Source organism: Agrobacterium sp. CFBP 3001, from assembly GCF_027871605.1.
Classification (GTDB): Bacteria; Pseudomonadota; Alphaproteobacteria; order Rhizobiales; family Rhizobiaceae; genus Agrobacterium; species Agrobacterium leguminum.
In genome coordinates this window covers 1-114860 of record NZ_JAQAHD010000016.1, presented here as the reverse complement: position 1 = coordinate 114860, position 114860 = coordinate 1, and the positions used below count along the sequence as shown (strand labels likewise).

Here is a 114860-nt window from a genome sequence, read left to right as displayed (position 1 = left end):
CACGGTGTTGCTCCTCTTTCGTGTCCGAGATCGTCGCCAAACGCTCGAATACGAGTAGAATCAACACCGTGCGCCATGTCCACCAAATTTAAACCGGACAGCAGTGGGACAAGGCCGAGGATGACGTCGAGTTTGGAGAGAGGTCTGTTACTACTCTCAGACGGCCTTGTGGCCGCCTCCCGTCTTTTCGATTCTGCGCCTCTCCAGCAGCAACGGCGGATGCAACTGAACAAAACCTCAGGTAATAACGCTCGGCTCGCTACGGCCGGTATGGGCCTTGATGCCGGCGATCGTATCGGCAACGGAAATCAGGTCGGCAAGCGCCTCCTGCGTTTCGATGCCGTGACGGGCCGCATCCGCCTCGTAACGCTCGACATAAAGGCGAAGTGTGGCGCCCGCAGTACCCGTGCCGGAAAGGCGCAGCACGATGCGTGAGCCGCCTTCGAACAGGATGCGGATGCCCTGATTTTTGCTGACCGACTGATCGACCGGATCGTGATAGGCAAAATCATCCGCCGCCGCGACCTTCAGATTGCCGTAGCTGGTGCCGGGAAGCGTGGCGAGTTTTTCGCGCAGGGTGGCGACCAGCGTGTTGGCGGCGTCCGAATCCACTTCCTCGTAGTCATGGCGGGAATAATAGTTGCGGCCATATTCGGCCCAGTGCTTTGTGACGATGTCCTTCACGCTTTCCTTGCGCGCGGCGACAATGTTCAGCCAGTAGAGCACGGCCCACAGGCCGTCCTTTTCACGCACATGGTTGGAGCCGGTGCCGAAGCTTTCTTCGCCGCAGATCGTCACCTTGCCGGCATCCATGAGGTTGCCGAAAAATTTCCAGCCGGTCGGCGTTTCATACATGCCAAGGCCAAGCTTTTCGGCCACGCGGTCCGCTGCCGCACTCGTCGGCATCGAACGGGCAATGCCGGAAATGCCGGCGGCATAACCCGGGGCCAGTTTGGCATTGGCCGCAATGATGGCGAGGCTGTCGGACGGGGTGACGAACATGCCCTTGCCGACCACCATGTTGCGGTCGCCATCGCCATCGGAGGCCGCGCCGAAATCGGGGCCTTCCGGGCTCATGACGTCGTCATAAAGCTCCTTGGCGTGGACAAGGTTCGGGTCGGGATGATGGCCGCCGAAATCCGGCAGCGGCGTTGCGTTGCGGACGGAGCCCTTCGGCGCGCCGAGGCGCTTTTCGATGATTTCCACAGCATAGGGACCGGTGACGGCGCTCATGGAATCGACCACGACCTTGAAGCCGCCGGCGATCAGCGCACGGATGGCGGCGAAATCGAACAGTTCTTCCATCAGGGCGGCGTAATCGGCAACCGGATCGATCACCTCGACCGTCAGTTCGTCCACCTTGAAGCTGCCCACCTTGTCGAGATCGATATCGGCGGCGTCGGAAATCTTGTAGCTGTCGATGACCTTCGAGCGGGCATAGATCGCATCGGTGATCTTTTCCGGTGCGGGGCCGCCATTGCCGATATTGTATTTGATGCCGAAATCTTCGTTCGGGCCGCCGGGATTGTGGCTGGCGGAAAGCACGATGCCGCCAAACGCCTTGTATTTGCGGATGACGTTGGAGGCGGCAGGTGTGGAGAGAATGCCGCCCTGACCGACCAGAACCTTGCCGAAGCCGGCAGCGGCGGCCATCTTGATCGCTTTCTGGATGACTTCGCGGTTGTAATAACGGCCATCGCCGCCGATCACCAGCGTCTGGCCCTGAAAGCCCTCAAGCGCGTCGAAGATCGACTGGATGAAATTCTCGGCGTAATTTTCCTGGGCGAAGACTGGCACCTTCTTGCGTAGGCCGGATGTGCCCGGCTTCTGGTCCTGATAGGGCTTCGTCTGAACGGTCTTGATCATTGTTTCAATGGCCTTTCGAAATAAGCTGGCTGTAAAGCGCGGCGTAAAGACCGGCGCTCTTTTCCCAGGAAACATCGGATTTCATTCCGAGTTTCTGCATTTGTGTCCATAGTTTCGGGTCGTGGTAATAACGGACGGTCCGGCGGATCGCCTGTTTCAGACCATCGAGCGTAACGGGTGAAAACTGCACGCCGGTCGCCGATTTATTGGCGATGGCGGCATGGTTGGCGTCGATCACCGTGTCGGCAAGGCCGCCGGTGCGGGCGACGACCGGAATGCAGCCATAGCGCAGCGCATAAAGCTGGGTGAGGCCGCAGGGTTCGAAACGCGAGGGAATGATGATCGCATCGCAGCCTGCCTGCATCAGATGCGACAGCGGCTCGTTATAACCGACAGCAACGCCGACGCGGCCATGGTGGCGGGATGCCGCCGCCAGAAGCGCGCCTTCCAGCGCCACTTCGCCGGCGCCAAGCACCACCAGACGGCCGCCGAGGGAAACGATCTCGTCCACGGCTTCCGCCATGAGGTCGATGCCCTTCTGCCAGGTGAGGCGGGAGATGATGCAGAAAAGCGGGCTGTCATCATCGTCGATGCGGAAATGTTCGGCGACCGCCTTCTTGTTCAGCGCGCGGTTCTTGAGATTGGCGACCGAATAATTGTCGTGGATCAGATGGTCCGTCGCCGGGTTCCAGACATCGGCATCGATGCCGTTGACGATGCCGTGCAGCACATGGGCGCGGCTGCCGATGACGCCGTGCAGGCCCATGCCGAATTGCGGGGTGAGGATTTCCTCGGCATATGACGGGCTGACGGTGCTGAGCGCCGTTGCCGTCTGCAGCCCGCCCTTCAGGAAGCTCACATCGTTGTAATATTCGATGCCCTCCATGCCGAAGGCATGGGCGGGCAATGCAAGCTTGCTGAAGATATTCGCACCGAACTGGCCCTGAAAAGCGATGTTGTGGATGGTGAGAAGGCTCGGAATCTCGGGCGTTTCGGCATAACGCATATAGACCGGCGCCATGGCGGCCTGCCAGTCGTGGGCATGCACCATATCCGGCCGCCAGCCGGGAAGCGCGCCGGCGGCAATGCGGGCCGCAGCCAGCGACAACGCCGCGAAACGCTTCCAGTTGTCAGGGTAATCCTTGCCGGTCTGGTCGAGATAAGGGCCGCCTGAGCGCTCGTAATAGGCCGGCGCATCGAGAATGAGGAGGTCGAGCCCCTCATGCCGCACTTCGAGCACATCGGCTTTTTCGCCGAGCAGATCGGTAAATTCGAAACATTTGACGGGGTCCGTCACGGCGGCTTTCACCGCCGGATATCCGGGTATCAATGTGCGCGTCGTGACGCCATGGGCTTCCAGCGCTATGGGGAGCGCGCCGGCAACGTCGGCGAGCCCTCCGGTCTTGATCAGGGGATAGATTTCGGATGAAACCGAAAGGACATTCATGGGCTCTACAGGTCCAGCTTGTCGATCATCGATTGGGTGATAAGGCAAATGCCGTTTTCGGTGCGGCGGAAACGTTTGGCATCCAGTTCTGGGTCTTCTCCAACAATCAGTCCTTCCGGAATGACCACGCCATGGTCGATGACGACATTGCTGAGCTGGGCGTGACGCCCGATCTTCACACTCGGCAGTACTACGGCATTCTCAAGGCGGGAGTATGAATTAGCGCGCACCCCGGTAAACAGCAGGCTGCGTTGCAGGGAGGCGCCGGAAATGATGCAATCGCCGGAGACGACCGAAGACACGGCCGAGCCGCGGCGATTCTCGTCATCGTGCACGAATTTCGCCGGCGGGGTGATTTCCGCATAGGTCCAGATCGGCCAGGACTTGTCGTAGATATCGAGGTCCGGCACCACATCCGTCAGGTCGATATTGGCCTGCCAATAGGCGTCGATGGTGCCGACATCGCGCCAGTAAGGGCCATGCTCGAAATCCGAACGAACGCAACTATCGGCGAAGCGATGGGCGACGGCTTTGCCGTGTTCGACGATATAGGGAATGATGTCCTTGCCGAAGTCGCGGCTGGAAGTCGGGTCGGCGGCGTCGCGGCGCAGGGCTTCCATCAGGAATTTCGTGTGGAAGACATAGATGCCCATGGAGGCGAGCGCGAATCCTTCATTGCCCGGAATGCCCGGCGGATCGGCCGGTTTTTCGATGAAGTCGATGATTTCGTCTTTTTCATTCACATGCATCACGCCGAAGCCGGTCGCTTCCATGCGCGGCACTTCAAGGCAGCCGATCGTCACGTCCGCACCGGAATCGACATGCTGCTGCAGCATGTATTCGTAATCCATTTTGTAAATGTGGTCGCCGGCGAGGATGACCATATATTCCGGCGCATAGGGCTCGATGATGTCGATGTTCTGGTAGACGGCGTCGGCCGTGCCTTCATACCATTGCGTTTCGGAAACGCGCTGGGAGGCCGGCAGGATATCGAAGCTTTCGTTACGTTCAGGGCGGAAGAAGTCCCAGCCGCGCTGCAGGTGGCGGATGAGCGAGTGCGCCTTGTATTGCGTGGCGACGCCGATGCGGCGAATGCCGGAATTGAGCGCGTTGGAGAGCGCAAAATCGATGATGCGCGCCTTGCCGCCGAAATAGACGGCGGGTTTTGCCCGGCGGTCCGTCAGCTCCTTCAGGCGGCTTCCTCTGCCGCCTGCGAGGACATAGGCCATTGCATCGCGTGCCAAAGGCTGAACTCTTTTTTCCGACATGGTGTCCTCCCTCTCTGTCTGTCAGTTTTCCGGCTCGAGCATGATCGTTGCGAGTGGCGGCAGGACGAGCATCGCCCCGATATCGCCGCCGGCATCGACCGCCTGAACGCGTCCGCCATTTCCCTTGCCGCTGCCGCCATAAATTTCGGCGTCGGTGTTGAGAATCTCCCTCCACCGCCCCGCAAGCGGAAGCGGCACATAATAGTTTTCCCGATAGACCGGCGTGAGATTGCAGATGACCGCCACCGGCTTTTCACCCGGCGCCATGCGCAGCCAGGCGAAGACGGAATTGTCGTGGTCATCAACCACAAGCCAGCGGAAACCTTCCGGTTCGCAGTCGCGGGCGTGCAAAGCGGGTTTTGAACGGTAGGTGAGGTTGAGATCGCGCACGAGGCGGCGCATGCCCTCATGCATCGGATATTGGCGCAGGTTCCAGTCGAGCGAGCCCTTTTCGCTCCATTCGCTCCATTGTGCGAATTCCTGCCCCATGAACAGCAGCTTCTTGCCGGGATAGCCCCACATGAAGGCGTAATAGGACCGCAGATTGGCGAATTTCTGCCAGTCGTCGCCGGACATCTTGGCGATCAGCGATCCCTTGCCGTGCACCACCTCGTCATGGGAAAGCGGCAGCACGAAATTTTCGCTGAAGGCGTAAAGCAGGCCGAAGGTCAGCTCCTGATGGTGGAACTTGCGATGCACCGGCTCGCGCGAGAAATAACTCAGCGTGTCGTGCATGAAGCCCATATTCCATTTGAAGCCGAAGCCGAGGCCGCCCTCGTGGACCGGCTGCGACACTTTCGGCCAGGAGGTGGATTCCTCGGCAATGGTCATGACACCCGGATGGGTGCCGTAGACGAGGGAATTCATCTTCTGCAGGAAGCGGACGGATTCGAGATTTTCCCGCCCGCCATATTCATTGGGGATCCACTCGCCTTCCTTGCGGGAATAATCGAGATAGAGCATCGAGGCGACCGCATCCACGCGCAGGCCGTCGAGATGGAATTTTTCGGCCCAATAAAGCGCATTGTTGATGAGGTAGGACATCACCTCGATGCGGCCGAAATTATAGATGGCCGTGTTCCAGTCGGGGTGAAAACCCTGACGCGGATCGGCATGTTCGTAAAGCGCCGTTCCGTCGAACCAGCGCAAGCCGTGCTCGTCGGTTGGAAAATGCGCCGGAACCCAATCGAGCAAGATGCCGATGCCGACCTTGTGAGCGCCATTGACGAAACGCGCAAAGCCCTCCGGATCGCCGAAACGGGCGGACGGCGCATAAAGCCCGGTCGTCTGGTAACCCCAGGAAGGGTCATAGGGATGTTCGGTGATGGGCAGGAACTCGATATGGGTGAAGCCCATATCCGTGCAATAGGGAATGAGCTGGGCGGCCAGTTCGTCCCAGCTCAGGAACGTGCCGTCCTCGCGCCGCCGCCAGGAGCCGGCATGCACTTCGTAAATGCTGATCGGCTGGCGGCGCTGGTCCACCTGCGCCCAATGTTCCCGGTGGGCCTGATCTTCCCATTTCTGGGTGAGTTCCGGCGCGGTGACGGAGGCGTTCTTAGGCCGCAACTCGGCGCGCCGCGCATAGGGGTCTGCCTTCAACGGCAGAAGCTCGCCGTTTGCGCCGAGGATTTCGAACTTGTAGGCACAGCCGGCATAGACGTCAGGCGCGAAGATTTCCCAGATGCCGGTATCCTTGCGGAACCGCATGACATGCCGGCGGCCATCCCAATTGTTGAAATCGCCGACGACGGAAACACGCCGCGCATTGGGAGCCCAGACGGCGAAGTGGAAACCTTCGACGCCCTCGAGCTTCAGCGGATGTGCGCCCATCCTGTCGAAGAGCCGCAGATGCGATCCTTCGCGGACGAAATAATCGTCCATGGGGCCGAGAACCGGGCCGAAACTGTAAGGGTCGGTCACCGCCCATTCGGCATCGTCGCGGCTGGCGCGATACCGCACAGGCTGCCGCTTCGAAAGATCGATGCGGCCTTCGAAAAAGCCATCCGGATCGAGCCGCTTCAATTCGCCCACGAAATTTCCGTCCAGCGTCAGGACGGAAACCTCCTCGGCGCCGGGAATGAAACAGCGGGCGGAAAACCCTTCCGGCGTTTCGTGAACGCCGAGAAGGGCAAAGGGATTGGAATGCAAACCGCTCTTGATCGCCTCGATTTCAGCCTTCGTGATGTCGCCAGTCTTTTTCTCTTCGGCCGAATTGAGCGGTTTTTTCATCAGGCTCTCCAGATCTCGGTGGCATATTGGCGGATTGTCCGGTCGGACGAGAACCAGCCCATACGCGCCGTGTTGCGCACTGTCTTGGCATACCAGCTGTCCGGATCGCTCCAGATCGCGTCCACTTCCCGCTGCGCATTGGCATAGGCGTCGAAGTCGGCGGCGACCATGAACCAGTCGCTGTTGTAGATACCGTCGATCAGGCCGGCGAAACGGGAGCGGTCATCCGGCGAGAACACGCCGGAGGCGATGGAAGACAGCGCCTGCGACAGCTCGGCCGATCCTTCGATAATCGCGCGGGGATTGTGGCCTTCGGCGCGCGCCTTGGCCACTTCATCCGCCGTCATTCCGAAGATGACGATATTCTCCGCGCCGACATGATCGCGCATTTCGACGTTGGCGCCATCGAGCGTGCCGATGGTGAGCGCGCCGTTGAGTGCGAATTTCATGTTGCCGGTGCCGGAAGCTTCCATGCCGGCCGTCGATATCTGTTCGGAAAGGTCGGCGGCGGGAACCATGATTTCCGCAAGCGAGACGTTATAGTTCGGAACAAATACCACTTTCAGAAGCCCGCGCACGGCCGGATCGTTGTTGATGACCCGGGCAATATCGTTGGCAAGCTTTATGATCAGCTTCGCGTTGTGATAACTCGGCGCCGCCTTGCCTGCGAAGAACTTAACGCGCGGCACCCAATCCAGTTCCGGGTGAGAACGGATCTGATCGTAAAGCGCGACCGTTTCCACGAGGTTCAGAAGCTGACGCTTATATTCATGGATACGCTTGATCTGGATGTCGAACATGGCCGAGGGATCGACGCGGATGCCCATGCGCTGCGCCACCGTATTGGCAAGCCGCACCTTGTTCAGACGCTTTACCTCGGCAAACTTCTCGCGGAACCCGGCATCGTCGGCGAAACGGTCAAGTGCTGTCAGCTTTTCCGCATCGTCGAGGAAATCGTCGCCGATTGCTTCGCGCAGCAGGCTGGTGAGGCCCGGATTGCACTGCATCAGCCAGCGGCGCGGTGTGATGCCATTGGTCTTGTTGTTGATACGGTCAGGATAAAGGCTGTGAAGGTCGGCAAAGACCGTTTCCTTCATCAGGTCTGTATGAAGGGCGGAAACGCCGTTGATGGAATGCGAGCCGATGAAGGCGAGGTTGCCCATGCGCACGCGGCGTTCGCCGCCTTCATCGATCAGTGAGATCGAACGGATCTGCTGATCCGCCATCTTCTTTTCCTTGCGGGCGTAAACCAGCGTGTTGGCGTTTATCGCATAGACGATCTGCATATGTCTTGGCAGAAGACGCTCGAGCAGCGGCACCGGCCAGCTTTCCAGCGCCTCCGGCAGAAGCGTGTGGTTGGTATAGGAGAACGTGCCCTGCGTGATCTTCCACGCTTCCTCGAATTCCAGACCGTGCACATCGCACAGAAGACGCATCATTTCGGCGATGGAAATGGCCGGATGCGTATCGTTGAGCTGGATCGAGACCTTCTCGGGCAGCGAGGTGAAATCGGGATATTGCTGCAAATGGCGGCGCAGAATGTCCTGCAGCGAGGCGGAGGAGAAGAAGAACTCCTGCCGCAGGCGCAGTTCCTGACCGGCCGGCGTCGCATCGGCGGGGTAGAGAACCCGCGTCAGGCTTTCCGCCTTGTTGCTTTCGCGCAAGGCGCCGATATGGTCGCCGGCATTGAAGGCGGCCAGCAGAATGGGGTCGATAGGCTGCGCCGACCACAGGCGGAGCGTATTGACGCGGGTGCCGCGCCAGCCGACGACCGGCGTATCGTAAGCCATGGCGATCACGCGTTCGGCCGGTTTCCAGACGAAACGCTGTGGATCTTCATAACCGCCGATGGTTTCCACCGAGCCGCCGAAGCCGACCTCATAGGAGCTTTCGCGGCGCTCGAATTCCCAGGGGTTGCCGTGCGCCAGCCAGGTTTCCGGCAGTTCCACCTGCCAGCCATCCGCCATCTGCTGGCGGAAGAGGCCATGCACGTAACGGATGCCGTAGCCATAGGCGGGAATGTCGACGGTCGCCATGGATTCCATGAAACAGGCCGCAAGCCGGCCGAGGCCGCCATTGCCGAGCGCCGCATCCGGCTCCAGCCCGGCGATGACATCCAGATCGACGCCGAGCGAGGACAGGGCATCGCGGATTTCGTGCATCAGGCCGATATTGGAGATGGCGTCGCGCATCAGGCGGCCGATCAGGAATTCGAGCGACAGATAATAAACGCGCTTGGAATTATTGGCATAGGCCTTGCGGGTGGATTCCATCCACTTGTCGATGATGCGGTCGCGCACGACGAGAATGGTTGCGGTCAGCCAGTCATGCGGCTTGGCAACCTTGACGTCCTTGCCGATACGGTAGGTGAGGCGTTCGATGATTTCCGACGCCATGATTTCCGGGTTGGAACTGCGCGGGGCGGGACGGGGAAGATCGGCGGCGTTAAGATTATTGATCATTGGTCGGTCAGCACCTTGGTGGGAGGAGAGGGTCTGAGAGGTTGATCCGGCTTGCCTTTGCTGATGCCAGTTTATGCATCGATATGGAGGCGTGGCAACAGCAATTTTTTCGGAAAATTGAACAGCTTAGCGCAATGAAAAATAAGTGTTTTTCTCGGCGCCCCAAGGATCGCCGAAGGCATTGATCGCCCTGTCTGCGCCGTTCTTCAGCGAATTTTCTTGGTCCTTGCGATGCCGGGCATCGCTCGGAAAAGGGGAAGAGGCTGCAATACTTCTAAAATGGTTCACCGGTCCTGAAATCTGTTTCGAACTATCGGATCACACACTAGCCTTCGCGGTTGCGAAAATTCAATGAAAATAAACAGGGCAGCGCTGCCGCCGCGCCGAACTGTGGCGGCGCGGGTGTAAAAACCGGCTGCGATCATCGCCATTGGCGCTGTTTACGGCAGGAGAAAAGGCTCCATCGCCATCTCCCCGGCGCGGATCGTCACTCTGGTATTCGGGGGAACGGCGCACCAGGGCGCGCAATCGAAGGAAAAGGGTTCGGAACTCAATGCGATGCCGTCATCGAGCCCGCGCCAGTAGAGTGTCGGCGGCTTGTCGTCGCTCGACCAGCGGAAGGCATGCAGGCAATCGCCATCCATAAGAACGGCGCTGAATCGCAGTGCGGAAGAAACACCTGCCGCCATCATCTTTTCCTGGCAAAGCTGCAGCGCGGTGGAAATGGCGCGAACCGGCTCGGTATCGAGGCCATGCCCGGCGGCGATGAGGAAGATCGCTTCGCTGTCGCCGGTGCCGCGTCGCGACGCATAGATATCGTCGGGGATGAGGGAATCGATGTCGCGCCTGATCTGCTCGTAACCGCCGATCTGGCCGTTATGCATGAACAGGTATCGCCCATGCGCAAAGGGATGGCAGTTGGCGCGGGACACTTCGCCTGACGTGGCGGAGCGGACATGGGCCATGAACATGCCCGAGCGGAGCTGGTGGCAAAGCGCCGCCAGATTGGCGTCGGACCAGGCGGGCCTTGTATCGCGAAAAACGCCGGGCGTTCCGCGTTCGCCATACCAGCCAAGACCGCAGCCATCGCCATTGACGACGGTTTTCGCTTCCCTTGCGGCCATGGACTGGCTGACCAGCGATGCTTCCGGCTCAATCAGCAGACTGTCGAGCCAGACCGGCTTACCGGAATAGGCAAAGAGGCGGCACATTCATGCGGCTCTGTTCAGGGCCTTGTTTCCGAGGGCGAAACCGACGGCGGCCTTCGCGTGAATGGCGGTCGAATCGTAACCCGGCAGCGGCAGGGCATCGGGATCGATCAGCAGCGAAATCTCGGTGCAGCCGAGAATGACGGAATCGACGCCGAGTGCGCGGGCCTTCTCGATGACCGCGAGATAACGCTCTCGCGAGCAGGACTTGATTTCGCCCTGGCAAAGTTCACCGAAGATGATGTCGTGGATTGCAGCCCGGTCTTCCGCATCGGGCACGACCACCTCGACGCCGTGGCGGCGCATGCGGTCGGTGTAGAAACCATGTTCCATCGTGTAGCGGGTGGCGAGCAGCAGCGGCTTGCGGCGTCCATCCGCCTTCAGGGCTGCGGCGGTTTCATCGATGATATCGATCAGCGCCACGCCGGACATCTTCTCCACGGTGTCCGCGACCAGATGCATGGTGTTGGTGCAGATCAGCACGCAATCGGCGCCCGCATTGGCAAGCCGCGCGCCGGCAGCGCCCAGAAGGGCACCGGCCTCATCCCAGCGATCGGCCTTCTGAAGGGCGACGACCTCTGAAAAATCGAGCGAATGCATGACGATGTCGGCCGAAACCAGCCCGCCGCGGTTGTCACGCACGGCCTCGTTGATCATGCGGTAATAGGTTGCGGTGGATTCCCAGCTCATGCCGCCAATCAGGCCGATCCGTTTCATAAGAGTTCCCTTATCAAGTTTGATTGAAATAATAATGCCATCCTCTGGGCGAAAACGGCATGCGTTTTTGAAGGGATTTCATGGCCTAGATGCAAAATTAGGGCGTTCTTTCACTAAAGATCGCAAATTTCTTGCGCTGTTGCGCTAACCTGTGCATCCTTCGCCGATGATTGATGACCGTGACCGCCGAATCCTTGCGATTCTCCAGGAGAATGCAGAAACGCCGCTTGCAGATATTGCGGAGGAAGTGTCGCTGTCGCTGTCCGCCTGTTCGCGGCGCATTACGCGGTTGCGGGCGGAAGGTTATGTGACGGGTACGATGGCGCTGCTCGACCGGCGCAAGATCAACCTGCCGACCACGGTTTTCCTGCTGGTGAGAACCGGCCTGCATGCGGAGGACTGGCTGGACCGGTTCCATGCCGCCGTCAGCACCATACCGGAAATTGTCGAGGTTCACCGGCTGACCGGCAATTTCGACTATATTCTGAAACTCGTGCTGCCGAATGTTGAATATTACGACACGATCTACAAACAGATCCTGCGCCGCGTCGAGCTTTACGACATGTCCGCCTATATCTCGATGGAAACGGTGAAGCTGTCGTCTTCGCTGCCGACGACACATATCTGAGCGATCATCGAGCCTTGATCAGCGCCCCGTCTCGAAACGAACTCCGAAGCGGAAGCTTCGCGTCTCGCCCGGTTGCAGCGCAATCGCATCCGCGAGTTCCGGCTGGTTGAAGGCGTTGGTCGGCGTTTCCACCGGTTCGAGCGCGATGGATTGGCGCCTGTCGCGGGCCAGCGTATCGCCGGTGAAGACATGCATGTGCCCGCGCTCCTGCCATACCGTCAGGCTCGAACCGTCGTGCCGGTTTTCCAGCCTCGTCTCGTAAAGCCCGTTTTCGGATGCGATGAGGTCGGTGAAGCAGACATCGAGCACATGGCCGGCCAGCGGCGCATGGAGAAAGCGGGTGTCGTCCCGTTTGATCATCCCGCCCTGTGGGTCCTGCAGGGGGATCAGATCCTCGTCTGTTTCAATTGCCGTTCGCGAGGGCAGCGTGAGGAGAAGATCATCGATAGACGTGGTGCCGGGCAGCCGGAAATAGGGATGCCAGCCGGCGGCGAAAGGCAGGGGCCGGTCATCGCGATTGATGCCGCGTATGTCGATGGTGACCCCATGGCCGGCGAAACGATATTCCACCTCGATGGCAAGCCGATAGGGATAACCCATGAAATCCGCAGGCTCTATTTCGGCGCGGAAGACGAGAATGTGAGCGCCGGTTTCCTCGAAAGACTCGGCAAGTGCGAAGGGCAGGGCTCTGGCAAATCCGTGGAAGACGAGGGCTTCATGGGCAAGCACCGGTTCAACGTGGTGCATCTGCCCGCCAAAACTGAACCGACCATCCGGGATGCGATTGGTAAAGGGGGCGAGAATGCCGTTTCTCACGCCATTTTGCGACTGCATTTCGGCAGGCGTCGAATATCCGTCGACAAGATTTTCACTTTTGCCGCCATCGGCAGAGACCGGCCGCCAGCTTAAAAGCGTCGCGCCCTCGTAAGCGATTTCGGCAGTGAAACCGTTTCCAGAAACGGTCAGACCGGCAATCCCCGTGCCTGTGGTGGAGGGTGTCATCGGGAAATTGTCCTTTGCATGCATGCGTCTGCGGTCATCGGGGCAGCTGCCGTGCCGATTCGCCCGATCATCATCGCTGAAGGACAATTTCGCAATGGCCGTTAAGGGCCCGCAAGGGCTGTATCAACAGGCTCCTGCCATCCATGTCTGCCGGGCAATCAGTCGGGAAAGGTGCGTTTCGCGCCGGTGAAATATTCCATCAGCGCGGCCTGATCCTCCCCACCCAGCCCGGCCGCCGTCAGCATGCGGTGCACCTCGGCGCAAACCGCCGTCAGCGGCATGGCAGTGTTGGTGCGCCGGGCGAGATCCTGCGCGCCGTTGAGGTCTTTTACCATATTGTCGATGCGGCCGGTGCGGCGGTAATCCTTCGCCACGTAGCGCGGCATATATTCCTGCAGGATGGCGCTGTCGGCGCGGCCGCCCTTCAGCGCCTGCGGGATTTTGGCGGCATCGACGCCGGCATCCAGCGCCAGCTGCGTTGCTTCCGCCACCGCAAGGAAGTTCAGCCCGCACAGAACCTGGTTGATGAGTTTCGTCGTCTGCCCCGCGCCGCAGGGTCCCATATGAGTGTAATTGCTGGCCACATGCCGCAGCACGCGGTGCGCATCGGCCACATCCGTTTCGCTGCCGCCGGCCATCAGCGTCAATTGCCCGATGAGCGCCTTGGGCGCGCCGCCCGAAAGCGGGCTGTCCACCCAGCGCAGGCCTTTTTCCGCGGCATCGGCAGCCAGTTCCTTCGTCGCTTCCGGATCGATGGAGGACATGTCGATGATGAGCGTGCCGGGCTTCGCCCCCGCCGCGACGCCATCCTTGCCGAAGACGGCGATGCGAACGATTTTCGGCGAATTGAGGCTGAGGATGACCACATCGGAAACCGAAGCCGCTTCCGCCGCCGTACCCGCGCTCTGTGCGCCAAGGCTCGTCAGCGCCGCCACCTTTTCCGCATCCAGATCGAAAACCGTCAGCTGATTTCCGGTCTCGATGAGCCGTGTGCCGATTGCCCCGCCCATGGCGCCGGCGCCGATGAGGGCGACTTTGTTCTTCTCGGTCATGGTGTTCACGGCCTCCTCCCAAAGTGTCGTGGTGTCGTCGGTTCAAAACCGGATGGCGGCCGCAGCCGGCCATCCGGTTTCGGTGTTTTTAAAGCGAAGCGGTGATGCCGCCGTCGACATAGAGAATATGTCCGTTCACGAAGGATGAGGCATCGGACGACAGGAAGATGCAGGCGCCGACAAGCTCTTCGACCTTGCCCCAGCGACCGGCGGGCGTGCGCTTTTCAAGCCATGCCGAGAAGGTCTCGTCCGCCACCAGTGCCGCGTTGAGCGGCGTGTCGAAATAACCGGGTGCGATGGCGTTGCATTGCAGGCCGTATTTGGCCCAGTCCGTCGCCATGCCTTTCGTCAGGTTGCCGACGGCGCCCTTGGTGGCGGTGTAGGGCGCGATGCCGGGGCGGGCAAGGGCGGTCTGAACGCTGGCGATGTTGATGATCTTGCCACGGCCGCGGCTGATCATGTGGCGCGCGGCCGCCTGTCCGGCATGGAACACCGAGGCGATGTTGGTCTGCAACAGGCGCTCGAAGGCATCTGCCGGAAAATCCTCGAGCGGCGTGCGGTGCTGCATGCCGGCATTGTTGACCAGAATATCGATGGGACCGACTTCCGCCTCGAAACCGTCGATGGCCTTGCGCACCGCTTCATGATCGGTGGCGTCGAAGGCAAGCGTTTTCGCGCTCTTGATGCCGGCTGCGGCAGCTTTCAGCTTCGCCTCGTCGCGCCCGTTCAGCACCACTTCCGCTCCTGCTTCCGCCAGCCCTTGCGCCAGCGCGAAGCCGATGCCCTGGGACGAACCCGTGATCAGGGCGCGGCGGCCGGAAAGATCGAACAATTTAAGGCCCACTGTTTCCTCCAGTCTCTCGACATTGCATTCATACAGGTTTATGTTATCGATAACATTCATCCCTTTCAGACGTGGATGTCAAGGCTTAAACGCCCGGTTTCGGTACGGATCGGGCGGGTGGGGAGGCGGCACGACGTGCAAATGCACGGCAGGCGGCGGTGACAGGGATGCGGATTATTTTGTCGCGCCGCTCTGGCGCGATGTCGAACGGGAGATATTTATGAGAGCGATTGTTGCCCATGGGGCGAAGGATGTGCGCATCGAGGAGCGGCCCGAGGAAGCGCCGGGACCGGGAGAAGTGCGGCTTCGTCTGGTCCGGGGCGGAATTTGCGGCAGCGATCTGCATTATTACAACCATGGCGGCTTCGGCGCGGTGCGGCTTCGTGAACCCATGGTGCTCGGCCATGAGGTCTCCGCCGTCATCGAAGAACTGGGCGAGGGCGTGGAAGGGTTGAAGGTGGGCGGTCTGGTTGCCGTTTCGCCGTCCCGCCCATGCCGAACCTGCCGCTTCTGCCAGGAAGGCCTGCACAACCAGTGCCTCAACATGCGCTTTTATGGCAGCGCCATGCCTTTCCCGCATATTCAGGGCGCTTTCCGTGAGGTTCTGGTGGCTGACGCCCTGCAATGCGTGCCGGCCGATGGGCTTAGCGCTGGCGAGGCGGCCTTGGCGGAGCCGCTGGCGGTAACGCTGCATGCCACGCGCCGCGCTGGCGATTTGCTGGGTAAACGCGTGCTCGTCACGGGTTGCGGCCCGATCGGCATCCTGTCCATTCTGGCGGCCCGCCGCGCCGGCGCGGCTGAGATTGTCGCGACAGATCTTTCCGATTTCACGCTTGCCAAGGCGCGTGAAGCCGGTGCGGATCGTGTCATCAACAGCAAGGATGAGCCCGACGCACTTGCCGCTTACGGCGCGAACAAGGGCACCTTCGATGTTCTTTATGAATGCTCGGGTGCGGCGGTGGCGCTTGCCGGGGGTATTGCTGCGCTTCGTCCGCGCGGCATCATCGTCCAGCTCGGCCTTGGCGGCGATATGAGCCTGCCGATGATGGCGATCACCGCCAAGGAACTGGATCTGCGCGGCTCTTTCCGCTTCCACGAGGAATTCGCCACCGGGGTCGAATTGATGCGCAAGGGCCTGATCGACGTCAAGCCGTTCATCACCCAGACCGTCGATCTCGCCGACGCCATCTCGGCCTTCGAATTCGCCTCGGACCGCAGCCGTGCGATGAAGGTGCAGATCGCTTTTTCGTAAGTAAGGTTTCTACGCGCGAATGCGCCGACGTTTTGATCGGCGGCGGGTCATCCCGCCGCCGATTTTTTCGACGGGTTCTTGCCCGTGGAGACTCGTGATGATGTTATCGATATCATCAACTGCTTTAGGTACGTCATTCCGGCCTTGAGCCGGAATCTAGTCGACGCGCGTCTGCGCGGCGAGAGAGTCCTTTCAGCCCAAGGACTTGGGCTGGCTGGATTCCGGCTCAAGGCCGGAATGACGGTGGGAAAGTGACGGACGCCAGCAAACGCTCCAGCCTGTCATACCCCCCAACACGATCGCCGCATATTTGGCTCCGGGCTGCACCCACGACCGTCTTTACCGACGTCGTCTCTGCCCATTTGCACATTTTGACGCAGGTCAAAAAGGTGATTTGCCGCTCGTCGTTTTTTGCGTTATCGAAATTTCAGAAATTACTGAAAATTCAGGAAACGTAAAAATGCCGACCAACTTGTCCCCGCTCGTTCAGTCCTTCGTGCTGCATTTCGGTGAGATGGGCAGCCGCTGGGGCATCAACCGCACTGTCGGCCAAGTCTATGCTTTGCTTTATATTTCGCCGCAGCCATTGTGTGCGGACGAGATTGTGGAGGCGCTCGGCATCTCCCGTTCCAACGTGTCGATGAGTCTGAAGGAGTTGCAGGCGTGGAACCTTGCAATTCTCAAGCATTTTCCCGGCGACCGGCGCGATTTTTTCACGACGCCTGACGATGTCTGGCAAATTCTCCGCACCCTTGCCGAAGAGCGCAAGAAGCGCGAGATCGATCCCACGCTCAGCGTGCTACGCGAAATTCTGATGGAAACGCCGGAAAACGAAGATGAGCGGCATGCGCAAAAGCGCATCGACGAGATGAAGACGCTGATCGAGCAACTGACCGGCTGGTATGACGATGTGAAGCGGCTGGAGACGGAAAGGCTGGCTTCGCTTCTGGCGCTCGGTTCGAAGGTTACGAAGCTTCTGGAGGCCAAGGACAAGATCGTCTCCCTCGCCAGACCCCGTGGCACGAAGAAGGATGGGTGAGGAGATCGGCCGTGAGCATGTCCGTGGAAATCCGCCAGGGGGCCGATGGTGACGGCGCAGCCTGTCCCGCTCCGGTTGGAGTCTCGCCCGATGCGACGCGTCGGCGCTTCTTCAGCAATGCCAATCGCAAAACCTCTCGCGACAGAGCCGCCGGGCGGGTGAAAATGACAAGCGTGCCGGCGGTTGGAAAATCCGTTGCCTTGCTGCATGTGCTGGCGGCTTTGCTCTGGCTGCCGCAGGCAGGTTTGCTTGCCTTTTCAGTCGGAAGAATTGCCGATGGCGCGCCGATGATGGCGATCGTGCCGGCTGCGGCCGCGGTTCTCATCCTCGGCCTCATCAAGGCATGGCTGGAAAAGATCGCGGCGCGGCTGTCGTTTCGTGCCGCTCGTGCGGCGCTGTCGCAGCGGCGGCTGGAAGCACTGCAGGCCGTGGCGAAGGTTTCCCCGCTCGATCTGTCGCGCACCGCCTCCGGTGAGGCGGCAGGCGTCGTGGCCGAGGCGGCGGAAGCGCTGGTGCCTTATCTTTCCCGTTTCCAGCCGGCGCGGATGAAGGCGACCATCGTGCCGCTGGTTTTCGTGCTGGCGATCCTGCCCTTTACCTGGATTGCGGCACTGGTGCTGCTGCTCGCCATGCCAACCATCCCGCTTTTCATGGCGCTCATCGGCTGGCAGGCCAAGGCCGCCAGCGAAAAGCAGCTTGCGGAGACGGGCAATATGAATGCATTCCTGCTCGATCGCCTGCGCGGGCTGGAAACGATCCGCACGCTTAAAGCAGTCGATCTGACGGCGGAACGTCTCAGCACCGATGCGCAGAACCTGAAGAAGCGGACGATGGCGGTGCTCAGGATCGCCTTTCTCTCCTCGGCGGTGCTGGAGCTTTTCGCAGCGCTCGGCGTTGCCATGACCGCCGTCTATATCGGTTTTCATCTGCTCGGTTTTCTCGATTTCGGCGCCTGGGGCGAGAAGCTGACACTTGCCGAAGGCCTCTTCATCCTGCTTCTGGCACCGGCCTTTTTCGAGCCGCTGCGGGAACTCTCCGCTGTCTGGCACGACCGCGCGGCCGGTGAAGCCGCACTTGATGCGCTCGGCAAATTGACGGCCGGCGGTGCGGCAATCGCGGGTGAGGGCGCGGATGTGGCGTCTGTCCCATCCCCGATGCCCGGCCTGCTGGAGATCGACAATCTCTCCTTCGCTTATCCAAGCAACCCACCTGTCATCCAAAATCTCAACCTGACCGTTCAGCAGGGTGAGCGGGTAGCAATTCTTGGGCCTTCCGGTTGTGGCAAATCCACTGTACTCTCCTTGATTGCCGGGCTGGCCGAGGCTGGAGAGGGCTCGATGAGGATCGGCGGCGTCAAGCTCGACAATGCGACGGCGGATGGGCTGCGCAGGACGATTGGCTGGGTCAGCCAGAAGCCGTTCTTTTTTGCCGGTTCGCTAAAGGCGAATATTCGCTTCGGCCGTTCGGTTGTCAGCGATGGCATCGTGGAAGAGACGCTGTGCCGCACCGGGCTCGATGGCTTGTCGCAGGCGCGCCGGCGCCTGCAGATCGGCGATGGCGGATATGGAATCTCGGGCGGGGAGGCGGTGCGGCTTGCCATTGCGCGTGCTTTCGCAGACCCCGCAACGCAGCTTGTTCTGGCCGATGAGCCGACAGCCCATCTCGACCGGGAAACGGCTGCCCTTGTCACGGAAAACCTGCTGCAACTGGCAAATGGCAGGACATTGATCGTCGCGACCCATGATCCGGTGCTTGCGGCGCGCATGGACAGGATCGTGGATATGACGGCGATCCATTCGAGGGGGCAGCCATGATCGCGCGTTTTGCGATATTGAAACCCATTATCGGCCTGTTCTGGTCGGCGCGGCGCGGCATGCTGCTGGCGGGCGCGGCTCTGGCGGTAACGACGGTGCTGGCTGGCATCGGCCTTCTCGGCGTTTCCGGCTGGTTCATCACCGCAACGGCAATTGCCGGTCTTCTGCCGGCGACTGCCTATGCCTTCGATGTCTTTGCGCCTTCGGCCGCCATTCGTCTTCTGGCGCTGGCGCGCACCGCCGCCCGTTACGGCGAACGCATGACGACCCATGACGCCACGCTTTCCGTGCTTGCAGCACTTCGGGAAAAGCTGTTTCGCGGCTTTGCCGCGCCGCAGGCCGCGAAATCCCTGGAGGCGAGGCCTGCGCGCCTGCTGAACCGGCTGACGGCGGATATCGATGCGCTGGATTCGCTTTATCTGCGCGTGCTGGTTCCCGCTGCCGTGGCGATCCTTGCCGCAATCGCGACAGGCCTCGGGCTTGCTTTTCTCCATCCTCTGGCGGGCATTCTGGCGGCGGTTTTCCTCGTCGCGGCGGGGCTTGGAATTTCGGTTCGCGCCGCCTTGCGGGCGGAAACATTCTCGCGCCGCCGGGCAATCGGGCTGGAAGCCCTTCGGGCCCGCACGGCCGATCTCGTGAGCGGGCAGACGGAGCTTTTGACCACCGGCCGCCTTTCCGCGCAGGTCGCGGCGGTAAAGCGGGCGGATGACTACCTCTCTGCCTGCGATGATACCCTGAACCGCATCGAAATCAGTGCCGGTTTTTCCTTCGGTGTTTCAGCGGCCCTTCTTTTGAGCGCCGCCCTTCTCGGCATGGCCTGGCTTGCGGAACAGGGGGCGGTGAACGCGCCGACCGCGGCTCTCGGGCTGCTCGTCTGTTTTGCCGCGCTGGAGCCTTTTACGGCGCTGCGTCGTGGAGCGATGGAACTTGGGCGCACGCTGTTTTCCGCAAGGCGCATTGCGCCGCGTCTTTCGGCAACGTCTGAAGGCCGCTGTCCCGTCTCGCCGGTCGACGGCATGGCGGCAGAGCTAAAAAACGTGCGTCTGGAGCGGGAAGGGAACGACAATCCGGTCCTGACGAATATCAACCTTGCAATCGCCTCCGGGGAACGGGTTGCCATCATCGGCCAGAGCGGTGCGGGCAAGACAAGCCTCATCCAGCTTCTGGCGGGTGAATTGCGGCCGGCTGCGGGCACGGTCAACGCCCTGCCGTCTACCCTGATGACGCAGCGAAGCCAGCTTTTCCGCGACAGCACCGCCGACAATCTGCGGCTGGCGAAACCCACCGCAACCGGGGCCGAGTTATGGGACGCGCTCGAGGCGGCGGGCCTTGCCGAACACGTCAAATCTTTGCCGACCGGGCTGGAGACAAGGCTTGGCGAGGCGGGCCAGGGGCTTTCCGGCGGCCAGTCGCGCCGGCTGGCGCTCGCCCGTTTCCTGCTCGCCGACCGGCCGCTCTGGCTTCTTGACGAGGTGACGGAAGGGCTGGATGGCGAAACCGCCCGCGACGTGCTCACCCGGCTGTTTGCGAGGGCGCAGCGAAAGACTGTCGTGATGATCACCCATAATCGCCGCGAGGCGGAATTTGCCGATCGCATCATCGTGCTGAAAGAGGGGCGTCAATTTGATGAATGTCAAAGCGGCACCCCGGAATACGGCGTAGTGCTGGAGACACTGCGCCCGGACTGAGATTTTTTGAGAGCCGGCGTCGTCTTTGAAATGGAAGGCCGGCCTTCCGGAAAAGGTGGATAGGACTATGGAACTCGACATAGTGGCGCTGTCGCGCCTGCAATTTGCAGTGACGGCTTTATATCACTTTCTGTTCGTTCCCCTGACGATCGGACTATCGGTGGTGATCGCCATCATGGAAACGGTCTATGTCATGACCGGCCGCACGGTCTGGCGGCAGATGACGAAATTCTGGGGCACCTTGTTCGGCATCAACTTCGTGCTCGGCGTTTCCACCGGCATTGTCATGGAATTCCAGTTCGGCATGAACTGGAGTTACTACAGCCACTATGTCGGCGATATTTTCGGTGCGCCGTTGGCGATCGAAGGCATGATGGCCTTCTTCCTGGAAGCCACCTTCGTCGGCCTGTTCTTTTTCGGCTGGGACAAGCTGTCGAAACTCGGCCATCTCGTCGCGACATGGTGCGTGGCGCTCGGTTCGAATTTTTCGGCGCTATGGATATTGATCGCCAATGGCTGGATGCAGAACCCGACGGGATCGGCCTTCAATCCCCAGACCATGCGCATGGAAGTGACTGACTTTTTCGAGGTTCTGTTCAACCCGGTGGCGCAGGCAAAGTTCGTTCACACGGTGTCCGCGGGTTACGTGACGGCCTCCATCTTCGTGCTCGGCGTTTCGGCCTGGTATGTGCTGAAAGGCCGCCATGTCGATCTTGCCAAGCGTTCGATGACGGTTGCCGCCTCCTTCGGTCTGGCGTCCGCGTTGTCGGTCGTCGTGCTGGGTGATGAAAGCGGCTATCTCTCCACCGAACACCAGAAGATGAAGCTCGCCTCCATCGAGGCCATGTGGGAAACCGAGCCGGCCCCGGCCCCCTTTACGGCCATCGGTTTTCCCGATCAGGAAGCGCGCGAAACGCATTTCGCGGTGAAGATCCCGTGGGTGATGGGCCTCATCGGCACCCGCTCGCTCGACACGCAGATTCCGGGCATCAACGATCTGGTGGAGCAGGCCAAGACCCGCATCCGCGACGGCATCAAGGCCTATGACGCGTTGATGCAGATACGGGCCACCGGTAAGGGCGCGGAGTTGCCGGAAGAGGTGCGCGGCACCTTTGCCGAGCTCGGCCATGAGCTCGGTTATGCCCTGCTGCTGAAACGATATGTCGACGATCCGCGCCAGGCGAATGAGGAGCAGATCGCCAAGGCGGCGGCGGATACGATTCCGCATGTGCCGACGCTGTTCTGGTCGTTCCGCATCATGGTCGGTCTTGGCATCTTCTTCATCCTGCTGACGGCGACATTCTTTTATCTTTCGGCCCGCCGTCGGCTGGATCATTATCCGCTGCTGTTGAAAGTGGCGGTCTTTGCCATTCCCCTGCCGTGGATCGCGGCGGAAATGGGCTGGGTGGTGGCCGAATTCGGCCGTCAGCCATGGATCATCGAGGGCGTGCTGCCCACGGCCGCGGCCGTCTCCAGCCTCAGCGCCTCCACGGTCCTCATCACGCTCCTGTGTTTCATCGCCATCTACACGGTGCTGTTCATCGTCGAAATGGGGCTGATGCTGAAGGCGATCCGCAAGGGGCCGGAGCCGGACCATGAGCCGGAAGCGCCGCTCGTTCCTGAAAAACTCGTCGCTGCGGAGTAAACGATCATGATATTGCATCAACTCATCGACTACGAAATCCTCCGCGTCATCTGGTGGCTGCTGCTCGGCGTGGTGCTGATCGGTTTTGCCGTGACCGGCGGATTCGATCTCGGTACCGGCGCGCTTCTGCCCTTCGTGGCGAAAACGGATATCGAGCGGCGTGTCGTCATCAATTCCATCGGCCCCGTCTGGGAGGGCAATCAGGTCTGGCTCATCCTTGGCGGCGGCGCGATCTTCGCCGCGTGGCCGCCGCTTTATGCAGTGTCGTTTTCAGGGTTTTACCTGGCGATGTTCGCCACCCTGTTTGCGCTGATCCTGCGGCCGGTCGGTTTCAAATATCGCTCCAAGCGGGAAAGCGCCGCCTGGCGCACCGGCTGGGACTGGGCGCTCTTCATCGGCGGCTTCGTTCCGGCGCTAATCTTCGGCGTGGCCATCGGCAATGTGCTGCAGGGCGTTCCCTTCCACCTCAATGACGACCTCAGGATTTTCTACGATGGCACGACGCTGTTCGAGCTTCTGAACCCTTACGCCATCCTCTGCGGCCTCGTATCCGTCGCCATGCTCGTCATGCACGGTGCCGCATGGCTGGTGCTGAAGACGGATGGTCCAGTCGCGGCCCGTGCCCGCGGTTTCGGCAGCATCGCGGCGCTTGCCACCACCGTTCTTTTTGCGCTCGGCGGCGTCTTTCTGTGGCTCGGTGTCGATGGTTATCGCTTCACCTCGGAGGTCGTCACCGACGGTCCGTCCAATCCGCTGTCGAAGACGGTAGAGGTTGCGGGCGGTGTCTGGTTTGCCAATTATGCGGCGCATCCCTGGATGATGCTGGCGCCGGCGCTCGGTCTTGTCTTTCCGCTCGTCGCTTTCGTCTTGCTCCGGGCCCGCAGGGAAGTGCTGGCGCTGCTTTCCAGCTCGCTCGCGATTTTCGGCATCATCGCAACTGTCGGGCTGACGATGTTTCCCTTCATCCTTCCGTCTTCGGTCGATCCGAAATCGAGCCTGACGGTGTGGGATGCATCTTCCAGCCATATGACGCTGTTCATCATGCTGGTCGTCGCCCTCATCTTCATCCCGATCATCGTTGCCTATACGTCATGGGTCTATCGCGTGCTGTGGGGCAAGGTGGATGAAAAGGCGATCCGCGACGACAGCGGTCATGCTTATTGATTGAGAAAGAAGGAGATCGAACATGTGGTATTTCGCCTGGCTGCTCGGCCTGCCTCTCGCCGCCATCTTCGCCGTCATGAACGCCATGTGGTATGAGCTGATGGAAGAAAACGCGAAAAAGGCCGAAGCGAAGCTGGATAAATAGGGCTTTGGCGGAAGCCTCTCCTCCGTCATGCCGGATCTGGTCGGGGGTGACGGAGTGCGGATGATGCAACTCCGCCAAATATAAAAGGGCGGCATCCGGTTGGGATGCCGCCCTTTTGGGTACACAGCCGTGCGTGCGACGCGCGGCGTCAGTGGATCGCGATGCCGCGCTTGTCCGCTTCTTCCTTGATGATGTCTTCGACGATGGCCCTCTTCAGATTTGGATTTCCCAGAAGATAATCGTCGGCGATCTCGAAGATCGATTTCGGATTCTCGGTCCTGTGCAGGGTGTCGAGGTCCTGGCCGATCTGCTCTCGAAGGCTGGAATAGTCGTCCATCGCGGCGCTCCCGTTTATCGGTTCAATCCAGAAGGTCGGCTGGAACCTTGCCGCCGTTTTCGGACAGTTTCTTGATGACGGCCTTATGCAGCCAGATGTTCATGGTCGCGGAATCCGAAGTGTCGCCGGTATAGCCGAGTTCGCCGGCCAGTTCCTTTCGGGCGCTGAGGCTGCTGTCCAGATTGAGCGCTTTCAGAAGGTCGACGATCGAATGTTTCCAGTCGAGTTTCTGGCCGTTCTGCTTGACCGCCGCATCCAGGATCGAAGCGACGTCGACATTGCCGGTGGGGGCCGGAGCCGCGGCTGTCGGAGCGGGTGCGGCCGGTGCGGCCGGGCTTGCCGTGGCTGCCGGCGTGCCGGCCGGAGCCGAAGTCTGTGGCGCGGCTTCGGCCTTGCCGAAAATAGCGTTCTTGATCTTGTCGAAAAAGCTCATGGTGTCCTCCCCTTAGCGGCGAAATGCCCGCCCGACGGCGATGAGAATGCAGGCGCCGATGAAGCCGGCGATGAGATAGCCAATCCAGCCTCCGAGCGAAATGCCCACGAGCCCCAGAAGGAAATTGGCGACGATGGCGCCGACAATGCCGAGGATAATGTTCATGAAAAGACCCATATTGCTTTTCATGAACTGTTCGGCCAGCCAACCGGCTACGCCGCCGATGATGATTGCTGCAATCCAGCCAACTTGTGCGTCTTCCATAACAAGCCTTTCCTTTGTAAGAGAGGTCCGCAGGCATATGGACAGGCTTTTGCGCGCACTGATCCCCCCGCCTTGAATAGACCCCAGGCGGAGCAATAACGGCGATATGGGCGATTGGTTCCGTGCGGCGAACTATGCGCCGCATATTCTTTAGCTCTGGCTTTGAAAGTCGAGGCCAATATCGAGAACCGGCGCGCTGTGGGTCAGCCAGCCGACGGAGATGAGATCGATGCCGGTTGCGGCGATGGTTGCGGCCGTCTGCGGATTGATGCGGCCAGACGCTTCGGTAATGGCGCGACCGGCGACGATTCCCACCGCCTCGCGCAGCTGTTCGGGTGTCATATTGTCGAGAAGGACCGCATCGACGCCCTCATCCATGACCTCGCGCAACTGCGCTAGCGTATCGACCTCCACCTCGATCTTGACGAGATGTCCCACGCCCTGCCGGGCCCGGCGGATGGCGTCGCGCACGCCGCCCGCCACGGCAATATGGTTGTCCTTGATGAGAACGGCGTCATAAAGCGCAAAACGGTGGTTCATGCCGCCGCCGGCGCGCACGGCATATTTTTCAAGCGCTCTCAGCCCCGGCGTCGTCTTGCGGGTGCAGGCGACCGAGGCCTTGGTGCCGGCAATGGCGGCAGCGATTTTTGCGGTGACGGAAGCGATGCCCGACAGGTGGCCGAGGAAATTCAGCGCCGTGCGCTCCGCCGTCAGAAGGCCGCGTGAGGGGCCTTCGATCGTTGCGATGATATCGCCGGGCGTCACGGCGGCCCCATCCTGCACATGCCGTTTCATCGCGATGGCCGGATCCACGAGCTGGAAAGCCAGTTCCGCCGCGTCGAGACCGGCGATAACGCCCGGTTCGCGCGCGGCCATGACGACGACTGAGCGATGATCGGCGGGAATGACGGCGGCGGACGTGATGTCGCCCGCCAGTCCGAGGTCTTCCAGAAGAGCATTGCGCACGAGCGGTTCGATGATGAGGCGTGGCAGGGGTGAAAGGGTCATGTCAGGCGCTCCGCGCAAGGCTGGCCGAGGAATGGCTGGAAGAGGAAAATTCATGGGCGATGGTGAGAACGTCGCTGAGGTTCAGCCTGCGCCTTGCGGCCGTCGCATGTTTTTCAGGGAAATCGTCGCGGAAATGCGCGCCGCGCGATTCCGTGCGCAGCGCCGCAAAGACGGCGATGGCCAGCGCGACAAGTGCAGGATCGGATGCCGGACCGTTTCGCTCAGACAGTGGCAGAAGATCGCGGATCGCGCCCCCCAGCCCTTCCGCATGTCTTACGATGCCGAGATGGCGGGAAACGATGGGCCGGACGGGGGAGAGGTCGGCTGCCGGGACATCGGGCATGGGGAGTGTTGCGATATCCGCTGACCGTTTTTCCGCATATGCCTGCCTGCCTGAAATGTCTTCTGCGGCACGCATGCCCATGGCCGCCGCTTCCAGCAGGGAATTGCTGGCAAGCCGGTTCGCGCCATGCAGACCCGTGCAGGCGGTTTCGCCGGCGACCCACAGGCCCGGCACCGAGCTTCGGCCTCTGCCATCGGTGGCGACGCCGCCCATATGGTAATGCACCGCCGGGCGCACCGGCACGAGTTCACGGGCGGGGTCTATCCCGGCTTCGCGGCAGAGCAGGTCGATCGAGGGGAAGCGAGCGGAAAAGCCGGAGCCGAGCGCCTTGCGGGCATCGAGAAAGACCTTGCCACCACGCAGTATTTCGCGGTCGATGGCGCGGGCGACAATATCGCGGGAGGCGAGTTCCGCACCCGGAACTCCCGCCATGAAACGTTCGCCGTTTTCGTTGAGAAGCAGCGCGCCTTCACCCCGCACCGCTTCGCTCACCAGCGCCAGCGGCCGTCTGGGCGAGGAAAGCGCCGTCGGGTGGAATTGCACGAATTCCATATCGGCGAGGATGGCGCCGGCGCGGGCGGCGAGCATGATGCCCTGCCCGAAATTGCCGGCGGGATTGGTCGTCGCCTCATAAAGCCCGCCGAGGCCGCCGGTGGCGAGAACGACCTGGCTTGCCGGCAAAGTGAAGCAGCCTTTTGGCCCGATGCAGGCGAGACCAACGACGACGCCGTCTTCCGTCAGCAGGCGGCGAACCTCCGTGCCTTCCAGAACGGTTATGGAGGGCGTGCGAAGAACGGCTGCGGCGAGAGCCCTGACGATGGCCGCGCCTGACCCGTCCCCTTCGGCATGCAGGATGCGCCTTCTGCCATGGGCGGCCTCCAGCCCGAAGACGAGTCTGCCTTCGGCATCCCGGTCGAAGCGCACTCCCGCCCGCTCCAGCGCCTCGATGACGGCGGGGGCGGCGGAAACGATCTCTCCGGCCATTTCCGCGTCGCAGAGGCCGTCGCCTGCGGCGAGCGTATCGGCAAGATGCAGCGCGGCGCTATCGTCCGGCCCGAGGCTGGCGGCAATGCCGCCCTGCGCCCAGGCGCTGGACGTCTCGCCGCCCAGAACGCCGCGTGTGAGAAGCAGCACGGGCTGCGGCGCAAGCGTCAGCGCCGCCATCAGGCCCGCAATGCCGCTGCCGACAATGACCGTCCAGCCCGTATGCGACGGGAGGCGTTCGCTCATACTTCCAGCATCCTTTCCACGGCGCGGCGGGCGGCGACAGCGATGGCCGGGTCGACCGTCACTTCGTGGCGGTTTTCCTCCAGCGCCGTGCGGATATTGCCAAGCGTGATGCGCTTCATATGCGGGCAGAGATTGCAGGGGCGGATGAATTCGACATCGGGGTGATGCACGGCGACATTGTCGCTCATCGAGCATTCCGTCAAAAGCACCACGCGGGCGGGGCGCTCGCGGCCGACATAATCCGACATGACGGCGGTGGAGCCGGAAAAATCCGCAGCCTCCACAACATCGGGCGGACATTCCGGATGCGCCAGCACGGTGACACCCGGATGGCTTTCGCGCAATTCGCGAATATCATCGGCGGTGAAAAGCTCGTGCACCTCGCAATGGCCGCGCCAGGCGATCAGCTCGACATTGGTTTCCCGCGCCACGTTTTTCGCCAGATATTCATCCGGCAACATCAGCACGCGCGGTACGCCGAGCGATTCCACCACCTGGCGGGCATTGCCGGAGGTGCAGCAGATATCGGATGCCGCCTTCACCGCGGCGGAGGTGTTCACGTAGGTCACGACCGGAACGCCGGGGTAGGCCTTGCGCAGAAGCGCGATGTCTTCGGGCGTGATGGAATCGGCCAGCGAACAACCGGCGGCCATATCCGGAATGAGCACGGTTTTCTCCGGATTGAGCAGTTTCGCCGTCTCGGCCATGAAATGCACGCCGGCCAGAACGATGACATCCGCTTCCACCTCCATCGCCTTGCGGGCAAGGGCAAGGCTGTCGCCAACGATATCGGCGACGCCGTGGAAGATTTCCGGTGTCTGGTAGTTGTGGGCGAGGATAACGGCATTGCGCTTGCGCTTCAGTTCGAGGATCGCCTCCACATCGTCCTGAAAGCTCATCCATTCGGCCTTGGGAATGACGCGGGCGACGCGGTCGTAAAGGCTTGCGGCGGAAATCTGCTCGTTCACGGTGCTCTCCCATTTATACTCTTTTTGAGTATATCTAGGGCGAAGACATATTCTCATTGTGAGCATATGTCAATTGCGGGAGAGCGGCAGTTTCGTTCCGGAAAGGGCGCGTTCATCGAGAACGGTCTGGCGGAAGCGGAAGAGCTTTGCCGGGCGGCCGCCGGTTTCGGTCGCCATCTCGCCGGTCTCTTCCACCAGTTGCTGCTGTTCGATAAGCCGGCGGAAGTTCTGCTTGTGCAGCGTCAGCCCGGCCAGCGCCTCGATGGCGCGCTGTAGCTGCAGGAGCGTGAAGGCGTCGGCCATCAGTTCGAACACCACGGGACGATATTTGATCTTGGCCCGCAGACGCGCGATGCCGGTGGCAAGGATGCGGCGGTGATCGGCAAACATTGGCCTGCCGAAATTGATCCGCGGTTCGCCCTGCGCCTCTTCGACCAGCCCGGCTTCATACAGCAACTCGTAACGCTGCAGGGTCAATTCCTCGTTCCAGCCTCCGCCATCGAGGCCGAAGGTGAAATCGGCCCGCAAATGGCGCTGGCTTTTGGAGGCGGGATCGGAATCCGCCCAGGCGCGCAGCCTGTCGATGATGCTGTCCAGAACTTCCGGGCGTCCCTGACGGTGATCCTCCCAGGGGAAATATTCGTACCAGCCGTGCCAGAGCGGGCGTTTGCCGCCGGAGGCTTCCTGTTCGCGAACCAGTCCGAGATAACCGATGGAGATGGTCCTGCCGCCTAAAATGTCGTTGTTGCGGTCGCGATCGGCGAAAGTATAGAGCTGTTCGAGATAACCGACGGGGTGATGGGTCTGTTCGTGAATCCATTCCCGCAAGCCGCTCTGGAGGGTTCTGTGCCCGAATTCGAACGGTCCCGACGGAAGCGCTGCGCCTTCCCGAACGGTCATGACCCGCGGCTCATCCGTGGTGATGGCGGTGACGACGGCGATGAGTTCGGCATGGGCAAGCCCGATGGTCACGGCGGCTCCTCTGGTCGTTGGCGCAAGATCAATCTTCTTTGGCACAGGAAGGTTGCTTCGCCAACATGGCGGCAGAAAAGGGCTGTCGATAAATAGTCTCACTGAAAACGGGGTGCCATCAGACAAAAGGATGAATTCTTGTGGTTAGTCGTGCGTCATCTGATATGTTACAGACCCGCACGAGCATTTCAGACTGTAGAAGGCCGATGTTAGAGAATATATCTCTCGAAGAGACACTTGTGGGTTATTATACCTGGAACATCGGGCAAAACCTGATTTACCTCGATGCCGTTGCGGCCCGCCTGCGCGAATTCTCCGCGGAAAAAGCCGCTTGCGGCATTCCGGTCGAAGATTTCATCGCGCAGATAGAAAGCGGCTCGCGCGCACGCGTCGCCAAGGCGGTTTACAATTCGCTGACAAATGGCGTGTTCTATGATCAGGAATATCGCATTCAGCTCAAATCTGGCGGCTTCCGCTGGTTGCGGACAACGGGACGGGTGATCCTCGACAGGGACCAGCTTCCGATCATGGCCATGGGCACGGTGCGGGATGTCAGTGCGGGCAAGGTTTTATTGATGTGATATGCGGCGGACGTCTTCGCGAGGCGGCGGCCGATCGATTTTAATTTGTTCATTGTTTTGATGTTGCGGTGACATGGTCCGGCAGATCGCAATTTTGCTGTTTCAGATCGTCCTGGCCATTGGCCTCGGCATAGCCGGCATCCGCATCGCCTCGCTCGTCAATGGCGAGGCAACCCCGGCGCCAGCAGGCCTTGCGGCCAATACGGAACTGCTTTGGACGACCTCGCCGGTGCGGGTCGATCCGCGTAGCCAAAATTACGAGCGCATTCCGACGCCTCCCGATCTTTATCCGCTGAAAATGCATGCGGACCAGCGCCTGCGCGTCATCTCCAGCAGCCGTTTCACCTTCAAGGGTCAGGAATTCCGCCTCGCCGGCGTGGAGGATGTCGAGCGCAACCGCGTTTGCGCCGGCCCCGACGGCCGCCGTTACGCCTGCGGCCTCAACGCCTTCAAGGCGCTGGAGAACCGGCTGCGCGGCAGATATCTGGAATGTCGGACGGTGGAGGAAGGTGGTGCCGGCAGTTCCGTGGAGTGCCGGATCAACGGGCAGGATGTGCGAGCGCTGATGCAATAGGCGATCGGGTCGAAGGACTAGCGATATGCGGAAGAGCGACTGGCCGAAGGGAAGATATTTTTTGTCTGGGAAGGTTTGGTGGAGCTAAGCGGGATCGAACCGCTGACCTCTTGCATGCCATGCAAGCGCTCTCCCAGCTGAGCTATAGCCCCATAAGGGTTCCGGCATTTCTTCCGGTTCCGGGAACCGAAGCGGTTGTTGTTCCGTTCGGTGGCGGCTTACTACTGCGGCTTTCCGACGAGTGCAAGCATAAAAAACGGCCCGGCGTCATTTTTTTGTCGTCGGGCCGAATTATCAAGTAAAATCAAGCTTCTTCGTCGTCGCCCGATACGCCGATGATGCCGGACATGTCGTCGTCGTCATCTTCGTCGTCGGTTTCGAGGAAGGTGTCGTCGTCATCGTCGATTTCGACGTCATCGTCGTCGCCGAGATCGGGGATATCGTCGCCGTTGTTGTCGCCATCGGCATCTTCCAGCGAGACGAGTTCGACTTCCGTGTTTTCGGTATCGACTTCCGCCACTTCCTCTTCTTCAGCCTGCTCCATCTTGGCCTGGGCGGTGCTTTCCTCGAAGAAGGAGAGCGGCCAGGACTTGCCGGTGTAGGGAGAAACGACCGGATCGCGGTTCAGATCGTAGAACTTCTTGCCGGTATCGGGGTCTGTGCGCTTGGTACCAAGTTCCGCTTTTGCCACTGTCTAAGCCTCAAATTGTCGAATGAGTTTCGGTGTGTACGCCGTAAAACCGGCATAGACGGTAAAATTTATAGCCGGTCCCCTTAATCGTTGCGCTCTTTCGTGTCAAAGACAAACTTCGGGTGCCGCCTGCCTTGGCGCAACCCCTATGCGGGGATGCTGATATAAATAGGAAGGCGTTGCGCACTCTATTATATGAATGACGAATGCACAGGCGGAAAGCTTCATGACCTTCACGATCGCCATAGACGGGCCGGCTGCGGCGGGCAAAGGAACCCTGTCGCGCAGGATTGCCGAGACCTATGGTTTCCACCATCTCGATACCGGGCTGACCTACAGGGCGACCGCCAAGGCGCTTCTGGATGCCGGCCTGCCGCTCGATGATGAGGCCGTGGCGGAAAAGATCGCGCTGGAAGTCGATCTTGCGGGGCTCGATCGCGCCGTTCTTTCCCGGCACGATATTGGCGAGGCCGCATCCAAAATCGCGGTGATGACGCCGGTGAGGCGCGCGCTCGTGAAGGCGCAGCAGCGTTTTGCCGCAAAGGAGCCGGGCACGGTGCTCGACGGCCGTGACATCGGCACGGTGGTGTGCCCGCAGGCGCCGGTGAAGCTTTATGTCACGGCCTCTGCGGACGTGCGGGCGCGACGCCGTTACGATGAAATTCTGGCCAATGGCGGCAGCGGCGATTATGATGCCATTTTCGCTGAAGTGAAAAAACGCGACGAGCGCGACATGGGCCGCGCCGACAGCCCGTTGAAGCCGGCTGAAGACGCGCACTTGCTAGATACGTCGGAAATGAGTATAGAGGCGGCGTTTCAGGCCGCGCGGACGATCATCGACGCCGCCCTGAAGAGATAGGTTTCTCGCGGAACGGCTTCCTGCCGTCCGCGTTTAGTCCGGAATTGCCCGAAGACATGTCCTTGCGCCGGAAAGCCTTTTGAAAAGGCGGGCATGGGGTCGGGTATCAACAACACTAGCCCACCGGCGCTTTTGTATTCGCCATTGCGCGGATGCAATCAGGAGATTTCATGTCAGTATCTACCCCCACGCGCGAAGATTTCGCAGCGCTTCTCGAAGAATCCTTTGCCTCCAACGATCTTGCCGAAGGCTATGTTGCCAAGGGTATCGTAACGGCAATCGAGAAGGACGTTGCCATCGTCGACGTCGGCCTCAAGGTTGAAGGCCGCGTACCGTTGAAGGAATTCGGCGCGAAGTCCAAGGACGGCACGCTGAAGGTCGGCGACGAAGTCGAAGTTTACGTCGAGCGCATCGAAAACGCTCTCGGCGAAGCCGTTCTGTCGCGCGAGAAGGCTCGCCGCGAAGAAAGCTGGGTCAAGCTCGAAGCCAAGTTCGAAGCTGGCGAGCGCGTCGAAGGTGTTATCTTCAACCAGGTCAAGGGTGGTTTCACCGTCGATCTGGACGGCGCTGTTGCCTTCCTTCCGCGTTCGCAGGTCGACATCCGTCCGATCCGCGACGTTACCCCGCTGATGCACAACCCGCAGCCCTTCGAAATCCTCAAGATGGACAAGCGTCGCGGCAACATCGTTGTATCGCGCCGCACGGTTCTCGAAGAGTCGCGTGCCGAGCAGCGTTCTGAAATCGTTCAGAACCTCGAAGAAGGCCAGGTTGTTGACGGCGTCGTCAAGAACATCACCGATTACGGTGCGTTCGTTGACCTCGGCGGCATCGACGGCCTGCTGCACGTTACCGACATGGCATGGCGCCGCGTCAACCATCCTTCGGAAATCCTCAACATTGGCCAGCAGGTCAAGGTTCAGATCATCCGCATCAACCAGGAAACCCACCGTATCTCGCTCGGCATGAAGCAGCTCGAGTCGGATCCGTGGGATGGCATCTCCGCCAAGTACCCGGTTGGCAAGAAGATCTCCGGTACGGTCACGAACATCACCGACTACGGTGCATTCGTTGAGCTGGAGCCGGGCATCGAAGGCCTGATCCACATTTCCGAAATGTCCTGGACCAAGAAGAACGTACATCCCGGCAAGATCCTGTCCACGAGCCAGGAAGTCGACGTTGTCGTTCTCGAAGTCGATCCGTCCAAGCGCCGTATCTCGCTCGGCCTCAAGCAGACGCTGGAAAACCCGTGGCAGGCATTTGCCTACAGCCACCCGGCCGGCACTGAAGTTGAAGGTGAAGTCAAGAACAAGACCGAATTCGGTCTGTTCATCGGCCTCGAAGGCGATGTCGACGGCATGGTTCACCTGTCGGACCTCGACTGGAACCGTCCGGGCGAGCAGGTCATCGAAGAGTACAACAAGGGTGACGTCGTCAAGGCTGTCGTTCTCGACGTTGACGTCGAGAAGGAACGCATCTCGCTCGGCATCAAGCAGCTCGGCAAGGATGCTGTCGGCGAAGCCGCTTCTTCCGGCGACCTGCGCAAGAATGCAGTCGTTTCCGCTGAAGTCACTGCGGTCAACGATGGCGGCATCGAAGTCAAGCTCGTCAACCACGAAGACCTCACCTCGTTCATCCGTCGCGCTGACCTTTCCCGTGACCGCGACGAGCAGCGCCCCGAGCGCTTCTCGGTTGGCCAGGTTGTCGACGCCCGCGTCGTCAACTTCTCAAAGAAGGACCGCAAGGTCATGCTTTCGATCAAGGCTCTGGAAATCGCTGAAGAGAAGGAAGCCGTCGCACAGTTCGGTTCATCCGACTCGGGCGCTTCGCTCGGCGACATCCTCGGCGCGGCTCTGAAGAACCGCGGCGAATAATCGCTCCGATCTTTGAAATGGAGAACCCGCCGGAATTTCCGGCGGGTTTTTTGTTGCTTCGAGCTCGCGCCGGCGAGCGCGCAGCGGCGCGTTCCTCAGAGCATGCCGCTCATCTTCAGATAATAATTTTCCGCGCTGTCGTCGGAAGCCACCGCCGTCGGGCTTTCCTGCGTGTCGATCCCGTCATTGGCGGCGATGCGCTCTTCTTTTTCGTCCTGACCGTCGGAATTATCAGCACCGGCTTCGGCCTCGTCATTTGCCTCATCATCGGAAAACGGGCCGCCGCCGCGCGGCGGCGTTTCCGATTCATAGTCCTCATCCGCCGGCGGATAGGCGACGAGCGGCAGCGGTGTGCCGTCTTTTACCAGAGCCGCGGCGATCAACGATTGCGAAGCCGATTGCTCCAGCATCGCCATCCTCGCTTCCGGGTCCAGCATGGCCCGAGGCAGCGGCTGGGCTTCGGGGCGATGGGTCGCCGTTTCCGTTTCCTCACCCGAGGGGCGGGCTGCGGCTGTTGCGAGGGTCGATTTTTCGGCGGGCTGATCGTCGGACGGTTGCTGCGCAACACCCTGCGGCGTGGGCGGAGGCTCTTGCGTGCCGGTCGGCTTGAGCGGAAGTTTGCCGGCGGTGGCGGCAAGCAGCAGGCTGTTCACGGTCTCCGCGTCGTCTGCGAACAAACCGGATGGCGGGGTAAGGCCCGTGCGGATTTCTTTCTGCTCCGGCTTCATCGTCTCCCGATGCGGAAGGGCAGGGGAGGCTTCGCCGGTTTCGGCGCGGGGCGGATTTGCCGGGCGGGCCTCGGCCGATACTTCCTTCATCACGCTGCCGGTTTGTGGCGGAAGCGGACGTGCCGTGTTTTCGGCTCTTCCATCCGGCTTTACGGCAACGGTCGGCATATCATGTGTGTCGGCAGGCGGGGTGGAAAGCGTGGGCCGGGGGTCCAGTTGCGCCGTTAGCACCGCCACTGTGGCTTTCATCGCTGCGCCACTGAGGGCGAGCGGCCCGATGAGCAGCGGCAGGAGCCGGCTGACGGTGGCGGAATTTGCCGTCTGCGCTGTCGCGGACGAAGAAGGGCGCGCTTCCGCATTCTGGCTCTGTGCGTTCTGCTGTTTCGGCTGGGCCGATTGTGCGGGGGCGGGGTTGGAGGAATTGTTCTGCTGATAGGAGGAAACCACCGCCTTTGCCGCAAGGTCCGTTCCCTTGTAACGGGAAAGCTCGATCAGCAGCGCGAGGCGGGCAGCATCCGGCCCGGTCGGCTGTTTCAGGATTTCGGCAAGCATCGAAAGGGTCAGGCCCTGCAGGGCCTTGCCGACCTGCTGTTCCAGCGCTAGGCGTTGTGGCGTCGGCAGGGTGCGGAGCGCCTCCGTCAGCCGCGTCACATAGGTCTCTATGGCTTCGCCATCCCGCCGGGGCAGGTTCATCAGCTTGCCGAGCGCTTCCGCCAGAACGGCGGTGCTGCGCGAGAGCTGAAATTCGCTGGTGAGGGAGGCGATTGCCGCGCGGGCAAAAAGGCTGCTGTTTTCAGGGGCGGGAATGTTCGGTTGCGGCGGTGCAGCCTCTTTCACCTGCTCGCGCGGTGTCAGTGAAACCGTGGTTCCATAGGCGGCATCGGTTGCCGCAATTTTCGGTACAGGCGGTAACATGCTGCGCTCCGTTTCTATCGGTGACCGCCGCTGGCTGCGAAAGAGCCAATCCCCATTGGCTCTGTGATCCGCATCTGGCTTGAATGTTGAAAAATCGCCGCGCCGGTGATGGACAGGTGTCATCTCGCCCGCTCATGCGGGAGCGCCGTATACGCCTCTGGCCGCAATACCGGTTGCAGCGCATACAGAATCATCGAGCTCAATCTTGGCTTGCAGATGTTAAGATTTGGCTAACCAACGAATTGCGCGCCCGGTCAGGGCGAAATGCCGATGAACATGCGGTAAAGGCCGTTATCGTCGGAATTGACCGAGGAAATATGGTCGGGATCGCTGGGCGCCGTCTCAAAAGCTTCCGGCGGCATGGCATCGAGCCAGCTTGCCTTGGGAAGATTTCGTTCCGGTTGAATGTTGACGGGGTCGATGAGGCGGTCTTCCTCAGCGGGCGTGGTGAAGGCCTCATCATCCGGAACGAGCGACGGGGCGGCCATGGATAGCAGCGCCTGCGCGGCATTCGGTTCTGTGTCGTAAACGGCGCTGCCGGATAGGCCGGAAATATCGGTCATGTCTGAACTCACATCATGTTTCGCTCAAGTGACGATCGGAAGCGGCAATCATGCCGCCTTTTTCTTCAGCAGTTCATAAAGGCCATTGTCGTCGATCGAGATCGGCAAAATGGGGTTGCGGGCATCTTCGACAAGCGCCTGCGCATCGAGCAGTTTTTCGCCGTCGTCGTCCGCATCCAGATCGGTGACTGCTTCTGTCTCCGCCGGCTCATTTTCGTTTTCCGCCGGGGCGGCTTGCTCAGCCGGCACCGCCGCAAGCACGGCGATCAGCGCCGTTTCCGACGATGTGCCGGCTGGCGCCTGAGGGTCGACGCTTTCCGTTTTGTCGTCGCCGGAAGCATCGATATGCTCCTTCACGACGTCCTGAAGCTCCTGCACGTCTTCAAGCTTGCCCTGCGCATCGCGCGCCTGGATATCCTGTTCCCGCTCGGCCTTCACCTCGGCATCGTTGATTTCGCCGATACGATCCTTGCCGCGTTCGGCCTGCAACTCTTCCCTGGTTTTGGGATCGGCGACATCTTCGAGACGCTGAATGACTTTCAGGGTTTCACGCGTCATGAAGCGGGTGCCCTGCGCCTGTTCGTCTAGGGCCTCCTTCACGGCGCGCGCCTCATCGCCATAGGGGTTGGCGATGGCGGAGATCATCTGCCGGGCGGAGACGCCGAGTTGTTTGAGGCCAGTCGATTCTTCCAGATCGTCGACGTTTTTCGGCAGGATCGCGCGCGCCGCCATGATGGCTTTCGACATCTGCTCGCCGAAATCCTCTTCCGTGCCTGTGAGGCCTGCACCCTTTGCGATGCGGGCGGCAAGGGCTGCCATGGGATCGGTCTTGGTGTTGACGCCATTGTTCAGCACGTCCACGACCTCAGCCTCCGAAACGCCGAAGGATTTCAGGGAAATCTTCGTGGCTTTCCCCTGCGCATCGGTTTTTTCGAAGCTGTCGGTCAGGGTCAGCGCATCCTGAAGTCTTCGCGCGAAGGAAAAGCTCGATTCGTCCTTTTCCTGTGTGATGCCCAGCGCGGAGGAAAAACGGGAGACGAGCGAGGCGAAGGCATCGGCATCGGGTTTCATGACGCCGAAGAGATAGGCGCTTATCTTCTCATTGGCGGCGCGCTGGCTTTCGTCTGGCTGCGGGGTCGTCTTGACCGCATCGTCCTTTTTGGTGCCGTTGGCCTTTTCCTGCTCTTCGCGCTGGCGTTCCTCGATGGTTTGGACCATCGAGCGCATGAGGTCGCTGACTGCAATGCCCGCCGTCTGCTGTAGCGGAGTAATCATCCCTCAAAGTCCCCGACCGCCAAAGTTGCGGCCGAGAATAGGCAATTCTGGTAAATCAGTGCTTAAGCCAGATGCGGGCGCGCTCAGCTATGGGCGAAAATATCGGTTTCTTCCCAGCCGAGGAGGTCGAGCTTCGCGCGGGTCGGCAGAAAGGCGAAACAGGCGTCGGCATGGTCGAGGCGGCCGTCACGCACGAGACGACCCGTCAGCTTGTCGCGTAGCGCGTGCAGGTGCAGCACGTCGGAGGCGGCATATTCGAGCTGCGCCGGCGACAGGGTCTCGGCAGCCCAGTCGGAAGATTGCTGGGCCTTGGAAATATCGACTTCCAGCATTTCCTTGAGGTTATCCTTCAGCCCGTGCCGGTCCGTATAGGTTCGGGTCAGTCGCGAGGCGATCTTGGTGCAGAAGACCGGTGTGGTCGTCACGCCGAAGGTGTGGAACAGAACGGCGATATCGAAACGGCCATAGTGAAAAATCTTCTGGCGGGCAGGGTCGGCAAGCATCCGGACGAGGTTCGGCGCTTCCTTTTGACCGGCGGCAATGCGAATGACGTCCGCCGTGCCGTCGCCCGGCGAAAGCTGAACGACACAGAGGCGGTCGCGGCGCGGCACCAGTCCCAGCGTTTCCGTATCGATTGCGATGGCGCCGGTGTAACGCGCGGCATCTCCGGCGGAAATATCGCCTTCGTGGTAACGGATGGGTGCTGCCATGTCCTGCTCCAGAAATTCCAGTTTCCTGCTCCGGCTATAACGGAAAGAGTGGCGGGACGATACCGTTTTATCGGCTCGTACAGTGCGCCACGCCGCATGCCCTTGGCACTTGCCTTTGCGAAAGCCCCCGGGTTAGGGTCGGGAAATCCTTTCCTGACAAATCGCATGAATTCCCGATGACAAAGAAAATCTATCTCGCCGGACCGGAAGTATTCCTCCCGAACGCGCGCGAAATGCTCGACCTCAAGGCCTCGCTGGCGCGGGAAGCCGGTTTCACGCCGCTTTCGCCGGGCGATCTGCAAATTCCGCCGGCGGATACCAGGGTCGGTCACGGCTGCAACATCAATGCCGTCGATGAGCGGATGATGCTGGAAGCGGATGCGGTGATTGCCAATCTCACGCCGTTTCGCGGCATTGCCGCCGATACGGGAACCAGCTATGAGCTGGGCTTCATGTGCGCGCTGGGCAAGCCGGTTTTCGCCTATACCAATGTCGCGGCCAATCACTTCACCCGCACCAAGGCGCATTATGGCGGCGTCGCCACCCTGGATGAAACGGGCCGTTATCGCGGGCCGGACGGGCTGTCGATCGAGAATTTCGACATGGTCGACAATCTCATGCTGCATGGCGGGATTTTGCGGCGCGGCGGCGTCATCATCGTTGGCGATGCTCCCGAAGAGGCTTTGTATACGGATCTCGAGGCCTACAGGCGCTGTCTCGCGGCGGCGGCCGAAAAATTACTGACACCGATTGACCCTGAAAAAACCAATAGAGTGGAGGCATCATCATGAGCGGAACCATCCTCATCACCGGCGCGACATCCGGCTTCGGACAGGCCACGGCGCGGCGCTTCGTCAAGGAGGGCTGGAAGGTCATCGGCACGGGCCGGCGGGCGGAACGGCTGGAGGCGCTTTCAGCCGAGCTCGGTTCCGCCTTTCATGGCCTCGCCTTCGACATCACCGACGAGGAGGCGACAGGCAAGGCGCTGTCCGGATTGCCGGAAGGCTTCCGGGATATCGACGTTCTCGTCAACAATGCCGGCCTCGCACTCGGCACCGCGCCCGCACCGCAGGTGCCCTTGAAAGACTGGCAGACCATGGTGGACACCAACATCACCGGTCTCCTGAACATTACCCACCATCTGCTGCCGACGTTGATCGGGCGCAAGGGTATTGTCATCAACCTCTCGTCTGTGGCTGCACATTACCCCTATACGGGCGGCAATGTGTATGGCGGTACCAAAGCGTTCCTGCGGCAGTTTTCGCTCGGCCTGCGTTCCGACCTGCATGGCAAGGGTGTGCGGGTGACATCCATCGAGCCCGGCATGTGCGAAACGGAATTTACGCTGGTGCGCACCGGCGGCAATCAGGAAGCCTCGGACAATCTCTACAAGGGCGTCAATCCGATCACGGCGGACGATATTGCCAACACCATCCACTGGGTCGCCTCGCAGCCCAAGCATATCAACATCAACAGCCTCGAACTCATGCCGGTCAACCAGTCCTTCGCCGGCTTCCAGGTCTATCGGGAAAGCTGATTTTCCCGCGATTTTGGGGAGTGCTGAAAAACCGGGCAGGAATTTTCGAGCTATGCAGAAATGCAATGCTGCATTGCGAGACTTGCTCTGTTAAAAATCACGGATACCGCTATATTCAAATCATCGAAGCGACGCACTCCTCCTCCCAGCGTCGCTCGATGTGGATCGGTGGTACTCCTCCTCCCAATCACCGATCAAGTTTGAAGCCTGCCGCACCTCCTCCCGCGGCAGGCTTTTTCCTTTTCTGGGCGTCTATTCCTTGAATATTTTGGGCTGTCGACTTTCAGCGCACCGGCTTAGTGCTGAAGACGGTCCGCGGTCTCCCCTTGGATTTCCGGGGGATTTTGAATTTCTGCGTCAAGGCAATGAGCGTTGAAATCAGGCGTGCGTCGATCACATTTTCGTTATGTCTAGATAAATTTGCACAGTTTTGTGGTGGCGTGCCCTGCCGGGCCATTGCTTACCCCCGGCCCTGTGTTTAAGCATGAGCAAAAGAACGCTTGGGAGGTTGTCGGCACGCCTGTGTCTGCGGCCCGAAAGCGGCGGGGAGAGAATGGCAGACTTTCAAGAGGCGCTGAAGCGGTTTCAGCCGGTCGCGGTTTCATCGATCGCTGAAGACGAGCTCAGGTTGCGACTACGCGGCCTGCAGGCGCGAATGATCCAGCAAAATATTAAGGCGGTCTGGCTCGATGCATTATCGTCGCTGACCTATTATACCGGCCTGTCGCTTGGTCTTTCCGAGCGCATTCACGGCGCCCTGGTGCCGGCGGAAGGCGTGCCGGTCTATGTCAGCCCGACCTTCGAGGAGCCGAAGCTTCAGACGCTCATCCGCATTGCGGGTGAGGTTGCCGTCTGGGAAGAGGATGAAAGCCCCTTCGACCTGATGGCAAGGCGCATTGAGGCGCTGGCCTGTCCCGGTCATCTTGTCGCCATCGATCCCGCTACCCCCTTCGTCTTCGCATCGGCCCTCATGCAGCGTCTTGAAGGGCGCATCATTTCCGCTCAGCCGATGATCGTCGCCCAGCGGCAGGTCAAATCCGCAGCCGAGATCGCCATCATCCAGACGGCGATGGACGCGAGTTACGGCGTGCAGAAGGCCGTGTTCGAAGGTCTGCGTCCCGGCGTTTCCACCACGGAAGTCGCTGATTTCGTTAATGCGGCGCATATTGCCCTTGGCCTGAAGCCGCTTTTCGTGGCGGTGCAGTTTGGCGAGGCGACGGCCTATCCGCATGGCGTGCCCCATGCCCAGACGCTCAGCGAAGGCGATATGGTGCTGGTCGATCTTGGCGGCATTCTTCACGGCTATCGTTCCGATATCACCCGCACCTATGTCTTCGGCAAGCCGACGGAACGGCAGCGTTTCCTCTGGAACGCCGAGCGCGACGCGCAGGCGGCGGCCTTTGCCGCGGCAAAGGTCGGCGTTGCCTGCTCGGATGTGGACAGGGCCGCGCGCGACAGCCTGAAAGCAGCCGGTTTCGGCCCGGATTATCAGCTTCCCGGCCTGCCGCACCGCACCGGCCACGGGCTTGGGCTGGATATTCACGAAGAACCCTATATCGTTGCAGGAAATGCCACGGCACTGGAGCCGGGCATGTGTTTTTCCATCGAGCCGATGCTGTGCGTTTATGGCGAATGCGGCGTCCGTCTTGAGGACATTGTTTATATGACGGAGGCGGGACCGCGCTGGTTCTGCCCACCGGAAAAGAACCTCGACCGGCTGTTTCAGCCGGTCGCCGGGTAATTGGTCGGGAGGCAAAGGACCGAACGGCGACACGGGTTTCGTGTCGCTGCTGACCAGAAGAGGTAGGCCCCCGGACGGGGCCGCAGGAACTCAGAAAAAGAGGGAAAGGACCACCAGATGAAAACGCTGACCCGCAGTTTGCTTATCGCCTCTGCGATTGCGATCACTTCCGCCATGCCCGCCATGGCGAAGACCTTCGTTTATTGCTCCGAGGCATCGCCGGAAGGCTTCGATCCGTCGCCTTATACCGCAGGCGGCACCTTCGATGCCTCCGCGCATCCGGTCTATAACCGTCTGACCGAGTTCAAGAAGGGCACGACCGAAGTAGAGCCCGGCCTTGCGGAAAAATGGGACGTTTCCAAGGATGGTCTCGAATACACTTTCCACCTCCGCAAGGGCGTCAAGTGGCACTCCAACGACAAGTTCACGCCGAGCCGCGAATTCAACGCTGACGACGTGATCTTCAGCTACAACCGCCAGGGCGACGCGAAGAACCCGTGGAACCAGTATATCGCAGGCATCACCTACGAATATTACAACTCCATGGAAATGCCGTCGCTGATCAAGGAAATCGTCAAGGTCGACGATTACACGGTCAAGTTCGTGCTGACCCGCCCGGAAGCGCCGTTCCTCGCCAATATCGCCATGCCTTTCGCTTCGATCGTGTCGAAGGAATATGCCGATACGCTTGAGAAGGCCGGCACTAAGGAAGACTTCAACAACCTGCCGATCGGCACCGGCCCGTTCAAGTTCGTCGCCTATCAGAAGGACGCGGTCATCCGCTACCAGAAGAATGCCGACTATTGGGGTGAAGCTCCGAAGATCGACGACCTGATCTTCGCGATCACGCCTGACGCCGCCGTCCGCCTGCAGAAGCTGAAGGCTGGCGAATGCCACCTGATGCCATACCCGGCTCCGGCTGATCTGGCGACCATCCGCGCCGACAAGAACCTCAAGCTCGATGAGCAGCCGGGTCTGAACGTCGCTTACTTCGCCTACAACACGACCGTTGCACCTTTCGACAAGCCGGAAGTCCGCAAGGCGCTGAACATGGCGATGAACAAGCAGGCGATCATCGACGCCGTGTTCCAGGGTGCCGGCCAGGTTGCCAAGAACCCGATCCCGCCGACAATGTGGTCCTACAACGACAGCATCAAGGACGATGCTTACGATCCGGAAGCTGCCAAGAAGGCCCTCGAAGCCGCTGGCGTCAAGGATCTGTCGATGAAGATCTGGGCAATGCCGGTGCAGCGTCCTTACATGCCGAACGCCCGTCGTACCGCCGAGCTGATCCAGTCGGATTTCGCAAAGGTTGGCGTCAAGGCTGAGATCGTCTCTTTCGAATGGGGCGAATATCTCAAGAAGTCCACCGAAGTGAAGCGCGACGGTGCCGTCATCCTCGGCTGGACCGGCGACAATGGTGACCCGGACAACTTCCTCAGCGTTCTCCTGTCCTGCGCCGCAACCGGTGAAGGCGGTGCGAACCGTGCACAGTGGTGCAACAAGGAGTTCTCGGACCTGTTGGCCAAGGCAAAGCAGACCACCGACGTTGCCGAGCGCACCAAGCTTTATGAGCAGGCACAGGTGATCTTCAAGGAACAGGCTCCGTGGGCGACGCTTGCGCACTCCACGCAGTTCGTTCCCATGTCCGCCAAGGTTTCCGGCTTCACCATGAGCCCGCTTGGCGACTTCACCTTCGAAAACGTCGACATCGCGGAGTAATCCCCGAACAACCGGACGCGCGGAAGAACCCTGTTCTTCCGCGCGTCTTTTCAGGAAAAAACCATGATCCGGTTCATTCTCGGCAAACTTCTCTATCTCGTTCCGACCTTCCTCGGGATCACCATCGTCGCCTTCGCCTTCGTGCGCGTCCTGCCGGGCGATCCCGTGCTGTTGATGGCGGGCGAGCGTGGCATTTCGCCCGAAAGGCATGCGCAGCTTGCCGAACAGCTCGGTTTTGCTCAGCCCATCTGGCAGCAATATCTCCATTTCCTTGGACGGCTGCTTCAGGGCGATCTCGGCAATTCGCTGGTCACCAAGAAGCCGGTCCTCACCGAGTTCCTGTCGCTCTTTCCCGCGACGGTCGAGCTTGGTCTCGTTGCCATCATCATCGCAACCTTGATCGGCGTTCCTATCGGTGCCCTTGCCGCCATTCGTCGCGGTTCCTGGTTAGATCAGATCGTCATGACGACTGCGCTGGTCGGTTTCTCCATGCCGATCTTCTGGTGGGGTTTACAGCTCATCGTCCTCTTCTCCGGTGCTTTGCAGTGGACGCCTGTCACGGGGCGAATCTCGCTGATGTATTTCTTTCCTTCCGTTACCGGTTTCATGCTGATCGACAGCTTAATTTCGGGACAGAAGGGAGCGTTCGCGTCGGCTGTGTCTCATCTCGTCCTTCCTTCCGTTGTGCTTGCCACAATTCCGCTAGCTGTGATTGCCCGACAGACACGATCGGCGATGCTGGAGGTTCTGGGCGAGGACTATGTCCGTACGGCTCGAGCCAAAGGCATGTCACCTGCGCGCGTCGTCGGCATCCATGCATTAAGAAATGCGATGATTCCGGTTATAACTACCATAGGCCTGCAGACTGGTGTGCTGATGGCCGGCGCTATTCTGACCGAAACCATCTTTTCCTGGCCGGGCATCGGCAAGTGGATGATCGATTCCATCATGCGCCGTGACTATCCGTCTGTGCAGAGCGGTCTGCTCCTGATCACAGGTCTGGTGATGATCATTAATCTGCTCGTCGATCTGACCTACGGCCTAATCAATCCAAGGATCCGTCACAAATGACCGATGTGACCACAACTCCCGGCATCCGCCTTTCGGACGCCGCCATCCGCCGCCGGATGCTTGCCGATTTCTGGTTCTATTTCCGCCAGAACCGCGGCGCCGTCATCGGCCTTGCCGTCTTCATCCTTCTGGTGCTGTTGGCAGTCTTCGCGCCGTTGATCGCGCCGCATGATCCCACCCAGCAATATCGTGATGCTCTTCTCGTCCCGCCGGTCTGGCAGGAAGGCGGCCGTGCCGGCTTCTTCTTCGGCACCGATGCGGTGGGTCGCGACATGCTGTCCCGCCTGATCTACGGCGCGCAATATTCGCTATTTATCGGCGTCGTCGTCGTCTCCATCGCCCTTGTGGGCGGCATCGTCATCGGTCTCGTTGCCGGTTTCTTCGGCGGCTGGATTGATACCGTCATCATGCGCGTAATGGACATCATTCTCGCAGTTCCATCGCTGCTCTTGGCGTTGGTGCTGGTCGCGATACTTGGACCTGGCCTCACCAACGCCATGATTGCCATCGCCATCGCCTATCAGCCGCATTTCGCGCGTCTGGCACGTGCTGCCGTCATGAGCGAACTCCGGCGTGACTATGTCACTGCTGCCCGGGTGGCCGGCGCCGGCAATTTCCGGCTGATGTTCAAGACTATCCTGCCGAACTGCCTTGCGCCGCTGATCGTTCAGGCGACGCTTTCCTTTTCGTCCGCGGTTCTCGATGCCGCCGCTCTCGGCTTCCTCGGCATGGGCGCGCAGCCGCCCGCCTCCGAATGGGGCACGATGCTGGCGGACGCGCGTGAATTCATGCTGCGCGCCTGGTGGGTCGTGACCCTTCCGGGCCTGACGATCCTGATCTCGGTGCTCGCCATCAACCTCATGGGTGACGGCCTGCGCGATGCGCTCGATCCCAAACTGAAGCGGAGCTGAGCGATGAGCCTGCTGAAAATCAAGAACCTCACCGTCAAATTCGCCACCGCCACCGGCGCCTTCACGGCCGTCAACGGCATCGATGTTTCCGTCGACAAACACGAGGTACTGGCCATCGTCGGCGAGTCCGGTTCCGGCAAGTCGGTATCGATGCTCGCCGTCATGGGGCTTCTGCCCGATACGGCGACGATCACCGCCGACGAGATGACCTTCGATGGCAAGAACCTTTTGGCCATGTCGCCGCAGGAGCGCCGCAGGGTGATCGGTCGCGAGATCACCATGATCTTCCAGGAGCCGGTCGCCTCGCTCAACCCGTCCTTCACGGTCGGTTTCCAGATCGAGGAGGTTCTGCGCCTCAATCTCGGCATGAGCGGCGCTGCTGCGCGTGCGCGCGCCCTGGAGCTGTTCCGGGCTGTCGGCATTCCCGAGCCGGAAACCAAGCTCAAGGCCTATCCGCACCAGATGTCGGGCGGCCAGTGCCAGCGCGTGATGATCGCGATTGCGATCGCTTCCAAGCCGCGCCTGCTGATCGCCGACGAGCCGACCACTGCGCTCGATGTGACGATTCAAAAGCAGATTTTCGATCTGCTGATGAACCTGCAGGCGGAATATGGCATGGCGCTGATCCTCATCACCCATGACATGGGTGTGGTGGCGGAAACCGCCGACCGCGTCGTCGTGCAATATAAGGGCCGCAAGATGGAAGAGGCGGATGTCTTGAGCCTGTTCGAGGCTCCGCAGCATCCCTACACCAAGGCATTGCTTTCGGCCCTGCCGGAAAATGCCACCGGCGACCGTCTGCCCACGGTTTCCGATTTCTTCGGCAAGGAGGGCGTTCAATGAGTATCGTTGTCGAAGGCAAGGGCATTACCCGCGACTATCACGTTCCCGGCGGCCTGTTCGGCGGCGCCAAGACGGTGCAGGCCCTGAAGGGCATCGACTTTACCGTCGAGCGCGGCAAGACGCTCGCCATCGTCGGTGAATCCGGCTCCGGTAAATCGACGCTGGCCCGCATCATCGCGCTGATCGATCCGGCATCCGGCGGCGAACTGAAGATCGAAGGCAAACCTGTCGATATCGCCAGACGCCGTCCGGATACGGAGATGCGCTCCAAGGTGCAGATGGTGTTCCAGAACCCCTATGGCAGCCTCAATCCGCGCCAGAAGGTGGGCGACGTGCTGATGGAGCCGCTGGTCATCAACACCAAAATACCGGCTTCCGAGCGCCGCGAGCGGGCCGAAGCCATGCTGGTGAAGGTCGGTCTCGGTCCTGAGCATTTCAACCGTTATCCGCACATGTTTTCCGGCGGCCAGCGCCAGCGCATCGCCATTGCGCGCGCACTGATGCTGAACCCGGCGCTGCTGGTGCTGGACGAGCCGGTCTCCGCGCTCGATCTTTCCGTGCAGGCGCAGGTTCTGAACCTGCTCGCCGACCTTCAGGAAGAATTCGAGCTGACCTATGTTTTCGTCAGCCATGATCTTTCGGTGGTGCGTTACATCGCCGATGATGTGATGGTCATTTCGAAGGGTGTGGCGGTGGAGCAGGGCACGCGCGAGGAACTCTTCGCCGATCCGAAGCATCCCTATACCCGCCAGCTTTTCGCTGCGACACCGATCACGGATGTCGATGCCATCCGCGCCCGCGTGGAACGCCGCAAGGCGGCACGGCTGGCGGCGACCGCCTGAAGGCTGACGACCGAGGTTGGGAACAGGCCGGATTTCCGGCCTGTTCTTTTTCAGGACTTCAGGAAACGCTCGACTGCCGCAAGCGCGCCCTGCTCCCGAATGTCTCGATAGGCGGCTTTCAGGGCTGGGACGAAGGTTTCGTTCCCGGGCAGGTCGCTGCCAAATGTGCGTTCGAAAGTCAGAAAACGGTCGACGACCGCATCCGGCGCCATTGCCAGTTGATCCGGCGCATCCCACTCCTTGAAAGCGGGATCGAGAATGGTGATCGGCTGCCCCTTTTCATTCTTGTCCGCGCAGGACCTGATCCAGAGCGCGACGGCGAAAATAACCGTCCGGCTTTCAGCCTTGTCCGCAAGCAATTCGCGCAAGGGGCCAAGAATGCGCAGCGGCACTTTCTGCGATGCATCGGAGGCGATCTGCATGGTCTTGTGCTGCAATGAGGGATTGGCGAAACGATCCCGCAGGCCGGCTGCGAATTCCGCCCCGTCAACGGCGGGGTCGAGCGTCCGTTCGATCTCGCGCCAATAGGCGTCGATGAAATCGCGCACGGGCTTTTCACCCCATGCATCCGCCACCGTCGCAAGGCCGGCAATCTGGCCGATGGCGGCGATGGCGCTGTGGGAGCCATTCAGCATTCTGAGCTTCATATGCTCGTATGGCTCAACATTGCCGACGAATTCCACGCCCGATTTCTCGAGCGCCGGCCTTCCATGCGGAAAACGGTCCTCAATGACAAAACGGAAATAGGGTTCGGCCACCACCGGCCAGGCATCGCTGAGGCCGAGTGCGGTCGAAATCGCCTCGCGGTCCGCATCCGTGGTGGCGGGAACGATCCGGTCCACCATCGAGCAGGGGCAGGCAATATTGGTTTCGATGAAGGGTGCCAGTTCCGGATCGGCCAGTTCCGCAAATTCCAGCAGCAGCTTTTGCAGCACATGGCCGTTGGCGGGCAGGTTGTCGCAGGAAAGGAGCGTCAGGGGCTGAGAACCTTGCTTGCGCCTGCGCCGTGTGGCCGCAAGGATGAAGCCGAAGATGGAGCGTGGCCGCTCCGGGTTTTCGAGATCATGGACGATATCGGGATGATCGCGCAGCGGGCTGCGGGAGGCGAGATTGGTCAGGTAACCTTTTTCCGTCACGGTCAGTGTGACGATGAGGACGCGCGGATCGGCCATCCGCTCCACCAGCCGTTCGGGCTCTTCCGGGGCGACGATGGTTTCGAGAATCGAACCGATGATGCGCAGGCGCTCGCTCTCACCATCTCGCAAGCAAAAGGTGTAGAGATTATCCTGCGGCTCGATGGCGTCGCGCGTATCCGGGCTGCGCAGCGATGCCGCAACGATGCCCCATCGGGTATCGCCGCGATTAAGGCAATCGTCGATGAAAACCGCCTGATGAGCCCGATGAAAGGCCCCGACGCCGAGGTGGACGATGCCGGGCGTGACGCTTTGGCGGTCATAGGCGGGTGTCGTGACGGATTGCGGCAGGCGGGGCAGGGTTGCAGCGGAAAGCCGGTCTGTCATCGATGCGAAATCCCCATGCGGAACGGGACGGTTGTAGCTCGCGCCGCTCTCATTGCGGCGTCCGGCTTGTGGCGCATCATGTCGGTTCCTCCCCTATATGCGGAATGATCAGGCGCCGGCCTCTTTGAGCAGCCGGACCTGGCGCAGCGTATTCTGGCGGCTGCGCTCGAGATGCCGCCACAGGGCATCGACGATCTGGGCCTTGCTGCCGGCGGCGATGGCATCGGCGATATTCTGGTGCTCTTCGACCGAGCGGGCGTAGTCGCCGAGAATCGAGACGAAAACCGTGTGGGTCTGGTCGAGAATGCGCTCATGCGAGCCGGAAATGACCGGAATGCGCGCCGCCGACACAAGGGTCGTATGGAAGCTGCGGTCGTAAAAAAGCGCTTTCGATAATTCGTCGAGCGTTGAGCCTTTGGCGAATTTACGATGTTTCGCAAGGCTTTCCAGAAGTTCCGCGTGCAGCGCTCCATCCAGTTGCCCGGCGTCGAAGGCCACTTCCACCGCGCCTTTTTCAAGCAGCATTCTGGCGGCGTAAAGTTCCTCCACATCTTCCACGGTGAAATCGCGCACAACCATGCCGCGCCGGGAGGAATTGACCACCAGCCCATCGGCCTCGAGTTTCAGGCAGGCTTCCTTCACCGGCGTGGGGCTGATGCCGAGATCGGCGGCAAGCTCATTGGGCAGCAGGCGTTCGCCGCCGCGCAATCTGCCGCTGACGATGCGCGCGCGCAGCTCCTGATGCGCCTGTTCGGCGAGCGTGACTTTGACCAGCGAGTTCATGGCGGCATCATTGCCCAGCTTCGAGGGACTGGCAATGGTTGAATATTAAAAATAAAAAATTTTTTATTTTACAAAAGCCGGTTTTCCTTTAGCTCTATCCATCATCGGAAGCCAGCTGCTGGAGGAGGGCGGTCTGGCAATTTCCCGAAAGCCATCTGCGCGGCCCATGGTCGCGGGGACGTGGCGTCTATTCCTCCCCGCAAGCAATCAGCAATCGAGGAATGACCGATCATGAAAATTACCGCCGTCGAACCTTTCATCCTGCACCTGCCGCTGACATCGGAATCCATTTCCGATTCCACCCACAGCATCACCCATTGGGGTGTCGTCGGTGCAAAGATCACCACCAGCGATGGCCTTGAGGGCTTTGGTTTTACCGGCACCCACGCGCATCTGCCGTCGGACAGGCTGATCACATCCTGCATCAGCGATTGTTACGCGCCCTTGCTGGTGGGGGAGGATGCGTCGGACCATTCGAGGCTGTGGACGAAACTGGCCCGTTATCCGGCGCTGCAATGGGTCGGCAGGGCGGGCATCACCCATCTGGCGCTGGCCGCAGTTGACGTTGCGCTGTGGGACCTGAAGGCGAAAAAGGCGGGCGTGCCGCTCTGGCACTATCTCGGCGGCGCGCGCACTGCGGCGGTGGAAGCCTATAATACCGATATCGGCTGGCTTTCCTTCACGCTGGAGGATTTGCTGACGGGTAGCGCGAGAGCGGTGGAGGAGGATGGGTTTACCCGGCTGAAGATCAAGGTCGGGCATGACGATCCGAATATCGATATTGCCCGCCTTGCAGCCGTGCGCAAGCGTGTCGGTTCGTCCATCCGCATCGCCATCGACGGCAACGGCAAGTGGGATTTGCCCACATGCCAGCGTTTCTGCGCGGCGGCGAAAGATCTGGACATTTACTGGTTCGAGGAGCCTCTCTGGTATGACGATGTGACGAGCCATGCGCGGCTGGCGCGCAATACGTCCATTCCGATTGCGCTCGGGGAGCAGCTTTACACGGTGGATGCGTTCCGCTCATTCATCGATGCCGGTGCGGTTGCCTATGTCCAGCCTGATGTGACCCGGCTTGGCGGCATCACCGAATATATTCAGGTTGCCGATCTCGCGCTCGCCCATCGCCTGCCCGTGGTGCCGCATGCCGGCGAGATGAGCCAGGTGCATGTGCATCTGAGCTACTGGCATCCGGCTTCAACCATTCTCGAATATATTCCCTGGATCAAGGATCACTTCGAAGAGCCGATCCATGTTCGGGACGGTGTCTACAAACGTCCGGAGCGCCCCGGCGCCAGCACGACGCCGCTGGCGGAAAGCTTCGCCCGTTATGGCAAGGCGGTGAAATGAGCAGCGGTATAAAGCCCGGATTTTAAGGGAGGGAAGCCCGTCCTCCGTCATGCCGGACTAGATCCGGCATCCAGCCACGGCGCGTCTGCGCCGTGAGAAGAGTCTTTCGCGATCAAAGACTTGATCGCGCTGGACCCCGGATCTAGTCCGGGGTGACGGAGTGTGGATGATGCAATTTTTCCAAATTTAGCGCCAGCCGAGAGCCGGCGCCACCTGCTTGAGGATCGTCTCGATCACATGGGCGTTGTAATCGACGCCCAGCTGGTTCGGCACGGTCAGGAGCAGCGTATCGGCCTCGGCGATGGCCTCGTCGGCTTTCAGCTGTTCGATCAGTTTTTCCGGCTCGGCGGCATAGCTGCGCCCGAAGATCGCGCGTGTCTTGTCGTCTATATAACCGATCTTGTCATCGCCTTCGTTGCCGTAACCGAAATAGGACCGGTCGCGGTCGTTGACGAGGGCGAAGATGCTGCGGCTGACCGATACACGCGGTTCGCGGGTGTGGTCCGCTTCCTTCCAGGCTTCCCGGAAGGTGCGGATCTGCTGCGCCTGCTGCACATGGAAAGGCTCGCCCGTTTCATCCGTCTTCAGCGTGGAGCTTTGCAGGTTCATGCCAAGCTTTGCCGCCCACACCGCCGTTGCATTGGAACTCGAACCCCACCAGATGCGCTCGCGCAGCCCTTCGGAATGCGGCTCCAGCCGCAAAAGGCCGGGCGGGTTCGGGAACATCGGGCGCGGATTCGGTTCGGCGAAACCTTCGCCTTTCAGAAGCTCGAGGAAGACTTCGGTGTGCTGACGCGCCATGTCTTCTTCGCTCTGGCCTTCGGCCGGGCGGTAACCGAAATAGCGCCAGCCATCGATCACCTGCTCCGGCGAGCCGCGGCTGATGCCGAGCTGCAGGCGTCCGCCGGCGATGAGGTCGGCCGAACCGGCGTCCTCCGCCATGTAGAACGGGTTTTCATAACGCATGTCGATGACGCCGGTGCCGATCTCGATCTTTTTCGTGCGCGCGCCGACGGCGGCCAGCAGCGGAAAGGGCGAGGCAAGCTGGCGGGCGAAATGGTGCACGCGGAAATAGGCGCCGTCGGCGCCCAGCTCTTCCGCCGCGACGGCGAGGTCTATCGATTGCAGCAGCGTATCGGCGGCCGAACGGGTCTGCGACTGAGGCGAGGGCGTCCAGTGGCCGAAGGACAGGAATCCGATCTTTTTCATGATGACCTTCCAGATGTCGGAGGATGCCGGTCTTCACAAACCGGCTTCGTTGTTGTCAGTCATATAGGCTGGCACGCGTATCCTCCAACCGGCCGGGCGTAGACACGGTGTCGCCGAAATGTGAACGATGGCTGTTCAGACCATCATCCGGCGGTCGAGGATGAAGAGTTTTTCATGCGCGCGCGCCGTGGTGAGAATGAAGTCCATCAGCGAGCGCACACGCGGCACATTGGCAAGGTCCTGATGGCTCGTCAGCCAGTAGCCGCGCCGCAGTTCCACTTCGCCGGCAAGCACCATCTGCAAATCCGGAAAGCGCGCGGCGATGAAATTCGGCAGGATGCACAGGCCCCGGCCGCTCAGCGTGGCAGTCAGCTGCGCGAAAATACTCGAGGACTGAAAGCCCGGACGCAGGCCGGGCAGCACATCGCGCATATAATCAAGGCCGGGTGAGAAGATCAGGTCCTGTACGTAACCGATGAAGAAGTGATCGAGCAGGTCCTCGCGCTTGGTGATTCTCGGCCGTCCGGCGAGATAGGAACGCGAGGCATAGATATGCAGCGTATAATCGATGATCTGTTCGTTGATATAGGGACCGGCCTTCGGCGGATCGAGCGTGACGGCGACATCCGCCTCCTTTCGGGAAAGCGCCATGATCTGCTGGATCGTCACCATTTCCACCATGATGTGGGGATGCGTGATGGCGAAGTCTTTCAGCCTTTCCACGAAGAAAAAATTGGAAAAACCTTCAGGCGCGCTAAGGCGCACCACGCCGCGCAGCAGGCTGCCGCTTTCGGAAATATCCGATTGCAGCCTTTCCGCTTCTGCCTCGATACGCTCGACCGTATCCACCAGCCGCCGCCCGACGGTCGTCAGTTCATAACCGCGCGGGTTTCGCTCGAACAGCTTGGTTTTAAGCGAGAATTCCAGCCGGTCGATATGGCGGGAGACGGTGGCGTGGCTGGTGCGCAGGCTTCGGGCTGCCGATGAGAGCTGTCCGGTGCGAGCCACGGCCAGAAAATATTGCAGGTCGTCCCAGGTGAAAGGGGTAGCCATATTTGTCTCCCATCAAGAGTTCTGTTCAAAAATGAACAGTTCCTGTTCGCAATTTGATGATGCCCCGCTCTTGTGTCAACGGCCGAATTCGAGAAGTCTAGGCTCAGGATGCATCGCTTTGAGGAGGGCGGTGTGACCGTTCAGGTGCAATGGCATGGAAGCCCGCAGGCGGTTTCGTTCACCGTTGCACAGACCCATCTGAGGCTCGCAATCATCTCTGGGAGGAGAAGTCATGCGTAAGAGTATCGTTTTATCCACGGCCATGGCGCTGGCCGCTGGCACCGCCGCTTATGCCGCCGAGATTTCGGACGGCAAGGTCAAGATCGGCATCTTGAACGACCAGTCGGGCGTCTACGCCAATTTCGGCGGCAAATACTCTTATGAAGCCGCGAAGATGGCGGTCGAGGATTTCGGCGGCAAGGTGCTCGATGCGCCGGTGGAAGTGGTGACCGCCGACCACCAGAACAAGGCGGACGTCGCCTCCAATATCGCCCGCCAATGGTACGATACCGAACAGGTCGATTCGATCATGGAACTGACCTCGTCGTCGGTCGGCCTTGCCGTGCAGGCGCTGTCCAAGGACAAGAAGAAGATCACCATCAATACGGGTGCGGCAACCACCGAGCTGACCGGCAAGCAGTGCAGCCCCTATGGTTTCCATTGGGCCTATGACACCTATTCGCTGGCGGTCGGCACCGGCGGCGCGCTCGTCAAGCAGGGCGGCGACAGCTGGTTCTTCCTGACCGCCGACTATGCCTTCGGTTATTCGCTGGAAGAAAACACGTCGAATTTCGTCAAGTCCAATGGCGGTAAGGTTCTGGGTTCCGTGCGCCATCCGCTTGCCACGACGGACTATTCCTCCTTCCTGCTGCAGGCGCAGTCCTCGGGCGCGAAGGTCATCGGTCTTGCCAATGCCGGTCTCGATACCTCCAACGCCATCAAGCAGGCGGCCGAATTCGGCATCGTCGCCGGCGGCCAGCGGCTTGCGGCGCTTCTCTTCACGCTTGCAGAAGTCCACGGCCTCGGTCTCGAAGCGGCTCAAGGCTTGACGCTGACGGAAGGTTTTTATTGGGACCGCGACGATGAATCGCGCAAGTTCGGCGAACGCTTCAAGGAACGCACCGGCGCCATGCCGAACATGGTGCATGCCGGCACCTATTCCGCCGTGCTGCACTACCTGAAGGCCATCGAAAAGGCCGGCGCAGACGATGCCGATGCCGTCGCCAAGGCCATGAAGGAAATGCCCGTCAACGACGTCTTTTCGAAGGACGGCCATGTGGCCGCCAACGGCCGCATGATCCACGACATGTATCTCATGGAAGTGAAGAAGCCGGACGAAAGCAAGCAGCCGTGGGATTATTACAAGGTACTTGCCACCATCCCCGGCAAGGAAGCCTTCATGGACCCCGCAAAGAGCGGTTGCCCGCTGGTAACGCAGTAAAGAAGAATAAAAAGGGGAAAGCTTGATGACGATCGCTCCCGCCCTTGCCGGGCAGGCCGAACCTCGCGTCGTTCTTTCGGCGCGCGGTCTCTCCAAGACCTTCGGCGCATTCGCGGCCGTGAAAAACGTCGATCTCGACGTCCACCATGCCCGCGTGCATGCGCTTATCGGTCCGAACGGTGCCGGCAAAACCACGGTCTTCAACCTGTTGACCAAGTTTCTCCAGCCGACAGGCGGGGCGATCACCTTCATGGGAACGGACATAACAAGGACGCCGCCGGACAAGGTGGCGCGTCTCGGCCTCGTCAGGTCTTTCCAGATATCGGCGGTGTTTCCGCATCTGACGGTTCTGGAAAATGTGCGGGTGGCGTTGCAGCGGCCGAACAGCCTTGCAACGCAGTTCTGGCTGCCGCTCTCCTCGCTCGACAGGCTGAACGCCCGCGCCGAGGAACTGATCGCCATGGTCGGCCTGACACGGGAAAAACATGCGCTTGCGGCTGATCTTTCTTACGGCCGCAAGCGGGTTCTCGAAATCGCCACCACGCTGGCGCTCGATCCGAAGGTTCTGCTGCTGGATGAACCGATGGCCGGCATGGGCGGCGAGGATGTCGCCCATGTCGCCGAACTCATCCGCGAGGTGGCAAAGACACGCGCGGTGCTGATGGTCGAACATAATCTGAAAGTCGTGGCCGATATCTGCCACCACGTCACGGTCTTGCAACGCGGTGAAATTCTGGCGGAGGGCGATTATGCCACCGTTGCCGCCGATCCGCGCGTGCGCACGGCCTATATGGGCACGGAGGAGGCTTGATATGGCGGCAATGCTCGAAGTCTCCAATCTGAAATCCTGGTATGGCGAAAGCCAGGCGCTGCACGGTGTCGATCTGACGGTCGGCGAGGGCGAAACCATCACCATTCTCGGCCGCAACGGTGTGGGCAAGACCACGACGCTGCGCACTATCATGGGCATCATCCGAAACCGCAAGGGCGTCATCAAGCTGGGCGGCAAGGATCTGATGCCGGTGCCGCTGCATCGCACGGCGAAATACGGCCTTGGTTTCGTGCCGGAAGAGCGCGGCATCTTCGCGACGCTGAGCGTCGAGGAGAACCTGAAGCTGCCGCCCGTCGTCGCATCCGGCGGCATGACGCTCGATGAAATATACGAGCTGTTTCCCAATCTTTACGAACGCCGCACCAGCCCCGGCACCAAGCTTTCCGGCGGCGAGCAGCAGATGCTGGCCATGGCGCGCATCCTGCGCACCGGGGTTAAGGTGCTGCTGCTTGACGAACCGACCGAAGGGCTTGCCCCGGTCATCGTGCAGCGCATCGGCGAGGTGCTGCAGAAACTGAAGAGCCGCGGCATGACCGTTGTTCTGGTCGAACAGAATTTCCGTTTTGCCAGCCGTATCGCCGACCGTTTCTACCTGATGGATCACGGCCAGATGGTCAGCAATTTTCCGGTCAGCGAGCTTTCCGGCCGCATGGGCGAGCTCAACAAGGTGCTGGGGGTTTAACGATGACGATGATCTTCGGCGTTCCAATTCAGGCATTGCTCGGGCAATTGCTGGTGGGCCTTATCAACGGGTCGTTTTATGCGCTGCTGTCGCTTGGCCTTGCCGTCATTTTCGGCCTGCTGCGCGTCATCAATTTTGCCCATGGCGCGCAATATATGCTCGGCGCTTTCGTCGCCTTCCTCGGCCTGCAATATTTCGGCATCAATTTCTGGGTGGCGCTCATCGTCACACCTTTCGTCGTGGCGCTGTTCGGTGCGATTGTCGAACGCTTCCTGCTGTCGCGGCTTTACGATCTCGATCCGCTTTATGGGCTACTCTTCACCTTCGGTCTCGCGCTGGTGGTGGAAGGCGCGTTCCGCTGGCTTTATGGCGCTGCTGGCCAGCCCTATTCCGTTCCGCCGCAGCTTGCCGGCGGCACCAATCTCGGCTTCATGTTCCTGCCGAATTACCGCGCTTTTGTCGTCGTCATTTCGCTCATCGTCTGCATCGCCACCTGGGCGTTGATCGAAAAGACCCGGCTTGGCTCCTATCTGCGCGCTGCGACGGAAAACCCGACGCTGGTGCAGGCTTTCGGCATCAACGTGCCTGTTCTCCTGACGCTGACCTACGCGCTGGGTGCCGGCCTTGCCGGTTTCACCGGGGTTCTCGCCGCGCCGATCTATCAGGTCTCGCCGCTGATGGGCACGAACCTCATCATCGTCGTCTTTGCCGTGGTCGTGGTCGGCGGCATGGGGTCGATCATGGGCGCCATCGTCACCGGTTACATGCTGGGCGTCGCAGAGGGCCTCACCAAAGTGTTCTACCCGGAAGCCTCCAACATCGTCATCTTCGTCATCATGGCCTTTGTGCTGCTCATCCGCCCCGCCGGACTTTTCGGAAAGGACGCCTGATATGTCCAAAGCCACCCATAGCCCCACCGCCGGAGCAATGCCGCAAACGGAGGTTTCGACGACTGCCGGCACCATCAAGACCGTGCTTATTCTTGCAGGGATTGCCGTCCTCATCGCCGCGCCGATGTTCGTTTATCCGATCTTTCTGATGAAGCTCCTGTGCTTTGCGCTGTTTGCCTGCGCCTTCAATCTGCTGATCGGTTACACGGGCCTACTCTCCTTCGGCCATGCGGCGTTTTTCGGCGGTGCAGCCTATTTCACCGCCTATTCGGTGAAGGAATGGGGCGTGACGCCGGAAATCGGCCTTGTCATCGGCATGGCGGGGGCGGCGCTGCTCGGTCTCGTCATCGGCTTCTTCGCCATTCGCCGCCAGGGCATCTATTTCGCCATGATTACGCTTGCGCTGTCGCAGATGTTTTATTTCTTCTGCCTTCAGGCGCCCTTCACCCATGGTGAGGATGGCTTGCAGGGCGTGCCGCGCGGCCATCTCTTCGGCCTTCTCGACCTCAATGCGCCACTCAACATCTATTACACGGTGCTTGTCGCCTTTGTGTTGGCGCTCCTTGTCATCTGGCGTTTCGTCAATTCGCCCTTCGGCATGATCCTGAAATCCATCCGCGAAAACGAGCAGCGCGCCATTTCGCTGGGCTACAGCGTCCAGCGCTACAAGCTCGGTGCTTTCGTGATGTCGGCGACGCTGGCCGGTCTTGCGGGTGGCCTCAAAGCGCTGGTCTTCCAGTTTGCGACGCTCACCGACGTCACCTGGCAGATGTCGGGCGAAGTGATCCTGATGACGCTGCTCGGCGGTATCGGCACCATGATTGGGCCGATCTTCGGTGCGGGTCTCGTCGTCACCCTGCAGAACTATCTCGCGACGTCCGATTTCCCGGTCACCATCATCACCGGCCTCGTCTTCATGGCCTGCGTTCTGGTGTTCCGGCGTGGTCTGATCGGCGAATTTTACGCGTCGCGGCTCGGGAGAAAACTCGGCTTTCAGCACCGTAGCTAGGCGTTTTTGAGAACACAGGAAAGGCCTCCTCCGCGTCCGGGACGACGCGGCAAGGGCGGCGCGTGGAGAAGAGCATGGGCGAATATGACTATATCGTCATCGGAGCGGGGAGTGCCGGATGCGTTCTCGCCAACCGCCTTTCGAAAGATCCGAACAACCGCGTGCTGCTGCTGGAAGCGGGCGGCAACGACAATTACCACTGGATCCATATTCCAGTCGGTTATCTCTATTGCATCAACAATCCGCGCACCGACTGGTGTTTCAAGACGGCGGAAGAGCCGGGGCTGAACGGCCGCTCGCTGATCTATCCGCGCGGAAAGGTGCTTGGCGGCTGCTCCTCCATCAACGGCATGATCTATATGCGCGGCCAGGCGCGGGACTACGACGTCTGGCGTCAACTCGGCTGCGAGGGCTGGGGGTGGAACGACATCCTGCCCTATTTCCTGAAATCGGAAGACTTTTATCGGGGAAAAAGCGATCTGCACTCCGCCGGCGGCGAGTGGCGCGTGGAAAAGGCGCGCGTGCGCTGGGATGTGCTGGATGCTTTCCAGAAGGCGGCGGGCGAAGCGGGCATTCCCGCAACCGACGATTTCAACCGGGGCGACAATGAGGGGGCAGGTTACTTCGATGTGAACCAGCGGTCTGGCTGGCGCTGGAATACGGCCAAGGCATTTCTGAAGCCGGCGCTTGGTCGCAAGAACCTCACGGTTCTGACCAAGGCCCATGTCAAGCGTCTCATCATCGAAGAAGGCCATGTTACGGGGGTGGAGTTCCACCATGACGGCGTCCTGAAAAAGATGCGGGCGCGGCGCGAGACGGTGCTTTCCGCGGGGGCAATCGGCTCGCCGCATGTTCTGGAGCTTTCCGGCGTCGGCCGTGGTGATGTGTTGCAGGCGGCCGGTATCGACACGGTGGCGGAGGTTCAGGGTGTGGGCGAGAACCTGCAGGACCATCTGCAACTGCGCATGGTCTACAAGGTCTCTGGCGTCCTGACGCTGAATGAAAGGGCCTCCACCCTGTTCGGCAAGGCGCGGATCGGTCTCGAATATGCGCTGACGCGCTCAGGGCCGATGTCGATGGCGCCGAGCCAGCTCGGTGTTTTCACTCGTTCTTCGCCGGAAAAGGAAACCGCCGATCTGGAATATCATGTCCAGCCGGTTTCGCTCGACAAGTTCGGCGATCCGGTTCACACTTTTCCGGCCATTACCGCAAGTGTCTGCAATCTGCGGCCGGAAAGCCGGGGCTCCGTGCATGTGAAAGGACCGGATTTCGCCATGCAGCCGGAAATCCGCCCGAACTATCTTTCCACCGAAGGCGACCGCCAGGTGGCCATCGACGCCATGCGGCTCACGCGCCGCATCGTCGCCCAACCGGCCTTCGCGCGCTTCAAGCCGCAGGAATACAAGCCGGGTCCCTCCTTCGAAAACGATAATGATCTTGCCAAGGCGGCGGGCGATATCGGCACCACCATCTTCCACCCCGTCGGCACGCTGCGCATGGGGTCGGATATGGAAAGCGTGGTCGATGCGCGGCTGAAATTCCGCAGGCTCGCCGGGCTGCGCGTCGCCGACGCATCGGTGATGCCGCGCATCACATCCGGAAATACCAATTCCCCGACGATCATGATTGCCGAAAAGGCCGCCGACATGATCCTTGCGGACAATCGCTGAAAGGAGCGCTCCGATGAAGACCGTCGCTTTTATCGGGCTAGGACATATGGGCCTGCCCATGGCCGCCAATCTCGTCAAGGCCGGATATGCCGTCAGGGGTCACGATCTTTCCGAAGCCTGCCGCGCGGCGGCGAGAGAGGCCGGTGTTCCCGTTGCTGCGGGTTCTGCCGAGGCTATCGAAGCCGCTGACGTCATCATCACCATGCTGCCGAAGGGCGAACATGTCGTTTCGGTCTATGGCGATCTGGTTCGGAAAATCCCTGCCGGAACGCTTCTCATCGACTGCTCGACGGTGGATATGGAAAGCGCGCTTAAGGCGCATGAGTTGGCCGCTTCTGCCGGCTGCCCCTCGGTCGATGCGCCCGTATCGGGCGGCACGGGCGGGGCGGCCGCCGGCACCCTGACCTTCATGTGCGGCGGCGAGGCTGCGGCCTTCTCTGCGGCAAGGCCGGTGCTGGAGGCGATGGGCAAGAAGATCGTGCATTGCGGCAAGGGCGGTAACGGCCAGGCGGCCAAGATCTGCAACAACATGATCCTCGGCATTTCCATGATCGCCGTTTCGGAAGCTTTTGTTCTGGGCGAAAAACTCGGGCTTTCGCATCAGGCGCTGTTCGACGTCGCCTCCACCTCTTCCGGGCAATGCTGGTCGCTCACCACCTATTGCCCGGTGCCGGGACCGGTGCCGACATCGCCCGCCAACAAGGATTACCAGCCCGGATTTGCGGCGGCCCTGATGTTGAAGGATCTGAAGCTTTCGCAGGAGGCCGCCAATGGAGCCGGGGCTTCCACCCCGCTCGGTGCGGCGGCGGCGGCGCTTTACGAGAACTTCGTCGATGAGGGGAGCGGCGGGCGCGATTTTTCCGCCATTGTCGAAATGCTGCGCGGGAGCGAAGCATGACGGACACCGCGCCTTCCGATATTTTGTGGGTGCCGCCGAGGGAAACGCTGGCGCGCTCGGCGCTTTTTTCCTTCGCAGAGAAAACTGCAAAACTGCACGGGGTGGCCGCCGATGATTATGCCGGCCTGTTGCGCTGGTCCATCGATGCGCCGGACGCCTTTTACGATGCTCTGTGGGATGAGCTCGGCATTATCGGCACACGTGGAGAAACGGCATTCAAAGCCGGTGCGACGATCCGAGATGTTGAGTTTTATCCCGGTGCCCTGCTCAACTATGCTGAAAACCTGCTGCGCGATGCCGACGCGCGGCTGGCCATCATCGCTCATCGCGACGATGGCACACGGCGTGAAATTACTCGCAGAGAGCTTTACGACGAAGTGTCCCGCATGGTGCAGGCGCTTGCCGATGCGGGTGTGAGCGAAGGCGACCGCGTCGGGGCCATCGTCACCCATGATATTGAGGCGATCGTGAGTTATCTGGCCGCGAGCGCCATCGGCGCGATCTGGTCGTCCTGCTCGCCGGATTTCGGGCCGGCGGGCGCCTCCGACCGCCTGTCGCAGATCGGTCCGAAAATCCTCATCGCCGTGCCGGAATATGGTTATGCCGGCAAGCGCATCGATGTCGGCCCGACCATTCGGGCGGTGGCGGAAAGTGCGGCTCCTGAAAAGATCGTGCTGATCGGCGATGCCGTGCCCGAAAACCTTGCCGATCTCGGCTGCGTGACGCTTACGGATTTCGTCGCGCCTTATGCGGCGGGTGAGATTGCGTTCAACCGTCTGCCCGTCAAGGCGCCGCTGGCGATCCTTTATTCGTCCGGCACCACCGGCAAGCCGAAATGCATCACCCATTCCGGCGGCGGTTTGCTTCTTCAGCACATGAAGGAGCTGAAGCTGCAATGCGATATTCAGGAAGGGGAGCGCTTCTTCTATTTCACCACCTGCGGCTGGATGATGTGGAACTGGCAGGTCTCCGGTCTGGCGCTCGGCGCTACGCTCGTCACCTATGACGGCAATCCCGGTTATCCCAACCCTGCGCGGCTAATCGACCTCATCGACGCCGAACGGATCGCCACTTTCGGCACGTCGGCGAAGTTTATCGACGCCTGCCTGAAGGCCGGGCTGAAGCCGCGTGAAAGCCACGATCTTTCATCGCTGCGGACCATTCTTTCCACCGGCTCGCCGCTCATCCCGCAATCCTTCGATTATATCTATCGCGACTGGAAGGCTGAGGTGCACCTCGCCTCGATCTCCGGCGGCACGGATATCTGCGCCTGTTTCCTTGGCGGCAACCCTTTGCAGCCGGTGCATCGCGGTGAATTGCAGGGTGCGATGCTGGGCATGGATATCGACATCCTGGACGATGAGGGCCGTTCCGTTCGAGGCGTCGCCGGCGAACTCGTCTGCCGCAATGCGCATCTGTCCCTGCCGGTGAAGTTCTGGGGCGATGAGGATGGTTCGCGCTATCAGGCCGCCTATTTCGACCGGTTTCCGGGCATCTGGGCGCATGGCGATTTCGCCGAAATGCGCCTCTCTGGCGGCTATGTCATCCATGGGCGTTCGGATACGACGCTCAATCCCGGCGGGGTGCGCATCGGGACTGCGGAAATCTACCGCCAGGTGGAAACCGTGCCCGAAGTCGAAGAGGCCATTGCCGTCGGGCAGGATATCGACGGCGACCAGCGGGTCATCCTCTTCCTGCGCATGAAGGGCGGCGCAGCGCTGACGGAAGAGCTGGAAAAGACTATCCGCAGCCGCATCCGTTCAGGCGCCACGCCGCGGCATGTGCCGGCAAGGATCATTGCCGTCAGCGCCATTCCCCGCACCCGTTCCGGCAAGATTTCCGAAATCGCGGTGCGCGACACCATTCATGGCCGGCCGGTGAAGAATGCCGATGCGCTCGCCAATCCCGAAGCGCTTGAACTTTTCCGCAACCTGCCGCAGCTGAAGGACTAGGCCGATGGAGGATCAACCGAAAACCGTGCTTGTCACGGGTTCCACCAGCGGCATCGGGCTTGCCATCGCCAAGCGATTCGCCGAGGCGGGGTATCTGGTCGGGGTGCATGGCATAGAGACGGCGGAGGAGGCGACGCAGGCGCTGGAGGCGGTCGCGAAGGTGGCGCGGCACAGGCCGGTCTATTTTGCCGCCAACCTCGCCAATTATGATGAAAGCGCGCATCTGCCGGAGACCGTCATCGCCGAACTCGGTCATATCGACGTCCTCGTCAACAATGCCGGCATTCAGAAGGTCGCGCCGATCGATGAGTTCGATTTCGCCGATTTCTCCCGCATCGTCGCCATCTCGCTCGACAGCGCGTTTCACACCATCCATGCGGCCCTGCCGGGCATGAAGGAAAGGGGCTGGGGCCGCATCGTCAACATCGCTTCCGCGCATGGCCTGCGCGCCTCGCCCTTCAAGGGGCCTTATGTCGCGACCAAACATGCGGTGGTGGGGCTGACGAAAAGCGTGGCGCTGGAAGTGGCCGAACTTGGCATCACCTGCAACGCCATCTGCCCCGGTTATGTCTGGACGCCGCTCGTCGCCGCCCAGGTGGCCGATCAGGCGCGCGTGCATGGCATGAGCGAGGAGGATGTGGTGAAGAAGGTGATGCTTGCGCCGCAGCCAACCAGACGGTTCGTGCAACCGGAAGAAGTGGCGGAAATGGCGCTTTATCTCGCGGGGGACATGGCCCGCTCCATCACCGGCACCACCATCTCGATCGATGGCGGCTGGACCGCGAAATAATCTTCGCATATCCGACGCTGCGCTGGCGCTTCGATACGCAGGCCGCTGGAATGGGGTTGAAACTAATCCTTTTCCGCGTCTGGAACAAAACCCTGACCCCAATGATTAGATCAACAGGGTTACAGGGAGTGAGAGACATGGCCAGAGAAAATACCAGCTATCTCGACGGTCGGGATGCGCCGAAAAGCGAAACGGCAACGCGCGCGCGGCAAGGATCGCGCGGACGTCCCGTGCTTGTCATTCTGATCGTCAGCGTGCTTCTTGCATTGGTGGTTTGGGCCGTTGTCGAATATTCGGTTTTCGAACCCGACGAGAACCTGCCGCAGAACCCGCAGACCGAGACTGCGCCCGTGCCGCAGCAGCCGTCGGGTTCCGGAAGCTTCGACAACAATCCGGCGAATGGCCGCCCCCAGCCGCCGTCATCGACAGAGACAAATCCCGCGCCGCAGGATTCGACCGGCGCGCCGCAGAACCCGTGACCACCATGGCGTGAAGTTTTTTCGCGCCGATGATGATTTTCATGGAACCAGATCGCGCCCGATTTCATTTCACGCGAAGTGACAGGAATCGGGGGTTTCATTCATGGCAGTCACCGTCACTGCAGTTGTTCTCACGCTGATCGGTCTTGCGCTGTTCGGTTTCGGCTCTCAGCTCGTCATGCTGGGCGGGAGCTTCTATTACGTGCTTTCCGGACTGGCTTTTCTGCTGACGGCCGTTCTGCTGTTCAAGCGCAATCGCGCAGCCCTTCACGTCTATGCCGTCTTCATTGTCGCGACGCTCGCCTGGGCCATATGGGAAGTCGGCTTCGACTGGTGGCAGCTTGGTCCGCGCGGCGGCATCATTATTCTCATCGGCCTCTGGCTTCTGGTCCCATGGGTCAGAAAGCCGCTCGGTTTTTCGAGCCCGACCGGGCTTAGCTACGGGCCGAATGCCTGGCCGCTTGCGCTGTCCGTCCTCGCCTCCATCGTCGTGGCCGGATATTCCATGGCACAGGATCCGCACGATACGGCCGGTTCCCTGCCTCAGGAAACGGCCTCTGCCACGCCCGCCTATGGCGGCAATGTGCCTGACGGTGACTGGCATCAATATGGCCGCACGCCCTATGGCCAGCGTTATTCGCCGCTCACCCAGGTCAATGTCGACAATGTCTCGCAGCTCAAGGAAGCCTGGCGTTACCAGACGGGCGATGTGAAGCTGCCTGATGATGTGGGGGAAACCACCTATCAGGTGACGCCGCTGAAGATCGGGAACACGCTTTATATCTGCACGCCGCATAATTGGGCGATCGCCATCGATGCCGCCACCGGCAAGGAAAAGTGGAAATACGACCCCAATATCGGTCTCAATCCGGATCGCCAGCACCAGACATGCCGCGGCGTTTCCTATTATGCCGAGCCGAATGCCACGCAGGGCACGGCCTGCGCCGAGCGCGTCTACCTGCCGACCTCGGATGCGCGGCTGATCGCGCTTGACGCCGCCACCGGTCAGGTCTGCACGTCCTTTGCCGATCAAGGTGTGCTGCATCTTGAGCAGGGCATGAAATACAATCCCGCCGGTTATTATTATTCGACCTCGCCGCCCGTCATCGTGGCGGGCAAGATCATCATCGGCGGCGCGGTGAACGACAACTATTCCACGCAGGAACAATCCGGCGTCATCCGCGCTTTCGATGTGAACAGCGGCGCGCTCGTCTGGAACTGGGATTCCGGCAACCCGGCGAAAACCGAACCGATTGCGGCGGGTGAAACCTACACCACCAATTCGCCCAACAGCTGGTCGGTCTTCAGTTACGATGAAGGCCTCGGCCTCGTTTATATCCCGCTCGGCAATCAGGTGCCGGATCAGCTCGGCATGGGCCGCAGCGAGAATGTGGAGAAATATTCCTCCTCCATCGTTGCGCTGGATATAAACACCGGCAAGGATCGCTGGGTGCGCCAGACGGTTCATCACGATCTCTGGGACATGGACGTGCCGGCCCAGCCGGTGCTGCTTGACATCACCAAGGACGGCCAGACCGTGCCGGCTCTCGTCGGCCCCACCAAGCAGGGCGATATCTACGTTCTCGACAGGCGCACCGGCGAGCCGCTTCTGCCGATCACCGAAGAACCCGCGCCGGGCGGCGCCATACCGGAGGACTTCACCTCTCCGACGCAGCCGACGACGGCCCTGTCCTTCAAGCCGGAGCCATTGCAGGAAAAGGACATGTGGGGCGTCTCCATGTTCGACCAGCTCGCCTGCCGCATCCGCTTCCATCAGCTGAACTACAAGGGTCGCTACACGCCGCCTTCGCTGACCGGCTCGATCATCTATCCCGGCAATTTCGGCACCTTCAATTGGGGCAGCGTGGCGGTCGATCCCGAGCGTCAGGTCATGTTCGGCATGCCGACCTATCTCGCCTTCACCTCGCAGCTCGTGCCGCGCGCCGACATTCCGCCGAAGGGTCAGGACGAAAAGGGAAGCGAACAGGGCCTCAACCGCAATGACGGCGCACCCTATGGCGTGTTCATGGGTCCGTTCCTCGGTCCGTTGCAGATTCCCTGCCAGGCCCCGCCATGGGGTTATGTCGCGGGTGCTGATCTGCGCACCGGCGATATCGCTTACAAACACAAGAACGGCACGGTCCATGACATGACGCCGCTGCCGCTGCCCTTCAAGGTGGGTGTGCCGGGCATTGGCGGGCCGATGATCACCAAGGGCGGCGTCGCCTTCCTCGGTGCTGCCGTCGACAACTACCTGCGCGCCTATGATCTGACCACCGGCAGGCAGCTTTGGGAAGCGCGCCTGCCGGCCGGCGGTCAGGCAACGCCGATGACCTATGCGCTGGATGGCGGCAAGCAATATGTGGTGATGGTTGCGGGTGGCCACGGCTCCGTCGGAACCAAACCGGGCGACTATGTGATCGCCTATACCCTGCCGTAATCTCTGCAGGTTTCAAGATACAAAAAAACCGGAATGGGCGACCATTCCGGTTTTTGTTGCCAAGAGGGGTATCAAGCCGCTTTTTTCTCGGCGGCGGCGTTGACCGAAGTTTTGGCGAGCGCGGTCAGCGTATCATCGGTTTTCGCTTCTTCCTTGAGCGTGGCATCCAGCAGTGAAACTGCTTTCGTGTGGCCCAGCTTTTCCGCCCATGCCTTCAGCGTGCCATAACGGGCGATCTCATAGTGCTCGACCGCCTGCGCCGAGGAAACCAGGCCAGCGTCGAGGGCGGGCGTGCCCTTGAAGTCCTCCATGATTTCCTCGCCCTCGGCGATGATGCCCTGAATGGCTTCGCAGGTCTTGCCCTGCGCCCGCTTACCGATGATCTCGAACACCTCCTGCAGGCGCTCGACGTGCCCCTGGGTTTCTTCCTTATGTTTTTCAAAAGCCTGTTTCAGCTTCGGATCGGTCGCCGCCCGCGCCATTTTCGGCAGGGCTTTCAGGATCTGCCTTTCGGCGTAGTAGATATCCTTCAGCGTATCGTAAAACAGGTCGTCGAGTTTCTTCTCGGCCATTGTTCCTTCTCCCATGTGTGAAAATGCATGCCGTGCGCCTGTGCGCACGGGAGACAAACCCTTTGCTGCGCCCATGGTTCCGGCTCGGTTGCGCGCAACGTTTATATTGCCGCGCGGAACCAACACGCCTTTGCGAACTTAGTGTGAAGAAATTTCGGGAGGAGACGCGACAGTGCCCCAGAGCCTTGCAGAAGAATTTTCCATGAATATTTCCATCCCCTTCGAGGTGCTGCTGGTGCGTGTGTTCGGCGCAGTCATCCTGTGCGGCCTGATCGGTCTGGAACGTGAGTTTCACAAGAACACCGCCGGCCTGCGCACCAACATGCTGATCGGCCTTGCCGCCGTCACCTTCTGCGTTATCACCATTCACATGATGGAGACGATGGCGGAAGGCCATGAGGCCGCGCGGCTCGATCCTATCCGGCTGGTGGAGGCCGTGACGGCGGGCATCGCCTTTCTCGCGGCGGGTGTGGTCGTTTATACGAGAGGCGATGTCAAAGGCCTGACGACTGGCGCCAGCATGTGGCTTTCGGCGGCAATTGGCCTCTCGGCCGGCCTTGGCATGTGGCCGCTTGCTCTTCTCGCTTCGGGAATGGGCATTGTCGTCCTGTGGACGCTGCGCCGCTTACAGGTGGCGGCGGGCATCAAGGAGGAATGAACGACATCAGCCGAAGCGGAAAAGATCGGCGTCGGGATCCTTGCCGCCATTGATGGCGGCGGCCACGATTTCAGCGGCGATCTGGCTGAAGGTGATGCCGTTGCCGCCGAAACCCATCACGGCATAGACGTTGTTCATTCCGGGCACCGCGCCAATCAGCGGCAGGCCGGTGGTGGTCGTGCCGAAGGCCGCCGCCCAGCGATATTCCGGCTTTCCCATGTCGATGCCGAGAAGCTTTTCGATCTTGCGGCGGATCGTCTCCGCCTTGGCGGCGAGCTTGCGCTCCGACTGGTATGCGGTGGGGTTTTCCTCGTCCTCGCCTCCGGCGATCATCCGCCCCTCCCGGTCGGTGCGCAGGTAGAGATAGGGATCGGAGGCCTCCCAGATGATATGGTTCTCCAGCCAGTCGGGTAGGTCGAGCCCCTTTCGGCTCGCCAGCGCCCAGGTCGAAATGATCTGGTGTTTCGGGCTCTCCAGCACTTTCAGGAATTCATAGCCGGTGCAGAAAACGACATTGCGCGCTGAAAGGATTTTGCCGCCGGCGGTGGCAAGGACAACCTCGTCGCCGAGGTTCCTGAGATCGGTGATCTCAAGCTGGGAGACGATTTCGGCGCCGGCGCCCGCCGTGTGGCGCAGCAGGCCGGCCGTCAGCTGTGCGGGATTGGCGGAGGCCGAAATATCGCTGAGGATGGCCCCGGTCCGGTGCAAGCCGTATTGCTCTCTCAGTTCCGCGGCGGTGAGGAGGCGGGCCTCGATGCCCGCTTCTTTGCGGGCTTCTGCTTCAGCCTTCAATGCGCGCGATCCCATTTCGTCTCCAGCCAGATAAAGGGCCTGTTTGCGCCTCATGCTGCAGGAGATGTCGAGCGAAGAAACGATTTCCTCCAGCCGCAGGACGGCGCGGGCGGAACGCTGCCATGCCCTGTCAGCCGCGTGCCTGCCGATCATCTTTCGAAGCTGCGTCAGCGGCGTGTCGATTTCGTGCTGGATCATCGCGGTGCTGGCGACGCTGCTGCCCATGACCGGTTCGCGCCGGTCGACGATCAACATGGATTGACCTGTCCGCTGCAGGGCGTGGGACACCAGCGCGCCACTGATACCGGCGCCGACGACGATCGTGTCGTAATGGTCCGCCTCCGGCGTGTGGCTGCTGCGGACGCCAATGCGCGGTGTATCCGCCCACACAGGCTTTGAATCCCTGAGGTCGCGTTCTTTCGTCAGTTCCGATGTCGGCATGAAATCATCCTGAAAGTGTCACGGCTCGGTATAGCCGGCGACATTGATGGTGAGCGTTGCGCTGCGGGGATCGTTGCGGAAGAAAAGCGTGCCGGTATCGCGAGACTCCGAGGCGACGTAATCGAACGTCACATCGGCGCTCTCCAGCGTTGCGCCGTTTTGCTGCAGGTCGCCGCGCACCTGCACCTGCGCCGCCGTCGTCATGGACGGGTTGCGGATATCGAACCGCACCCGGTATTGCCCGGCCTGCGCCTCCACGCCAGTAACGGCGATTTCGAAGCGGGCATCCTCCGGCCTGTAGCGATAGATGTCATAGCCGATCCAGCCCAGCATGGCGGCGACAAGGAGCGTGCAGATGGCGCCCGTCAGCCATTCTATCCAATGGGGCTCGGGGCTTTCCGTATGTTTGCGGCCCTTGGATATCGTCATCTTGTCCTCACAGGATCAGTCGGGCAGAGGCCGCGCCGATCGAGGCGGGAACGCCGAGAATGACGGCGGCATTCATGATCTGCGACAGCGATGTGTGGTCGAGGCGCTCGAAGGTCCAGAGCGTATAGATGCTGATGGCGATGGCGATGACGTAGCCGGGCAGGGTGAAGCGGATGAAGGATTGCCACCACTTCTGCCCTTCGTGCAGCTGGTGCGAGCCCTTGAAGTGAAGCGCGTAGACAAAGCCATGCATGATGGCGACCGACAGCAGGCAGAGCGCCAGAATGTGATAGGGCGTCACCTTATAGGCGATCAGGATCATTTCTTCCGTCGGCGCAACATTGAGGCTGAGGAAAAGCGCGCCGACCACCATCATGAACAGTTCGTGCAGATAACCCGTCTCGCCGGAATATTCGCCCTCCTCTTCATCCTCCGCGTCGGAATGCTGACCGAGCTGGCTGCGCCCAAGCAGTGCGCCGATGCTGGCTGGAACGGATTGCAGCGCAATCTTGGCGACGATGTTGGAGGCGGTGATCTGGTCGTTCAGAATGCCGAACAGCAGCAGCACGGCGGCGCTGACAGCAATGCCCAGCCCATAGGCCGTTATCGCATCGCGCAGCGCCTGGTTCCAGGAGTGAATATTCTCGAAGCCGATGCGGCGGGCGAGAAGAAGCAGCAGCGGCAGGTTGAGAATGCAGAGCAGTAGAAGCCGCCAGGAATCGACGTAAAGACCGAGAAACCACATTTCCATAGTCATCAGCATGGGCAGGGCAAACAGCAATGCACCCGCCGTGCCGCGCGCGAGGCCGATCAGAAATTGCCCGACCTCGTCATCGTCCGCATCTCTTCGATTGATCGCTGTCACCATGCCGCCCCCTGTCCACAGCGATAACGCAATGGCGTTTTTCCGGTTCCGTGGGTTTATTTCGCGGGATCGATGAGAGCGATGCCGAATTCCGGGCGATAGCTGCGCCGCAATTCCGCAGGTGTTTCGCGGATGACGACTTCCAGCGTAGGCCGCACCACCCCTTTTAGAAAATGGCCGCCCCTGGTGGAGCCATCGGCAAAGCCCAGAACCACATGCAGGTGCGGATTGGGCGTGTCATTCTCGTCAAGGGTGATATCGCCAAGCAGGCTCAGGACCTCGCTCTGATCGGTGACCGGTATTTCCTTATAGTCCTGTGTCGAAAGATCGAAAAAGGCGAGTGTTGCCGTGGCGAAGGCGCCGATCGCGCTCACCGAGGCGGCGTTGATATTCTCGGCCCTCGCAAAGCGCCTGATGGCCTCGAAGGCTTCTTCCTCTGGATCGATGACGAGGATGAAGGTGCGCTCCGCGCCGCTTGCCAGCAATCTGCTTTTCATGTCTTCCTCCCAAATAGAAGTGCCGCCGGGAAACCGGCGGCACGAATATGATACGTGTCTTAAGCGGCGCGGCGTTCGTGGCGGCCTTCCTCGACCTCTTCCACGATCTTGGCGACGAAGGCATCGAGATCGTCAGGGCTGCGGGAGGTAATGATCCCCTTGTCGGTCACCACCTTTTCATCCTTCCAGTTGGCGCCGGCGTTCTTGAGGTCGGTCTTGATCGACCAATAGGAGGTGGCGTCGCGGCCACGCAGGGCGTCGGCTTCTACAAGCAGCCAGGGTGCGTGGCAGATGGCGGCCACCACTTTGCCGGATTTGATGAAATCACGCACCACCCGCATCGCATCCTCGTCATGGCGCAGAACGTCCGGATTGATCTGGCCGCCGGGTAGAACCAGCGCGTCAAAATCTTCGGTTTTTACGGCCTTGGCGGATAGATCGACGGCGATGCTGTCACCCCAGTCTTTCTTGTCCCAGCTCTTGATCTCGCCCTCCTTGATGGAGGCGACCTTCACGTCTGCACCTTTGGCCTTCAGCTGGTCATAGGGCACGCGCAATTCGGAACGCTCATAGCCGTCCGTTGCGAGAATGAGGATTTTTGCAGCGTTGATTGCAGTCATGTCTGTCTCCTTCTGGGTTCACTTGCCCTTGTCTGAATTCATGGAGGGCAGGAAAAATTCCACGTCCTTGAGCCGCTCCGCGTCGAGATTTTCGATATGCGTTTGCCAGAACCGTTCGGCTTCCGCTGGTTCGTGCTGCCATTGGCGCACGAAGGTCTTGTTGTCGTCGATCATCACCTGACGCGTGCCGCCGAGACGCAAATATTCTTCCGCAAGTTTGCGTGTTTCGGTCTTTTCCATGTCGCGGCTCCTTGTGCGTGGAAAGCGGGAACGGAGGGGTGCCGGATGGGTAAGAAGCTCGGCTGCCATTTCGTTGGCCACCGGGAGAAAACGGAAAAATCCCGATGTTCTTCAGCGCCATCGCGTCCGTTTGACACGGCGGCCCCTCCTGCTGGAACAACGTGAGCTTTCCGGTAAGGTTCCGCAGTTTTTTCGGCGGCCTCGTTGCTGGTGCCGAATGTATCGCGCGCAATTTTTTACCGGAACAAACGGGCATGTCCCGCTGTTTTATCCCCTATGCAGGGGAGGCAGCATGGCAGCCAGACAGAGCGACGACGAATACCGCGGTGACAACGACAACAAGGGTTTCTGGTCGATCGATTTCGGCAACTCACCGGTTATAGGCACGGCCATTCACGACGGTCATCGCATTAGACCGGACATATCCGGGCTCATCGCCCTTTCCCCGGAACAGCGGCTGCGGGAGGAAGACCCTTTCACCGGTGAGATGATCGCGGGACTGACGAACCGTCTCGTCGTTCACCATTCGCGTTTCGAAATCGATCTCAACCGTGCGGCCGATCAGGCGATCTATCTGAAGCCGGAACAATCCTGGGGGCTTGAGGTCTGGAAAGAGGAGCCGGCGCAGAAAGCTATCCGGCAATCGCTCGATTTTCACGCCGACTATTATGCGATGCTGGAGACAGTGCTCTCTGCAATCGAAAGGCGGCACGGCGCCTTCGTCGTGCTGGATGTACACAGCTATAATCATCGCCGGCAGGGCGCCGCTGCGCCGCCGACGGCGCAGGCGGAGGCGCCCGATATCAATATCGGCACCTTTTCCATGGATCGCAGCCGCTGGGGCGATATCGTGAGCGCGGTCGGGCACCACTTCGCGTCAGCGACCATCGGCGGACGCCGCCTCGATGTTCGCGAGAACGTTGCGTTCCAGGGCAAGGGGGAGCAGACCCGTTTCATCCACGAAAGGTTCGCCGAAAATGGCTGCGCCATCGCAATCGAGTTCAAGAAATTCTTCATGGACGAGTGGACGGGAAAGCCGGATGCGCGTGTGGTGGCGGATATTCGCCAAGCGATAACAGCACTCCAGCCGGTGCTCGAAGAGTGCCTGAGGTCGCGGCGATGAACCTCTCTCCCGCCCGCAGCGCACCGTCTCCCATCGCCGATCTGGTCGATGATGTCGTGTCCTGCCTCGAGGCCGGCAAGGCCATCCGCCGCGATGTCGGCAAAGACGGTCGTCTGCATATCGACCGGCCGCTGCCGTTCCTCTGCCTGCATTTGACCGGTGGCACGAAAAATCTCGCCGCCCGCGATATCGCCACCGCCCACGCCTCCTATCTGATCGCGTCGACCATTCAGGAGGCAGCGCCGCTGATCGAGGCCGTTGGCACGGTCATGCGGCAGCGCTTCGGCGCATTCATCGTCCTCGATATCGGTGAGCTGGAGCATGACATTCTGCTGGCCGACGATTCGCCTTTCCTGCCGCATTATGAGGTTTCCGTCTCGGCGACGGCTGAGCCAGAAACGCAGAATGCCCGCCGGGTCTTCATCAAGGCGGTTTGCGATGCCGAAGTGCGTTTTCGCACGCCGCGCATCACCCGGCCGGAACCGGATGCCGATCCGGTTCTGCGGTTCAAAAAAGCGGGCCTTGATTTTCCCTGTATCAGCGTGCGTTTTGCGCCGATCTACCGCCAGCCGGAATCCGGTGCGGATTATCCGGGCCTGCGGGTGACGATGATCGCCGATCTTTTCGATGCCGGTCTGCAGGCTTTTTCATCCTTCGCTTCGGGCAAGGACGCGCTCAAGGTTACCAGCCATCGGGCGCTGGGGCGCAAGGCTTTCGTCGATGCCGTCAGGCGTGCCGACCGGTCCATTGACGATATTGTTTCATCCTTCGATTTTCTGCTTTCCGTCACGCCCATCAACGCTCGCCGGGCCTTCGAGGAGTTTCGTGATGGCGGCTTTCAGTTCGCGCCGCGCCTGCTCTACCGGCCGCTCGGCGTCGATGTCGAGGAGCAGAAACGCAAGCTTTATTCCGTCGTGTTCGATCATCTGGAAGACCCGGTGCTTTATAATCTCTACCGGGAGAAACAGCAGGAGATCGATCTGCAGCTGACGATGCTCGCCAATCTGCACCATCGCACCTTCACCGATTTTTCGCGCGCCCTTTATGGCGCTGTCGAACCGGCTCTCCTTCAGCTGGCGCTGCGGGTGCTTGCGGATTGCCCGCGCCGGGAGGAAAGCAGCGAAATCGCCATGGTCGATTGTTACGCGGTCGCCAAGAAGTCGCGGGAGATGGTCGAGACCTATCTTGCGGAAGCCCCGGAATTCAAGGCGCGCGTTGAAATCCGCGACGACCTGCCGCCGGGCCTGATGGTGACGGGTGAGAAGCTTTTGATTTCCCGCCACACTGTCATGGAACAGCGCCGTGTCGAGGCACTGCTGTCGCATGAGATCGGCGTGCATCTTCTCACCTATTTCAACGGCTCGTTTCAGGGGCTGCGTCTCTTCCGCACCGGCCTTTCCGGTTATGAGGGCGTGCAGGAAGGGCTGGCGGTGCTGGCGGAACATCTGGCCGGCGGCATGACGCGTGAGCGCCTGCGGCTGATCGCCGGCCGCGTTATCGGCTGCGCCGCCATGCTGGATGGGGCGAGCTTCGTGGAGACCTTCCGTACCATGACCCGCGATCACGGTTTCGATGAGGCCGGGGCCTTCAACATGGTGCTGCGCATCTATCGCGGCGGCGGTCTTTCCAAGGATGCGATCTATCTGCGCGGGCTGGCGGAGGTGCTGGACCATCTGCGCAGGGGCGGGGCGCTCGATCCGTTCTGGATGGGCAAGATCGCCGCCGCCCATTTTCCGGTGATGCAGGAGCTTGCCCTGCGCGGCCTGTTGCGGCCGCCGGGCGTCAGGCCCGCATTTCTGCTGCCCGCCAAGGCCAATGAACGGCTGGAAAAAATACGGGCGGGATTATCCATTGCCGAACTGGCGACATTATAGGAGGGGCTTCATGCGTATCGCATTTTTCGTCAATTCCATCGAAACAGAGGGACCGAACTACGCGACCGGGCTGCTTGCCATGGCGGCGCTCAATCGCGGCCACGAGGTGGTCTATCTGACGCCCGGCGATTTCACATTACGCTCGGACGACAGCCTGACCATTCACGCCACCGTGCTGCCGAAGGGCAAAATCAAGAAAGGCGAGACGTTCCATTCCACACTTCAGGACAAGGCGCTGGAGCGGCGAACCATGGATGTGGAGGAAATCGATGCGCTGATGCTGCGCAACGACCCCTCGCTCGACCAGACGACACGGCCATGGGCGGTGCATGCCGGTATCCTGTTCGGCCGCCTGGCCGAACAGCGGGGCGTCGTCGTGCTGAACGATCCCGAAGGTCTGGCGCTCGCGCAGAACAAGCTCTATTTTCAGAGTTTTCCCGAAATCGTCCGCCCGACCACGATCATTTCGCGCAATGTCGAGGAAATCCGCGCCTTTGCCGACGCGCACCCCAAGGGCGTCATCGTCAAGCCGCTGCAGGGCTCGGGCGGCAAGAACGTCTTCAAGATCGGCTCCAGCAAAGAGACCAATCTCAACCAGATTTTCGAGGCGGTGAGCCTTGAGGGATATCTGATCGCGCAAGCCTATCTGCCGGCCGCCAAGGATGGCGACATCCGCTTCTTCATGATGAATGGCCGGCCGCTGATGCGTGAAGGCAAATATGCCGCCCTTCGCCGCGTGCCCGCCAAGGGCGACCTGCGCTCCAATATCCATGCCCATGGCACGGCGGAAGCCGTGAAGGTGACGGATGAGATCGTGGCGCTTGCCGAAATGGTGCGGCCGAAGCTGGTGGAGGACGGCATGTTCCTCGTCGGGCTCGATATCGTTGGCGACAAGATACTGGAAGTGAACGTGTTTTCCCCGGGTGGCCTTTCCAATATCCGCGATCTCACGGAGATGGATTTCAGCGACACGATCATCGAGGCCGTGGAAACCAAGATCACCATGCAGAGCGCTTCCGGCGGCACCATCTCCAATCGCCTGCTGGCGACGCTGTGAGGTTATTCCCGTAATTCGGCCGGGTGCATCTCGCGATACCAGGCGACGAGGGCCTTGATGCCCTCTTCGACCTGGGTTTGCGGCACGTAACCGGTCAATGCCCTCAGAAGATCGGGAGAGGCGAAGGTGCGGGGAACATCGCCCTGCTGCATCGGCAGCATATTGCGGATCGCGGGTTTCCCGACCGCCTTTTCGACCGTTTCGACGAAATGCATCAGCTCCACCGGCTGGCCGCCGCCGATATTGACCACGCGGAAGGGTGCGTGGTGCGACAGCGTGTCGGTGACGCCTTCCTGCGTAACACGGTTTTCCTCGGACGGGATGACCGCGCTCAACCGGACGATGCCCTCCACCAGATCGTCGATATAGGTGAAATCGCGGCTCATATTGCCTTGCCCGTAAATATCGATCGGCCGGCCGTTGGAAACGGCGTCGACGAATTTGATCGGCGCCATGTCCGGCCGCCCCCACGGGCCGTAGACCGTGAAGAAACGGAAGGCGGTGGTGGGCAGCTTGTGCAGATGGGCATAGCTGTGCGCCATCAGCTCCATCGATTTTTTGGTGGCGGCGTAAAGCGTCATAGGCTCGTCGGCCTTGTCGCTCTCAGCGAAGGGGATTTTCTCGTTGGCGCCGTAGATGGAGGAGGTCGATGCCAGCATCAGGTGCTTGACCTCAAGGCTTCTGGCGAGCTCCAGCATGTTGAACGAGCCGATGAGGTTGGAATCGATATAGGCGCGCGGATTTTCAATGCTGTAACGAACGCCTGCCTGTGCCGCGAGGTGGATGATGATCTCAGGCTCGGCGGCCTCTGCCGCGCGCTTCAGCGCATCCGTATCTTCCAGCATGCCGATTTCGGCACGGAAGCCGTTGGAGCGGGAAAGAATGGCGTGGCGTTTTTCCTTGAGGTTGACATCGTAATATTTCGTCATGCCGTCGAAACCGGTCACGAAATGGCCGGCGTCCAACAGTCGCTTGGCAACATAAAAGCCGATGAAGCCAGCCGTGCCGGTAATCAGATAACGCATGATGATTATATCCCGAATTCGTTGGTGCGTTTGCGGTCTGACCGAAGCGCAGAAAACCTTTTTGATGAAATGGCGAAAACGAAACCTCTATGCGCCCTTGTCGGAACCGCCTTCATGCGGGCGACCGACGGCGGCATAGATGAAACCATGCGCGGCGACCTCATCCGTGCGGTAGATATTGCGCAGATCCACCAGCACCGGATGTTTCATGATCGCCTTCAGGCGCGGAAGGTCGAGCGCGCGGAACTGGTTCCATTCCGTCACGATCACCACGGCGTCGGCATCTTCCGCCGCCTCGTAGGGGCCGGCTGCATAGTCGATGTCTTCCATCAGGTGGCGGGCATTCGCCATGCCTTCCGGATCGTAACCGACCACTTTCGCACCGCCGTCCTGCAGGGTCTGGATGATGGCGATTGCCGGGCTATCGCGCATGTCGTCGGTATTCGGCTTGAAGGTAAGGCCAAGCACGGCGATCTTCTTGCCGCGCACATCGCCGCCCACCGCATTGATGACCTTGCGGCCCATGGCGCGCTTGCGATTGTCGTTGATGGCGATGGTGGTCTCGATCAACCGCACCGGCGCATCATAATCCTGCGCGGTCTTGGCAAGCGCCAGCGTGTCCTTCGGGAAACAGGAGCCGCCATAACCGGGGCCGGCGTGCAGGAATTTCGGGCCGATACGGCCATCGAGACCGATGCCGCGCGAGACATCCTGCACATTGGCGCCGACCTTTTCGCAGAGATCAGCCATCTCGTTGATGAAGGTGATCTTCATCGCCAGAAAGGCGTTGGCGGCATATTTGATGAGTTCGGAAGCGCGCCTTGTGGTGAAGAGCAGCGGCGACTGGTTGAGGTAAAGCGGGCGGTAAACTTCGGTCATGACGGGGCGGGCGCGCTCGTCCGAAAGGCCAACGACGATGCGGTCCGGCCGCTTGAAATCCTCGATGGCCGCACCTTCGCGCAGGAATTCCGGATTGGAAACCACGGCAAAATCTGCCGAGGGGTTTTCCTCGTGGATGATACGCTCTACCTCGTCGCCGGTACCGACGGGAACGGTGGATTTGGTGACGATGACCGTGAAACCGTCAAGCGCATGGGCGATCTCTTTCGCCGCCGCATAGACATAACCAAGATCGGCATGGCCATCGCCGCGCCGCGAGGGCGTGCCGACCGCGATGAAGACGACATCGGCATTGGCGACGGCTGCGGAAAGATCGGTGGTGAAGCTCAACCGCCCGGCCTTTGCATTGTTGGCGACAATGGTCTCCAGACCCGGTTCGAAGATCGGAATATGGCCGTTTTTCAGGGCCTCGATCTTCTCCGGCATCTTGTCGACGCAGACCACGTCATGGCCGAAATCTGCAAAACACGCGCCGGACACGAGGCCGACATAACCCGAACCGATCATCACAATCCGCATTCTTTTTCCTTTCGGTTAGCGAGGCCATGGTAAAGCAGCAATATCAGCCGGGGAAATCGGCGGATGAAAATCGCATGATAATATTTAGCCGCCTTCATGCCCGCCGCCAAGCGCCACGATGAACACCGGCTAACCTCTTTCCATGACGGGGATGTGATGGCCATGGCGGGACAAATTTGCCGCACCTTGCAGCCATTTGCACCGGTCGTGTTCAATCGGGTCATTTTGCGGTTTTTCCGGCTTGCACTCATAGGTAGCCGGGTCTAGCCATAGGGCTGAGGATCAAATCTGCCAGACTGTCTGTCCCTTGAAAGGGGCGTCCGGGTCGCGTTCCACGCGGCCGGGGGATGCTTTGCATTGCGGTCGGTGTTTGGGGACGTTCAAATGCAAAAGGGTTTTCTGCTCGGTCTGTTCGCTTATGCGACCTTTTCCATGGGCGATGCCACCATCAAGTCGCTTGGATCGCAGATCAGCGTTTTCGAAATCGGCTTCTTCAGCATTCTGTTTTCCGGCATTTTTATTTTCTTCAGCAAGCCGCGCGAGGAAAGGTGGCGTGAGTTCTGGCGCATGAGCCGGCCCTTCGCGGTGCACGGGCGCGCGATCTCCGGCCTTTTCGCGGGTATTTTCGGCATCTATGCCTTCACCACCATTCCGCTGGCGGAAGCCTATGCGCTGATCTTCCTGTCGCCGCTCTTCGTCACCGTGCTTTCCGCCGTCGTGCTGAAGGAGAATATCGGCCCATGGCGCTGGGCGGCGGTTCTGGCCGGCATCGTCGGTGTCATCCTCGTCGTGCGGCCGGGCTTCAAGACGCTGGAACTCGGGCATTTTGCCGCCATCGGCGTTGCGTTCCTCGCGGCGATGACCATCGTTTTGCTGCGCTCGCTTGCGGGCAAGGAAAAGCGCACTTCGATCATGGGCGTGCTGCTGATTTACGGCCTGACCTTCAACGGCATTGCCTCCATCCCCGAATTCGTCATGCCCAACCTGCACCAGCTATTGGCCTTCGCCTTCATCGGCCTTTGCACGGCAACGGGGCAGATCACCCTTCTGGTTGCAACCCGCATCGCGCCAGCGAGCCAGATCGCGCCATCGCATTATTCGCAAATCCTCTGGGCGGTGGCGATCGGCATGGCCTTCTTCCACGAATATCCGGATGCGGTCGCCGTGCTGGGTCTGGCCGTCATCGCCGCATCGGGACTGCTGACGATGATCCGCGAAAAGGTGAGGCTTGGCACCGTGCGCTGGAACCCGTTTTTCCGCAATCGGCTTTGAACTCACCCTTGATCGGAGACAGTGCGTCAACTGAAGCGCGGCTTGTGAAGCGGCGGCAACCCGGCCCATAAGGCTTTCATCTTTAGATGAACGGAGAGCCGCAAATGCTCGTGGATGGAAAATGGACCGCCGAATGGCATCCGGTGCAGGCAACCGACAAGAAGGGCGGCTTCGTTCGCCAGACTTCCGGTTTCCGCAACTGGGTAACGCCTGACGGTTCGGCGGGGCCGACGGGTGAGGGCGGTTTTGCGGCCGAAAGCGGCCGTTATCATCTTTACGTCGCGCTGATCTGCCCATGGGCATCGCGCACGCTGATCGGCCGAAAGCTGAAGAAGCTGGAAGAGGTGATTTCCGTTTCCGTGGTTGAGCCGGCGCTTTCCGACGAGGGCTGGAAATTCGGCGACTATCCGGGTTCGGATCACGATAGGCTCAACGGCTTTACCTATATGCACGAGGTCTATACCAGCGCGGATCCGCATTATACCGGCCGCGCCACCGTGCCCGTGCTTTGGGATAAAAAGACGAAAACCATCGTCAACAACGAATCCGCCGATATTCTGCGCATGCTGAATTCCGGTTTCGGCGATCTGGCCGATAATAGCGTGGACCTCTATCCGGAAGCGCTGCGCGATGAGATTGATGCTCTCAATGACCACATCTATCCGCGCCTCAACAACGGCGTTTACAGAACCGGTTTCGCCACCACGCAGGTCGCCTATGAAGAGGCCTTTGCCGATGTGTTCGCGACGCTTCAGGAGCTCGAAAACCGCCTCATCTCAGGCGGACCTTTCCTGTTCGGCGATCACCTGACCGAAACGGATGTCCGGCTCTTCGTGACGCTGGTTCGTTTCGATGCCGCCTATTATGGCCTGTTCAAATGCAATCTTCGCCGCATCGCCGATTATCCTGCGCTGCAGGCCTATATGATGCGAGTGCTGACCATTCCGGGCGTGCGCGACACGGTCAATATCGACCATATCAAGCGCGGTTATTATTCCATCAAGGCGCTCAACCCGACCCGCATCGTGCCCGTCGGCCCCGATCTTCCGGGGCTGTATGACGTTCTCTCCGCCCGTCGAACTGAGCGCATGACGGATTACACCGGCTTGCCGACCTGATCTAGCAGCCAGGCCTGAAAGGCGCGGGCCAGCGCATTGTCCTGCCGTCCTTCCGGCAGGGCGACGTAATAGCTCTTGTCGGTCTGCAAGGGGATGTCGAAGACGATTTCGAGGCGGCCGGAGGCGATCTCCGCCTCGATGAGATATTTCGGCAGAAGGGCAAAACCGATGCCGCTTGCGGCGGCCTCGATGATCATCGAGAACTGGTCGAAACGGCTGCCCTGATAAGCGTTTTCCGCCATCACACCGTTCATCTCCAGCCACTCCGTCCACAGTTTCGGCCGCGTCGTCACATGCAGCAGCGGCTGCCCGGTCAGATCCTGCGGTTGGCTCACGCCGGCGCGGCGTAGCAGGGCGGGGCTTGCGACCGGCACGATCACCTCGTTGCACAAAAATGTGCAGGTGCCATGCGCCCAGACCGGTTGGCCGTAGTGAATGGCGAGATCGAACCCTTCCTCATCGAAATCGAAGGGATGCGAGCGCGAGCCGATGGTGATCGTTATTTCCGGATTGTCGTCGATGAAGCGGTGGAGGCGCGGCATCAGCCAGCGGCTGCCGAATGTCGGCAGCGTCGCGACGGAAAGCGATGCGTGCGATGTTCCGGCCGAGACCGCGCGCACCATCAGCTGTTCGGATTGCTGCAACAGGCGCCGCACATCGGGCAGGAATTTACGCCCCGCCTCCGAAAGCACCACCCGCCTGCGGATGCGCTCGAAAAGCTGCATTCCCGTCTGCGCTTCCAGTTCGCCGATCTGTCGGCTCACCGCGCTCTGCGTGAGGTTGAGTTCTTCCGCCGCACGCGTAAAATTGCCATGCCGTGCCGCGCATTCGAACGCCTGCAGGGTAACGATGTCAGGGACCAGTCTTCTGCGCGGATCCATTCCATTCTCGCATCAACTTACCCGCTTTCCTCATTGGAAAAGGGTCATTATGGCCATATATGATTACGGGAAAGAATGGAACGGTGTAAAACGCCAGTTTCACAGAACGAATGGCAATTTCGGGGAAAGAAGAGTGACGGGAGTTGAAAGCGCCGTATCGAAACGGCCTTTCCTCCCATTTTAAGCCAAAAGGACGATGGACATGGATGCGACCACGAAGCTCGACGTGAAACAGGAAGCCGCGGCCCTGCTCGACAGGATGGGCGTTGCCCGCGATCTCTATACCGGCGGCGATATGGCCTCCTTCAGCCCGGTGACGGGTGAACAGGTCGCAAGCCTCAAGACCGTTTCGGTCGAGGGTGTCGCAGCCGTGATCGACCGGGCCGATGCCGCCTTCAAGGCATGGCGCAATGTGCCGGCGCCCCGTCGCGGTGAACTGATCCGGCTGCTCGGCGAAGAATTGCGCGCCTTCAAGGCGGATCTCGGCCGTCTCGTCTCGCTCGAAGCGGGTAAGGTTCCCTCCGAGGGCCTCGGCGAAGTGCAGGAAATGATCGATATCTGCGATTTCGCGGTCGGCCTTTCCCGCCAGCTTTATGGTCTTACCATCGCCACCGAACGCCCCGGCCACCGCATGATGGAAACCTGGCATCCGCTCGGCGTCGTCGGCGTCATCTCCGCCTTCAACTTCCCGGTCGCCGTCTGGTCGTGGAATGCGGCGCTTGCCATCGTCTGCGGCAATTCGGTTGTCTGGAAGCCTTCGGAAAAGACGCCGCTCACGGCGCTTGCCGTGCAGGGCATCTTTGAGCGCGCGGCCGCCCGTTTCGGCGATGCGCCGGAAGGTCTTTCGCAGCTTCTGATCGGCGACCGCGCGGTGGGTGAAGCTCTGGTGGATAATCCCAAGGTGCCGCTCGTTTCGGCAACCGGCTCCACCCGCATGGGCCGCGATGTCGGTCCGCGCCTTGCGAAACGCTTCGCCCGCGCCATTCTGGAACTCGGCGGCAACAATGCCGGCATCGTCTGCCCTTCCGCCGATCTCGACATGGCGCTGCGCGCCATCGCCTTCGGCGCCATGGGCACTGCCGGCCAGCGCTGCACCACGCTTCGCCGTCTCTTCGTGCATGACAGCGTTTATGACCAGCTCGTGCCGCGTCTGAAAAAGGTCTATGCCTCCGTTTCCGTCGGCAACCCGCTGGAAACATCGGCCCTCGTCGGCCCGCTGGTGGACAAGGCGGCTTTCGACGGCATGCAGAAGGCCCTCGAAGCGGCGAAAGCCCATGATGGCGTGGTGAATGGCGGCGGGCGTGTGGATACGGGTGCGCCGGATGCCTATTACGTCAAGCCGGCGCTTGTCGAAATGCCGAAGCAGGCGGGACCGGTGCTGGAAGAAACCTTCGCGCCGATCCTCTATGTCATGAAATATAGCGATCTCGATCAGGCGATAGAAGACCATAACGCTGTCGCTGCTGGTCTTTCCTCATCGATCTTTACCCGCGACATGCAGGAATCGGAGCGGTTCCTGTCGTCGGAAGGCTCCGACTGTGGCATTGCCAACGTCAATATCGGCACCTCGGGTGCGGAAATCGGCGGCGCCTTCGGCGGTGAAAAGGAAACCGGCGGCGGCCGTGAATCCGGTTCGGATGCGTGGAAGGCCTATATGCGCCGCGCCACCAACACCATCAACTACTCCAAGGCGCTGCCGCTGGCGCAGGGCGTTTCCTTCGATATCGAATAATCGCGTCCTCCATAGAGAAATTAATACATCATGCCGGCGCGGTTCCATCCGCGCCGGCATTTCTATTCGATGGGTCGGACAAGGGCGTCCGCGACGATTTGCGGAAAAGAGGCATCTGCGCGGAATTTTATTCCCGCAATATTGCTCATATTGAATTATCGTCTCTCTATCGTTTTAATGGAAAACCCTAGCATTGCTCCATATCGTGAACCGGCCAGAGGGGCTGGTGACAAGGAGATAAAATGCCAGCCATCACCCGCCGCGCGCTTTCCGCCAGCCTTTTTGTTGCCGCCGCATTCTCCGTTCTGCCGCTGCAGACGCAGGCGGCGGAAGAGCTGAAGATCGGTTACCAGAAAACCGGCCTGCCGGTGATCGCCCGCCAGCAGGGTGTCATCGAAAAGGCGCTTGAGGCCAAGGGCGTGAAGGTTTCCTGGGTCGAATTCACGGCGGGCCCGCCGCTGGTGGAGGCCCTGAATGTCGGCTCCATCAATGTCGGCTGGACGGGGGATGCGCCGCCGATCTTCGGGCAGGCGGCCGGTTCCGCCATCGTTTATGTCGCGGCCCTTCCTTCGAACGGCAAGGGTGAGGCGATCTTCACCAAGCCTGAAAGCGGCATCAAATCGGTTACCGATCTCAAGGGCAAGAAGGTCGGTGTCGGCAAGGGCACCAGCGCGCATAATCTGCTGGTGGCGGCGCTGGAGAAGAACGGCCTGAAATTCAGCGACATCGAGGTGGTCTATCTCAGCCCCGCCGATGCTTCCGCCGCCTTTGCCAGCGACAAGATCGACGCCTGGGCCGTCTGGGATCCGTTCTATGCGATTGCGGAAACCCGCTACAAGCCGGTAACTCTGGCCCGCACCAGCGATGTGCTTGCTGTCAGCACTTATTTCCTCGCCAATCGCGATTACGCCAAATCCAATGCGGATACGATCAACATCACCATCGGTGCTCTGGGCGAGGCGGCGAAATGGTCCGCCGCCAACCGCGACAAGGTCGCCGCAGCTTTGCATGAAGTGACGGGCGTGCCGCTGGAGGCGCAGACGCTTGCCGCGAACCGCTCAGAATTCGGCATTACCAGGATCGACGACAAGATCGTCGCCAGCCAGCAGGAAACCGCCGACCGCTTTTATCGTCTCGGCCTCATCCCGAAACAGATCAGCATCAAGGATGCCGTCTGGTCTGGCGCGACGAACTGAGCAAGAGCCGGAGGGTATGCCATGAGCACCGGAAAGCGTATCGAGATTGGCGGCATCACAGGCTGGCTGCTCCCCGCACTCATTCTTGCAGGCTGGGAGGCGGCGGCGCGTGCCGGTCTGATTTCCGCGAATGTGTTGCCGGCACCCTCCGCTGTCGCGGAAGCCTTCTGGCGGTTGCTGCTCTCGGGTGAGCTTGTTGCCAATATCGGCGTCAGTTCCGCCCGCGCACTCGCCGGTTTCGCCATTGGCGGCTCCATCGGTTTCATCTTCGGGCTGGCCAACGGCCTCTCCAAATTCTCCCGCAGCTTCACCGATACGACGCTGCAGATGATCCGCAACATTCCGCATCTGGCGCTCATTCCTCTCGTCATCCTGTGGTTCGGCATCGATGAGGAGGCGAAGCTGTTCCTCGTCGCGCTCGGGGTGTTTTTCCCGATCTACATCAACACGCTGCTCGGCATTCAGGGTGTCGATCCGCAACTGGTGGAAATGGGCCGCACCTATGGCATGTCGCCCTTCACGCTGTTCCGGCGGGTCATTCTGCCCGGCGCGCTGCCGGCCATTTTCACCGGCCTGCGTTATGCGCTCGGCATCATGTGGCTGACGCTCATCGTCGCCGAAACCATCTCTTCCTCGTCCGGCCTCGGCTATATGGCCATGCAGGCGCGCGAGTTCCTGCTGATCGACGTCGTGGTTCTGTCGATCCTCATCTATGCGCTTCTCGGCAAGCTGGCCGACAGTTTCGCCCGCTTCCTCGAAAGCGTCTTCCTGCAATGGCATCCAGCCTTCAAGAAAGTCTGAGGTAACCCATGTCGACCGGCAATGTGACGACGCTGAGACGCCCGGATGCCCCGCCATCCCTCCCGTCGCAGGCGAAAATCGAACAACGCGAGAAGACGAGCGACGGCAAGGTCGCCTTCAGCTTCCGCAATGTGGCGAAGAGTTTTGGCGACAAGCCGGTTCTGCGCGGCATCGCTCTCGATGTGCGGGAAGGCGAGTTTCTGGCCATCATCGGCAAGAGCGGCTGCGGCAAGAGCACGCTCCTGCGCATTCTGGCCGGCCTCGACACGCCGACCACCGGAACCGTCTCGAAGGACGCATCGAGCCGCACCCGCATGATGTTTCAGGAGCCGCGTCTTCTGCCGTGGGAACGTATCGCGAGCAACGTCTCCGTGGGGCTGACCGGCATCGCCAAGGGCGAGGCGGCGCAGGAACAGGCGCTTACAATTCTCGAAGAGGTCGGTCTGAAAGACCGGGCTGGCGAATGGCCCTATGTGCTTTCCGGCGGCCAGAAGCAGCGCGTGGCCCTGGCGCGCGCCTTGGTGGCCCATCCGCAGATTCTGGCGCTGGATGAGCCGCTCGGCGCGCTCGATGCGCTCACCCGCATTGAAATGCAGCTGCTTCTGGAACGAATCTGGCGCAAGCAGAAATTCACCGCCGTGCTCGTCACGCATGATGTGTCGGAGGCCGTGGCGCTTGCGGATCGCATCGTCGTCATCGATGAAGGGCGCATCGCGCTCGATCTCGATGTGAAACTGCCGCGTCCGCGCCGTCATGGCACGGCGGAATTCGCAAGGCTGGAAGAGCAGGTTCTGAACCAGCTCTTCGGCCGCGGCGAGACCAACGGATAAGGCATGAACCGGCAGGGCAGAGACCCCGCCGGAACCTGTTTTAACCAATGCTCATCAGGCTGGCATTGCCGCCGGCGGCCGTGGTGTTGACGCTGACGGAAACCTCTTCGACCAGCCAGTCGAGATTATAGGGCTGGCTTTCCCCGGAAAGCGCTTCCGTTGACGCTGCCTGAACGAGAACCAGCGGGCCGGGCAGGGCGGCGATCTTTTTATTGACCGCCACGATACGCTCCGCATCGCCCTCGACCAGCGCGCCGGCGAAAGGACCGGACTTCGCCCAGTCATCGGCCCAGACGATGCGCGAGGTCACGGTTGCCGGCAGTCCGTAAATGGATTTCTCCAGTCCCGAAGCGTTGTCGATGACAACCGCGTTTCCGGTCGCGAGCGCTGCCGCAAGCTGGCGGTAAAGCCCCTGTTCGGTTGCCGGAACCAGCAGAACCTTTCCACGTGGATGCAGCGCATAAACATTGCGCTCGCCGACAGGACCCGCCAGCTCGGTTTCGAAACCGAGGCCGGAAAGAACTGCCGTCTGTCGTGCGGCTTCGGCCGCAACGGTTTCGCCGTTTTCATCCAGCCAGCGGGCAAGATCGACTGCGGCCTGATCCTGCTGGCTCGCAACCCGGTCTATCTTTGGGGCAACCTGTGTCATGCGGCCGAGATAAAGCGGACCGCCCGCCTTGGGACCGGTGCCGGAAAGGCCGCGTCCGCCAAAGGGCTGCACGCCGACCACCGCGCCGATGATGTTGCGGTTCACATAAAGATTGCCAGCCGCGACGCGCGACAGCACATGCTGGATCGTATCGTCAAGGCGGGTATGCAGGCCGAAGGTCAGGCCATAGCCGGTAGCGTTGATCTCATCGATCAGCCGGTCGAGATTGTCGCGCTTGAAGCGGATGACGTGCAGCACTGGACCGAAGACTTCGCGCTTCAGATCGGCGAGCGATTTCATCTCGATGATCGTCGGCGGCACGAAGGTGCCCTTGCCGGTTTCGCCGGCAAGCGTGATCTGCTCGATGCGATGGCCGAGCCCGCGCATTCCCTCGATATGCTTTTCGATGATGCCCTTCGCCTCGGCGGTAATGACGGGACCGACATCGACGGAAAGCTTGTCGGTGCGGCCGATCCGCAATTCGTGCAGCGCGCCCTTCAGCATGGTCAGCGTGCGATCCGCCACATCTTCCTGCAGGCAGAGGATGCGCAGCGCCGAGCAGCGCTGGCCGGCGCTGTCGAAAGCGGATGCGATGACATCGGCGACCACCTGCTCGGCAAGCGCGGAGGAGTCCACGATCATGGCGTTCTGACCGCCGGTTTCGGCAATCAGCGGAACCGGCTGGCCATTGGCCAGAACCCGGCCGGCAAGCTGACCCTGAATGAGCCGCGCCACTTCCGTCGAGCCTGTGAACATTACACCGGCTGTAAGGGGTGAACCAATAAGTGCGGCACCCGTCTTGCCGTCGCCCGGCAGAAGCTGCACGGCATCCTGCGGAACGCCGGCCTCATGCAACAGGCGCACGCCTTGGGCCGCGATCAGCGGCGTTTCTTCGGCGGGTTTTGCCAGAACCGGATTGCCGGCAACCAGCGCCGCCGTGACCTGACCGATGAAGATGGCGAGCGGGAAGTTCCACGGGCTGATGCAGACAACAGGGCCGAGCGGCGTTTCGCCGGTCTTGAAGTTTCTGCGGGCTTCCGCCGCGTAATAACGCAGGAAGTCGATGGCCTCGCGCACCTCAGCAATGGCGTTCGGCATGGATTTTCCCGCTTCGCGCATGATGAGGCCGAGCAGGGCAGGCATTTCGGCCTGCATGGCGTCGGCGGCGCGCTCCAGGCAGGCAGCGCGTTCTTCCACCGGGGTGGAGGGCCAGCTAGAGGCCGCCGCCCGCTGCATGGCGGCTTCGACATCGGATTCGGTGGGCTCCGTCACATGGCCGACGATATCATTGTGGTCGCCGGGATTGAGAACCGGGCGCGTGTTTCCGCCCGCCTGCGGTGCCGACGCTCTCCATTCGGTCGTAGCACCCGCCTTCAGGGTTTTGTCCAGCGCGGCGAGCGTCGTTTCACTGGAAAGATCGAGGCCGGCGGAATTTTTGCGTTCCGGGCCGAACAGGCCGGCAGGGGCGGCGATGCGGTCGTGACGCGCGCCGGGAACGGCATAGGCCTTGACGACGGCAACCGGGTCTTCCAGCAGGGAATCCACCGGCACGGCTGGGTCGGCAATGCGGTTGACGAAGGAAGAGTTCGCACCGTTTTCCAAAAGGCGGCGGACGAGATAGGCCAGCAGCGTCTCATGGGTGCCGACGGGGGCATAGAAACGGCAGGGCCGGTCGAGCTTCTTCTTGCCGACGACTTCGCTGTAAAGCGGTTCGCCCATGCCATGCAGGCACTGGAACTCATAGTCGCCGAGTTTGAAGCCGGGGCCGGCGAGATGGTAGATCGTCGCCATGGACTGCGCATTGTGGGTCGCAAATTGGGGAAAGACCAGATCGCGCGCGGCGAGCAGCTTGCGGGCGCAGGCAATGTAGGAGACATCCGTGTGGACCTTGCGGGTGAAGACCGGGAAGTCCTCCAGCCCCTCCACCTGCGCGCGCTTGATTTCCGCATCCCAATAGGCGCCCTTGACGAGACGCACCATGATGCGGCGGCCCGAGCGGCGGGCGAGATCGATGATGTAGTCCAGAACGAAGGGGCAGCGGCGGCCATAGGCCTGCACGACGAAACCGAGGCCATTCCAGCCGGCGAGGTCCCTGTCGAGCGCCAGTTCCTCCAGAAGATCGAGCGACAGTTCCAGCCGGTCTGCTTCTTCGGCATCGATGTTTAGGCCGATATCGTATTTCTTGCTGAGCAGCATCAGCGATTTGACGCGCGGAAGAAGCTCCGCCATCACCCGCTCCGCCTGCGCGCGGGCGTAACGCGGATGCAGCGCCGAAAGCTTGATGGAAATGCCCGGACCGCCATAGATGCCGCGCCCGGCCGATGCCTTGCCGATGGCGTGGATGGCGTTTTCGTAGTCCTTGTAATAACGCTCCGCATCCTTGGCGGTGGTCGCGGCTTCGCCCAGCATGTCGTAGGAATATTGGAAGCCCTGTTCTTCCAGCGGCTTCGAACGCTTGATCGCTTCGCCGATCGTTTCGCCGGTCACGAACTGTTCGCCCATCATGCGCATGGCCATATCGACGCCACGGCGGATGACGGGTTCGCCAGCGCGGGCGATCAGCTTGGTCAGCGCCGCCGAAAGGCCGCTATCGTTTACCGTCGAGGTCAGCTTGCCGGTGATGACGAGGCCCCAGGTGGCGGCGTTGACGAAGAGCGAGCGCCCGCCGCCAATATGGGACTTCCAGTCGCCACGGGCGATCTTGTCGCGGATCAGCGCGTCGCGGGTGGCTGTGTCGGGAATGCGCAGCAGCGCTTCGGCAAGGCACATCAGCGCCACGCCCTCGTGGCTGGAGAGCGAATATTCCTGCACCAGCCCCTCGACGCCGGTGCCCTTGGTCTTGGCGCGCAATGCCTCGATCAGTTTGCGGGCCGTGTCGCGAATGGCTTTCGTTTCTTCCGCCGTCACCGTTGCCGCCTCGATCAGCGGCGCCAGGCATTCTTCCTCCGGGCGACGATAGGCGGCGGTGATCGCCTTGCGCAGCAGGCTTTGCTCGCGCACCGGCGGCGCAAAATTCTGGAAGATACCGTTCGCCACTACACCGGCGTTGCTTGCACCATCGGCCATTCTGAAAAATCCTGAAAACGCTGTTGAAGACAGACCTTCGGCGGCAGCGTGTCCTCCGCCCCGCCGCTTGTCATCCTGTGACAGACAATATCATCACCGCAGAAATTGCTATGGCCCTATTTTCAGGATAAAACAGGCAATATGAACTTTTATTTTTGAAATATGGCGTTAAATCACATGGCAAATAGTCAAAAAACAGACGATCTGGATCATTTCGATCTCAAGATTCTGGAGGCGCTGAGCGAAGACGGGCGCATGTCCGTGCTGCAGCTCTCGAAAAGGGTCGGTCTTTCCAAGACGCCCTGCCAGACACGGCTGAAACGGCTGGTGGATGAGGGCTATATTCTCGGCTTCCGCGCCATGCTCAATCCGCAGAAGCTCGGTGTCGATCACATCGCTTTCGCCGAGGTAAAGCTCTCCGATACGCGCGAAAAGGCGCTGGAGGAATTCAACGCGGCGGTGCGCAAGATCAAGGAAGTGGAGGAGTGCCACATGATCGCCGGCGCCTTCGATTATCTTCTGAAGGTGCGCACCAGCGATATCCGCAAGTATCGAAGGGTACTCGGCGAGAAAATCTCAAGCCTGCCATCCGTCGCCAACACCTCGACCTTCGTGGTTATGCAATCGGTCAAGGAAACCGGCATCTGAAGGGGTGACACGAAGACAGTGGCAGGCGCGCGCTCGCCGTATCATCCGCACACCGTCACCCCGGACTAGATCCGGGGTCCAGTGCGATCAAGTCATTGATCGCGAGAGAGTCCTTTCACGGCGCAGACGCGCCGTGGCTGGATGCCGGATCTAGTCCGGCATGACGGAGGAGAGGTTTGCGGCGTTTGTCATCGTCTTAACGGGCAGACGTAGGCCTGCCCGTTCACCGCTGTTCGAATTCAGCGCTCTCAGCGCGCCGTGGCGGCGGCGGTCACCGCGGTCATCTGCGCGTCCGGGCCGAATTCGTTTTCGTTTTCGATGCCGAGCAGCTCCTGCAGCCGCAGCCTTGCGCGGCTGACACGGCTTTTGATGGTGCCGACGGGGCAACCGCAGATTTCGGCGGCTTCCTCGTAGGCAAAGCCCGAAGCCCCGATCAGCAGGATCGCTTCACGCTGGTCGTCCGGCAGCTTTGCGAGTGCTGCGCGGAAGTCCTGAAGGTCGACTGAACCATGCTGTTCGGGCGGTACCGACAGGCGCGAGGTATAGACCCCGTCCGTATCCTGCACCTCACGGCCGGATTTGCGGATCTGGCTGTAGAACTCGTTGCGCAGGATCGTTACCAGCCATGCCCGCATATTGGTGCCCGGCTGGTAGCTGTCCTGTTTCGCCCATGCCTTCATGATCGTGTCCTGCACGAGGTCGTCGGCACGGTCCCGCGAGCGGATCAGCGAAATAGCGAAGGCGCGCAGGTTCGGCAGCGCCGCCAGCATTTCCCGTTTGAAGTTGTATTCTGTCAGCTCCGGCTCTTTCGCCATCATTCCTCCGAAGCCTTCATTTTGGCTCTGCTTTCGGCTTCATCGAGTTTTTCGAGAAGGTCGAGGAATTTGTCAGGGATGCCTTCATCCTGAACGGCATCATAAAGCTCCCTGAGCTTACGGGAAATCACCGCCCGCCCGGAGTGTGGAACCTGGGGGGCGGCCGAATTGTCCGGCTGATCTTGGTCCGATTGAAATATGCTCATAACGTCCGGTATTCCTTTTGCGTCGTGGCAAAGAATGCGCCGTGAAAAAAATAGTTCCGGCGGAACGGAACTTTTTTTGCAACGCGCACGTTGCTATCGTGGGTTTGCGTTGCAGACCGCATGAAAGGGGAGAATTCCATGTCAGTTTCTACACGCATCGCACCGCACCTGCCATATCTGCGCAGGTTCGCGCGTGCCGTTTGCGGCTCACAATCGACGGGCGATGCCTATGTTGCGGCAACACTCGAAGCTCTGATCGCCGATATCAGCATTTTTCCGCAGACAAGCAGCGATCGCGTTTCGCTCTATCAATTGTTCGTATCGATCTTTAGTTCCGTCACGATCAATATTAAGACCGACGAAAACCTGTCGGGATGGGAAAAACGCGCCTCGGCCAACCTCTCCGCCGTGCCGGCGCTGGCCCGCCAGGCGTTCCTTTTGACCACGGTCGAAGAATTCACACCTTCGGAAACCGCAGAGGTTCTGAAAGTCTCCGAAGATCAGGTTGGCAAGCTGATCGATGAGGCAGCCTCTGAAATCGCCCGCCAGGTGGCAACCGATATCATGATCATCGAGGACGAACCTCTGATCGCCATGGATATCGAGCAGATGGTCACCGATCTCGGCCACCGCGTCACGGGCATCGCCCGCACCCACACGGAAGCGCTCGATCTCTTCCATCGCACCCAGCCGAAGATGATCCTTGCCGATATTCAGCTCGCCGATGGCAGTTCCGGTCTCGATGCAATGAAGGACATCCTGCAGATGACCACGCTGCCGGTAATCTTCATCACCGCCTTCCCCGAGCGTCTTCTGACGGGCGAGCGGCCGGAGCCGACCTTCCTTGTGACGAAGCCGTTTAATCCGGACATGGTGAAAGCGCTTATCAGCCAGGCCCTGTTTTTCAACGAAAGCTCACGCGTCGCGGCGTGAATTTTGCCGAAACCGCAGACTGACCGGGAACCACTCTGGTGCCCGGGCGTTGGCGGTTACGGTCGTGGGGCTGCCCCGCGGCTTTCTGCAAGGAGACGAATTTGCATCGGCTGGCATGGCATAACGCGGAGAGGGACGAAAGCGAACTTCACGATTCGCTCGTCCTCGCCTTGCTCGATTCGGGTGAGACAGTCATGCTGCAGGACTGGAACCGCGACTATATATTCGTGGCCAATCTGCCGGATGTCTGGAAAATTCCGGCAGAATCCCGTCCCACAGATGAAAATCTGTTCGGTAACGATCTCTCCGCCCGACTGGCCGATCTCAAGAAGGACATGAACACGGCGGGCAGCCGCGGCATGCTGGAAGTCAATGCCGGCAATGATCGCGTCTTCCAGTTTCAGGTTCATTCCACTCTCAACCAGACGAACCAGGTGGTGATGAAAACCACCATTCGCGAGGTGACGGCGGAAAGGCGGCGCGAGCAGCTTCTGCGCTCGCTGCTGCGCGAGGTCAGCCACCGTTCCAAGAACCTCCTGGCGATCATCCAGAGCCTTGCCGGCCAGACGGCCCGGTTCAGCCTGACCAAGGATGATTTTCTGCGCAAGTTCCGCGGCAGACTACACGCTCTCGCCCAGAGTCAGGATCTCATTACGGATTCGGACTGGCGGGGCGCGCGCATATTCGAGTTGTTGCGCCAGCAATTCGATCTTTATGTGCCGGAATATCCGAACCTCATCCATATGGAAGGCGAAAACCTGCTGCTCAATCCGAATGGCGCGCTTTATATCGGGCTCGCCTTCCACGAGCTGGTCGTCAACACCGTCAGCCATAGCGGCAATCTCGCCTATCACCCGCCCATATCCCTGCAATGCCGTCAGGAGGGTGATTTTTATATCGTTGAATGGAATGAGCCGATGATGCCGTCGAAAGAGCCGGCGGAGACCCGGCGCGGCAGCTTCGGCAGCGTGGTGCTGGAAAAGGTGGTTCCCTCCGCATTGGGGGGAAGCGCCGAATACGAGTTGACGCCGGAACGGATCGTCTACCGGCTGAAATTTCCTTCCGGCGACGGCGCGGATGCCTGAAATCGCGATATCGCGCGCAGCGCCGGTTCATCTTCGATTTCATAAAAACCAAAACAAATAGCACGGCTCATGAAAGAGCCGTGCTATTTTTATGACAGGTTTTCAGGGGCGAAACCTGTTTATTTTCAGCCAAGCTTCAGGCGGGGACGGGGGAATTGCTTGGCCTGCAGTAAAAACACGCATGACCGGATTCGGTTCCCAAAAAATGCGTTTTTTTAACATTGTGCAAATACCGGCCATTTTGCCCGGTTTTTGCCGTCTGCACAGCGGATAGGTCCGCAAGTCGCGGCGTCAATGCGCGCCTGTCTGTTCCGATCGTTTGGGCGTGAAGTAACGCATCGGCGCTTCCAGCGACCACTCAAAGCCGGATTCACGATATTCCGTCAGCACCTGCCCACCGAAGGCGCCTTCCGCATGCCTTTTGATGACCGTGGTGCCAAAGCCTTTGCGGCTCGGTTCTCTGGCGGGCGGTCCGCCCGTTTCGGTCCAGACGAGATGGATCATCTGCCGCCCGTCTTTTTCACGCGACTGCCAGCGCAGGGTAATTTTTCCCGCTGGAGCCGACAATGAGCCGTATTTGATGGAATTCGTCGTCAGCTCATGGACCACCAGACCGAAATTCTGTGCCGCTTCCGGGGAAAGCATGAAATCCTCTCCCACCAGCACGATGCGCTGCGCCACGGTTCCGAAAACATCGAGGTGGGTTTCAATCAGCTTGCGGATCGGCAGACCCTGCCATTGAACCTCCGCCAGGGCCCGGATCGACATTCCAAGGCCGCGCAGGCGGTGATCGACCTCCTTCTGGAATTCCGGAATGCTTTTATTTTCGCGTCCCAATTGGCGTATCATCGCCTGAACCAGCGTCAGAATGTTCTTGGAACGGTGAACCAACTCGTGCAGCAGCAATTGCAGGCGCTCTTCCGACTGGCTTCTGTCGAAGGATGCGTTGGAGAGAGCGATGGCGACCTGGTTGGCCTCCTTTATCTTGGTATCGACGGGTGCGACGATCTCGCCCTCGCCGATGCGCTCGGCCATCAGGGTCAGGTCACGGATGGAGCTGCGCAATTGCCGGCCGACCAGATAGGCGCCGCCAATGGCAATCAGCACCAGCATCAGGCTGCCGATCATCATCTGCCGCCAGGTGTCTATCAGCGCCGCCTGGCTTGCGGCGAGCGGACCCCACATCACCGTCTTCCATTGCCAGCCCGGCAATTGAGCATAGGCGTAGAGATTACCCTTGCCGTCGAAAAAATTGCCGCTGAAGGCCTGCATTTCCGAAAGGACATCGGGGGTGACAAAGGGCTTGCCCACTTCCGCCTCTTCGGGCGCGCTTGAGACGACAACGCGGTTATTGCCGTCAATGATGGCGACCGCCCAGTGGCGCGGCAGGTTTTCCGTGGGGATGAGCCTGCTCAGGTCGCTGGTATTCTGCGTCAAGATCAGGGCGTCTCCGGCGGGGTCCAGGTCCGGGCCTAGCGGCATGGTGACGTTGAACACCCATTCCTTGCTGGTCGAGCCGAAAAACATGTCCGAGACGGTGATGCGGCGGGAGTCGATCGCCTTGGCCAGATTGGCTTCCGCCGACACCTTGCCGAGCGGCTGGCCATAGGGCACGCGCGTATTGAGACGCTGCTGACCATCTTTGGTGGCGAGAATGGCATAAAGGCCCTCCCGCTTCAGACTGTCGGCGACGCGCCCCTGAAACGCGGCGAGGTTGCCGCTCTCAAGTTCCGGGAATTGCGACAGGAGATTGAGCGAGGTGGCGATTTCCTGCAGGCGGCGGTCGATGTTGCGGGAGACCACCCGTACATCCTCGATGGTTTCCCGTTGCAGGTCGTCGCGTTTTTCCGCCTCGAGGCGCAGCATCAGATAGCCGCCGAAAAGAATGAGCGGCAGGGTAATGACGGTAGCCATCACCACCAGATAGGTGCCGATGGAGGCGGTCGGGAAAAAATTCGCACTGCGCCGACGCAAAGCCGAGATCATGTCTTTCAGTCTGTCGCCGGGTCGAGGCATACAAAAAACTCCGGCAGTTATGGCATTGTTACGACACGGATAATACCGTGCCGTCCCCCTTTAGCAATGCCTGATTTTTACCTTCGGTTGTTGAGGTCGGTCACAATCGCACAGACTCGGTTGAAAAAATCGGAACTATTTCAACGACCAACCCGTTTGCCAGACGAACCGGCCGAGGAGCGGACACGAAATTCATCACCGCCGGCCAGTTGAGAACGATGAAAGGAAGGTACGAAATGGCAAAGAAACTTACAATCCTCGTCACTGCCGCTCTGATGGGCACGACGGCTTTCGCGCCGCTGGCCATCGCTCAGGGCACGACCCAGCCTGCGCCGGCAAATCCGAGTGCGCAGACGGAGCCTGCAACCCCGCCCGCCACACCGATGACGCCTGCTGCTCCTTCGACCAATGACAGCGCGGCTACAACGACAGGCGGCGCTTATCTCACCGAACAGGGCGAAACGCAGGTCAGCGCCAATGATTATATCGGCAAGGCGGTCTATACCGCGGCCGATGAAAGCATCGGTAACGTCACCAACCTGATCATGGAAGAAGACGGTGGTCTGGTTGCGGCCGTGATCGGCGTCGGCGGCTTCCTGGGTATCGGCGCAAAGGATGTTGCCGTTCCGATGGACAAGGTAACGATGACGCGCAACGCGCAGGACGGCACCATCCGCCTGACCACGACCGAAACGGCGGAAACGCTGAAGGCGGCTCCCGAATTCAAGACGCTGGAACAGAAGGCCAGCGAAAAGAATGCGGCAACGCCGGCGGCTCCTGACAGCACGACGACGTCCGCCACCAAGCCATAATTCCCGTCCCTGGGAGGCAGGAGCGGGACCGGCTTCAATCAGCTGTCCCGCAGGAAGCACCGGCCAACAGGCCGGTGTCTTTTTTATGTTTGTTCGCCGGCTGTTCAGTCCCCGGCATTGCGGGAGGAATGCCATGCCCAGGCGGATTTTATGATGTCCGACAGGGAATAACGCGGCTCCCAGCCGAGAACCTCCTTCGCCTTGTCGTTATTGGCGACCAGCGTCGTGGAATCGCCGTCGCGCCGCCCGGTATATTCGACGGGGAAGGGGCGGCCGGAAACCTCCGAAATCGCCGCCAGCAATTCTTTCACCGTGGTGCCGGTGCCGGTGCCGAGGTTGAGTTCGACGGTCTCTCCGCCGGCCAGCAGATAATCCACGGCCCGCACATGCGCATCGGCGAGATCGAGAATGTGGATATAGTCGCGCACGCAGGTGCCGTCGCGCGTGTCGTAATCCGTGCCGAACACCTTGAAGCCCTGACGCCGGCCGAGTGCGGCCTCGATGGCCAGCGGGATCGCGTGGGTTTCCGGCTTGTGCCATTCGCCGATGCGGCCTTCGAAATCCGCGCCGGCGGCATTGAAGTAGCGCAGCATCACGGAGCGCAGCCCCTTATAGGTGCTGTAGTCCTTCAGCGCCTGCTCCACCACCCATTTGGTGCGGCCATAGGGGTTGATCGGCGCCTGCCGGTGCGTCTCGTCGATCGGCACCTGTTCCGGCAACCCGTAAGTTGCGCAGGTGGACGAAAAAACGAATGCCGTGACGCCGGCATCGATGGCGGCGGAGAGCAGGTTGAGCGAGCCGATGACATTGTTGTCGTAGAAAGCCACGGGCTGCTTGACCGATTCACCGACTTCGATCAGCGCTGCGAAATGCAGAACGGCTACCGGCCGGTGTTTGGCGAAGACCTCATCCAGCCGCGCCCGGTCGCGAATATCGCCCTGTTCGAATGGTCCCCAGCGGACGAATTCCTCATGCCCGTTGGACAGATTGTCGAAAACGACCGGTTCATATCCTCGCTCAGACAGGAGAAGGCAGGTGTGCGAACCGATATAGCCGGCACCGCCGACGACAAGGACTTTCTTCTTCATCAATTGCCTTTCAGAAAATTACGGACGCGCCGAGACTGCCCGAGACTGTATGTCACTTTGTTCAAATAAGGGCGGCGTGGCGGGTAACGCCATCAACCAGTCTATCCTTCGCGGGTAACATAAAAAAAACCGCGCATCCATCGTCTGGACGCGCGGTTTGCCTTGTCGTGTCGCCAAGAAATTACTTGGACTTTTTCGTATTGACCCTTGTGGCCAGGAAACCGGCCGCGACAGCCACGGCGAGCGTCGCATAGGGACGCGCCTGGATCGCCAGCGTAAGCAGCGATTGCAGGGCGAGCGGCGCTGCGGCAAGCGGCGCCGCCGTCAAAGGAGTGACAGCGGGACGTGCTGCATAGACCCTCGGACGTTTGATGATCGCCAGCGCCACCAGCATGATGACGCCGAGCAGGAACGCGGTCCCCGCGACGACGAGCGCCGCGGGGCCTGCGCCCACATGCCGGGCAAGATAGATAGAGCCTGCCACCACGGCGGCGATGAAGGCGATCAGGAAGAATATCCCGGTCAGAACCGACAGGGTTATGGTCGCGCGCAATCGCCTTGTGACGACGCGCCCCTCGCGCTGGGTCTCCCCCAGATAGACCAGCAATGCCTCAAGCATGAGCGCGGCCTTATCGACGCGTCAGGAGGGCGAGCACGAAACCGACGCCGACGGCGATGCCGAGCGACTGGAGCGGGTTCTTCTGGACGTGGTCGGTGAGGTTGTCGTTGAGCGTAGAGATTTCATTGCGAACGCTGTCGGCCATTTCTCCGGATGCGGTGAGGGCGTCATCGGCCACACGGGCGGCCTGCGCCTTCAGCTCATGCGAAGCGCCGACGCCGAGCGCCTTCACGCTTTTGGCAAGACTAGCCAGATCTTCGCGAAGCTGGGCGAGCTGCGCTGCCACATCGGCCGCATCGCCGTTTTCGAGGGATTGCTGGATCTTGTCGCTGACGCTGCTACGCACGCTTGCCATAGGTGAGGTCCTTCCTGAACATCATTGATGGGACGACGACACGTCACCGTCGTCCGTGAAGCTTCGTTTCGGCGGCCGAAACACCCGCCTGTCCGTCAGTCAAACGCGCCGATGCCGGCTTGGTTCCGCAACGGGACGGGTTTTCTTGATGCCACTTCGGCTCGGGGGCGATTTTCGAGGAATTCGGTGCCTGACATTTGTTTTCCTGTCACAAGCATCCTATAAGGCCCATCATCGAGACGTACCTTGACTTCAATCAATATGTGAAACGACATGCTCCAGACGCCCTATTACCTGATCGACAAGACAAAACTTCTTCGCAACATGGAGAAGATTGCCTATGTGCGGGAAAAATCCGGCGCCAAGGCGCTCTTGGCGCTGAAGTGCTTCGCCACATGGTCGGTGTTCGATTTCATGTCGCAATATATGGACGGCACCACCTCGTCCTCGCTTTATGAAGTGCGCCTCGGCCGCGAGAAATTCGGCGGCGAGACCCATGCCTATTCCGTCGCCTATGCCGATTATGAAATCGACGAGGTGATTGCGAATGCGGACAAGATCATCTTCAATTCCATCGGTCAGCTCGAGCGTTTCGCCGACAAGGCCTCCGGCATCACACGCGGTCTGCGCCTCAACCCGCAGGTCAGCTCCTCGAGCTTCGATCTTGCCGATCCTGCGCGCCCCTTCAGCCGGCTGGGCGAATGGGATGTCGCCAAGGTCGACAAGGTCATGGACCGTATCTCCGGCTTCATGATCCACAATAATTGCGAAAACAGCGATTTTTCGCTGTTCGACCGCATGTTGACGCAGATTGAGGAGAAATTCGGATCGCTGCTGTCGCGTGCGGAGTGGGTCAGCCTCGGCGGCGGCATCCACTTTACCGGCGACAATTATCCGCTCGACCAGTTCTGCGACCGTCTGCGCGCCTTCTCGGAAAAATACGGCGTGCAGGTCTATCTGGAGCCGGGCGAAGCCTCGATCACGAAGAGCACGACGCTCGAAGTGACGGTTCTCGACACGCTGTTTAACGGCAAGAACCTCGCCATCGTCGACAGCTCCATCGAAGCGCATATGCTCGATCTGCTGATCTATCGTGAGAGCGCCAAGGTTTCGCCGAACGAGGGCGAGCATCCCTACATGGTCTGCGGCAAATCCTGCCTTGCAGGCGATATTTTCGGCGATTTCCGCTTCGACAGGGAATTGAAGGTCGGCGACCGTATCTCCTTCCAGGACGCGGCCGGCTACACCATGGTCAAGAAGAACTGGTTCAACGGCGTCAAGATGCCGGCGATCGCCATCAAGGAACTGGACGGCACCGTACGCGCCGTTCGTGAATTCGACTTTGCCGATTTCGAGCAAAGCCTGTCTTAAACCCTGTTTTTAACATGAAACGAAGCTCATCCCTGCGGGGAAAAGGAGGCATCACCTGAAATGAAGAAGAACGTTCTGATCATCGGCGCCGGTGGCGTAGCACAGGTCGTGGCGCATAAATGCGCCCAGAACAGCGATGTATTGGGAGACATTCATATTGCGTCACGGACTTTGGGAAAGTGCCGCAAGATTGTCGAGTCCGTACGCGAAAAGAAGAGCCTCAAGACAGATGTAAAACTTGAGGCCCATGCGCTTGACGCGATGGATATCGAGGCGACGAAAGCCTTGATTAAACAGACCGGTGTTGAAATCGTCATCAACGTCGGTTCGGCTTTCGTCAACATGTCCGTTCTTCGTGCCTGCATGGACACGGGTGTTGCCTATATGGATACGGCGATCCACGAGGATCCGACCAAGATCTGCGAGACGCCGCCGTGGTACGGAAACTACGAGTGGAAGCGCGCTGAAGAGTGCAAGGAGAAGGGCATTACCGCCATTCTCGGCGTCGGTTTCGACCCGGGCGTGGTCAACGCCTATGCGCGTCTCGCCAAGGATGACTATTTCGACAAGGTCACCTCGGTCGATATCGTCGATATCAATGCCGGCAGCCATGGCCGGTGGTTCTCGACCAACTTCGATCCGGAAATCAACTTCCGCGAATTCACGGGCGTCGTCTACTCCTGGCAGAATGGTCAGTGGCAGACGAACCAGATGTTTGAAGTCGGCCAGGAATTCGACCTGCCGGTCGTCGGCAAGCAGAAGGCCTACATGACCGGCCATGACGAAGTGCATTCGCTGTCCAGGAACATGGACGGTGCCGATGTGCGCTTCTGGATGGGCTTTGGCGATCACTATATCAACGTCTTCACCGTGCTGAAGAACCTCGGCCTCCTGTCCGAAAAGCCGGTCAAGACCGCCGAAGGCCTGGAAGTCGTGCCGCTCAAGGTGGTCAAGGCCGTGCTGCCCGATCCGTCTTCGCTGGCGCCCGACTACGTCGGCAAGACCTGCATCGGCGATATCGTCAAGGGTATCAAGGACGGCAAGGAGCGCGAAGTCTTCATCTACAACGTGGCCGACCACAAGGAAGCCTATGAAGAAGTCGGCTCGCAGGGCATTTCCTACACCGCCGGCGTTCCGCCGGTCGCCGCCGCCATGCTCATCGCCACCGGCGAATGGGACGTGAAGCAGATGGCCAATGTGGAAGAACTGCCGCCGAAGCCGTTCCTGAACCTTCTGAACAAGATCGGCCTTCCGAACCGCATCAAGGACGAAAACGGCGATCGCGCGCTGGAGTTCTGATTGCCGGTGTTGTGATTGCGTTAAATAGAAAGCCCCGCGAAAGCGGGGCTTTTTTGTTGGTGGCGACGTCTGCCGACCAGAATAGTTTGGCGAATTCGTAGCATCCTTACCGTCACCCCGGATTTAGTCCGGGGTCCAGCGCGATCAAGTCCTTGATCGCGGGAGAGTCTTCTCACGGCGCAGACGCGCCGTGGCTGGATGCCGGCTCAAGGCCGGCATGACGGCCGAAACCTTGCTGCCGGTCTCAACTCCCAGATGAACGTGAGCCGAGATTGCTGAGGCTTGTGACGAGTGGCCCTCAGCCCTTCGTCGGCTTCGGCCCACGCTTTTCGAAGGGCTTGTCCTTCTTGCCCTCGTATTTCGGCTTGTCGCCGAAGGGCTTCTTCTTTTTCCAGGGCTTATCGTCGCCCTTGCGGTCATCGCGGGGGCCGCTTGCATTGTCCGATTTGCTGAATTTCCGCTGCGCCTTGGCCGGGCGCGTGTCTTCGCGGAAACCGCCGGTCATTTCCGGCTTGCCTTCCAGCGCCTTCAGACGGATGCCCTTTTCGAGCGTCATGTCCTTGCCGATGGCGGAGGTGAAACGGTCGACAGCATCGGCCGCCAGTTCCACGAAGGTTTCCGTCTGCTGCATGCGGATCGCGCCGATATCCTGGCGGGTGATCTTGCCGAAACGGCAGAGCATGGGGATCAGCCAGCGCGGTTCGGCGCTCTGCTTGCGGCCGACGGACAGCGAGAACCAGGCGCTGTCGGCGAAGTCGGAGCGTTCGCGGCGCGGCGCATTGTTCTCGACCGTTTCGAAACTGTCGCGGCGCGGCTTGCGATTGTTGTCCAGCGAGACTTCGGCGATGTCTTCGGGCGCGGAACGTCCGGCGTGGTACAGGCGCACGAAAGCGGCGGCGACCTTTTCAGCGCCGTGCTGTTCGAGCAGCCTGGTGACGAAATCGCGCTCGTCCTCGGCCACGGCCTCGGTCAGCGACGGGTCGGCCAGAAGCCGGGCGCCGTCGCGCTCAACGATCTCTTCGGCGGAAGGCGGACGAACCCATGCCGGGCTGACCTTGGCGCCTTCCAGCAGGCGTTCCGCCTTGCGGCGCTGGTTGATCGGCACCACGATGGCGCTAACACCCTTCTGACCGGCGCGGCCGGTGCGGCCGGAGCGATGCAGAAGCGTTTCGGAATTGGTCGGCAGGTCGGCGTGGATGACGAGTTCGAGACCCGGCAGGTCGATACCACGGGCGGCAACGTCGGTTGCCACACAGACGCGGGCGCGGCCGTCGCGCATGGCCTGCAGCGCATGGGTGCGTTCGTTCTGGGTCAGTTCGCCGGAAAGGGCCACCACGGCAAAGCCGCGATTGTTGAGCCGCGCCGTCAGATGGTTCACCGCCGCACGGGTGGAGCAGAAGACGATGGCGTTGCGGGCTTCATAAAAGCGCAGCGCATTGATGATGGCGTTCTCGCGGTCGGCCGGCGTCACCAGCATGGCGCGGTATTCGATATCGACGTGCTGCTTCTGTTCGGAAGCGGTGGCGATGCGCACGGCGTTCTTCTGGTAGCTTTCCGCAAGCTTGGCGATGCTGCGCGGAACGGTGGCCGAGAACATCAGCGTGCGGCGGGTTTCCGGCGATTCTTCCAGAATGAATTCCAGATCTTCACGGAAACCGAGATCGAGCATCTCGTCGGCCTCATCCAGCACCACGGCGCGGATGGACGACAGATCGAGCGCGCCACGCTTGATATGGTCGCAAAGACGCCCGGGCGTGCCGACGACGATGTGAGCGCCGCGTTCGAGCGCCCGGCGCTCGTTGCGCACATCCATGCCGCCAACGCAGGAGGCAATCGAGACACCGGCGAATTCATAGAGCCACTCCAGCTCGCGCTTGACCTGCATGGCCAGTTCGCGGGTCGGCGCGATGGCGAGCGCCAAGGGTGCGGAAGCCTGACCGAAGCGGCCGCTCTCCGGCAGAAGCGTCGGCGCCAGTGCGATGCCAAAGGCAACCGTCTTGCCGGAGCCGGTCTGTGCGGAAACCAGCGCATCCTTGTCGGCCAGTTCGGGTGCAAGCATGGCCTGCTGCACGGGGGTCAAATCTTTATAGCCGCGTTTTTCCAACGCCTGCGCGATCGCCGGGGCGATACCCTGGGTGTCTGTCATCTACCGTCTTTCGGATATGAAGCCGCCCGCATCCGCCCGAAACCAATAGGTCCTAAAGTCTCCGGGGCAGCCGATACAGGCCATTTCGGCCATCTGGCCGGTTGCATTGCCGCGCTCATACTGCGAATGGGCCGGTTTGTACAGTGCACTGCGGTACGCTCTTTTGCGGGTGCTTTATCCCGCCGACGTTTTCATCCCGCCATTGTTCCGGAGCGATGCTGCGAAAAAGGCGTACCGCATGGTTCATAAACGGCATTGCGTGCCCCCCGCCTTTTCGCTAAGAGACCCGCAACTTGAGGCTCTTTGTCAGGAAGAGCCGACTGGGTTTGTTCTTGTCCGTCCGCTTCCTGAAGGAGCCGGCGGGAAAATGGGATGGTACTGGTCAAGGCTATGGCTCGCATTGTCATGAAATTCGGCGGCACGTCCGTCGCGAACCTCGAACGCATTCACAATGTCGCACGGCATGTGAAACGCGAAGTGGATGCCGGCCATGAAGTGGCCGTGGTCGTTTCCGCCATGTCCGGCAAAACCAATGAGCTGGTGGACTGGGTGCAGAACGCCGCGAAGGTGGCCGGCGCCAATGCCGCCTCCTTTTTCGATGCGCGCGAATATGACGCGGTTGTTGCATCCGGCGAGCAGGTGACGTCAGGCCTTCTGGCGATCACGCTGCAATCCATGGGCATCAATGCGCGCTCCTGGCAGGGCTGGCAGATCCCGATCCGCACCGACAATGCGCATGGCGCCGCCCGCATTCTTGAAATCGACGGTTCAGATATCATCCATCGCATGGGTGAAGGTCAGGTTGCCGTTGTCGCCGGTTTCCAGGGCATCGGCCCGGACAATCGCATCGCGACGCTCGGACGCGGCGGTTCGGATACGTCCGCCGTTGCAATTGCCGCTGCCGTCAAGGCGGATCGTTGCGACATCTATACCGATGTCGACGGCGTTTATACGACCGATCCGCGCATCGAGCCCAAGGCTCGCCGCATGAAGAAGATCGCCTTCGAGGAAATGCTCGAAATGGCGTCTCTTGGCGCGAAGGTTCTGCAGGTTCGCTCGGTCGAGCTTGCCATGGTACACAAGGTGCGCACCTTCGTTCGCTCCAGTTTCGAGGATCCCGATGCGCCGGGCATGGGCGACCTCATCAACCCGCCCGGTACTTTGATTTGTGACGAGGATGAAATCGTGGAACAGGAAGTCGTAACCGGCATCGCCTATGCCAAGGATGAAGCACAGATCTCGCTGCGCCGCGTGGCCGACCGTCCGGGCGTTTCCGCCGCGATCTTCGGGCCGCTCGCCGAAGCGCATATCAACGTCGACATGATCGTGCAGAACATCTCCGAAGACGGTTCGCGCACCGACATGACCTTCACCGTTCCTTCGGGCGACGTTGCCAAGGCGATCAAGCTTCTGGAAGACAACAAGGCCCAGATCGGCTTCGACGTCGCGCAGAACGAGACCGGTCTCGCCAAGGTTTCGGTCATCGGTATCGGCATGCGCAGCCACGCCGGCGTTGCCGCCAGCGCGTTTAAGGCGCTTGCCGAGAAGAACATCAACATCAAGGCGATCACCACCTCCGAGATCAAGATTTCGATCCTGATCGACGGCGCCTATGCCGAACTTGCGGTTCGCACTTTGCATTCCGCCTACGGTCTCGATAAGAGCTAAGCCGAGACATCGGTTCCCGATGCTCCGATTCTTCGGAGTTGCGTTCTTCCGATGTGGCGTTTCATGAAAGCGTGTCCCTTGCGGGACGCGCTTCTCGCGCTATAAATTTTTAAATGACCTTTTGATTCCCGAATATTATGACATTCGGATCGGAAGTGTCGGGGAGCAAACGCGATGAGAGACCTTTCCGCAGGTCCGCGCGTCCTGCTCAAGCGGCTGCGCGAAATGATGGCGGAGCACCTTGAACCGCAGGACCGTCTGGACCAGATCGTCCGTCAGATTGCCAGCAACATGGTGGCGGAGGTTTGCTCGGTCTATGTGCTGCGCTCCGACAGCGTGCTCGAGCTTTACGCGACCGAAGGTCTGAACAAGGATGCCGTGCATCTTGCCCAGCTGAAAATGGGGCAGGGTCTTGTCGGCACCATCGCCGCTTCCGCCCAACCTCTCAATCTTTCCGATGCGCAGGCGCATCCCGCTTTCCGCTATCTTCCTGAAACCGGTGAGGAAATTTATCATTCCTTCCTCGGCGTGCCGATTTTGCGTTCCGGTCGCACTCTTGGCGTTCTTGTGGTCCAGAACAAGGCCAGCCGAACATACCGGGAGGATGAAGTGGAAGCGCTTGAGACAACCGCGATGCTCATTGCCGAAATAGTGGCGAGCGGCGAGTTGAAGAAGATCACCCGCCCCGGGGTGGAGCTGGATCTGACGCGCGCCGTCTCCATCGATGGCGACGGCTATGGCGAAGGCATCGGTCTTGGCCATGTCGTGCTGCACGATCCGCGCATCGTCGTCACCAACCTGCTCAATGAAGATGCCGATACGGAAATCCGGCGTCTTGCCGATGCCATCGGCTCGCTGCGTCTGTCCATCGACGACATGCTGCAGCGTCGCGACGTGCCGACCGAGGGTGAGCACCGCGAGGTTCTGGAAACCTACCGCATGTTCGCTCACGACCAGGGCTGGGTGCGGCGCATGGAAGAGGCGATCCGAAACGGCCTGACGGCGGAGGCGGCGGTCGAGAAGGTGCAGAGCGACACCAAGGCGCGCATGATGCGCCTGACCGATCCCTATCTGCGCGAGCGCATGCATGATTTCGACGATCTCGCCAACCGGCTGCTGCGGCAGTTGATCGGTTTTGGCGGTCGTGGGCCGGAGCAGGATTTCCCGCTCGACGCCATCGTTCTGGCGCGCGCCATGGGTGCTGCCGAACTGCTGGATTACCCGCGTGAAAAACTGCGTGGTCTGGTGCTGGAAGATGGCGCGGTGACGAGCCATGTCGTCATTGTGGCCCGTGCCATGGGCATTCCGATCATCGGACAGGCGACCGGTATCGTCGCTCTGGCGGAAAACAACGATCCCATCATTATCGATGGCGATGACGGCCAGGTGCATCTGCGCCCGATGTCGGATTTGCAGCGTGCTTATGAAGAAAAGGTGCGCCTGCGGGCCCGGCGGCAGGAGCAGTTCCGGGCGCTGCGCAATGTCGAGCCGATCACCAAGGATGGCCAGAAGGTCAATCTGAAGATGAATGCGGGCCTTCTGGTGGACCTGCCGCAGCTTGACGAATCCGGCGCCGACGGCATTGGCCTGTTCCGCACCGAGCTGCAATTCATGATCGCCTCCAACATGCCGAAGGGCGAGGAGCAGGAGGCGTTCTATCGCTCCGTCCTGCGGCAGGCGAAGGGTAAGAGCGTCACCTTCCGCACGCTCGATATCGGCGGCGACAAGGTCGTTTCTTATATGCGCGGCCAGGAAGAGGAAAATCCGGCGCTGGGCTGGCGGGCGATCCGCCTGTCGCTGGACCGGCCGGGCCTGATGCGAACGCAGATGCGCGCGCTTCTGCGCGCCGCCTCGGGTGCCGAACTGCGCATGATGCTGCCGATGGTGACGGAAGTGTCGGAAATCCGCGCCGCTCGCGACCTTTTGCAGAAGGAAGTGCAGCATCTTTCGAAATTCAGCCATGCGTTGCCGAAAAAGCTGCAATTCGGCGCCATGCTGGAAGTGCCATCGCTGATGTGGCAGCTCGATGAGCTGATGCAGGAGGTGGATTTCGTGTCCGTCGGTTCGAACGACCTGTTCCAGTTCTCGATGGCGGTCGATCGCGGCAATGCGCGTGTTTCGGATCGTTTCGACAATCTCGGCAAGCCGTTTCTGCGCATTCTGCGCGATATCGTCCGCGCTGGCGAAAGGCACCACACATCGGTCACGCTGTGCGGCGAAATGGCGGGCAAGCCGCTTTCGGCCATGGCCTTGATCGGCCTCGGTTTCCGTTCTGTTTCCATGTCGCCGACGGCCATCGGTCCGGTCAAGGCCATGCTGCTCGGGCTCGATGCCGCGCGCCTCGCCGAAGAGCTGAACGCGGCGCTGGACGACCATAATTCGCTGGAAAGCGCGCGCGAGGTGTTGTTACGCTTTGCCGCGACGCATTCCATTCCCATTTAGAGCATTTCCAGGAAAAGTGGATCCCGGTTTTCCGTCCGGAAATGCGTTAAAGCAAAAGGTTAAAGCGTTTTCGCGTTTCGAAGAAAAGCGGAAACCCTCTAAAAGACCTGTTTCATTATTGGAGTGACTGGTGGCGAAGCTTCCCGTCGAAAAAATGCGCGAGTTGGAAAGGCGTTTCGGTGAGATCGAAGCGCGTATGTCGGCCGGGCCTGCTGCGGATGTCTATGTGAAACTGGCTTCGGAATATTCCGAACTCGAGCCGGTGGTGAAGAAAATCCGCGACTACGAGAAGGCGGTTTCCGAAGCCGCCGATCTGGAGGCGCTGCTGGCCGACAAGTCGACCGACAAGGATATGCGCGATCTGGCGGAAATGGAGCTGCCGGATGTCGAGGTCCGCATCGGTGAGCTTGAAAAGGACATGCAGGTTCTGCTGCTGCCGAAGGATGCGGCGGACGAAAAAAGCGCGATTCTCGAAATTCGGGCGGGCACCGGCGGCTCCGAGGCAGCCCTTTTCGCCGGCGATCTGTTCCGCATGTATGAGCGCTTCGCCTCGACCAAGGGCTGGAAGGTGGAAGTGCTTTCCGCAAGCGAGGGCGAAGCGGGCGGTTACAAGGAAATCATCGCGACGATCAGCGGGCGAGGGGTGTTCTCCAAGCTGAAATTCGAATCCGGCGTGCACCGGGTGCAGCGCGTGCCGGAAACGGAAGCGAGCGGCCGCATCCATACGTCTGCTGCCACCGTTGCGGTCCTGCCGGAAGCGGAAGATATCGATATCGAAATCCGCCCGGAAGACATTCGCATCGATACGATGCGTGCTTCGGGTGCCGGCGGCCAGCACGTCAACACCACCGACTCCGCCGTTCGCATCACCCATCTGCCGACGGGCCTGATCGTTACCAGCTCGGAGAAATCGCAGCATCAGAACCGCGCCAAGGCCATGCAGGTCCTGCGCTCGCGTCTCTACGACATCGAGCGCCAGAAGGTGGAGAGCGAACGTTCGGCCGACCGCAAGAGCCAGGTTGGTTCCGGCGACCGTTCCGAGCGCATCCGCACCTATAACTTCCCGCAGGGCCGCGTTACCGATCACCGCATCAACCTCACGCTCTACAAGCTGGACCGGATGATCGAAGGCGAGATCGATGAGCTGGTGGATGCGCTGATCGCCGATTATCAGGCCGGACAGCTTGCACAGCTCGGCGAACAGCTTTGAGCACGGCCGCTGAAGCGAGTGTTGCGAGTGCGCTTGCCGCAGCCCGCAAAAGGCTGCAGACGGCGGGGATCGCCGATCCGCTTCTCGATGCGCGGCTTTTGATTGCGGAGGTTGTCGGTTTTTCATTGACCGATTTCGTGATGAAACCTGATCGTGCCGTTACGCCGAAAGAAAGGGCCCGTATCGCGGCCATGATCGAAAGGCGGGCGAATGGCGAGCCTGTGCACCGCATTCTCGGCCACCGGGAATTTCATGGCCTCGACCTTCTTTTGTCTAAGGAGACGCTCGAGCCCCGGCCGGATACGGAAGTTCTTGTCGATACCCTGTTGCCGGCGCTGAAAAAAGCCGTTTCCGCCAAGGGCAGCGCCCGCATTCTGGATATGGGCACCGGGACCGGCGCGATCTGTCTGGCGCTGTTGAAGGAGTGCCCCGAAGCAACCGGTATCGGCAGCGATATTTCCGCCGATGCGCTCGAAACGGCGGTCCGGAATGCGGCCCGAAACGATCTCGGCGGGCGCTTCGAGGCCATACGCAGCGACTGGTTTGAAAAAATCTCCGGCCGCTTTGACATAATTGTGTCGAATCCGCCTTATATAAGGACTGATATCGTCGCAACGCTTGACCAGGAGGTTCGTAACCACGACCCGATGGCGGCGCTGGATGGAGGTCAGGACGGCCTTGCACCGTACCGCCTCATCGCTGCCGATGCAGGCCGCTTTCTTGTGGAAAACGGGATTGTCGGTGTGGAGATCGGTTTCGATCAAAGGCTTGATGTTTCCGCTATATTTGCTTCCCACGGCTTCTCTCTTCTGGACGCCGTGAAGGATTATGGCGGTAACGACAGAGTTTTGACCTTCCGGAGATAGTTGTTCGCGATATGTCTTCGGATTTTTTGCAAGGATATTTTGCACAGCAAAAGAAAAGGCTTGGATTTCCGCAGGAAGCGGGATAGTTTGCGGCCACATGCCGGGTGGCTGAGGACGAACACAGATTCGTCAGGGTATGGGTCAGTCCCGAAGCGGGTTCTTTAAAGAGCCCTGAAAGGCTGGGCGTTTCCGGCATGTGAATCAGTAAACTTTGTTCGCAGGCGGCTCGGTGCAGCATTTGCGCAGCCGGTCGTCATACGCGAGGTCTTGCCCTGGGGTTATCTTCGGCAAGGCGCGTGATGGAGCAATTTCAGGAAAAATTTCCAGCGGTTTTCCGCCCGGAATTGCATGAAAACAACCAGATTGTCAGCAAAACAGAATTCAGGTGAGCAATTGATGAGGCCAGGACAGCAAAACAAGCGCGGCCGGGGGCGTGGAAACAACAACAATAACAATGGTGGCGGTAACAACAACTTCAACCGCAAGGGCGGCAACCCGCTCACCAGGACTTATGACAGTTCCGGCCCCGATGTTAAAATCCGTGGCACAGCCCAGCACATAGCGGAAAAATACGCGGCTCTGGCGCGCGACGCGCAGAGTTCCGGCGACCGCGTGATCGCTGAGAACTATCTGCAGCACGCTGAACACTATAACCGCATCATCGCTTCGGCTCAGGCCCAGATGCAGGAACGCTTCCAGCGCGACGACCGCGGCGAGTACAATGCTGCCGACGGCGACGATATGGATGTGAACGACGGCGATGAAGGCGTCATTGCACCGCAGCAGCAGGCCGAACAGGCCGAGCGCGCGCAGCAGCCGGAACGTCAGGAGCGTACTGAGCGGAACGAACAGCGCCAGGAGCGTCGTGAGCGCCCGGACCGCCGCGAGCGGCAGGAGCGTCAGCCGCGCCAGCCGCAGGTCGCCGCCGAACAGCAGCCCCCGGTATACGACGCCAGTCAGGCGCCGCAGCCCGTCATCGAAGGCACGCCCATGGAAGTGGCCGTCGAAGAAGAGCAGCAGCAGGCGGAAGCTCCGGCGGGCGAACGCGCACCGAAGGCACGCCGTGCAACCGGACCGCGCCAGCGCCGCCCGCGCCGCACCGCCGCTGCGGAAGGCGCCGAAGGCGAAGATGCGCCGGCCGGTGAAGAGGCGGCACCCGCCACGCTGGAGAACGCTGCCGAATAAGCAGCTTCTGCAAATTACTCTGCAATCGAAAAACTCCGGCTTGCCGGAGTTTTTTGTTTTTGGCGATTGGTGATGAACATTCCGCCAGCAATCGGCGTGGTTTCATGTGGCGAATTGATGCCTGTCAAATCATGTGAAAATTTCCCGGATGATGGGTTTTTCTCCCTTTAAACCGATGAAAATGCCTCCCATATTCGTGCAGGACGGACGGAAGCCGCATTCGCCGGCAACCGACCATCAAGAGGCGGCGATCGTGAAATCCTATAAACACGGCTGTCGTAGCGGGGCTTGCCTTTTGAGGGAGCCTCAACCCTAACACCCGGAGCCGTGCCGAAAGCGGGCGGGCCGGTCAATGGAGGTTCGACTATGAATATTGAAAAATACTCCGAACGCGTTCGCGGTTTTCTGCAATCGGCACAGACCTTTGCGCTGGCCGAAAACCATCAGCAGTTTTCGCCCGAACACGTTCTGAAAGTTCTGCTCGATGACGAGCAGGGCATGGCGGCATCGCTGATCGAGCGCGCCGGCGGCAACGCCAAGGAAGCGCGTCTTGCCAATGATGCGGCGCTTGCCAAGTTGCCCAAGGTTTCCGGCGGCAATGGCGGCCTTTCGCTCACCGCGCCGCTCGCCAAAGTGTTCTCGACCGCGGAAGATCTCGCCAAGAAGGCCGGCGACAGTTTCGTCACTGTCGAGCGTCTGCTTCAGGCGCTTGCGATTGAAAGCTCCGCCACCACCTCGGCTTCCCTGAAGAAGGCCGGCGCAACGGCGCAGGCGCTCAATCAGGTCATCAACGATATCCGCAAGGGCCGCACCGCCGATAGCGCCAATGCCGAACAGGGCTTCGATGCGCTGAAGAAATTCGCGCGCGACCTGACGGAAGAGGCTCGTGAAGGCAAGCTCGACCCGGTGATCGGCCGCGACGACGAAATCCGCCGCACCATCCAGGTGCTGTCACGCCGCACCAAGAACAATCCCGTGCTGATCGGTGAACCCGGCGTCGGTAAAACGGCGATTGCCGAAGGCCTTGCGTTGCGCATCGTCAATGGCGACGTGCCGGAAAGTCTGAAGGACAAGAAGCTGATGGCGCTCGATATGGGCGCGCTGATCGCCGGTGCGAAATATCGCGGTGAGTTCGAAGAACGTCTGAAGGCTGTGCTCAATGAAGTGCAGGCCGAAAATGGCGGCATCATCCTGTTCATCGATGAGATGCACACGCTGGTCGGCGCTGGCAAGGCCGATGGTGCGATGGATGCGTCCAACCTCCTGAAGCCCGCGCTTGCCCGTGGGGAGTTGCACTGCGTCGGCGCCACCACGCTCGATGAGTACCGCAAGCATGTGGAAAAGGACCCGGCCCTTGCCCGCCGTTTCCAGCCCGTTCTTGTGGATGAGCCGACCGTGGAAGACACGATCTCGATCCTGCGCGGCCTGAAGGAAAAATACGAACAGCATCACAAGGTCCGCATCTCGGATTCGGCCCTGGTTGCGGCTGCAACGCTTTCCAACCGTTATATCACTGACCGCTTCCTGCCCGACAAGGCAATCGACCTGATGGACGAAGCCGCTTCGCGTCTTCGCATGCAGGTGGATTCCAAGCCGGAGGAACTGGACGAACTGGATCGCCGCATCATTCAGCTCAAGATCGAGCGCGAAGCCCTGAAGCAGGAAACGGACCAGTCGTCCGCCGACCGCCTCAAGAAGCTCGAGGACGAGTTGGCCGATACGGAAGAAAAGGCGGATGCGCTGACGGCCCGCTGGCAGGCGGAAAAGCAGAAGCTCGGCCATGCCGCAGACCTCAAGAAGCGGCTGGACGAAGCCCGCAACGAATTGGCGATTGCCCAGCGCAACGGCCAGTTTCAGCGCGCCGGCGAGCTGACCTATGGCATCATTCCGGGTCTCGAAAAGGAACTGGCTGCGGCGGAAGCCCGCGATAGCAGCGGCGCCGGCTCGATGGTTCAGGAAGTGGTGACGGCGGACAATATCGCCCATGTCGTTTCCCGCTGGACCGGTATTCCTGTCGACAAGATGCTGGAAGGCCAGCGCGAAAAGCTGCTGCGCATGGAAGACGAGCTTGCCAAGTCCGTTGTCGGGCAAGGCGAGGCCGTTCAGGCGGTTTCCAAGGCGGTTCGCCGCTCGCGCGCCGGCCTTCAGGACCCCAACCGGCCGATCGGTTCGTTCATCTTCCTCGGCCCGACGGGCGTGGGCAAGACCGAGCTGACCAAGTCGCTCGCTCGCTTCCTGTTCGACGACGAAACCGCGATGGTTCGCCTCGACATGTCGGAATATATGGAGAAACACTCCGTTGCCCGGCTGATCGGTGCGCCTCCCGGCTATGTCGGTTACGAAGAGGGCGGCGCCCTGACCGAAGCGGTTCGCCGCCGGCCCTATCAGGTCGTGCTGTTCGACGAGATCGAGAAAGCGCATCCGGACGTGTTCAACGTCCTCTTGCAGGTGCTGGACGATGGCCGCCTCACGGATGGCCAGGGCCGCACCGTCGATTTCAAGAACACCATCATCATCATGACCTCGAACCTCGGTTCGGAATTCATGACGCAGATGGGCGACAATGACGATGTGGATTCGGTTCGCGATCTGGTTATGGAGCGGGTCCGGTCGCATTTCCGGCCGGAATTCCTCAACCGTATCGACGATATCATCCTCTTCCACCGCCTGCGGCGCGACGAAATGGGTGCAATTGTCGAAATCCAGCTGAAGCGCCTCATCTCGCTGCTCGGCGATCGCAAGATTTCGCTCGAACTGGATGAGGATGCCCGCAACTGGCTTGCCAATAAGGGTTACGATCCGGCTTACGGCGCGCGTCCGCTGAAGCGGGTGATCCAGAAGGCAGTTCAGGACAGGCTTGCCGAAATGATACTCGGCGGCGAAGTCCCGGATGGATCGCGGGTCAAGGTGACCTCGGGCACGGACCGGCTGCTGTTCAAGGTCAAGCCCGCCAAGGGTGAGGCCGAAGCTGAAACGGCCGATGCCGCATAAAATAAAAGGGCTCCGGAAACGGAGCCCTTTTCACGTGACCGGGTCTTTTTCACATGACCGGGCCCTTTTCATATGACCGGGATTGTCGTTCGGGTCTTCCCGCAGATCAGCGGCTCGCCACCTGATTGGGCTTTTCGTCAATATTCAGCAGATTGTCGATGCGCTTTCTCTCATCGGAGAAACGCGCCAGCGCCTCGCCGGAAAGCGACTTGCCGCCCGGCAGGCGCACCTTCATCGCGTCCACCTTGGTGCCGTTGACGATCAGCTCGTAATGCAGATGCGCGCCGGTCGAAAGGCCGGTCGATCCCACGTAACCGATGACCTGGCCCTGCCGGACCTTTGCACCTTCGGTGACACCCTTGGCGATGGCGCTCTGGTGGTTATAGGAAGAGACATAGCCATTGGCATGGCGGATCAGCGTCTGGTTGCCGTAACCGGAGGCCCATCCGGCCTTTTCGACAGTGCCGTTGCCCGTCGCGATGATGGGCGTGCCGCGGGCGGCGGCCCAGTCGGTGCCGGTATGCATGCGGCTGAATTTCAAAACCGGGTGACGGCGCATGCCGAAACCGGATGTCATGCGGCCGTTCGGAACCGGGTTGCGCAACAGGAACTGCCGGATGCTTTTGCCGTTTTCATCGAAGTAATCGATGCTGTTGTCGTCCGGGTTCTGGAACCGGTAAAAACGTGTCTCGTTGTCGCCGAATTTGGCGTTGACGTAGAGCAGTTCCGACTTGTCTGTCGCCTTGCCATCCGCATCTTCCACGGAGAAGAAGGCTTCCAGCGTATCCGCCGGCTTGAGCTGCGCCTGAAAATCGACGCTGCTGGCCAGAAGCTTGATGAGCTGGGAAACCATGCCCTGGTTCATGCCGTAAGCCAGAGCCGCACGGTAGACCCCGTCATAAACGCTCGGCAGATCGCGTCCGGCGGCAGGCGCCGGGGTGCTGTCGAAGGCGGTCGCCACGGCATCGAGCTTCGGCGGTTCGCTGGCCTTGATGAAGCGCTTGCTGTCATCGATGGCCATGGTGACCATGTGCCGGCCCTTGCGGTAAAGGCTCACGCGCACGATGTCGCTTTTCTCGTCTTCCTGAATAATGCCGACGCGCAGCACATCGCCGCTTTCGACATTGTTCGACTGGATTTGCGGCGATAGCAGCCCGGCGATTTCCGACGACTGCGCCTTCGAATAGCCGGCGCCGAAGAGGGCGGCTTCGATGGTCTCTGTCTGGCGGGCAGGGATCACGTCGTCGGCATATTCCTTGACAGGCACCGAGGCGGACTGTGGGGTCGAGACCGACATGTTCTGTTCGACGACACGGGCGGCAAGGCCAGCGGTAATGTCGACATCGCCGTCATCATTATCGAAACGGCGTGGGTCGATGTAATAGAGCGCGGCCAGCTGCTCGTTGCCATCCGTCAGGATCGAACCGTTCGAGCGCACCGCCTCCTCGACCTCGTCGAAGCTCAATGAGCCGGCGAAGGCATATTTGGAGTGCTGGACGGGAAAAGCGACAGTCTTCAGGCTGACTTCGGATTCAACTTCGGAACCATAGATCGTTCCCGTCCGGCTAGGCGCGGGTGCCGATGCGTCCTTGTCCTCGTTGCTGGCAAAAATATTCAGGGGATCGAAGGCGGGATAGTCATCCTGCTTGGCGTAATTTGACGCCAGCGGAATCTTGACATGGGAGAAGGGGACCTTGCGGACCACTTCCTTGTCGCCTTCATTGATGACGGTGGAAACTTCCATGATCGACCGGTCGGAGGGCCGGGCCGCGATATTCGGTGCGACGAGGCGCGTTCCGCGACGTGCGGCTTCCGTGGCGTTGTTGCCCATATCCGCCTTTGCGAAGGCTTCGGCGGGAATGGCGAGCTGCTGGCGGCCGTCAAGAGCCGCGAAAAGAGCCACGCCCATCAATATGGAAGAGGTAATGCCGGTGAGAAACGTGCCGGAAAGCCATCGAAGCGAAATTTCGCGACGATCGGGTGCACGGCGCCCTTCCGCCAGAATTGGCGGTTCCGTGCCTAGCGACCGGATCACATTGCGATCCGCAGTCATACCAGCTGTGCCCCGTCGGTCATGCGCTCTCCAGAAACTTCAGGCGAAGGTGTGCAACTTTCAAAGCTGGGAGTCAAATCGGTCGACGCACCAGCGGGACATGTCGCAGCAGCCCATATAAGGACACGCGCAGGCATGTCTCGTATTAACGCTTCGTTGACGAAGCAATTAGCGAGGAAGGGGGCTAAAAGAAGGCGCGAGCCCTGCCTTGACGCCCGGCGGCCTGTTCTCCTGTGCAAAACCAGGAGTGTGGTTGCGTCTTTTTATGCCGATAAGCTCATGAAAACGAAATTCCCTTTTACAATCAGGTACATATCACATTTCTTGTTTTTTTTGATATTGCTGTGTTGACTTGTTTGAGGGTGATCTCTTATAAGTCCGCTCACTGAACGAGGGCGGCGGCGCTGCTGGCGACGGCGACTTTCGTTCTGAAGAAAT

99 protein-coding genes and 1 tRNA gene are annotated in these 114860 nt (G+C 60.4%); 54 read left to right on the top strand and 46 right to left on the bottom strand.

The window, feature by feature from the left end:
• Positions 1-237: 237 nt before the first annotated feature.
• From PH605_RS19020 to PH605_RS18990, 7 genes are all read right to left on the bottom strand, one after another.
• The gene (locus tag PH605_RS19020) at positions 238-1866 is read right to left on the bottom strand and encodes an alpha-D-glucose phosphate-specific phosphoglucomutase (protein ID WP_078052610.1); all 1629 of its coding nucleotides are present in this window, start codon (positions 1864-1866) and stop codon (positions 238-240) included.
• 4 nt (positions 1867-1870) lie between these two features.
• Positions 1871-3313: a glycogen synthase GlgA gene (glgA, locus tag PH605_RS19015; RefSeq protein WP_142845720.1), complete on the bottom strand. Its 1443-nt coding sequence runs from the start codon at positions 3311-3313 to the stop codon at positions 1871-1873.
• 5 nt (positions 3314-3318) lie between these two features.
• Complete coding sequence (glgC, locus tag PH605_RS19010; protein WP_003522150.1) at positions 3319-4581, bottom strand: glucose-1-phosphate adenylyltransferase; 1263 nt, start codon at positions 4579-4581, stop codon at positions 3319-3321.
• A 21-nt stretch (positions 4582-4602) separates the two neighbouring features.
• A complete protein-coding gene (gene glgB / locus PH605_RS19005) occupies positions 4603-6810 on the bottom strand; it encodes a 1,4-alpha-glucan branching protein GlgB (RefSeq protein WP_142845719.1) in 2208 nt (735 codons plus the stop codon).
• Complete coding sequence (locus tag PH605_RS19000; protein WP_003522152.1) at positions 6810-9272, bottom strand: glycogen/starch/alpha-glucan phosphorylase; 2463 nt, start codon at positions 9270-9272, stop codon at positions 6810-6812. Before PH605_RS19000 ends, glgB begins: the two co-directional genes overlap by 1 nt.
• A gap of 440 nt (positions 9273-9712) precedes the next feature.
• Positions 9713-10483: a class II glutamine amidotransferase gene (locus tag PH605_RS18995; RefSeq protein WP_078052614.1), complete on the bottom strand. Its 771-nt coding sequence runs from the start codon at positions 10481-10483 to the stop codon at positions 9713-9715.
• The gene (locus PH605_RS18990) at positions 10484-11197 is read right to left on the bottom strand and encodes an aspartate/glutamate racemase family protein (RefSeq protein WP_065657370.1); all 714 of its coding nucleotides are present in this window, start codon (positions 11195-11197) and stop codon (positions 10484-10486) included.
• A 166-nt stretch (positions 11198-11363) separates the two neighbouring features.
• Here PH605_RS18990 and PH605_RS18985 point away from each other — a divergent pair, with 166 nt between their 5' ends.
• Positions 11364-11825, top strand: coding sequence for an Lrp/AsnC family transcriptional regulator (locus PH605_RS18985; protein WP_003522155.1), 462 nt, complete (start codon positions 11364-11366; stop codon positions 11823-11825).
• Positions 11826-11843: 18 nt separating this feature from the next.
• Here PH605_RS18985 and PH605_RS18980 read toward each other — a convergent pair whose 3' ends face one another.
• The 3 genes from PH605_RS18980 to PH605_RS18970 form a co-directional block, all read right to left on the bottom strand.
• Positions 11844-12827 carry an aldose 1-epimerase gene (locus PH605_RS18980; protein WP_142845718.1) on the bottom strand — a complete coding sequence of 328 codons (984 nt, stop codon included), beginning with the start codon at positions 12825-12827 and terminating at the stop codon, positions 11844-11846.
• 158 nt (positions 12828-12985) lie between these two features.
• Positions 12986-13879, bottom strand: a complete 894-nt coding sequence (locus PH605_RS18975) for an NAD(P)-dependent oxidoreductase (protein WP_078052615.1) — start codon at positions 13877-13879, stop codon at positions 12986-12988.
• Between the two features lie 88 nt (positions 13880-13967).
• Positions 13968-14723: an SDR family oxidoreductase gene (locus PH605_RS18970; protein ID WP_080858185.1), complete on the bottom strand. Its 756-nt coding sequence runs from the start codon at positions 14721-14723 to the stop codon at positions 13968-13970.
• A gap of 220 nt (positions 14724-14943) precedes the next feature.
• Here PH605_RS18970 and PH605_RS18965 point away from each other — a divergent pair, with 220 nt between their 5' ends.
• The 7 genes from PH605_RS18965 to cydX all read left to right on the top strand — a co-directional run bounded on the left by PH605_RS18965 (position 14944) and on the right by cydX (position 23470).
• A complete protein-coding gene (locus PH605_RS18965; protein WP_125146829.1) occupies positions 14944-15975 on the top strand; it encodes an L-idonate 5-dehydrogenase in 1032 nt (343 codons plus the stop codon).
• A 460-nt stretch (positions 15976-16435) separates the two neighbouring features.
• Complete coding sequence (locus PH605_RS18960) at positions 16436-17014, top strand: GbsR/MarR family transcriptional regulator (RefSeq protein WP_142845717.1); 579 nt, start codon at positions 16436-16438, stop codon at positions 17012-17014.
• A gap of 17 nt (positions 17015-17031) precedes the next feature.
• Entirely contained in the window at positions 17032-18828 is a 1797-nt protein-coding gene (cydD, locus tag PH605_RS18955; RefSeq protein ID WP_142845724.1) for a thiol reductant ABC exporter subunit CydD, read from the top strand.
• Entirely contained in the window at positions 18825-20516 is a 1692-nt protein-coding gene (gene cydC / locus PH605_RS18950) for a thiol reductant ABC exporter subunit CydC (protein ID WP_142845716.1), read from the top strand. The genes cydD and cydC overlap by 4 nt, the downstream gene beginning before the upstream one ends.
• Positions 20517-20583: 67 nt before the next feature.
• Positions 20584-22161, top strand: a complete 1578-nt coding sequence (locus PH605_RS18945; protein ID WP_059756945.1) for a cytochrome ubiquinol oxidase subunit I — start codon at positions 20584-20586, stop codon at positions 22159-22161.
• A gap of 6 nt (positions 22162-22167) precedes the next feature.
• A complete protein-coding gene (cydB, locus tag PH605_RS18940; RefSeq protein WP_078052618.1) occupies positions 22168-23325 on the top strand; it encodes a cytochrome d ubiquinol oxidase subunit II in 1158 nt (385 codons plus the stop codon).
• Positions 23326-23347: 22 nt separating this feature from the next.
• The gene (gene cydX, locus PH605_RS18935) at positions 23348-23470 is read left to right on the top strand and encodes a cytochrome bd-I oxidase subunit CydX (protein WP_003508602.1); all 123 of its coding nucleotides are present in this window, start codon (positions 23348-23350) and stop codon (positions 23468-23470) included.
• A gap of 148 nt (positions 23471-23618) precedes the next feature.
• Here cydX and PH605_RS18930 read toward each other — a convergent pair whose 3' ends face one another.
• The 7 genes from PH605_RS18930 to PH605_RS18900 form a co-directional block, all read right to left on the bottom strand.
• Positions 23619-23807 carry a hypothetical protein gene (locus PH605_RS18930; RefSeq protein WP_003522463.1) on the bottom strand — a complete coding sequence of 63 codons (189 nt, stop codon included), beginning with the start codon at positions 23805-23807 and terminating at the stop codon, positions 23619-23621.
• A gap of 22 nt (positions 23808-23829) precedes the next feature.
• Complete coding sequence (locus PH605_RS18925; protein ID WP_065657363.1) at positions 23830-24240, bottom strand: DUF3597 domain-containing protein; 411 nt, start codon at positions 24238-24240, stop codon at positions 23830-23832.
• A gap of 12 nt (positions 24241-24252) precedes the next feature.
• The gene (locus PH605_RS18920; RefSeq protein ID WP_003522465.1) at positions 24253-24504 is read right to left on the bottom strand and encodes a GlsB/YeaQ/YmgE family stress response membrane protein; all 252 of its coding nucleotides are present in this window, start codon (positions 24502-24504) and stop codon (positions 24253-24255) included.
• A 150-nt stretch (positions 24505-24654) separates the two neighbouring features.
• Positions 24655-25512, bottom strand: coding sequence for a carboxylating nicotinate-nucleotide diphosphorylase (nadC, locus tag PH605_RS18915; protein ID WP_142845715.1), 858 nt, complete (start codon positions 25510-25512; stop codon positions 24655-24657).
• 1 nt (position 25513) lies between these two features.
• A complete protein-coding gene (locus tag PH605_RS18910; protein WP_142845714.1) occupies positions 25514-27085 on the bottom strand; it encodes an L-aspartate oxidase in 1572 nt (523 codons plus the stop codon).
• Complete coding sequence (gene nadA, locus PH605_RS18905; protein WP_003522468.1) at positions 27082-28053, bottom strand: quinolinate synthase NadA; 972 nt, start codon at positions 28051-28053, stop codon at positions 27082-27084. Before nadA ends, PH605_RS18910 begins: the two co-directional genes overlap by 4 nt.
• A gap of 69 nt (positions 28054-28122) precedes the next feature.
• Positions 28123-29025 (bottom strand): NUDIX hydrolase, encoded by a 903-nt coding sequence (locus PH605_RS18900; protein WP_003522469.1) that lies wholly within the window; start codon positions 29023-29025, stop codon positions 28123-28125.
• A 206-nt stretch (positions 29026-29231) separates the two neighbouring features.
• Here PH605_RS18900 and PH605_RS18895 point away from each other — a divergent pair, with 206 nt between their 5' ends.
• A complete protein-coding gene (locus tag PH605_RS18895; protein WP_125146837.1) occupies positions 29232-29606 on the top strand; it encodes a PAS domain-containing protein in 375 nt (124 codons plus the stop codon).
• Positions 29607-29679: 73 nt separating this feature from the next.
• Entirely contained in the window at positions 29680-30180 is a 501-nt protein-coding gene (locus PH605_RS18890) for a thermonuclease family protein (RefSeq protein WP_142845712.1), read from the top strand.
• Positions 30181-30256: 76 nt separating this feature from the next.
• Here the strand turns inward: PH605_RS18890 and PH605_RS18885 are convergent.
• Both PH605_RS18885 and PH605_RS18880 read right to left on the bottom strand, forming a co-directional pair.
• Positions 30257-30332: transfer RNA gene (locus PH605_RS18885), tRNA-Ala, on the bottom strand.
• 152 nt (positions 30333-30484) lie between these two features.
• A complete protein-coding gene (locus PH605_RS18880; RefSeq protein ID WP_003522472.1) occupies positions 30485-30871 on the bottom strand; it encodes a TIGR02300 family protein in 387 nt (128 codons plus the stop codon).
• A 199-nt stretch (positions 30872-31070) separates the two neighbouring features.
• On the opposite strand from PH605_RS18880, the gene cmk reads away from it, so the two are divergent.
• Positions 31071-31730 (top strand): (d)CMP kinase, encoded by a 660-nt coding sequence (cmk, locus tag PH605_RS18875; RefSeq protein ID WP_161987950.1) that lies wholly within the window; start codon positions 31071-31073, stop codon positions 31728-31730.
• 170 nt (positions 31731-31900) lie between these two features.
• Positions 31901-33601, top strand: coding sequence for a 30S ribosomal protein S1 (gene rpsA, locus PH605_RS18870; protein WP_004437832.1), 1701 nt, complete (start codon positions 31901-31903; stop codon positions 33599-33601).
• Positions 33602-33696: 95 nt separating this feature from the next.
• Here rpsA and PH605_RS18865 read toward each other — a convergent pair whose 3' ends face one another.
• The 4 genes from PH605_RS18865 to PH605_RS18850 all read right to left on the bottom strand — a co-directional run bounded on the left by PH605_RS18865 (position 33697) and on the right by PH605_RS18850 (position 37792).
• Entirely contained in the window at positions 33697-35244 is a 1548-nt protein-coding gene (locus PH605_RS18865; RefSeq protein ID WP_142845710.1) for a hypothetical protein, read from the bottom strand.
• Positions 35245-35498: 254 nt separating this feature from the next.
• Entirely contained in the window at positions 35499-35807 is a 309-nt protein-coding gene (locus PH605_RS18860) for a hypothetical protein (protein WP_078052625.1), read from the bottom strand.
• A gap of 48 nt (positions 35808-35855) precedes the next feature.
• Positions 35856-37082 (bottom strand): hypothetical protein, encoded by a 1227-nt coding sequence (locus tag PH605_RS18855; protein WP_142845709.1) that lies wholly within the window; start codon positions 37080-37082, stop codon positions 35856-35858.
• Between the two features lie 83 nt (positions 37083-37165).
• On the bottom strand, positions 37166-37792 hold the full coding sequence (locus tag PH605_RS18850) for a ribonuclease D (protein WP_142781025.1): 627 nt from the start codon (positions 37790-37792) through the stop codon (positions 37166-37168).
• 176 nt (positions 37793-37968) lie between these two features.
• On the opposite strand from PH605_RS18850, the gene PH605_RS18845 reads away from it, so the two are divergent.
• From PH605_RS18845 to PH605_RS18810, 8 genes are all read left to right on the top strand, one after another.
• Positions 37969-38583 carry a nucleoside 2-deoxyribosyltransferase gene (locus PH605_RS18845; RefSeq protein WP_161987949.1) on the top strand — a complete coding sequence of 205 codons (615 nt, stop codon included), beginning with the start codon at positions 37969-37971 and terminating at the stop codon, positions 38581-38583.
• Positions 38580-39329, top strand: a complete 750-nt coding sequence (locus PH605_RS18840) for an SDR family oxidoreductase (RefSeq protein WP_142845708.1) — start codon at positions 38580-38582, stop codon at positions 39327-39329. Before PH605_RS18845 ends, PH605_RS18840 begins: the two co-directional genes overlap by 4 nt.
• Positions 39330-39882: 553 nt before the next feature.
• Positions 39883-41070 (top strand): M24 family metallopeptidase, encoded by a 1188-nt coding sequence (locus PH605_RS18835; protein ID WP_142845707.1) that lies wholly within the window; start codon positions 39883-39885, stop codon positions 41068-41070.
• Between the two features lie 117 nt (positions 41071-41187).
• Complete coding sequence (locus PH605_RS18830; RefSeq protein WP_065657351.1) at positions 41188-42792, top strand: ABC transporter substrate-binding protein; 1605 nt, start codon at positions 41188-41190, stop codon at positions 42790-42792.
• A 63-nt stretch (positions 42793-42855) separates the two neighbouring features.
• Positions 42856-43863, top strand: a complete 1008-nt coding sequence (locus PH605_RS18825) for an ABC transporter permease subunit (RefSeq protein WP_142845706.1) — start codon at positions 42856-42858, stop codon at positions 43861-43863.
• On the top strand, positions 43860-44774 hold the full coding sequence (locus PH605_RS18820) for an ABC transporter permease subunit (RefSeq protein ID WP_142845705.1): 915 nt from the start codon (positions 43860-43862) through the stop codon (positions 44772-44774). Before PH605_RS18825 ends, PH605_RS18820 begins: the two co-directional genes overlap by 4 nt.
• A gap of 3 nt (positions 44775-44777) precedes the next feature.
• Positions 44778-45617 carry an ABC transporter ATP-binding protein gene (locus PH605_RS18815; RefSeq protein WP_271040157.1) on the top strand — a complete coding sequence of 280 codons (840 nt, stop codon included), beginning with the start codon at positions 44778-44780 and terminating at the stop codon, positions 45615-45617.
• A complete protein-coding gene (locus tag PH605_RS18810) occupies positions 45614-46459 on the top strand; it encodes an ATP-binding cassette domain-containing protein (protein ID WP_003522486.1) in 846 nt (281 codons plus the stop codon). The genes PH605_RS18815 and PH605_RS18810 overlap by 4 nt, the downstream gene beginning before the upstream one ends.
• Positions 46460-46509: 50 nt before the next feature.
• On the opposite strand, the gene PH605_RS18805 is transcribed toward PH605_RS18810, so the two are convergent.
• Positions 46510-47979 (bottom strand): mannitol dehydrogenase family protein, encoded by a 1470-nt coding sequence (locus PH605_RS18805; protein ID WP_142845704.1) that lies wholly within the window; start codon positions 47977-47979, stop codon positions 46510-46512.
• Positions 47980-48087: 108 nt separating this feature from the next.
• Positions 48088-48762, bottom strand: a complete 675-nt coding sequence (locus tag PH605_RS18800) for a GntR family transcriptional regulator (protein WP_137005306.1) — start codon at positions 48760-48762, stop codon at positions 48088-48090.
• A gap of 231 nt (positions 48763-48993) precedes the next feature.
• Between PH605_RS18800 and PH605_RS18795 the strand changes: the two genes are divergently transcribed.
• Positions 48994-50112, top strand: coding sequence for a mandelate racemase/muconate lactonizing enzyme family protein (locus PH605_RS18795; protein ID WP_142845703.1), 1119 nt, complete (start codon positions 48994-48996; stop codon positions 50110-50112).
• Between the two features lie 186 nt (positions 50113-50298).
• On the opposite strand, the gene PH605_RS18790 is transcribed toward PH605_RS18795, so the two are convergent.
• Together PH605_RS18790 and PH605_RS18785 are read right to left on the bottom strand one after the other, a co-directional pair.
• Complete coding sequence (locus tag PH605_RS18790; protein WP_065657344.1) at positions 50299-51321, bottom strand: LLM class flavin-dependent oxidoreductase; 1023 nt, start codon at positions 51319-51321, stop codon at positions 50299-50301.
• Between the two features lie 135 nt (positions 51322-51456).
• A complete protein-coding gene (locus PH605_RS18785; protein ID WP_065657343.1) occupies positions 51457-52374 on the bottom strand; it encodes a LysR family transcriptional regulator in 918 nt (305 codons plus the stop codon).
• Positions 52375-52606: 232 nt separating this feature from the next.
• Between PH605_RS18785 and PH605_RS18780 the strand changes: the two genes are divergently transcribed.
• The 11 genes from PH605_RS18780 (at position 52607) to PH605_RS18730 (ending at position 65457) form a co-directional block, all read left to right on the top strand.
• Positions 52607-53815, top strand: coding sequence for an ABC transporter substrate-binding protein (locus PH605_RS18780; protein ID WP_065657342.1), 1209 nt, complete (start codon positions 52607-52609; stop codon positions 53813-53815).
• A 25-nt stretch (positions 53816-53840) separates the two neighbouring features.
• On the top strand, positions 53841-54626 hold the full coding sequence (locus PH605_RS18775) for an ABC transporter ATP-binding protein (RefSeq protein ID WP_065657341.1): 786 nt from the start codon (positions 53841-53843) through the stop codon (positions 54624-54626).
• A 1-nt stretch (position 54627) separates the two neighbouring features.
• Positions 54628-55329: an ABC transporter ATP-binding protein gene (locus PH605_RS18770; RefSeq protein WP_065657340.1), complete on the top strand. Its 702-nt coding sequence runs from the start codon at positions 54628-54630 to the stop codon at positions 55327-55329.
• Between the two features lie 2 nt (positions 55330-55331).
• Positions 55332-56219 (top strand): branched-chain amino acid ABC transporter permease, encoded by an 888-nt coding sequence (locus PH605_RS18765; RefSeq protein WP_142845702.1) that lies wholly within the window; start codon positions 55332-55334, stop codon positions 56217-56219.
• Position 56220: 1 nt separating this feature from the next.
• A complete protein-coding gene (locus PH605_RS18760; RefSeq protein ID WP_142845701.1) occupies positions 56221-57228 on the top strand; it encodes a branched-chain amino acid ABC transporter permease in 1008 nt (335 codons plus the stop codon).
• A 74-nt stretch (positions 57229-57302) separates the two neighbouring features.
• A complete protein-coding gene (locus tag PH605_RS18755; protein ID WP_065657337.1) occupies positions 57303-58898 on the top strand; it encodes a GMC family oxidoreductase in 1596 nt (531 codons plus the stop codon).
• 13 nt (positions 58899-58911) lie between these two features.
• Positions 58912-59796, top strand: a complete 885-nt coding sequence (gene mmsB / locus PH605_RS18750) for a 3-hydroxyisobutyrate dehydrogenase (protein ID WP_142845700.1) — start codon at positions 58912-58914, stop codon at positions 59794-59796.
• Positions 59793-61748, top strand: coding sequence for an acetoacetate--CoA ligase (locus tag PH605_RS18745; RefSeq protein WP_142845699.1), 1956 nt, complete (start codon positions 59793-59795; stop codon positions 61746-61748). Before mmsB ends, PH605_RS18745 begins: the two co-directional genes overlap by 4 nt.
• Positions 61749-61752: 4 nt before the next feature.
• The gene (locus PH605_RS18740; protein WP_078052642.1) at positions 61753-62538 is read left to right on the top strand and encodes a 3-hydroxybutyrate dehydrogenase; all 786 of its coding nucleotides are present in this window, start codon (positions 61753-61755) and stop codon (positions 62536-62538) included.
• A 137-nt stretch (positions 62539-62675) separates the two neighbouring features.
• The gene (locus PH605_RS18735) at positions 62676-63017 is read left to right on the top strand and encodes a hypothetical protein (protein ID WP_142845698.1); all 342 of its coding nucleotides are present in this window, start codon (positions 62676-62678) and stop codon (positions 63015-63017) included.
• A 103-nt stretch (positions 63018-63120) separates the two neighbouring features.
• Positions 63121-65457 carry a glucose/quinate/shikimate family membrane-bound PQQ-dependent dehydrogenase gene (locus tag PH605_RS18730; protein WP_142845697.1) on the top strand — a complete coding sequence of 779 codons (2337 nt, stop codon included), beginning with the start codon at positions 63121-63123 and terminating at the stop codon, positions 65455-65457.
• Positions 65458-65528: 71 nt separating this feature from the next.
• Here PH605_RS18730 and PH605_RS18725 read toward each other — a convergent pair whose 3' ends face one another.
• Positions 65529-66029 (bottom strand): YciE/YciF ferroxidase family protein, encoded by a 501-nt coding sequence (locus PH605_RS18725; RefSeq protein WP_142845696.1) that lies wholly within the window; start codon positions 66027-66029, stop codon positions 65529-65531.
• Between the two features lie 172 nt (positions 66030-66201).
• On the opposite strand from PH605_RS18725, the gene PH605_RS18720 reads away from it, so the two are divergent.
• On the top strand, positions 66202-66687 hold the full coding sequence (locus PH605_RS18720) for an MgtC/SapB family protein (protein WP_065657330.1): 486 nt from the start codon (positions 66202-66204) through the stop codon (positions 66685-66687).
• Positions 66688-66693: 6 nt separating this feature from the next.
• On the opposite strand, the gene PH605_RS18715 is transcribed toward PH605_RS18720, so the two are convergent.
• The 6 genes from PH605_RS18715 to PH605_RS18690 are packed head-to-tail and all read right to left on the bottom strand — an operon-like array spanning position 66694 to position 70571.
• Entirely contained in the window at positions 66694-67920 is a 1227-nt protein-coding gene (locus PH605_RS18715; protein WP_142845695.1) for an NAD(P)/FAD-dependent oxidoreductase, read from the bottom strand.
• A gap of 18 nt (positions 67921-67938) precedes the next feature.
• Complete coding sequence (locus PH605_RS18710) at positions 67939-68349, bottom strand: TIGR02588 family protein (RefSeq protein ID WP_142845694.1); 411 nt, start codon at positions 68347-68349, stop codon at positions 67939-67941.
• Between the two features lie 7 nt (positions 68350-68356).
• Positions 68357-69217, bottom strand: a complete 861-nt coding sequence (locus PH605_RS18705) for a TIGR02587 family membrane protein (protein ID WP_142845693.1) — start codon at positions 69215-69217, stop codon at positions 68357-68359.
• Between the two features lie 53 nt (positions 69218-69270).
• Positions 69271-69711 carry a PPC domain-containing DNA-binding protein gene (locus tag PH605_RS18700; protein WP_142845692.1) on the bottom strand — a complete coding sequence of 147 codons (441 nt, stop codon included), beginning with the start codon at positions 69709-69711 and terminating at the stop codon, positions 69271-69273.
• A gap of 59 nt (positions 69712-69770) precedes the next feature.
• Positions 69771-70331, bottom strand: a complete 561-nt coding sequence (locus PH605_RS18695; RefSeq protein ID WP_142781042.1) for a type 1 glutamine amidotransferase domain-containing protein — start codon at positions 70329-70331, stop codon at positions 69771-69773.
• Positions 70332-70349: 18 nt separating this feature from the next.
• Positions 70350-70571 carry a hypothetical protein gene (locus PH605_RS18690; RefSeq protein ID WP_020811542.1) on the bottom strand — a complete coding sequence of 74 codons (222 nt, stop codon included), beginning with the start codon at positions 70569-70571 and terminating at the stop codon, positions 70350-70352.
• Between the two features lie 292 nt (positions 70572-70863).
• On the opposite strand from PH605_RS18690, the gene PH605_RS18685 reads away from it, so the two are divergent.
• The 3 genes from PH605_RS18685 to PH605_RS18675 are packed head-to-tail and all read left to right on the top strand — an operon-like array spanning position 70864 to position 74625.
• Entirely contained in the window at positions 70864-71694 is an 831-nt protein-coding gene (locus PH605_RS18685) for an N-formylglutamate amidohydrolase (protein ID WP_142845722.1), read from the top strand.
• The gene (locus tag PH605_RS18680; protein ID WP_142845691.1) at positions 71691-73568 is read left to right on the top strand and encodes a flavohemoglobin expression-modulating QEGLA motif protein; all 1878 of its coding nucleotides are present in this window, start codon (positions 71691-71693) and stop codon (positions 73566-73568) included. The genes PH605_RS18685 and PH605_RS18680 overlap by 4 nt, the downstream gene beginning before the upstream one ends.
• Before the next feature lie 10 nt (positions 73569-73578).
• On the top strand, positions 73579-74625 hold the full coding sequence (locus PH605_RS18675; protein WP_003522515.1) for a glutathione synthase: 1047 nt from the start codon (positions 73579-73581) through the stop codon (positions 74623-74625).
• Between the two features lie 2 nt (positions 74626-74627).
• Here PH605_RS18675 and PH605_RS18670 read toward each other — a convergent pair whose 3' ends face one another.
• Both PH605_RS18670 and PH605_RS18665 read right to left on the bottom strand, forming a co-directional pair.
• Positions 74628-75650: an NAD-dependent epimerase gene (locus tag PH605_RS18670; RefSeq protein ID WP_142845690.1), complete on the bottom strand. Its 1023-nt coding sequence runs from the start codon at positions 75648-75650 to the stop codon at positions 74628-74630.
• A gap of 87 nt (positions 75651-75737) precedes the next feature.
• On the bottom strand, positions 75738-77069 hold the full coding sequence (locus tag PH605_RS18665) for a UDP-glucose dehydrogenase family protein (RefSeq protein WP_142845689.1): 1332 nt from the start codon (positions 77067-77069) through the stop codon (positions 75738-75740).
• 384 nt (positions 77070-77453) lie between these two features.
• Between PH605_RS18665 and PH605_RS18660 the strand changes: the two genes are divergently transcribed.
• Positions 77454-78341 (top strand): DMT family transporter, encoded by an 888-nt coding sequence (locus PH605_RS18660; protein WP_003522518.1) that lies wholly within the window; start codon positions 77454-77456, stop codon positions 78339-78341.
• 104 nt (positions 78342-78445) lie between these two features.
• Positions 78446-79459, top strand: coding sequence for a glutathione S-transferase family protein (locus tag PH605_RS18655; RefSeq protein ID WP_142845688.1), 1014 nt, complete (start codon positions 78446-78448; stop codon positions 79457-79459).
• Here PH605_RS18655 and PH605_RS18650 read toward each other — a convergent pair.
• Positions 79438-80340 carry a LysR family transcriptional regulator gene (locus PH605_RS18650; protein ID WP_142845687.1) on the bottom strand — a complete coding sequence of 301 codons (903 nt, stop codon included), beginning with the start codon at positions 80338-80340 and terminating at the stop codon, positions 79438-79440. The genes PH605_RS18655 and PH605_RS18650 overlap by 22 nt on opposite strands.
• Before the next feature lie 202 nt (positions 80341-80542).
• On the opposite strand from PH605_RS18650, the gene amaB reads away from it, so the two are divergent.
• The 4 genes from amaB to PH605_RS18630 all read left to right on the top strand — a co-directional run bounded on the left by amaB (position 80543) and on the right by PH605_RS18630 (position 84899).
• Complete coding sequence (gene amaB / locus PH605_RS18645) at positions 80543-82072, top strand: L-piperidine-6-carboxylate dehydrogenase (RefSeq protein ID WP_193559581.1); 1530 nt, start codon at positions 80543-80545, stop codon at positions 82070-82072.
• A 242-nt stretch (positions 82073-82314) separates the two neighbouring features.
• Entirely contained in the window at positions 82315-83268 is a 954-nt protein-coding gene (locus tag PH605_RS18640; protein ID WP_142845685.1) for an aliphatic sulfonate ABC transporter substrate-binding protein, read from the top strand.
• A 21-nt stretch (positions 83269-83289) separates the two neighbouring features.
• Positions 83290-84069: an ABC transporter permease subunit gene (locus tag PH605_RS18635; RefSeq protein WP_142845684.1), complete on the top strand. Its 780-nt coding sequence runs from the start codon at positions 83290-83292 to the stop codon at positions 84067-84069.
• 8 nt (positions 84070-84077) lie between these two features.
• Positions 84078-84899 carry an ABC transporter ATP-binding protein gene (locus PH605_RS18630; protein ID WP_142845683.1) on the top strand — a complete coding sequence of 274 codons (822 nt, stop codon included), beginning with the start codon at positions 84078-84080 and terminating at the stop codon, positions 84897-84899.
• A 40-nt stretch (positions 84900-84939) separates the two neighbouring features.
• On the opposite strand, the gene putA is transcribed toward PH605_RS18630, so the two are convergent.
• Entirely contained in the window at positions 84940-88614 is a 3675-nt protein-coding gene (putA, locus tag PH605_RS18625) for a trifunctional transcriptional regulator/proline dehydrogenase/L-glutamate gamma-semialdehyde dehydrogenase (protein ID WP_142845682.1), read from the bottom strand.
• A 177-nt stretch (positions 88615-88791) separates the two neighbouring features.
• Here putA and PH605_RS18620 point away from each other — a divergent pair, with 177 nt between their 5' ends.
• The gene (locus tag PH605_RS18620; RefSeq protein WP_003522526.1) at positions 88792-89262 is read left to right on the top strand and encodes an Lrp/AsnC ligand binding domain-containing protein; all 471 of its coding nucleotides are present in this window, start codon (positions 88792-88794) and stop codon (positions 89260-89262) included.
• A 248-nt stretch (positions 89263-89510) separates the two neighbouring features.
• On the opposite strand, the gene PH605_RS18615 is transcribed toward PH605_RS18620, so the two are convergent.
• Together PH605_RS18615 and PH605_RS18610 are read right to left on the bottom strand one after the other, a co-directional pair.
• Positions 89511-90077: a sigma-70 family RNA polymerase sigma factor gene (locus PH605_RS18615; protein WP_065657313.1), complete on the bottom strand. Its 567-nt coding sequence runs from the start codon at positions 90075-90077 to the stop codon at positions 89511-89513.
• Positions 90077-90283 (bottom strand): NepR family anti-sigma factor, encoded by a 207-nt coding sequence (locus PH605_RS18610; RefSeq protein ID WP_003522527.1) that lies wholly within the window; start codon positions 90281-90283, stop codon positions 90077-90079. The genes PH605_RS18615 and PH605_RS18610 overlap by 1 nt, the downstream gene beginning before the upstream one ends.
• A gap of 138 nt (positions 90284-90421) precedes the next feature.
• Here PH605_RS18610 and PH605_RS18605 point away from each other — a divergent pair, with 138 nt between their 5' ends.
• Together PH605_RS18605 and PH605_RS18600 are read left to right on the top strand one after the other, a co-directional pair.
• A complete protein-coding gene (locus PH605_RS18605) occupies positions 90422-91216 on the top strand; it encodes a response regulator (protein WP_003522529.1) in 795 nt (264 codons plus the stop codon).
• A gap of 101 nt (positions 91217-91317) precedes the next feature.
• Positions 91318-92301: a sensor histidine kinase gene (locus tag PH605_RS18600; protein WP_142845681.1), complete on the top strand. Its 984-nt coding sequence runs from the start codon at positions 91318-91320 to the stop codon at positions 92299-92301.
• A 291-nt stretch (positions 92302-92592) separates the two neighbouring features.
• On the opposite strand, the gene PH605_RS18595 is transcribed toward PH605_RS18600, so the two are convergent.
• Complete coding sequence (locus PH605_RS18595) at positions 92593-94317, bottom strand: sensor histidine kinase (protein WP_161987948.1); 1725 nt, start codon at positions 94315-94317, stop codon at positions 92593-92595.
• 236 nt (positions 94318-94553) lie between these two features.
• On the opposite strand from PH605_RS18595, the gene PH605_RS18590 reads away from it, so the two are divergent.
• On the top strand, positions 94554-95129 hold the full coding sequence (locus tag PH605_RS18590; protein WP_059756996.1) for a PRC-barrel domain-containing protein: 576 nt from the start codon (positions 94554-94556) through the stop codon (positions 95127-95129).
• A 104-nt stretch (positions 95130-95233) separates the two neighbouring features.
• Here the strand turns inward: PH605_RS18590 and galE are convergent, their stop codons facing one another.
• The 3 genes from galE to PH605_RS18575 form a co-directional block, all read right to left on the bottom strand.
• The gene (galE, locus tag PH605_RS18585; protein ID WP_142845679.1) at positions 95234-96217 is read right to left on the bottom strand and encodes a UDP-glucose 4-epimerase GalE; all 984 of its coding nucleotides are present in this window, start codon (positions 96215-96217) and stop codon (positions 95234-95236) included.
• 181 nt (positions 96218-96398) lie between these two features.
• On the bottom strand, positions 96399-96836 hold the full coding sequence (locus tag PH605_RS18580; RefSeq protein WP_078052663.1) for a hypothetical protein: 438 nt from the start codon (positions 96834-96836) through the stop codon (positions 96399-96401).
• Positions 96837-96846: 10 nt separating this feature from the next.
• Positions 96847-97191, bottom strand: a complete 345-nt coding sequence (locus tag PH605_RS18575) for a DUF883 family protein (RefSeq protein ID WP_003522534.1) — start codon at positions 97189-97191, stop codon at positions 96847-96849.
• Between the two features lie 273 nt (positions 97192-97464).
• On the opposite strand from PH605_RS18575, the gene nspC reads away from it, so the two are divergent.
• Together nspC and PH605_RS18565 are read left to right on the top strand one after the other, a co-directional pair.
• A complete protein-coding gene (gene nspC, locus PH605_RS18570) occupies positions 97465-98562 on the top strand; it encodes a carboxynorspermidine decarboxylase (protein WP_078052664.1) in 1098 nt (365 codons plus the stop codon).
• 60 nt (positions 98563-98622) lie between these two features.
• Entirely contained in the window at positions 98623-99861 is a 1239-nt protein-coding gene (locus tag PH605_RS18565) for a saccharopine dehydrogenase family protein (protein ID WP_142845678.1), read from the top strand.
• A gap of 298 nt (positions 99862-100159) precedes the next feature.
• On the opposite strand, the gene PH605_RS18560 is transcribed toward PH605_RS18565, so the two are convergent.
• Complete coding sequence (locus PH605_RS18560; protein WP_065657305.1) at positions 100160-102007, bottom strand: DEAD/DEAH box helicase; 1848 nt, start codon at positions 102005-102007, stop codon at positions 100160-100162.
• A gap of 390 nt (positions 102008-102397) precedes the next feature.
• On the opposite strand from PH605_RS18560, the gene PH605_RS18555 reads away from it, so the two are divergent.
• From PH605_RS18555 to clpB, 6 genes are all read left to right on the top strand, one after another.
• Positions 102398-103675, top strand: coding sequence for an aspartate kinase (locus PH605_RS18555; RefSeq protein ID WP_003522538.1), 1278 nt, complete (start codon positions 102398-102400; stop codon positions 103673-103675).
• Between the two features lie 174 nt (positions 103676-103849).
• Positions 103850-106117 carry a phosphoenolpyruvate--protein phosphotransferase gene (gene ptsP, locus PH605_RS18550; protein ID WP_065657304.1) on the top strand — a complete coding sequence of 756 codons (2268 nt, stop codon included), beginning with the start codon at positions 103850-103852 and terminating at the stop codon, positions 106115-106117.
• A gap of 130 nt (positions 106118-106247) precedes the next feature.
• The gene (gene prfA / locus PH605_RS18545; protein ID WP_065657303.1) at positions 106248-107327 is read left to right on the top strand and encodes a peptide chain release factor 1; all 1080 of its coding nucleotides are present in this window, start codon (positions 106248-106250) and stop codon (positions 107325-107327) included.
• Complete coding sequence (gene prmC / locus PH605_RS18540) at positions 107324-108193, top strand: peptide chain release factor N(5)-glutamine methyltransferase (RefSeq protein WP_078052665.1); 870 nt, start codon at positions 107324-107326, stop codon at positions 108191-108193. The genes prfA and prmC overlap by 4 nt, the downstream gene beginning before the upstream one ends.
• A gap of 396 nt (positions 108194-108589) precedes the next feature.
• Positions 108590-109378 carry a DUF4167 domain-containing protein gene (locus tag PH605_RS18535; protein ID WP_078052666.1) on the top strand — a complete coding sequence of 263 codons (789 nt, stop codon included), beginning with the start codon at positions 108590-108592 and terminating at the stop codon, positions 109376-109378.
• Between the two features lie 366 nt (positions 109379-109744).
• Positions 109745-112369, top strand: coding sequence for an ATP-dependent chaperone ClpB (gene clpB / locus PH605_RS18530; protein ID WP_003522543.1), 2625 nt, complete (start codon positions 109745-109747; stop codon positions 112367-112369).
• A gap of 106 nt (positions 112370-112475) precedes the next feature.
• On the opposite strand, the gene PH605_RS18525 is transcribed toward clpB, so the two are convergent.
• Positions 112476-114422: a M23 family metallopeptidase gene (locus tag PH605_RS18525; protein WP_020811299.1), complete on the bottom strand. Its 1947-nt coding sequence runs from the start codon at positions 114420-114422 to the stop codon at positions 112476-112478.
• Between the last annotated feature and the right edge of the window lie 438 nt (positions 114423-114860).

Excerpts from the sequence above, each read along its gene's own strand:
- PH605_RS19020 (WP_078052610.1), bottom strand. The coding sequence starts at position 1,866 with ATGATCAAGACCGTTCAGACGAAGCCCTATCAGGACCAGAAGCCGGGC.
- glgA (WP_142845720.1), bottom strand. The coding sequence starts at position 3,313 with ATGAATGTCCTTTCGGTTTCATCCGAAATCTATCCCCTGATCAAGACC.
- glgC (WP_003522150.1), bottom strand. The coding sequence starts at position 4,581 with ATGTCGGAAAAAAGAGTTCAGCCTTTGGCACGCGATGCAATGGCCTAT.
- glgB (WP_142845719.1), bottom strand. The coding sequence starts at position 6,810 with ATGAAAAAACCGCTCAATTCGGCCGAAGAGAAAAAGACTGGCGACATC.
- PH605_RS19000 (WP_003522152.1), bottom strand. The coding sequence starts at position 9,272 with ATGATCAATAATCTTAACGCCGCCGATCTTCCCCGTCCCGCCCCGCGC.
- PH605_RS18995 (WP_078052614.1), bottom strand. The coding sequence starts at position 10,483 with ATGTGCCGCCTCTTTGCCTATTCCGGTAAGCCGGTCTGGCTCGACAGT.
- PH605_RS18990 (WP_065657370.1), bottom strand. The coding sequence starts at position 11,197 with ATGAAACGGATCGGCCTGATTGGCGGCATGAGCTGGGAATCCACCGCA.
- PH605_RS18985 (WP_003522155.1), top strand. The coding sequence starts at position 11,364 with ATGATTGATGACCGTGACCGCCGAATCCTTGCGATTCTCCAGGAGAAT.
- PH605_RS18980 (WP_142845718.1), bottom strand. The coding sequence starts at position 12,827 with ATGACACCCTCCACCACAGGCACGGGGATTGCCGGTCTGACCGTTTCT.
- PH605_RS18975 (WP_078052615.1), bottom strand. The coding sequence starts at position 13,879 with ATGACCGAGAAGAACAAAGTCGCCCTCATCGGCGCCGGCGCCATGGGC.
- PH605_RS18965 (WP_125146829.1), top strand. The coding sequence starts at position 14,944 with ATGAGAGCGATTGTTGCCCATGGGGCGAAGGATGTGCGCATCGAGGAG.
- PH605_RS18960 (WP_142845717.1), top strand. The coding sequence starts at position 16,436 with ATGCCGACCAACTTGTCCCCGCTCGTTCAGTCCTTCGTGCTGCATTTC.
- cydD (WP_142845724.1), top strand. The coding sequence starts at position 17,032 with ATGTCCGTGGAAATCCGCCAGGGGGCCGATGGTGACGGCGCAGCCTGT.
- cydC (WP_142845716.1), top strand. The coding sequence starts at position 18,825 with ATGATCGCGCGTTTTGCGATATTGAAACCCATTATCGGCCTGTTCTGG.
- PH605_RS18945 (WP_059756945.1), top strand. The coding sequence starts at position 20,584 with ATGGAACTCGACATAGTGGCGCTGTCGCGCCTGCAATTTGCAGTGACG.
- cydB (WP_078052618.1), top strand. The coding sequence starts at position 22,168 with ATGATATTGCATCAACTCATCGACTACGAAATCCTCCGCGTCATCTGG.
- cydX (WP_003508602.1), top strand. The coding sequence starts at position 23,348 with ATGTGGTATTTCGCCTGGCTGCTCGGCCTGCCTCTCGCCGCCATCTTC.
- PH605_RS18930 (WP_003522463.1), bottom strand. The coding sequence starts at position 23,807 with ATGGACGACTATTCCAGCCTTCGAGAGCAGATCGGCCAGGACCTCGAC.
- PH605_RS18925 (WP_065657363.1), bottom strand. The coding sequence starts at position 24,240 with ATGAGCTTTTTCGACAAGATCAAGAACGCTATTTTCGGCAAGGCCGAA.
- PH605_RS18920 (WP_003522465.1), bottom strand. The coding sequence starts at position 24,504 with ATGGAAGACGCACAAGTTGGCTGGATTGCAGCAATCATCATCGGCGGC.
- nadC (WP_142845715.1), bottom strand. The coding sequence starts at position 25,512 with ATGACCCTTTCACCCCTGCCACGCCTCATCATCGAACCGCTCGTGCGC.
- PH605_RS18910 (WP_142845714.1), bottom strand. The coding sequence starts at position 27,085 with ATGAGCGAACGCCTCCCGTCGCATACGGGCTGGACGGTCATTGTCGGC.
- PH605_RS18895 (WP_125146837.1), top strand. The coding sequence starts at position 29,232 with ATGTTAGAGAATATATCTCTCGAAGAGACACTTGTGGGTTATTATACC.
- PH605_RS18890 (WP_142845712.1), top strand. The coding sequence starts at position 29,680 with ATGGTCCGGCAGATCGCAATTTTGCTGTTTCAGATCGTCCTGGCCATT.
- cmk (WP_161987950.1), top strand. The coding sequence starts at position 31,071 with ATGACGAATGCACAGGCGGAAAGCTTCATGACCTTCACGATCGCCATA.
- rpsA (WP_004437832.1), top strand. The coding sequence starts at position 31,901 with ATGTCAGTATCTACCCCCACGCGCGAAGATTTCGCAGCGCTTCTCGAA.
- PH605_RS18865 (WP_142845710.1), bottom strand. The coding sequence starts at position 35,244 with ATGTTACCGCCTGTACCGAAAATTGCGGCAACCGATGCCGCCTATGGA.
- PH605_RS18860 (WP_078052625.1), bottom strand. The coding sequence starts at position 35,807 with ATGACCGATATTTCCGGCCTATCCGGCAGCGCCGTTTACGACACAGAA.
- PH605_RS18855 (WP_142845709.1), bottom strand. The coding sequence starts at position 37,082 with ATGATTACTCCGCTACAGCAGACGGCGGGCATTGCAGTCAGCGACCTC.
- PH605_RS18850 (WP_142781025.1), bottom strand. The coding sequence starts at position 37,792 with ATGGCAGCACCCATCCGTTACCACGAAGGCGATATTTCCGCCGGAGAT.
- PH605_RS18845 (WP_161987949.1), top strand. The coding sequence starts at position 37,969 with ATGACAAAGAAAATCTATCTCGCCGGACCGGAAGTATTCCTCCCGAAC.
- PH605_RS18840 (WP_142845708.1), top strand. The coding sequence starts at position 38,580 with ATGAGCGGAACCATCCTCATCACCGGCGCGACATCCGGCTTCGGACAG.
- PH605_RS18835 (WP_142845707.1), top strand. The coding sequence starts at position 39,883 with ATGGCAGACTTTCAAGAGGCGCTGAAGCGGTTTCAGCCGGTCGCGGTT.
- PH605_RS18830 (WP_065657351.1), top strand. The coding sequence starts at position 41,188 with ATGAAAACGCTGACCCGCAGTTTGCTTATCGCCTCTGCGATTGCGATC.
- PH605_RS18825 (WP_142845706.1), top strand. The coding sequence starts at position 42,856 with ATGATCCGGTTCATTCTCGGCAAACTTCTCTATCTCGTTCCGACCTTC.
- PH605_RS18820 (WP_142845705.1), top strand. The coding sequence starts at position 43,860 with ATGACCGATGTGACCACAACTCCCGGCATCCGCCTTTCGGACGCCGCC.
- PH605_RS18815 (WP_271040157.1), top strand. The coding sequence starts at position 44,778 with ATGAGCCTGCTGAAAATCAAGAACCTCACCGTCAAATTCGCCACCGCC.
- PH605_RS18810 (WP_003522486.1), top strand. The coding sequence starts at position 45,614 with ATGAGTATCGTTGTCGAAGGCAAGGGCATTACCCGCGACTATCACGTT.
- PH605_RS18805 (WP_142845704.1), bottom strand. The coding sequence starts at position 47,979 with ATGACAGACCGGCTTTCCGCTGCAACCCTGCCCCGCCTGCCGCAATCC.
- PH605_RS18800 (WP_137005306.1), bottom strand. The coding sequence starts at position 48,762 with ATGAACTCGCTGGTCAAAGTCACGCTCGCCGAACAGGCGCATCAGGAG.
- PH605_RS18795 (WP_142845703.1), top strand. The coding sequence starts at position 48,994 with ATGAAAATTACCGCCGTCGAACCTTTCATCCTGCACCTGCCGCTGACA.
- PH605_RS18790 (WP_065657344.1), bottom strand. The coding sequence starts at position 51,321 with ATGAAAAAGATCGGATTCCTGTCCTTCGGCCACTGGACGCCCTCGCCT.
- PH605_RS18785 (WP_065657343.1), bottom strand. The coding sequence starts at position 52,374 with ATGGCTACCCCTTTCACCTGGGACGACCTGCAATATTTTCTGGCCGTG.
- PH605_RS18780 (WP_065657342.1), top strand. The coding sequence starts at position 52,607 with ATGCGTAAGAGTATCGTTTTATCCACGGCCATGGCGCTGGCCGCTGGC.
- PH605_RS18775 (WP_065657341.1), top strand. The coding sequence starts at position 53,841 with ATGACGATCGCTCCCGCCCTTGCCGGGCAGGCCGAACCTCGCGTCGTT.
- PH605_RS18770 (WP_065657340.1), top strand. The coding sequence starts at position 54,628 with ATGGCGGCAATGCTCGAAGTCTCCAATCTGAAATCCTGGTATGGCGAA.
- PH605_RS18765 (WP_142845702.1), top strand. The coding sequence starts at position 55,332 with ATGACGATGATCTTCGGCGTTCCAATTCAGGCATTGCTCGGGCAATTG.
- PH605_RS18760 (WP_142845701.1), top strand. The coding sequence starts at position 56,221 with ATGTCCAAAGCCACCCATAGCCCCACCGCCGGAGCAATGCCGCAAACG.
- PH605_RS18755 (WP_065657337.1), top strand. The coding sequence starts at position 57,303 with ATGGGCGAATATGACTATATCGTCATCGGAGCGGGGAGTGCCGGATGC.
- mmsB (WP_142845700.1), top strand. The coding sequence starts at position 58,912 with ATGAAGACCGTCGCTTTTATCGGGCTAGGACATATGGGCCTGCCCATG.
- PH605_RS18745 (WP_142845699.1), top strand. The coding sequence starts at position 59,793 with ATGACGGACACCGCGCCTTCCGATATTTTGTGGGTGCCGCCGAGGGAA.
- PH605_RS18740 (WP_078052642.1), top strand. The coding sequence starts at position 61,753 with ATGGAGGATCAACCGAAAACCGTGCTTGTCACGGGTTCCACCAGCGGC.
- PH605_RS18735 (WP_142845698.1), top strand. The coding sequence starts at position 62,676 with ATGGCCAGAGAAAATACCAGCTATCTCGACGGTCGGGATGCGCCGAAA.
- PH605_RS18730 (WP_142845697.1), top strand. The coding sequence starts at position 63,121 with ATGGCAGTCACCGTCACTGCAGTTGTTCTCACGCTGATCGGTCTTGCG.
- PH605_RS18725 (WP_142845696.1), bottom strand. The coding sequence starts at position 66,029 with ATGGCCGAGAAGAAACTCGACGACCTGTTTTACGATACGCTGAAGGAT.
- PH605_RS18715 (WP_142845695.1), bottom strand. The coding sequence starts at position 67,920 with ATGCCGACATCGGAACTGACGAAAGAACGCGACCTCAGGGATTCAAAG.
- PH605_RS18710 (WP_142845694.1), bottom strand. The coding sequence starts at position 68,349 with ATGACGATATCCAAGGGCCGCAAACATACGGAAAGCCCCGAGCCCCAT.
- PH605_RS18705 (WP_142845693.1), bottom strand. The coding sequence starts at position 69,217 with ATGGTGACAGCGATCAATCGAAGAGATGCGGACGATGACGAGGTCGGG.
- PH605_RS18700 (WP_142845692.1), bottom strand. The coding sequence starts at position 69,711 with ATGAAAAGCAGATTGCTGGCAAGCGGCGCGGAGCGCACCTTCATCCTC.
- PH605_RS18695 (WP_142781042.1), bottom strand. The coding sequence starts at position 70,331 with ATGACTGCAATCAACGCTGCAAAAATCCTCATTCTCGCAACGGACGGC.
- PH605_RS18690 (WP_020811542.1), bottom strand. The coding sequence starts at position 70,571 with ATGGAAAAGACCGAAACACGCAAACTTGCGGAAGAATATTTGCGTCTC.
- PH605_RS18685 (WP_142845722.1), top strand. The coding sequence starts at position 70,864 with ATGGCAGCCAGACAGAGCGACGACGAATACCGCGGTGACAACGACAAC.
- PH605_RS18680 (WP_142845691.1), top strand. The coding sequence starts at position 71,691 with ATGAACCTCTCTCCCGCCCGCAGCGCACCGTCTCCCATCGCCGATCTG.
- PH605_RS18675 (WP_003522515.1), top strand. The coding sequence starts at position 73,579 with ATGCGTATCGCATTTTTCGTCAATTCCATCGAAACAGAGGGACCGAAC.
- PH605_RS18670 (WP_142845690.1), bottom strand. The coding sequence starts at position 75,650 with ATGCGTTATCTGATTACCGGCACGGCTGGCTTCATCGGCTTTTATGTT.
- PH605_RS18665 (WP_142845689.1), bottom strand. The coding sequence starts at position 77,069 with ATGCGGATTGTGATGATCGGTTCGGGTTATGTCGGCCTCGTGTCCGGC.
- PH605_RS18660 (WP_003522518.1), top strand. The coding sequence starts at position 77,454 with ATGCAAAAGGGTTTTCTGCTCGGTCTGTTCGCTTATGCGACCTTTTCC.
- PH605_RS18655 (WP_142845688.1), top strand. The coding sequence starts at position 78,446 with ATGCTCGTGGATGGAAAATGGACCGCCGAATGGCATCCGGTGCAGGCA.
- PH605_RS18650 (WP_142845687.1), bottom strand. The coding sequence starts at position 80,340 with ATGGATCCGCGCAGAAGACTGGTCCCTGACATCGTTACCCTGCAGGCG.
- amaB (WP_193559581.1), top strand. The coding sequence starts at position 80,543 with ATGGATGCGACCACGAAGCTCGACGTGAAACAGGAAGCCGCGGCCCTG.
- PH605_RS18640 (WP_142845685.1), top strand. The coding sequence starts at position 82,315 with ATGCCAGCCATCACCCGCCGCGCGCTTTCCGCCAGCCTTTTTGTTGCC.
- PH605_RS18635 (WP_142845684.1), top strand. The coding sequence starts at position 83,290 with ATGAGCACCGGAAAGCGTATCGAGATTGGCGGCATCACAGGCTGGCTG.
- PH605_RS18630 (WP_142845683.1), top strand. The coding sequence starts at position 84,078 with ATGTCGACCGGCAATGTGACGACGCTGAGACGCCCGGATGCCCCGCCA.
- putA (WP_142845682.1), bottom strand. The coding sequence starts at position 88,614 with ATGGCCGATGGTGCAAGCAACGCCGGTGTAGTGGCGAACGGTATCTTC.
- PH605_RS18620 (WP_003522526.1), top strand. The coding sequence starts at position 88,792 with ATGGCAAATAGTCAAAAAACAGACGATCTGGATCATTTCGATCTCAAG.
- PH605_RS18615 (WP_065657313.1), bottom strand. The coding sequence starts at position 90,077 with ATGGCGAAAGAGCCGGAGCTGACAGAATACAACTTCAAACGGGAAATG.
- PH605_RS18610 (WP_003522527.1), bottom strand. The coding sequence starts at position 90,283 with ATGAGCATATTTCAATCGGACCAAGATCAGCCGGACAATTCGGCCGCC.
- PH605_RS18605 (WP_003522529.1), top strand. The coding sequence starts at position 90,422 with ATGTCAGTTTCTACACGCATCGCACCGCACCTGCCATATCTGCGCAGG.
- PH605_RS18595 (WP_161987948.1), bottom strand. The coding sequence starts at position 94,317 with ATGCCTCGACCCGGCGACAGACTGAAAGACATGATCTCGGCTTTGCGT.
- PH605_RS18590 (WP_059756996.1), top strand. The coding sequence starts at position 94,554 with ATGGCAAAGAAACTTACAATCCTCGTCACTGCCGCTCTGATGGGCACG.
- galE (WP_142845679.1), bottom strand. The coding sequence starts at position 96,217 with ATGAAGAAGAAAGTCCTTGTCGTCGGCGGTGCCGGCTATATCGGTTCG.
- PH605_RS18580 (WP_078052663.1), bottom strand. The coding sequence starts at position 96,836 with ATGCTTGAGGCATTGCTGGTCTATCTGGGGGAGACCCAGCGCGAGGGG.
- PH605_RS18575 (WP_003522534.1), bottom strand. The coding sequence starts at position 97,191 with ATGGCAAGCGTGCGTAGCAGCGTCAGCGACAAGATCCAGCAATCCCTC.
- nspC (WP_078052664.1), top strand. The coding sequence starts at position 97,465 with ATGCTCCAGACGCCCTATTACCTGATCGACAAGACAAAACTTCTTCGC.
- PH605_RS18565 (WP_142845678.1), top strand. The coding sequence starts at position 98,623 with ATGAAGAAGAACGTTCTGATCATCGGCGCCGGTGGCGTAGCACAGGTC.
- PH605_RS18560 (WP_065657305.1), bottom strand. The coding sequence starts at position 102,007 with ATGACAGACACCCAGGGTATCGCCCCGGCGATCGCGCAGGCGTTGGAA.
- PH605_RS18555 (WP_003522538.1), top strand. The coding sequence starts at position 102,398 with ATGGCTCGCATTGTCATGAAATTCGGCGGCACGTCCGTCGCGAACCTC.
- ptsP (WP_065657304.1), top strand. The coding sequence starts at position 103,850 with ATGAGAGACCTTTCCGCAGGTCCGCGCGTCCTGCTCAAGCGGCTGCGC.
- PH605_RS18535 (WP_078052666.1), top strand. The coding sequence starts at position 108,590 with ATGAGGCCAGGACAGCAAAACAAGCGCGGCCGGGGGCGTGGAAACAAC.
- clpB (WP_003522543.1), top strand. The coding sequence starts at position 109,745 with ATGAATATTGAAAAATACTCCGAACGCGTTCGCGGTTTTCTGCAATCG.
- PH605_RS18525 (WP_020811299.1), bottom strand. The coding sequence starts at position 114,422 with ATGACTGCGGATCGCAATGTGATCCGGTCGCTAGGCACGGAACCGCCA.